The organism is Chitinophaga sp. 10T418 (genome assembly GCF_056394125.1).
In genome coordinates, this window is the sequence record NZ_JBFTHG010000005.1 from 519,041 (window position 1) to 634,383 (window position 115,343).

General features: G+C 44.5%; 104 protein-coding genes (2 of these 104 running past the window's edge). 59 read left to right on the forward strand and 45 right to left on the reverse strand.

What is annotated here, in order from left to right:
* Positions 1-407, forward strand: the 3' portion of a protein-coding gene (locus AC1DCV_RS17375; RefSeq protein ID WP_477024326.1) for a hypothetical protein. Its footprint begins 220 nt before the window's first position; 407 of the gene's 627 nt are visible here — the last part of the coding sequence; its start codon lies off the left edge, out of view; its stop codon occupies positions 405-407.
* 36 nt (positions 408-443) lie between these two features.
* Here AC1DCV_RS17375 and AC1DCV_RS17380 read toward each other — a convergent pair whose 3' ends face one another.
* The 3 genes from AC1DCV_RS17380 to AC1DCV_RS17390 form a co-directional block, all read right to left on the reverse strand.
* Positions 444-1,994 carry an MFS transporter gene (locus tag AC1DCV_RS17380; RefSeq protein WP_477024327.1) on the reverse strand — a complete coding sequence of 517 codons (1,551 nt, stop codon included), beginning with the start codon at positions 1,992-1,994 and terminating at the stop codon, positions 444-446.
* A 68-nt stretch (positions 1,995-2,062) separates the two neighbouring features.
* Entirely contained in the window at positions 2,063-2,509 is a 447-nt protein-coding gene (locus AC1DCV_RS17385; RefSeq protein ID WP_477024328.1) for a DoxX family protein, read from the reverse strand.
* A gap of 87 nt (positions 2,510-2,596) precedes the next feature.
* On the reverse strand, positions 2,597-3,175 hold the full coding sequence (locus tag AC1DCV_RS17390) for a Crp/Fnr family transcriptional regulator (protein ID WP_477024329.1): 579 nt from the start codon (positions 3,173-3,175) through the stop codon (positions 2,597-2,599).
* Between the two features lie 152 nt (positions 3,176-3,327).
* On the opposite strand from AC1DCV_RS17390, the gene AC1DCV_RS17395 reads away from it, so the two are divergent.
* Positions 3,328-3,828, forward strand: coding sequence for a hypothetical protein (locus tag AC1DCV_RS17395; protein ID WP_477024330.1), 501 nt, complete (start codon positions 3,328-3,330; stop codon positions 3,826-3,828).
* A 76-nt stretch (positions 3,829-3,904) separates the two neighbouring features.
* Here the strand turns inward: AC1DCV_RS17395 and AC1DCV_RS17400 are convergent, their stop codons facing one another.
* Positions 3,905-4,522 (reverse strand): ExbD/TolR family protein, encoded by a 618-nt coding sequence (locus AC1DCV_RS17400; protein ID WP_477024331.1) that lies wholly within the window; start codon positions 4,520-4,522, stop codon positions 3,905-3,907.
* A 207-nt stretch (positions 4,523-4,729) separates the two neighbouring features.
* On the opposite strand from AC1DCV_RS17400, the gene AC1DCV_RS17405 reads away from it, so the two are divergent.
* From AC1DCV_RS17405 to AC1DCV_RS17430, 6 genes are all read left to right on the forward strand, one after another.
* Positions 4,730-5,254 carry an SRPBCC family protein gene (locus AC1DCV_RS17405; RefSeq protein WP_477024332.1) on the forward strand — a complete coding sequence of 175 codons (525 nt, stop codon included), beginning with the start codon at positions 4,730-4,732 and terminating at the stop codon, positions 5,252-5,254.
* 57 nt (positions 5,255-5,311) lie between these two features.
* Positions 5,312-5,509, forward strand: coding sequence for a hypothetical protein (locus tag AC1DCV_RS17410; RefSeq protein ID WP_477024333.1), 198 nt, complete (start codon positions 5,312-5,314; stop codon positions 5,507-5,509).
* 36 nt (positions 5,510-5,545) lie between these two features.
* Complete coding sequence (locus AC1DCV_RS17415; RefSeq protein ID WP_477024334.1) at positions 5,546-7,180, forward strand: hypothetical protein; 1,635 nt, start codon at positions 5,546-5,548, stop codon at positions 7,178-7,180.
* Positions 7,180-9,342: a HEAT repeat domain-containing protein gene (locus AC1DCV_RS17420; RefSeq protein WP_477024335.1), complete on the forward strand. Its 2,163-nt coding sequence runs from the start codon at positions 7,180-7,182 to the stop codon at positions 9,340-9,342. The genes AC1DCV_RS17415 and AC1DCV_RS17420 overlap by 1 nt, the downstream gene beginning before the upstream one ends.
* 63 nt (positions 9,343-9,405) lie before the next feature.
* The gene (locus AC1DCV_RS17425) at positions 9,406-12,198 is read left to right on the forward strand and encodes a hypothetical protein (protein WP_477024336.1); all 2,793 of its coding nucleotides are present in this window, start codon (positions 9,406-9,408) and stop codon (positions 12,196-12,198) included.
* Between the two features lie 77 nt (positions 12,199-12,275).
* Positions 12,276-12,785 (forward strand): hypothetical protein, encoded by a 510-nt coding sequence (locus AC1DCV_RS17430; RefSeq protein WP_477024337.1) that lies wholly within the window; start codon positions 12,276-12,278, stop codon positions 12,783-12,785.
* A 61-nt stretch (positions 12,786-12,846) separates the two neighbouring features.
* Here the strand turns inward: AC1DCV_RS17430 and AC1DCV_RS17435 are convergent, their stop codons facing one another.
* Genes AC1DCV_RS17435 through AC1DCV_RS17450 form a run of 4 tightly spaced genes read right to left on the reverse strand, consistent with a single transcriptional unit; the run spans position 12,847 to position 15,471 of the window.
* Positions 12,847-13,416: a DUF6620 family protein gene (locus AC1DCV_RS17435; RefSeq protein ID WP_477024338.1), complete on the reverse strand. Its 570-nt coding sequence runs from the start codon at positions 13,414-13,416 to the stop codon at positions 12,847-12,849.
* Between the two features lie 11 nt (positions 13,417-13,427).
* On the reverse strand, positions 13,428-14,252 hold the full coding sequence (locus tag AC1DCV_RS17440; protein ID WP_477024339.1) for a hypothetical protein: 825 nt from the start codon (positions 14,250-14,252) through the stop codon (positions 13,428-13,430).
* Positions 14,253-14,255: 3 nt separating this feature from the next.
* Positions 14,256-14,504, reverse strand: a complete 249-nt coding sequence (locus tag AC1DCV_RS17445; RefSeq protein WP_477024340.1) for a hypothetical protein — start codon at positions 14,502-14,504, stop codon at positions 14,256-14,258.
* 10 nt (positions 14,505-14,514) lie between these two features.
* A complete protein-coding gene (locus AC1DCV_RS17450) occupies positions 14,515-15,471 on the reverse strand; it encodes an SPFH domain-containing protein (protein WP_477024341.1) in 957 nt (318 codons plus the stop codon).
* A gap of 176 nt (positions 15,472-15,647) precedes the next feature.
* Between AC1DCV_RS17450 and AC1DCV_RS17455 the strand changes: the two genes are divergently transcribed.
* Both AC1DCV_RS17455 and AC1DCV_RS17460 read left to right on the forward strand, forming a co-directional pair.
* A complete protein-coding gene (locus tag AC1DCV_RS17455; protein WP_477024342.1) occupies positions 15,648-16,319 on the forward strand; it encodes a hypothetical protein in 672 nt (223 codons plus the stop codon).
* A gap of 159 nt (positions 16,320-16,478) precedes the next feature.
* On the forward strand, positions 16,479-19,280 hold the full coding sequence (locus AC1DCV_RS17460) for an outer membrane beta-barrel protein (RefSeq protein WP_477024343.1): 2,802 nt from the start codon (positions 16,479-16,481) through the stop codon (positions 19,278-19,280).
* 63 nt (positions 19,281-19,343) lie between these two features.
* Here the strand turns inward: AC1DCV_RS17460 and AC1DCV_RS17465 are convergent, their stop codons facing one another.
* A complete protein-coding gene (locus AC1DCV_RS17465; RefSeq protein WP_477024344.1) occupies positions 19,344-20,147 on the reverse strand; it encodes a GLPGLI family protein in 804 nt (267 codons plus the stop codon).
* A gap of 149 nt (positions 20,148-20,296) precedes the next feature.
* On the opposite strand from AC1DCV_RS17465, the gene AC1DCV_RS17470 reads away from it, so the two are divergent.
* The 3 genes from AC1DCV_RS17470 (at position 20,297) to AC1DCV_RS17480 (ending at position 25,037) form a co-directional block, all read left to right on the forward strand.
* Positions 20,297-21,895: a sensor histidine kinase gene (locus AC1DCV_RS17470; RefSeq protein WP_477024345.1), complete on the forward strand. Its 1,599-nt coding sequence runs from the start codon at positions 20,297-20,299 to the stop codon at positions 21,893-21,895.
* Between the two features lies 1 nt (position 21,896).
* Positions 21,897-22,580 (forward strand): response regulator transcription factor, encoded by a 684-nt coding sequence (locus AC1DCV_RS17475; RefSeq protein WP_477024346.1) that lies wholly within the window; start codon positions 21,897-21,899, stop codon positions 22,578-22,580.
* A gap of 174 nt (positions 22,581-22,754) precedes the next feature.
* A complete protein-coding gene (locus AC1DCV_RS17480; RefSeq protein ID WP_477024347.1) occupies positions 22,755-25,037 on the forward strand; it encodes a glycosyl hydrolase family 95 catalytic domain-containing protein in 2,283 nt (760 codons plus the stop codon).
* Between the two features lie 65 nt (positions 25,038-25,102).
* Here AC1DCV_RS17480 and AC1DCV_RS17485 read toward each other — a convergent pair whose 3' ends face one another.
* From AC1DCV_RS17485 to AC1DCV_RS17495, 3 genes are all read right to left on the reverse strand, one after another.
* The gene (locus tag AC1DCV_RS17485; RefSeq protein ID WP_477024348.1) at positions 25,103-26,902 is read right to left on the reverse strand and encodes a DUF885 domain-containing protein; all 1,800 of its coding nucleotides are present in this window, start codon (positions 26,900-26,902) and stop codon (positions 25,103-25,105) included.
* A gap of 71 nt (positions 26,903-26,973) precedes the next feature.
* Entirely contained in the window at positions 26,974-27,777 is an 804-nt protein-coding gene (locus tag AC1DCV_RS17490; protein WP_477024349.1) for a helix-turn-helix domain-containing protein, read from the reverse strand.
* Positions 27,778-27,812: 35 nt separating this feature from the next.
* A complete protein-coding gene (locus AC1DCV_RS17495) occupies positions 27,813-29,072 on the reverse strand; it encodes a cation:dicarboxylate symporter family transporter (RefSeq protein ID WP_477024350.1) in 1,260 nt (419 codons plus the stop codon).
* 189 nt (positions 29,073-29,261) lie between these two features.
* Here AC1DCV_RS17495 and budA point away from each other — a divergent pair, with 189 nt between their 5' ends.
* Entirely contained in the window at positions 29,262-30,056 is a 795-nt protein-coding gene (gene budA, locus AC1DCV_RS17500) for an acetolactate decarboxylase (protein WP_477024351.1), read from the forward strand.
* A 21-nt stretch (positions 30,057-30,077) separates the two neighbouring features.
* Here the strand turns inward: budA and AC1DCV_RS17505 are convergent, their stop codons facing one another.
* On the reverse strand, positions 30,078-30,503 hold the full coding sequence (locus tag AC1DCV_RS17505) for a hypothetical protein (RefSeq protein WP_477024352.1): 426 nt from the start codon (positions 30,501-30,503) through the stop codon (positions 30,078-30,080).
* A 36-nt stretch (positions 30,504-30,539) separates the two neighbouring features.
* Positions 30,540-31,211, reverse strand: coding sequence for a DUF7691 family protein (locus AC1DCV_RS17510; protein WP_477024353.1), 672 nt, complete (start codon positions 31,209-31,211; stop codon positions 30,540-30,542).
* A 313-nt stretch (positions 31,212-31,524) separates the two neighbouring features.
* Here AC1DCV_RS17510 and AC1DCV_RS17515 point away from each other — a divergent pair, with 313 nt between their 5' ends.
* The gene (locus tag AC1DCV_RS17515) at positions 31,525-32,268 is read left to right on the forward strand and encodes a hypothetical protein (protein WP_477024354.1); all 744 of its coding nucleotides are present in this window, start codon (positions 31,525-31,527) and stop codon (positions 32,266-32,268) included.
* A gap of 426 nt (positions 32,269-32,694) precedes the next feature.
* Here AC1DCV_RS17515 and AC1DCV_RS17520 read toward each other — a convergent pair whose 3' ends face one another.
* Positions 32,695-33,975: a TCR/Tet family MFS transporter gene (locus tag AC1DCV_RS17520; protein ID WP_477024355.1), complete on the reverse strand. Its 1,281-nt coding sequence runs from the start codon at positions 33,973-33,975 to the stop codon at positions 32,695-32,697.
* A gap of 471 nt (positions 33,976-34,446) precedes the next feature.
* Between AC1DCV_RS17520 and AC1DCV_RS17525 the strand changes: the two genes are divergently transcribed.
* The 5 genes from AC1DCV_RS17525 to AC1DCV_RS17545 all read left to right on the forward strand — a co-directional run bounded on the left by AC1DCV_RS17525 (position 34,447) and on the right by AC1DCV_RS17545 (position 38,968).
* Positions 34,447-34,824, forward strand: a complete 378-nt coding sequence (locus AC1DCV_RS17525) for a helix-turn-helix domain-containing protein (RefSeq protein WP_477024356.1) — start codon at positions 34,447-34,449, stop codon at positions 34,822-34,824.
* 73 nt (positions 34,825-34,897) lie between these two features.
* The gene (locus AC1DCV_RS17530; protein WP_441575990.1) at positions 34,898-35,311 is read left to right on the forward strand and encodes a VOC family protein; all 414 of its coding nucleotides are present in this window, start codon (positions 34,898-34,900) and stop codon (positions 35,309-35,311) included.
* Between the two features lie 150 nt (positions 35,312-35,461).
* The gene (locus AC1DCV_RS17535) at positions 35,462-36,061 is read left to right on the forward strand and encodes a Crp/Fnr family transcriptional regulator (protein WP_477024357.1); all 600 of its coding nucleotides are present in this window, start codon (positions 35,462-35,464) and stop codon (positions 36,059-36,061) included.
* 112 nt (positions 36,062-36,173) lie between these two features.
* Entirely contained in the window at positions 36,174-36,953 is a 780-nt protein-coding gene (locus tag AC1DCV_RS17540; protein ID WP_477024358.1) for an acyl-CoA desaturase, read from the forward strand.
* A gap of 197 nt (positions 36,954-37,150) precedes the next feature.
* Positions 37,151-38,968, forward strand: coding sequence for a WG repeat-containing protein (locus tag AC1DCV_RS17545; RefSeq protein WP_477024359.1), 1,818 nt, complete (start codon positions 37,151-37,153; stop codon positions 38,966-38,968).
* A gap of 81 nt (positions 38,969-39,049) precedes the next feature.
* Here the strand turns inward: AC1DCV_RS17545 and AC1DCV_RS17550 are convergent, their stop codons facing one another.
* Both AC1DCV_RS17550 and AC1DCV_RS17555 read right to left on the reverse strand, forming a co-directional pair.
* A complete protein-coding gene (locus AC1DCV_RS17550; protein ID WP_477024360.1) occupies positions 39,050-39,802 on the reverse strand; it encodes a M57 family metalloprotease in 753 nt (250 codons plus the stop codon).
* 660 nt (positions 39,803-40,462) lie between these two features.
* Positions 40,463-41,434: a 3-keto-disaccharide hydrolase gene (locus AC1DCV_RS17555; RefSeq protein ID WP_477024361.1), complete on the reverse strand. Its 972-nt coding sequence runs from the start codon at positions 41,432-41,434 to the stop codon at positions 40,463-40,465.
* Positions 41,435-41,707: 273 nt separating this feature from the next.
* Here AC1DCV_RS17555 and AC1DCV_RS17560 point away from each other — a divergent pair, with 273 nt between their 5' ends.
* The 3 genes from AC1DCV_RS17560 to AC1DCV_RS17570 all read left to right on the forward strand — a co-directional run bounded on the left by AC1DCV_RS17560 (position 41,708) and on the right by AC1DCV_RS17570 (position 46,037).
* The gene (locus tag AC1DCV_RS17560) at positions 41,708-43,711 is read left to right on the forward strand and encodes a TonB-dependent receptor (RefSeq protein WP_477024362.1); all 2,004 of its coding nucleotides are present in this window, start codon (positions 41,708-41,710) and stop codon (positions 43,709-43,711) included.
* Between the two features lie 26 nt (positions 43,712-43,737).
* Positions 43,738-44,754 carry an AAA family ATPase gene (locus tag AC1DCV_RS17565; RefSeq protein WP_477024363.1) on the forward strand — a complete coding sequence of 339 codons (1,017 nt, stop codon included), beginning with the start codon at positions 43,738-43,740 and terminating at the stop codon, positions 44,752-44,754.
* 83 nt (positions 44,755-44,837) lie between these two features.
* The gene (locus tag AC1DCV_RS17570; protein WP_477024364.1) at positions 44,838-46,037 is read left to right on the forward strand and encodes a macrolide family glycosyltransferase; all 1,200 of its coding nucleotides are present in this window, start codon (positions 44,838-44,840) and stop codon (positions 46,035-46,037) included.
* A gap of 72 nt (positions 46,038-46,109) precedes the next feature.
* On the opposite strand, the gene AC1DCV_RS17575 is transcribed toward AC1DCV_RS17570, so the two are convergent.
* The 5 genes from AC1DCV_RS17575 to AC1DCV_RS17595 all read right to left on the reverse strand — a co-directional run bounded on the left by AC1DCV_RS17575 (position 46,110) and on the right by AC1DCV_RS17595 (position 53,556).
* The gene (locus tag AC1DCV_RS17575; protein ID WP_477024365.1) at positions 46,110-46,769 is read right to left on the reverse strand and encodes a Rossmann-fold NAD(P)-binding domain-containing protein; all 660 of its coding nucleotides are present in this window, start codon (positions 46,767-46,769) and stop codon (positions 46,110-46,112) included.
* A gap of 119 nt (positions 46,770-46,888) precedes the next feature.
* Positions 46,889-47,806 (reverse strand): AraC family transcriptional regulator, encoded by a 918-nt coding sequence (locus tag AC1DCV_RS17580; protein ID WP_477024366.1) that lies wholly within the window; start codon positions 47,804-47,806, stop codon positions 46,889-46,891.
* Positions 47,807-47,849: 43 nt separating this feature from the next.
* Complete coding sequence (locus AC1DCV_RS17585; RefSeq protein WP_477024367.1) at positions 47,850-49,247, reverse strand: efflux transporter outer membrane subunit; 1,398 nt, start codon at positions 49,245-49,247, stop codon at positions 47,850-47,852.
* Positions 49,244-52,411, reverse strand: a complete 3,168-nt coding sequence (locus AC1DCV_RS17590; protein ID WP_477024368.1) for an efflux RND transporter permease subunit — start codon at positions 52,409-52,411, stop codon at positions 49,244-49,246. Before AC1DCV_RS17590 ends, AC1DCV_RS17585 begins: the two co-directional genes overlap by 4 nt.
* 5 nt (positions 52,412-52,416) lie before the next feature.
* Positions 52,417-53,556, reverse strand: coding sequence for an efflux RND transporter periplasmic adaptor subunit (locus AC1DCV_RS17595; protein ID WP_477024369.1), 1,140 nt, complete (start codon positions 53,554-53,556; stop codon positions 52,417-52,419).
* A gap of 270 nt (positions 53,557-53,826) precedes the next feature.
* Between AC1DCV_RS17595 and AC1DCV_RS17600 the strand changes: the two genes are divergently transcribed.
* Positions 53,827-55,098: an LVIVD repeat-containing protein gene (locus AC1DCV_RS17600; RefSeq protein WP_477024370.1), complete on the forward strand. Its 1,272-nt coding sequence runs from the start codon at positions 53,827-53,829 to the stop codon at positions 55,096-55,098.
* Positions 55,099-55,172: 74 nt separating this feature from the next.
* Here the strand turns inward: AC1DCV_RS17600 and AC1DCV_RS17605 are convergent, their stop codons facing one another.
* A complete protein-coding gene (locus AC1DCV_RS17605; RefSeq protein ID WP_477024371.1) occupies positions 55,173-57,380 on the reverse strand; it encodes a glycosyl hydrolase family 8 in 2,208 nt (735 codons plus the stop codon).
* A 230-nt stretch (positions 57,381-57,610) separates the two neighbouring features.
* Between AC1DCV_RS17605 and AC1DCV_RS17610 the strand changes: the two genes are divergently transcribed.
* Positions 57,611-58,006 carry a hypothetical protein gene (locus AC1DCV_RS17610; protein ID WP_477024372.1) on the forward strand — a complete coding sequence of 132 codons (396 nt, stop codon included), beginning with the start codon at positions 57,611-57,613 and terminating at the stop codon, positions 58,004-58,006.
* Positions 58,007-58,012: 6 nt separating this feature from the next.
* Here AC1DCV_RS17610 and AC1DCV_RS17615 read toward each other — a convergent pair whose 3' ends face one another.
* Entirely contained in the window at positions 58,013-58,417 is a 405-nt protein-coding gene (locus AC1DCV_RS17615) for an antibiotic biosynthesis monooxygenase family protein (protein WP_477024373.1), read from the reverse strand.
* A 114-nt stretch (positions 58,418-58,531) separates the two neighbouring features.
* Entirely contained in the window at positions 58,532-59,347 is an 816-nt protein-coding gene (locus AC1DCV_RS17620; protein ID WP_477024374.1) for an alpha/beta fold hydrolase, read from the reverse strand.
* A gap of 108 nt (positions 59,348-59,455) precedes the next feature.
* Between AC1DCV_RS17620 and AC1DCV_RS17625 the strand changes: the two genes are divergently transcribed.
* From AC1DCV_RS17625 to AC1DCV_RS17645, 5 genes are all read left to right on the forward strand, one after another.
* Positions 59,456-60,457: an AraC family transcriptional regulator gene (locus AC1DCV_RS17625; protein ID WP_477024375.1), complete on the forward strand. Its 1,002-nt coding sequence runs from the start codon at positions 59,456-59,458 to the stop codon at positions 60,455-60,457.
* A 20-nt stretch (positions 60,458-60,477) separates the two neighbouring features.
* Positions 60,478-61,266, forward strand: a complete 789-nt coding sequence (locus AC1DCV_RS17630) for a helix-turn-helix transcriptional regulator (RefSeq protein WP_477024376.1) — start codon at positions 60,478-60,480, stop codon at positions 61,264-61,266.
* Positions 61,267-61,332: 66 nt separating this feature from the next.
* On the forward strand, positions 61,333-62,298 hold the full coding sequence (locus AC1DCV_RS17635; protein ID WP_477024377.1) for a S41 family peptidase: 966 nt from the start codon (positions 61,333-61,335) through the stop codon (positions 62,296-62,298).
* 343 nt (positions 62,299-62,641) lie between these two features.
* Positions 62,642-63,100 carry a YdeI/OmpD-associated family protein gene (locus tag AC1DCV_RS17640; RefSeq protein WP_477024378.1) on the forward strand — a complete coding sequence of 153 codons (459 nt, stop codon included), beginning with the start codon at positions 62,642-62,644 and terminating at the stop codon, positions 63,098-63,100.
* Between the two features lie 180 nt (positions 63,101-63,280).
* On the forward strand, positions 63,281-64,627 hold the full coding sequence (locus AC1DCV_RS17645) for a vanadium-dependent haloperoxidase (protein ID WP_477024379.1): 1,347 nt from the start codon (positions 63,281-63,283) through the stop codon (positions 64,625-64,627).
* Between the two features lie 98 nt (positions 64,628-64,725).
* On the opposite strand, the gene AC1DCV_RS17650 is transcribed toward AC1DCV_RS17645, so the two are convergent.
* Positions 64,726-65,604 carry a retropepsin-like aspartic protease gene (locus AC1DCV_RS17650; protein WP_477024380.1) on the reverse strand — a complete coding sequence of 293 codons (879 nt, stop codon included), beginning with the start codon at positions 65,602-65,604 and terminating at the stop codon, positions 64,726-64,728.
* A gap of 296 nt (positions 65,605-65,900) precedes the next feature.
* Here AC1DCV_RS17650 and AC1DCV_RS17655 point away from each other — a divergent pair, with 296 nt between their 5' ends.
* Positions 65,901-67,211 (forward strand): DUF1963 domain-containing protein, encoded by a 1,311-nt coding sequence (locus AC1DCV_RS17655; protein WP_477024381.1) that lies wholly within the window; start codon positions 65,901-65,903, stop codon positions 67,209-67,211.
* Here AC1DCV_RS17655 and AC1DCV_RS17660 read toward each other — a convergent pair whose 3' ends face one another.
* Together AC1DCV_RS17660 and AC1DCV_RS17665 are read right to left on the reverse strand one after the other, a co-directional pair.
* Positions 67,212-67,622 carry an L-rhamnose mutarotase gene (locus AC1DCV_RS17660; protein WP_441577911.1) on the reverse strand — a complete coding sequence of 137 codons (411 nt, stop codon included), beginning with the start codon at positions 67,620-67,622 and terminating at the stop codon, positions 67,212-67,214.
* Between the two features lie 135 nt (positions 67,623-67,757).
* Positions 67,758-68,468 carry a hypothetical protein gene (locus AC1DCV_RS17665; RefSeq protein ID WP_477024382.1) on the reverse strand — a complete coding sequence of 237 codons (711 nt, stop codon included), beginning with the start codon at positions 68,466-68,468 and terminating at the stop codon, positions 67,758-67,760.
* A 379-nt stretch (positions 68,469-68,847) separates the two neighbouring features.
* On the opposite strand from AC1DCV_RS17665, the gene AC1DCV_RS17670 reads away from it, so the two are divergent.
* Complete coding sequence (locus tag AC1DCV_RS17670) at positions 68,848-71,082, forward strand: S41 family peptidase (protein ID WP_477024383.1); 2,235 nt, start codon at positions 68,848-68,850, stop codon at positions 71,080-71,082.
* On the opposite strand, the gene AC1DCV_RS17675 is transcribed toward AC1DCV_RS17670, so the two are convergent.
* Positions 71,076-72,638 carry an MFS transporter gene (locus tag AC1DCV_RS17675; RefSeq protein ID WP_477024384.1) on the reverse strand — a complete coding sequence of 521 codons (1,563 nt, stop codon included), beginning with the start codon at positions 72,636-72,638 and terminating at the stop codon, positions 71,076-71,078. The two genes, AC1DCV_RS17670 and AC1DCV_RS17675, sit on opposite strands and share 7 nt — an antisense overlap.
* 84 nt (positions 72,639-72,722) lie before the next feature.
* On the opposite strand from AC1DCV_RS17675, the gene AC1DCV_RS17680 reads away from it, so the two are divergent.
* Positions 72,723-73,568 (forward strand): helix-turn-helix domain-containing protein, encoded by an 846-nt coding sequence (locus tag AC1DCV_RS17680; protein WP_477024385.1) that lies wholly within the window; start codon positions 72,723-72,725, stop codon positions 73,566-73,568.
* Between the two features lie 25 nt (positions 73,569-73,593).
* On the opposite strand, the gene AC1DCV_RS17685 is transcribed toward AC1DCV_RS17680, so the two are convergent.
* Entirely contained in the window at positions 73,594-74,346 is a 753-nt protein-coding gene (locus AC1DCV_RS17685) for an SDR family NAD(P)-dependent oxidoreductase (protein ID WP_477024386.1), read from the reverse strand.
* A 162-nt stretch (positions 74,347-74,508) separates the two neighbouring features.
* On the opposite strand from AC1DCV_RS17685, the gene AC1DCV_RS17690 reads away from it, so the two are divergent.
* Positions 74,509-74,877 carry a winged helix-turn-helix transcriptional regulator gene (locus tag AC1DCV_RS17690; protein ID WP_477024387.1) on the forward strand — a complete coding sequence of 123 codons (369 nt, stop codon included), beginning with the start codon at positions 74,509-74,511 and terminating at the stop codon, positions 74,875-74,877.
* Positions 74,878-74,899: 22 nt separating this feature from the next.
* On the opposite strand, the gene AC1DCV_RS17695 is transcribed toward AC1DCV_RS17690, so the two are convergent.
* Positions 74,900-75,280 (reverse strand): nuclear transport factor 2 family protein, encoded by a 381-nt coding sequence (locus AC1DCV_RS17695; RefSeq protein ID WP_477024388.1) that lies wholly within the window; start codon positions 75,278-75,280, stop codon positions 74,900-74,902.
* Positions 75,281-75,383: 103 nt separating this feature from the next.
* Between AC1DCV_RS17695 and AC1DCV_RS17700 the strand changes: the two genes are divergently transcribed.
* Positions 75,384-75,791, forward strand: coding sequence for a winged helix-turn-helix transcriptional regulator (locus AC1DCV_RS17700; protein ID WP_477024389.1), 408 nt, complete (start codon positions 75,384-75,386; stop codon positions 75,789-75,791).
* Between the two features lie 101 nt (positions 75,792-75,892).
* Here the strand turns inward: AC1DCV_RS17700 and AC1DCV_RS17705 are convergent, their stop codons facing one another.
* Entirely contained in the window at positions 75,893-76,651 is a 759-nt protein-coding gene (locus AC1DCV_RS17705) for a DUF2314 domain-containing protein (RefSeq protein ID WP_477024390.1), read from the reverse strand.
* A 128-nt stretch (positions 76,652-76,779) separates the two neighbouring features.
* Here AC1DCV_RS17705 and AC1DCV_RS17710 point away from each other — a divergent pair, with 128 nt between their 5' ends.
* The 17 genes from AC1DCV_RS17710 to AC1DCV_RS17790 all read left to right on the forward strand — a co-directional run bounded on the left by AC1DCV_RS17710 (position 76,780) and on the right by AC1DCV_RS17790 (position 96,079).
* Entirely contained in the window at positions 76,780-77,589 is an 810-nt protein-coding gene (locus tag AC1DCV_RS17710; RefSeq protein ID WP_477024391.1) for a class I SAM-dependent methyltransferase, read from the forward strand.
* Positions 77,590-77,779: 190 nt separating this feature from the next.
* The gene (locus AC1DCV_RS17715) at positions 77,780-78,367 is read left to right on the forward strand and encodes an RNA polymerase sigma-70 factor (RefSeq protein ID WP_477024392.1); all 588 of its coding nucleotides are present in this window, start codon (positions 77,780-77,782) and stop codon (positions 78,365-78,367) included.
* A gap of 72 nt (positions 78,368-78,439) precedes the next feature.
* Positions 78,440-79,591, forward strand: a complete 1,152-nt coding sequence (locus AC1DCV_RS17720; protein ID WP_477024393.1) for a FecR family protein — start codon at positions 78,440-78,442, stop codon at positions 79,589-79,591.
* Between the two features lie 301 nt (positions 79,592-79,892).
* Positions 79,893-83,447 carry a SusC/RagA family TonB-linked outer membrane protein gene (locus AC1DCV_RS17725; RefSeq protein ID WP_477024394.1) on the forward strand — a complete coding sequence of 1,185 codons (3,555 nt, stop codon included), beginning with the start codon at positions 79,893-79,895 and terminating at the stop codon, positions 83,445-83,447.
* Between the two features lie 17 nt (positions 83,448-83,464).
* Complete coding sequence (locus AC1DCV_RS17730; RefSeq protein WP_477024395.1) at positions 83,465-85,219, forward strand: SusD/RagB family nutrient-binding outer membrane lipoprotein; 1,755 nt, start codon at positions 83,465-83,467, stop codon at positions 85,217-85,219.
* 235 nt (positions 85,220-85,454) lie between these two features.
* Positions 85,455-86,477, forward strand: coding sequence for an SDR family NAD(P)-dependent oxidoreductase (locus AC1DCV_RS17735; protein WP_477024396.1), 1,023 nt, complete (start codon positions 85,455-85,457; stop codon positions 86,475-86,477).
* A gap of 84 nt (positions 86,478-86,561) precedes the next feature.
* Positions 86,562-87,371 carry an AraC family transcriptional regulator gene (locus AC1DCV_RS17740; protein WP_477024397.1) on the forward strand — a complete coding sequence of 270 codons (810 nt, stop codon included), beginning with the start codon at positions 86,562-86,564 and terminating at the stop codon, positions 87,369-87,371.
* 80 nt (positions 87,372-87,451) lie between these two features.
* A complete protein-coding gene (locus AC1DCV_RS17745; protein WP_477024398.1) occupies positions 87,452-88,057 on the forward strand; it encodes a Crp/Fnr family transcriptional regulator in 606 nt (201 codons plus the stop codon).
* 74 nt (positions 88,058-88,131) lie between these two features.
* Positions 88,132-88,686: a cysteine hydrolase family protein gene (locus tag AC1DCV_RS17750; RefSeq protein ID WP_477024399.1), complete on the forward strand. Its 555-nt coding sequence runs from the start codon at positions 88,132-88,134 to the stop codon at positions 88,684-88,686.
* Between the two features lie 89 nt (positions 88,687-88,775).
* On the forward strand, positions 88,776-89,258 hold the full coding sequence (locus AC1DCV_RS17755; RefSeq protein ID WP_477024400.1) for a YybH family protein: 483 nt from the start codon (positions 88,776-88,778) through the stop codon (positions 89,256-89,258).
* A gap of 100 nt (positions 89,259-89,358) precedes the next feature.
* A complete protein-coding gene (locus tag AC1DCV_RS17760) occupies positions 89,359-90,381 on the forward strand; it encodes an OmpA family protein (protein ID WP_477024401.1) in 1,023 nt (340 codons plus the stop codon).
* Positions 90,382-90,634: 253 nt separating this feature from the next.
* A complete protein-coding gene (locus AC1DCV_RS17765) occupies positions 90,635-91,231 on the forward strand; it encodes a Crp/Fnr family transcriptional regulator (RefSeq protein ID WP_477024402.1) in 597 nt (198 codons plus the stop codon).
* 63 nt (positions 91,232-91,294) lie between these two features.
* A complete protein-coding gene (locus AC1DCV_RS17770; RefSeq protein WP_477024403.1) occupies positions 91,295-91,999 on the forward strand; it encodes a CPBP family intramembrane glutamic endopeptidase in 705 nt (234 codons plus the stop codon).
* Positions 92,000-92,093: 94 nt separating this feature from the next.
* Positions 92,094-92,441, forward strand: a complete 348-nt coding sequence (locus AC1DCV_RS17775; protein WP_477024404.1) for a hypothetical protein — start codon at positions 92,094-92,096, stop codon at positions 92,439-92,441.
* 533 nt (positions 92,442-92,974) lie between these two features.
* Positions 92,975-94,474, forward strand: a complete 1,500-nt coding sequence (locus AC1DCV_RS17780) for an FAD-binding oxidoreductase (RefSeq protein ID WP_477024405.1) — start codon at positions 92,975-92,977, stop codon at positions 94,472-94,474.
* Positions 94,475-94,541: 67 nt separating this feature from the next.
* Positions 94,542-95,009, forward strand: coding sequence for a GNAT family N-acetyltransferase (locus AC1DCV_RS17785; RefSeq protein WP_477024406.1), 468 nt, complete (start codon positions 94,542-94,544; stop codon positions 95,007-95,009).
* A 110-nt stretch (positions 95,010-95,119) separates the two neighbouring features.
* Positions 95,120-96,079, forward strand: coding sequence for a Dyp-type peroxidase (locus AC1DCV_RS17790; RefSeq protein WP_477024407.1), 960 nt, complete (start codon positions 95,120-95,122; stop codon positions 96,077-96,079).
* A 153-nt stretch (positions 96,080-96,232) separates the two neighbouring features.
* Here the strand turns inward: AC1DCV_RS17790 and AC1DCV_RS17795 are convergent, their stop codons facing one another.
* Complete coding sequence (locus AC1DCV_RS17795) at positions 96,233-96,526, reverse strand: hypothetical protein (RefSeq protein ID WP_477024408.1); 294 nt, start codon at positions 96,524-96,526, stop codon at positions 96,233-96,235.
* A 544-nt stretch (positions 96,527-97,070) separates the two neighbouring features.
* Between AC1DCV_RS17795 and AC1DCV_RS17800 the strand changes: the two genes are divergently transcribed.
* Positions 97,071-100,088, forward strand: coding sequence for a SusC/RagA family TonB-linked outer membrane protein (locus AC1DCV_RS17800; RefSeq protein WP_477024409.1), 3,018 nt, complete (start codon positions 97,071-97,073; stop codon positions 100,086-100,088).
* Between the two features lie 11 nt (positions 100,089-100,099).
* Positions 100,100-101,863 carry a RagB/SusD family nutrient uptake outer membrane protein gene (locus AC1DCV_RS17805; RefSeq protein WP_477024410.1) on the forward strand — a complete coding sequence of 588 codons (1,764 nt, stop codon included), beginning with the start codon at positions 100,100-100,102 and terminating at the stop codon, positions 101,861-101,863.
* Positions 101,864-102,122: 259 nt separating this feature from the next.
* Here AC1DCV_RS17805 and AC1DCV_RS17810 read toward each other — a convergent pair whose 3' ends face one another.
* The 5 genes from AC1DCV_RS17810 to AC1DCV_RS17830 all read right to left on the reverse strand — a co-directional run bounded on the left by AC1DCV_RS17810 (position 102,123) and on the right by AC1DCV_RS17830 (position 104,808).
* Positions 102,123-102,635, reverse strand: coding sequence for a hypothetical protein (locus AC1DCV_RS17810; RefSeq protein ID WP_477024411.1), 513 nt, complete (start codon positions 102,633-102,635; stop codon positions 102,123-102,125).
* Positions 102,636-102,662: 27 nt separating this feature from the next.
* Positions 102,663-103,250 carry a DUF1963 domain-containing protein gene (locus tag AC1DCV_RS17815; RefSeq protein WP_477024412.1) on the reverse strand — a complete coding sequence of 196 codons (588 nt, stop codon included), beginning with the start codon at positions 103,248-103,250 and terminating at the stop codon, positions 102,663-102,665.
* Between the two features lie 86 nt (positions 103,251-103,336).
* Positions 103,337-103,747, reverse strand: a complete 411-nt coding sequence (locus tag AC1DCV_RS17820) for an SRPBCC family protein (protein WP_477024413.1) — start codon at positions 103,745-103,747, stop codon at positions 103,337-103,339.
* Positions 103,748-103,906: 159 nt separating this feature from the next.
* Positions 103,907-104,212: a hypothetical protein gene (locus tag AC1DCV_RS17825; RefSeq protein ID WP_477024414.1), complete on the reverse strand. Its 306-nt coding sequence runs from the start codon at positions 104,210-104,212 to the stop codon at positions 103,907-103,909.
* A gap of 14 nt (positions 104,213-104,226) precedes the next feature.
* Entirely contained in the window at positions 104,227-104,808 is a 582-nt protein-coding gene (locus AC1DCV_RS17830) for a methyltransferase family protein (protein ID WP_477024415.1), read from the reverse strand.
* 23 nt (positions 104,809-104,831) lie between these two features.
* Here AC1DCV_RS17830 and AC1DCV_RS17835 point away from each other — a divergent pair, with 23 nt between their 5' ends.
* From AC1DCV_RS17835 to AC1DCV_RS17850, 4 genes are all read left to right on the forward strand, one after another.
* On the forward strand, positions 104,832-105,218 hold the full coding sequence (locus AC1DCV_RS17835; protein WP_477024416.1) for a hypothetical protein: 387 nt from the start codon (positions 104,832-104,834) through the stop codon (positions 105,216-105,218).
* Between the two features lie 32 nt (positions 105,219-105,250).
* Positions 105,251-105,829 (forward strand): Crp/Fnr family transcriptional regulator, encoded by a 579-nt coding sequence (locus AC1DCV_RS17840; RefSeq protein WP_477024417.1) that lies wholly within the window; start codon positions 105,251-105,253, stop codon positions 105,827-105,829.
* Complete coding sequence (locus tag AC1DCV_RS17845) at positions 105,816-106,313, forward strand: LIC_13387 family protein (protein WP_477024418.1); 498 nt, start codon at positions 105,816-105,818, stop codon at positions 106,311-106,313. Before AC1DCV_RS17840 ends, AC1DCV_RS17845 begins: the two co-directional genes overlap by 14 nt.
* Before the next feature lie 69 nt (positions 106,314-106,382).
* On the forward strand, positions 106,383-106,922 hold the full coding sequence (locus tag AC1DCV_RS17850) for a hypothetical protein (protein ID WP_477024419.1): 540 nt from the start codon (positions 106,383-106,385) through the stop codon (positions 106,920-106,922).
* A gap of 72 nt (positions 106,923-106,994) precedes the next feature.
* Here AC1DCV_RS17850 and AC1DCV_RS17855 read toward each other — a convergent pair whose 3' ends face one another.
* Positions 106,995-107,612: a DUF2306 domain-containing protein gene (locus tag AC1DCV_RS17855; RefSeq protein ID WP_477024420.1), complete on the reverse strand. Its 618-nt coding sequence runs from the start codon at positions 107,610-107,612 to the stop codon at positions 106,995-106,997.
* 90 nt (positions 107,613-107,702) lie between these two features.
* On the reverse strand, positions 107,703-108,881 hold the full coding sequence (locus AC1DCV_RS17860) for a helix-turn-helix domain-containing protein (RefSeq protein WP_477024421.1): 1,179 nt from the start codon (positions 108,879-108,881) through the stop codon (positions 107,703-107,705).
* Positions 108,882-109,210: 329 nt separating this feature from the next.
* Between AC1DCV_RS17860 and AC1DCV_RS17865 the strand changes: the two genes are divergently transcribed.
* Positions 109,211-109,909, forward strand: a complete 699-nt coding sequence (locus AC1DCV_RS17865; protein ID WP_477024422.1) for a thioesterase II family protein — start codon at positions 109,211-109,213, stop codon at positions 109,907-109,909.
* A gap of 85 nt (positions 109,910-109,994) precedes the next feature.
* Here the strand turns inward: AC1DCV_RS17865 and AC1DCV_RS17870 are convergent, their stop codons facing one another.
* The 5 genes from AC1DCV_RS17870 to AC1DCV_RS17890 all read right to left on the reverse strand — a co-directional run.
* Positions 109,995-110,687, reverse strand: coding sequence for a response regulator (locus AC1DCV_RS17870; RefSeq protein WP_477024423.1), 693 nt, complete (start codon positions 110,685-110,687; stop codon positions 109,995-109,997).
* A 144-nt stretch (positions 110,688-110,831) separates the two neighbouring features.
* The gene (locus AC1DCV_RS17875) at positions 110,832-112,049 is read right to left on the reverse strand and encodes a glycosyltransferase family 2 protein (RefSeq protein ID WP_477024424.1); all 1,218 of its coding nucleotides are present in this window, start codon (positions 112,047-112,049) and stop codon (positions 110,832-110,834) included.
* Positions 112,050-112,071: 22 nt separating this feature from the next.
* The gene (locus AC1DCV_RS17880) at positions 112,072-112,878 is read right to left on the reverse strand and encodes a glycosyltransferase family 2 protein (RefSeq protein WP_477024425.1); all 807 of its coding nucleotides are present in this window, start codon (positions 112,876-112,878) and stop codon (positions 112,072-112,074) included.
* A gap of 20 nt (positions 112,879-112,898) precedes the next feature.
* A complete protein-coding gene (locus AC1DCV_RS17885) occupies positions 112,899-114,788 on the reverse strand; it encodes a lanthionine synthetase LanC family protein (RefSeq protein ID WP_477024426.1) in 1,890 nt (629 codons plus the stop codon).
* A gap of 11 nt (positions 114,789-114,799) precedes the next feature.
* Positions 114,800-115,343: the 3' portion of a DUF6734 family protein gene (locus AC1DCV_RS17890; RefSeq protein ID WP_477024427.1), read on the reverse strand. It continues 353 nt past the right edge of the window; 544 of the gene's 897 nt are visible here — the last part of the coding sequence; its start codon lies beyond the right edge, outside the window — the gene reads right to left on this strand; it ends in the stop codon at positions 114,800-114,802.

Sequence of the window (115,343 nt, forward strand, 5' to 3'; positions counted from 1 at the left end):
CTTCGCCCCCCACCATACAGATCGGGAATGAATTAATTTTTGCTCCCGCCATTCCTGTGAAAGCACTGAAAGCTTTTGCCAATACGCATCAGATTCCTATCGTACGCCGGACTAACATCTGGAGCTGGATACTGGAACCTTTTCTGGACACGGAATATTCGGCTGCAACAGATCAATTACTGACCCGTAAACTGGAAGAATTGGGAATCAGCGCCGAATTCATCTATACATTAAKACAGGAAGTAAAAATGCAGATGCTGAAGTATAACTTTGATACCACCCTTTGGGAATGGGTGTCATTAGACCTCCTGGACGTTTTAAATGCCATGTGGGCGAAATATACACCGGAGCAATTCGGGGATTTCTATCACCGCGCAATGGCCATTGCTTTACTGGCAGATAAATAACCTGCTCCATCCAGCTCCACCAGTATGGAACAATGGCTAAGCAACATCTTTTTTAGCTGTTTTGGATGACCTGATAAACAGCAGCGCCATCAAACCGCCCAGGAAACCCAACGCAGCCGAGAGACGCATAATTTTCCCATAGGCGTCCACAAAGCCGGCATGATACACTTCAAGAACAGCCGCCTGTTGTGCAGGATCCAACTCCTTTGGTGGCTGGGCGTTTCCCAGATTTACCGCCTGCGCCACTACAGCTTGCTTTTGCTGCTGATCCAACGGAAAGGCATTCATATCCTTTTGCACCGCAGTAGAGAAAAACAATACCGCCAGTGAGCCGAAAACAGCATTGGCAAAAACACCGGCAATACGGGTAATCGCATTATTGATGCCCGATGCCGTACCCGATAAATGATTACTTACCGCCCCCATGACAGTAGCTGTAAGAGGAGCTACCGTAAAAGACATCCCCAACCCCAATACCACGATACCCGGGAAGAAAGTGGTCCAATAATCGCCAGGGCCCTTTGTTTGCCCAACGAAAGACAGCAGCAACAAACCGGCACCTGCCAAACAAGGCCCTATAATGAGGAATAGTCTGGGCCCATGCCGGTCCGCCAGGCTCCCTGCAAAGCGGGCAATGCCGATCATTAACACGGTGAACGGCAGAAAAGTAAGTCCAGACTCCAGCTGGCTGTACCCCTGCACCTGCACCATGTTCAGCGACAGGAACAACATACCTACTCCCAGACCAGCATACAGAAAGAAAGTGAGCAGGTTAGCCCCGCTAAAGGTCAGGTTGGCAAACAAAGGCAAAGGCAGCATTGGATCGCTGCTTTTATGCTCTACCACTATAAAGGCAACGAGCAATATGATCCCGCCAATAATAGATCCGTATACTTTTGTATCTCCCAAACCCTCCGCCGGCATACGCAGGAAACCAAAGGTGAGCAAGGCTAATCCAAAGGCAATGAGTATAGCTCCCGGAAAATCAAGCCCTTTTTGTGTATCTGTCTCTTTACTTTCAGATACCTTCCATCCTAAAAACAATAATGCCATCACACCTATGGGCACGTTGATAAAAAAAATGTAGCGCCATAAGCCTGCATCCGCCAATGCGCCGCCTAATACCGGTCCGCCCATGGTTACCAGCGTAGTGATGGCCGACCAGGTGCCAATGGCTTTTCCTCTTTCGTTTTCATTGATACCCGAGGAAATCAGAGAAAGGCTTCCAGGTATCATCAGCGCACCACCGATGCCCTGTATCATCCGGAAAACGATCAGCATGGTGGCGCTACCCGCCAGGCCACAGGCCGCAGAGCCGAGGATAAAAATAAAGATCCCGGTCATGAATACTTTCTTACGCCCCAGCCTGTCGCCCAGCGTACCTCCTATTAATATCAGGGAAGCCAGCATCAGCAGGTAAGCATTCAAGACCCAGAAGAGGTCCGCCCCGGAGGCTTTCAAATTCTTTTGCAGAGAAGGTAACACCACATTCAATGCGGTACCATCTATAAAAGCCATGGCAGAAGCTAATATGGTGGTCACCATAATCCATTTGCCTTCGGCGCTCCGGAGCGATACGGTTGTCATAATGGTGGAGATGAGAATAACAAGTTAACATACATTCCTACAAAATGTTCCCTCTCCACCAGCATTTATCATACCGTTAACCACCTGTCTACCGAATACCTGCCACCACCAGCTATAAATAGCACGATACAAATTCCCAGTACCAGCAGATGATACTCGAAGCCTTCCTGTCCGGAAGGTAATTTCCCGAACCAGTTCATAAAAAATCCGTTCTTCCCATGGATGCAGGTGATCATGCCGATAAACAATCCAAAAATACCAATGGCGGCCACCCTGGTGCCGATGCCTGCGAGCAGCAGCATCATCCCTCCGCATTCAATGATAATAGCCAATACTGCTATGTAAGCGGGCAGCCCGGCTACACCCGTCATGTACTTCATTTCGCCGGATAATCCCGGCCCATTAAACCATCCGAACATTTTCTGCACAGCATGTGGGAACAATACAATACCTACGGTCAGTCTTAATACCAGGGAAGTCCAGCTGTTATCCGTTGCTAAAAGTTGATGCATCATTTCTTTGTACATTTTATTTGATACAAAGGTGGGTTAACAAGCAGCTGTTATCCTGTGACATTTATCAAAAAATAATTGCCAACAATATCACATTTTCCTGGCCGCCTGGCTTCGGATACGACTCAGGGTTTCCCGGGTAATGCCCAGATAAGCCGCAATATGCTGCTGGGAAAGACGCTGCTCAATAGCACCATAATCCTCCAGGAACGCGTAATACCGCTCCTCTGCAGATTTCTGTAACAACAGCACCCTTTTTTGTCCGATCGCAAAAGCTTGTTGCAATACTTTATGGAAATACCGCTCTAACACAGGAACCTCGCTATACAATGCTTCCAGGGCATCCGCGTTTATCTGCAGCACCTCCGTTGCTTCCATCGCCTCTATGTTATAAACGGAAGGCGTTTGGGTGAGCAGACTATACCTGTCAGTGATCCACCAGTCTTCAAACCCAAAATGAACAATGCGCTCCCTCCCTTCGGTATCTACTTCGTATTGACGTAATCCGCCCTTTATCACGAAGTAATCACGTTTGCAGATATCCCCTTCCTGTAACAGGTACTGATTCCTCCGCAGCTTCTTTAACTCCAGTGCGTTACAAAATATCTGCCGGTCGGTTTCGTCAAGGGTAATGTACCGGGCTATATGATTCAGCAAGCGTGTATACATGCATCAAAGATAAAAGTTTATGCCGCCAAAAGCGCTGTTGCTGCATTCTTTTGCTAACTGCCTTAACTGGTGGATAAACGATATCCCCTATCTTTGGCCTATTACTGGAATTGTTGCGGTCATGCATAAAATCAGGTTAACTTTCGTCCTATATGAAATTTAAAATCACTGCAGGTACACTTCTCCTCCTGGTCACCTTTGCCCTCACCATCTTTGGACAAACTTTGCCAAATGAAAAAGTGATCTTCTCATTTGACACGCAGAATGGAAAAACGGTCACATTATCCAAAGACAAAAAAGGCAGGTATCTTATTTACAGGTTTGGCACCAAAAGCAAAACGGAATTTGAATTCCCCGGCAAATCAAAAAACAGCTGGTCTGCGTTCACCTATTCCGGTTGGCTGCGTGGTGGTGGACTTGCCAATGCTGGCATCGACTTAAACTATGTTTACTTCATCAATAATAATTTCAGGTATATTATTTACGATACTTACTTTGCGGAGGGCGACAAAAAAAGTATAGGCGTAAAAGTTATTAACCTGCGTTCAAAAAGCACTACCAATATACCCGGAAATCTGGCAACACGCAAAGGAACACTGAGCGGTTTCAGAGAAGATACAACCATTACACATGGCGATGAATTATTTGACTGACTCACAAATATTCAGTAGAAGGTTGCTTTATTTCCTGCATCGGGCTAAGCCTGCTGGTTAAACTATTTCTTTAAAGCTACCCTTCCGGCGCTACTTCCAGGTCTGTCACCAGGTTCAATTTCTGTATGTTCTTCTTTTTGAAAACATCCAGCACTGCCTTTATTTTAGGGTAAGGTGTTTCGTTATCCGCCTTAATGCAATACTTCAATTTATTTAGTTCCTTCCCTTGTGTGGCCATGGCGTAATCCAGCCAGATAGCCAATTCATTGTTTGCAGAATCGGTAGATATACCGGTTTCTATGGCCGCATTCTTCCTGGCTTCCGGCTTTAATGCAAGATAACTTTTCAGGTTCCTGATGCCAGTTCCTACGCTGGCACCCAGCACGAAGCTGCGCATTTCGGTCGGCGATAATCCAAGATGAAAATTCTTATCCATATCTGTGATCAATTGCTGCCGGTATCCCTGTCCAGGTAAGTCAAAAAAGATCCGTCCTTTCTTATCTACTGTCAGTAATATCACATTGGACTCCGGTAGAATAGCTGTAGTAATAGACGAAGGCGTGACTACCGATACCGGTTCACTGGGCGTAAATTTAGTGGCGAGCATGAAAAAGGTCAACAGTAAAAAAGCAACGTCCGTCATAGCTGTCATATCCACCAACGTGCTTTTGCGGGCCATTTTAATTCTGGGCATATCTTTATTTTTTCAGATGATGGTAGCATAAGTATTCCCTGTCAGCATGGGTTCATGCTAATATGCAGTGAAATATTTATTATATTTCATTAAAGACGCAGTTGTAGCAGAAATCCATAACCCCCATTTCGTTTTCTTACAATGCCCCGCCTATCCTCCATCGTACTTTTGAAGTGTTAAACATTACTACATCTAAAAAACTTCATCATGAAAAAGCTTCTGAAATACTTCGTTTACCTGATACTGTTGGCTGGCATTACCATTGGCGCTTTAGAACTGTTCAGCACTTATAAACCTTCTACCTCCATCCATACCGGAGCGCCGGTTGTTACGCACCGCACCATCCTGATTAATGCACCGATAGAAAAAGTATGGAGCGTTTTCGGTGATATCGACCGCTGGCCCACCTGGCAAAAAGAAATCCCTTCCATTAAGCTCAATGGCCCACTACAGGCAGGTACTACATTCGACTGGAAAAATAAAGGGCTGACGATTCATTCTACTCTTCACACGGTGGACTCCTTACATAAAATAGGCTGGTCTGGTACCGCCTTTGGATCATTTGCCATTCATAACTGGACATTTACGGCAAAAGGAAATACGACAGAAGTAGCCGTAGATGAAAGCATGGAAGGATGGCTGGTGTGGTTATTAAAAGGAACTTTCCAAACAGCGCTTGACAATTCCTTAACCTCCTGGCTGGCAGCCTTAAAAACTGCGGCGGAAAAGTGATCTGGTTTCATTGAATTGCTTATATTTACCGCTACCCGAAATAAAAACGTTAACCATATGTCAGCATCGAATTTGTTTATTGTCATGCTCGAGAACAGTCAATCAGAGCAACTTCCCATCAACATATTTTTATCGCAGGCGGTACTCAGCGGCATTGTCACTAACGTTTATCCTGAATTTGCAGAAATCAGGGACGATAGTGGCAAACGCTGCGTAATAGCGCTGCATAAAATTGAAGCCATACAAAGCATTTAACAGGAACCTATATTTTTCTTTATTGAATTTTACAGCATGGACCAGACAACGCAAAAACCAGATAATGCTTTACCGGGACTTATCCGTAAAGTATTAGGCAGCCCACATTCCGAGCAGGTAATAAAAGCGCAGATCATACAACTGGCATCGCAAAACCTGCATGTACCGGAAGTCACCACTGCATTACTGGAAGTGCTGCCACTCACAAAAGACAAAGAAACCCGTGACCGGCTGGTACAGTTCCTGTCCGGATTAAATACTTCCCGCTTCCCGGATACAGCCCCTTTATTTGCTGCATTGCTGGATTTTTTCAAACAGGAAAAAGACAGGGAGATAAGAACCTATTTATTGTACCGGTTACAGGAAAGTATACATCAGGATCCCCGGCTCGCCGGATTTTTCATTGAGCTGAGCGGAGAAGAAAACCTGAGTGAACCGGAACGGCTGGCCGTACAGGAAGCCATCGCTTCCCTCCCATCCATATCAGCAGCTACTGCACTGGCTGCACTGTTGAAAAACGTACACGCACCTACGTTATTACAACAGCAGGCCATTGAACTGGCAGAACGATGCCCCGTGTGGGACAATACCATGGTGGCCGGCTTACAACCTTATCTTGATGTAAAAAATGACAGGGAAATACGCTTCCGTATTTTGTCCAGACTGGCAGATGCCCGCCTCCTGGATGCCAGCTACGCCGGGGTGATCATCCCTGTTTTACAAACAGACAACGATGTATATGCCCGCGAAAAAGCACTGACCGCCCTCTCCAGGGTTAAACCATGGACAGAGGAAATCATACTGCAACTATTCTGGTCGGCTACACAGGATGGAGAAGCCACGATACGCAGTGCCGCCTTGAAGTTGCAGAACGAATTACCGGAACTCAACAACGAACAACTGATAAAATTAGCAGGGCTCCTGTCATCGGACCATTCCGCCGGCGTACGGACAACACTGCTGCAGTTGTTAAAACCCGTGATGCGCATTCCGGAGATCCGGCAGGCAGTAGCCACCGCCTTCTCCGGAAATCCAGGCGTATATGACACCGATGAATTTAACCTGCTCACCGATATGCTGGCGCCTTATGCCGGACGTGATGAACAAATCAGCACCTTATTAATGAATAGCATTAAAGACCTCCCCAACACCGCGCAGCGTAAGAAAGTACTGCAGCTGGTACTGGGTAAGGTAAGTATAGAAAAAGTACTGGCACCCGTGCTGCAATTATTTCAGCGGGAACGCAATGAAGAACTGCGCGACATCTTATTTAACCAGGTAAAAGCCTTGTCTGTTACCAGGCACCCGGAACTGGTGGATGCTTTTTGTGAAGAACTGGTGGAACCCGGATCTCCTTTCAGGGTCACCTGCGCCGGTATACTCGCCAATGCGGCAGAGTCGTACCCACAGATTGTTCCCGCACTGGAAGAGGTGCTCTTATACGACAACGACCGCGAACTGGTGCGACTAAGCCTGGACGGCTACCTGCGCCCTGCAATAGAAAAGAAATTCGACATCCTGCTGGCCGTAGTGAAAAATGAATTGATAGACACCGGCTCGCGGCAGAAAGCACTGGATGCACTGATTAAACTTTCCCTGAACGAACAACAACAGGAAATGCTGGCGGATGCTTTATCCGGCATGAAACCTGGTACTCTAAAAACTTCCTGATGAGTAGCTTACTGGATGAAATTAAAACAAGAAGAACGGCCAACACGGAGCAATCACTGATGATGCTGGACATGGTACCGCTTTCTGATACAGATACTAAATATTCTTTGCTGGCTTCCGCAGRCCACTATCTGCAAGACCCGGCCATCATGGAAAAATGGATTAACCTCCTGGCAGGTGAAACAGATACCCGGCTGAAAGCGGATATGCTGTATCGCCTGGCTGCCGGMGGGTTACAAGCCATCCCCAACAAAAACTATTTTATTGAATTACTGGCCGGCATGCTACAACAGGATGAATCACGGGATATCATCCTCCCACTGCTGGGCAGATTTTCTATCACCGATACCTATGCCAGGGAAAAACTGCGCGCCTTTTATACGCAACAAACGAATGCGGATACTTCCCGGCAAATCCTTTCCTGGCTGTTGATACGCGTGGATGCTGATGAAGCAGACATCGCCTTTTATACAGCGCTCATCGACAAAGTAGATGAAACGGATAAACTGGTACTCGTTAACCGCTTATTATTACAGGACAGACTGGCAACAGCCAGCATAGAAAAATTACTGCAACCCGAAGAACCGGCTGCCATCAAGGAAATGGTGCTGCGCTATTGCGTGGATCGCTCCATTGTTTTTGAAGCAGCCCTGTGCAAACTGATCCGCGTAGATAAAAGCCCCCTGCTCAGAAAATGGAGTATACAATTGCTGGCCATCAATGGTATCCGGGAAACCAGCGTAACAGATACTATTTTACATGCGCTGAAACTGGATCCTGATCCCGCAGTGCGACAGGCAGCGCTGAACATATTTGAATACAGCATATCACTCACACCGGCTAATATTGACTACCTCTGTGCCTGTTTATTAACCGAAAAAGATATGGCCGCGGCAGGACAGTTGCTACAACTGCTGGCCCCTTATACAGAGCGGAATGAGTCTCTGACCAATGCCCTCCTGGGTTTGCTGGATCAGGAAATTCAAGCTGCGCTGGCCGTGCTGCTATATGATATTTTAGGAAGACAGGTACCTGTACGTTACTCTTTATTCGAAAAATTCATCTCGGCATATGAAAAAGAACAACGGGATGATTGCAAAGCAGCCATATTAAAATCTATTACCACCGCTGTCTCCTTTGGTGATGAACTGAATGCCTTCTACACCAAAGCGCTGGAAGCCCCTTCTACAGCTATTAAAGAATGGGCCATCCGTGGCTTTTTGTTAATACCACTCACGGCAGAAAACACCGCTGTAGTAGCTGCGGCCGCACCCGTATTATTACACCAGGAGTTAAATACCCAATTTCGTGCGCTGCTCGCCAAAAAGATCAGCTGCATTCCGAAGTTGCCCGCAGCAACGGTACAGATCTTTCTTCGCCTCGCAGATCATGAAACCAATGATCAGATCAGGCATATCTGCACACAGGTACAGGAACAAGCGATTGCACAATCAGGTGGTGAACATATCAACTGGGAACAATGGCTGCATAAAGTCAGCGTAGCACATGACCTCAGCGGTATCTTCCCGCATCTCTGGCTGTTTTATAACGACAACCCCCAAATGGCCAACCGCATTCTTGTGGCAGCACTGGATCCCAACAACAGCGGCAGCCTGTACCAGGAAAGCCTGTCTGATGTGGAAATACTGCGTTTCCTGGCGGCAAATGCGGGCCTCGACGACCAGTTGAGCAGGTACATACTTCACCAGTTACTACATACCGATTTAGGCAATGAATCCAAATTCAAACATTACCTGCTGGTGCTGAAAAGCAATCCAACCACCCCCGAACTGAAAGACGGTTTGTGGATGTTACTGGAAAAAAGAAGCCGGTATATTCCACTTATTCAACTGGACGAATTGATGCGGATGATATGGGGCGCAGACCTGGAAGCGGAATTCAGGCAACGCCTATTGCGGCAAACCACCGTTGCCGGTGTACTGCCTTATATGGCATACCTGGCAGCCAACAACACCTGGGAGCCTGCATTGGATTTATTGAAAGCAGCACTGCAAATAACAGGTAACTCCTCCGAATACGATTTCCAGGAAATACTCAAAACCGCCAGTCGCAACGGTGGCTGGGATATGGCAACATTACTCCGCACCGCTACCCCGGCAGCAACAAGTACAGACGATGATGGCCCCGGCTTCGCCGACTGAGTGAAGAAATAGTGAGTATTGGTAAGGAGACAAAAAATTTAATCATCTCTATTAAACATGGATATGGCAGAAGAACTAGCTTTATTCGATATACTTTTATCAACAGAACGTAGTACCACCGATCGTTTGGAGGCACTTCGCGGACTACGCCCTTTCCTGGAAACAGGGGAAGGCGTTAACAAACTAACAGAAGCCATCCAGGCAGAAAACAGTATCGAAGTGAAGCACGCCATGCTTAGCCTGCTTTGCAACATTGATATTACCCGCATCACGGAACGTGCGCAATACATACATGCGCTGGCTATTATCGCCTGCCTTGATCCGGAGCGCCCCCTGAGATACCTTGCGCTGGAGCGACTGGCCACACTGGTGGCGCATATACCAGAGATTGCCGAAATACTGACAGATACCCTGGTGAATGACCTGGATACCAACATTCAATTCATTTGTATCACAGGACTTCGTAACAGTGTGGAAAAAACAACGGACACCATTACTAAAATCGCCGCGTATATTCCAGTGGCGCCACCGGAATGCCGGGAGTCCCTACTGGCCCTGGTGCAACAGTTTCCGTCTCCACATGCTGCAGAACTGGCCTTATTATTCCTGGACCCATTAGAGCAGGAACATATCCGGCAATCAGCCATACAGTTCCTTGCTGGTATGCCTTTGCTGCCGGCACCGATACTGGCCCATCTGACCGCAAGGCTTTCCGGCGAAACATCTTTGTATGTACGGAATGCCATCATTCAGTTGTTATCGGCCATGAGAACCGTGGACCCTTCGCTCTTTGCACATATGTTTGCGGCACTGCAACGGATGCCTGATCAACCGGAGTTGCTGACACTGGTCACTGGCCGACTGGTAGCCAATCCCCACCTGCAGGAAGATTTTAATCAACTGTTTGCACAAACAACATCTGCCGGTTTAAAGATCCGGTTGCTGACACTTTTACAACAACATGATCTGCCGCACCTGATTATCAGTGGACTCCAGGATAAAAACCCTTACGTCCGCGAGGCGGTGCTGCCCCTGCTGATTCATCAGTTCCCGAAACAACAGGAACAGCTGGAACCGGCACTGGCAAAGGCCATACAGTCAGAGCCACTTACAGGCTTACGCAGCGCGCTGCTGGATGTCATCCTGCAAACAGGACGCAAGTCGCCACAAACAGAAGCCCTGCTGGTAACGCTGGCGGTAGCAGAAACAGATCATGCCCTGAAAATAAAACTGGCCACCGCCGTTTGTGAAATCACCATCACAAATGAAAACAGACCATCATTACTGCAACTGTTTGCCGGCATCATGGAAGGCGCCTGGTACCCGCCCACCCTGAAACAACAAGTGATTAACCGGTTGCAGACGTTCGCCTATAGTGATGATCCGGACCTTAAAAAAAGTATGGGCTTACTCCTGGAACAGGCAAAAGATATTTATGAGCTGGATCGCATCTATCGTTTACTAAAAACGCTGGAAACAGATTTCAGCCAGCTGGCCCCTTCCCTGCTCCGTGCGTTGTACCGGCATATTGCCTGGTATCCGCAACAACCCCTGGATGAATGGGTGCAGCTGTTAGGTAAACTGGCAGACCAACATGCAGAGATACGGGCAGAACTGCCTTACTTCGTATCTCTCACCAAGGCAAACTGGCTGCTGAAAGGCGCAGACAAAGCCGATCAGACAGGCGCATTCCTCCCCGCTTTTCAGCAAACAATGCTGAAAAGAAATGGTATGCAAACTTACATGGAAGCCCAGCGATTACTTACCGAAGCATGGAATAACAGAACCATCAAAAAGAATGAAGTGGTGGAGCTGTATAAAATGCTGCTGCGTACACCTAAATCGGACGGACTGTTGCAACAGCTGCTCGGCATCATGCAACAGGGTAAACTGGTCACACCGGAGCTGGTAACGCTGAGTCTTGACTATATTTTAGTATCGCAGGACAAAGACGGCGTTTACCAGGTGAGAAAATACCTGGAGCAGGTTGGATTCATTGACCTGGAATACCGTCAAAGACTGGTCAGCATTTTTACGCAAGCGCACTACCAGCGATACATGCAGTTTAATGCACCGGAAATCAATTCCAAAAAACGTTATACCACACTCAACGAATGGGAATATAGCGGATGGATTTGTCCGTATACCCAGTGGCCGGTGGCAGCGCTCATCTTTGCGATAGAACCCGGCGACCTTCCTGCAAAGGTATTCAACGAACTACCCGACAGCAGCCTGGAACCTGCGGCTACCCTGCCTTACCTTGTACTGGAACACTTGTTCCGGAATTCGAATGGTATCTGGGCAAAGTATCTGTATAAAGATGAGGAACGCTTTGAGCAATTCCTCACATGGCTGTATAATGGCTACAGACAACTATCTGCCAACAATGCGCTGGGTGATCGGATGCTGTTTGTTTTCTGGAAGAAGTGGAATGACTACGTACAACTGTTGAACGGCAAACCGGTACCAGTCATGCTCGCGGATGCTGCAGCTCATATCTATCTCGGCATATGCCAGGTGCTAAAACAACTGGAGCCGGCGTTTAACGGCAAGCAGTTTCCTAATGTGCTGAAGGCGATGAATAGTGCAGTGGTGCAGCAAAACTGGCCATGGAGTAATGATTTCTGGGAGACATTTGAATACAAATATTTTCCGAAGAAAGATCCCGATCAGGAATCTGCCGTGCAGTTATTTCAGCGGGCAGCCAGCGCTTTACAGTCGGATAAACTGGAAGAAGGCTATCAGTTGCTGAAAGAACTGTTGCAGTACTATCCGCATACCCGGCAGGTGAAAGAGAAACTGACGGTGATTAATAATGCCATCCAGGAACTGAACGCGAAGTTCGCAGCAAAATAGTATACACATACAATGATGATGTCTCAAAAATAAATTAAGTACATTCATGGCTATCATCTTTAGAACTGAAAATTAAAATGAAGCAGGTATCAATCCTATTTTTCCTTTGTTTGGGTATAGCTTTCCCTAGCGCCGCACAACAATCATCGTCCAGATTACCAACAGACTTAATTCAATACTTTGCAGGAAAATGGGAAGGAAAGGGTACCTTCTCCAATGGCAAGCCAATAGCTGCTACAGCTACCTTTACTATGTCGCTCGATAGCAGCTGGCTGCAATATGAACATGAGGATATCCCACCCAATCGATATAAGGCTCTTTCTTTATGGGGTACAGAAAAAGATGGTTCTTTGCTTGCTTTTATATTTGATAGCTTCCAGGGACACCGGCAATTTCATGGCGACTATACACGAAAAGATAGATTGGTACTAACTAATACAGAGATGAACCAGGCTGGCAGGAAAGCCTATCAACATTTTATCTACGAAAAATTATCTCCTGCTACATTTAAGATGGCTTTTGAAATGAGCCAGGACAGCATTCAATGGCGTACGGTAGATACGTTGATATTCAGGAAAATTATCTAGTACTTCGCAAAAAGGGGCCGCCTCACTGATGAGACGGCCCCTTTTACACTAAGCTGTTTTTTTAGAACTCAATATCGTCTGCTACATTTCCGCCCTGTGCTTCAGAAAAAAGTTTCTCATACTTCTCTCTGTAAGCAGCCTGCTTTCTATTGTAGCCATCAAAATCTGCCGCTATTTCACGGTGAAGTTGTTCGTTCCAGTTACTGGCGGCGATCTGAAAGTCGCCCAGGGAAATGCCGTATTGGTCCACGATCCACTGTGCACCATCTAAGCCATAGTCGTAGGCAACCTGCCGTGCTACTTCCAGCTCATCATAAAAGTCTTTATCGGTTTTAATCTTTTCTGTATTCCCTGCGGCTGCGGGAGAAAGGTTGGGCTTTACGTTGCTGAACTTCGGATGCTGATCAGCCTGACCGAAATATTGACCAAACAGGGTTACAATATGAAAGGTTTCGTCCTGCTTCATACGTTCCGGCCAAAGCAGGTTGGCTTCCTGCCATACGGGTAACTCTACTCCCAAAGCACTGGCGATATCCTGCTCACTCAGGCCACTTCCCATTTTTGCGCAGGCAGCGCTGTAATCTTCTAAGCTAATACCGTGAATGGGTGCTAATAATGGATTTTCTGACATATAGTTGATATTTAGTAATGACCAATAGCGATGTCTTTCAACAGACGTTCATAAAATTTTTCATTCTCTGCAGCCATATCCGGTACTATTTTATTCCACTCATCAAACATGGCGCGTAAATACTGTCGCTGTAATTCCGGATTTTTAGGCTGGCCTTCGGCTGCTTTACGAAGAGGAGCGGTTCGCTGCTCTGCCAAACTACGTGCGTTATGCAATACCATCTGCGCTTCGGTAGATGGCATAAAAGTATTCTGGGTTTGACAAAACGGACAACTGACATAGGTAGCAATAAAGAACATTTGAGGAATGCTGATATTGCCGCCACATTGCTGACAGTTGAAATCATCTTTTATCTTTTCAAAAGCGGCCAGTTGTTCCCGGTACGCTGCTTCCAGGTCCTGCTCTCCTGCGGCTTCCTTTAGCCGAAAGAAAGCGGCATTTAGTTTTTCTTCAAAAATATAATGCCTGTTCAAACAGGCCATCCTGAAGGTATGCAACAGGTTGTGGTATTGACGGCCGGCATTGGAAGTGATAGACGGAATAGCAGCCTCGCCTGCATCAATGGTGCCAACGATTTGTTCGGCTCTTACCTGGTTAACTTTAGTACGCATCTGCGATAGCTGTCCCTGCAAGCCTAAGAGCATATGACCATGCGCTCTTTTATAAGGATCAGTGTCTTGCTCAAAAACGGCCTTCAACTCTGGTATCGCTGCGCTACACATTTCTGCTATCCGTGCTTCCAGTTTATCAAGAAAAGCAAACCATCTTGTCTGCGTTTCATTCACATGAGCAATCAGTGCCGGGTTATCATATTTCTTCTCAAAAAAACCAAACATGAACTATGAATTATTCTCTTTTTTGATGTGAATACCGTTGGTGAGTTTTACCTCCATGAATACAAAACCACAATAGGCACAGGAAGTAAGTCCGTGCCGGAACGCTCTGCCTGCGCCACAATTGGGGCAATCGCGTGCATCCATACTGGCATCTTCTTTCTTTACCTCCCCACCATAATTTTTTTGCTGTAAGGCAGTTTGCTTCAGTTTTTCCAGATAGGTCTGTGTTCGTTTTTTCTCTTCTTCACTCATGGGCAATGTGTTATAATAATTTCAGCAATGCTTCTTTTTTAGCGGTGTATTCTGCCTGGTTAATCAGGCCTGCTTCAAAAAGATGCTTGAGTTTCTGAAGCCGGGTGGTTACATCTTCCGGTGGCGGGCCAGGCTCCACAGGTGGCGGCACTGACTGCACCTGGTTCAGGAGGATGCCCATCGCCATGGCCTGCTGTGCTGCGTTTCCAATGGCGGTGTTATCTTTATCCATCGCATTCGCCAGGCTAAACTGTGTGAACTTATTCATATCCGTTACCATATTCATGCCACTCACTTTATCAAAATGCTTCAGCACCTCTTCCGGCAATGTAGCATTACTGATGGTGAAACGGGTTACTTCCAGGCCAAAATCAGAAAAATAAGGTTGAATGAGTGGTTGTATTTTTTCATTCAGTGCAGTAAGGTTGCCTGCCACATCTACCACAGAGATATTAGCGCGGGCCAATGCTTCGGCAAATTTAGGGGCGATGAAATCACGCAGCTGCCATTCCAGCTCCCGGATACCGAGTTGCGGGAAAGTGCCGGCATACTCCCGGAAAAATTTGACTACGTCTACAATACGAATGTTATAAGCACCAAAAGCACGGATACGCACCTGTCCGAAGCTGCTGTCGCGCATCAGTACCGGCGCAGGTGTTCCCCATTTAAGGTTGACAAACTGATGCGTATTGAAAAAATAAATATCTGCTTTGTATGGACTCTGAAAGCCATATTTCCAACCTTTCAAGCGCGTGAGTATGGGAATATTCGCGGTGTCCAGCGTATATTTCCCTGCAGTAAAAACATCTGCCACGCGGCCTTCATTCAGGAAAAGCACCGACTGGCTTTCCCTTACCGTTAGCACTGCGCCATTTTTTATTTCTTTGTCCTCATCTGGAAACTTCCACATCAACAGATCCGGATCGGGGGGCACAGATTCAATGATTTCAACAAACGGTATGGTCATATTGTCTGGGTTTAAACATTCAAAAGGTGCTGAAAATATGGTTTCTGCAGGCAGCTACCCACTTCCCGTGAAATGAAAATACCAGTTTCCGGGTATTTCCCCAAGTTAAGGTTTTAATAATTTTGTAACAAGTTAACACACCTATTATTCATTTCGGAAACCATCATCTTTAAAACATGAAATATACATTACTTTTTTCGGTTGCGCTCTCCACCCTTCTTTACTCCTGTAACAAGGACGATGCCGCCAAAGCCCCGACTGATCAAGATATACTGAATAAAAGAATTGAAGATATCATTCCTAAAAAGTATCTCGACACGTTGAAAGTATTAGGGTTTAATATTAATGAAGGGATAACTCCACCTAATGTAGAAGGCACCTACGATATCCGGCCATATATTCTCGACACCAGCAACCTGGACGTGGATGAACCCCGTGGCTACCGATTCCACGATGGTGTAGTGCGCTTATCCGGACAAAACAATAAGGACTTCAGTATAAACCTGATTGGAGAACATTTCCTCACAGATTCAGATACCAGTATCACCACCGCCATTTCCGGCAGTGGTAATAATTTTACGGTATATGGTAAAGTAAAATCCGTATCCGGCAGCCACTCTGCCATTGCAGCCATTATTATGACTGCCACGAAAGAAGCCAATGGTCTCAGGAACTTTAAGATTGGTATTATTAACATCGACGACAGCAATGGCGGAGGCGTATTTATTCCGGAAGGCAAGGGCCGCGTAGCACATGATGCTGATTTCATTTCAGAAAAAAGAGCTGAAAAAGCGGCGCCTGCCGATCATAACAGGGAAAGCCTTTCCAAAGGCATACTGGATAAGTAGTGGAGTCCTGGCTTACAATAATAATAAAAGGCAGTGCCGGATAAATCCCGGCACTGCCTTTTTTCTTTAACCTTCCTTAACATTAAAGCAACCCTTGTTAACCTCCTTTTGGCAGCAGTGCAGCTACTTTCGTTATCACTTACGAAGTAAACGCTGACTATGAAACAAAATTACTTACTGCTGATTGCCTGCTGTTTTGCATTTGTGGCGCAAGCACAAAAAACGGGGTCCATCAAAGGAACGCTCATGGACACCATTGCCCAGCAGCCCGTGGCATCCGCCACGATTACATTGTTGAAAAAAAAGGATTCCTCCCTGGTGACCTTCACCATGACCAACAACAAAGGGAGTTTTGAGCTGACGGGCGTCGCCGCCGGGGAATACCGCCTGCTGGTGACACATGTAAAATATCATCCCGTGAGCCGCGCTATTAGCATTAGTGCCAGCGAGTCAGACATTCGTCTTCCCACCATCATCCTGCATGACCTGAACAGAACACTGGATGAGGTAGTGGTGAATGCCGAATCTCCACCCGTCACGCTAATTGGCGATACCGTGCAGTACAATGCCGGTTCTTTTAAAACGATCCCCAATGCAAACGTGGAGCAACTCCTCAAAAAAATGCCAGGGATACAGGTGGGAAAGGATGGCACTGTAAAAGCACAGGGACAAAAAGTAAAACGCATCCTGGTGGATGGCAAAGAGTTTTTTGGTACCGACCCGAAGATCGCCACCAAAAATCTGCCTGCAGACGCCGTAGACAAAGTGCAGGTATATGACAAAATGAGTGATGCCGCACAGTTAACCGGTTTTGACGATGGCAACAGTGAAAAGACCATCAACCTGAAACTAAAGCAGGACAAAAAGAAAGGCTGGTTCGGAAAAGCTACAGCCGGCGGTGGTACCAACGACCGCTATGATGGAAAATTCAATCTCAACTCTTTTAAAGGCGCCCGGCAGCTGTCTGCCATAGGTATGGCAAACAACACCAATGCAGAAGGCTTCTCTTTTATGGACATGATGAATTTTAACGGGGAACTAAGTCGTATGCAACAAAGTGGCAATGCCAGCTTCACGGTCAATGCAGAAGATCCTGTTTCTGCCGTAATGGGCGGCGGCAACAGTAGTGGCATTAAAACCGTGGGCGGTGGTGGATTAAATTACAATAACATCATTGGCAAAAAGATCGACTTTACCAGTAACTACTTCTACAACCACTATAACCCCCAACAGGAAAGTGATGTACAGCGACAGTATTTCCTGCCCGACTCCTCCTACTTCTACCAGCAACATACCAACAGCAATAATGTGAACAACACACATCGGGCTAATGTGAGTGCCGATATCCAGATAGATTCTTCCCAATCGCTTAAGATAACCGCTTCTGCCGGCTACCAGGAAAATCGCAACAGTAGTCAAAACAACTATAAAACACTGACCGAAGATCAACAGCTGGCGAATGAAGGCTTCAGTAACAACCAATCTTCCGGAAAAGGCAGCAATGTTAGCAGTGACCTATTGTACCGCAAAAGGTTTCAACGCAAAGGAAGAACATTTTCACTCGGGCTGCAAACCAGCTTCAATAATACAGAAAGCAATGGCAGCCTGCTTTCCGTGAATCACTTTTATAATCGCAAACCGGAATTTGATTCCATCTATCAACACAACACCATCAAAGGCGACATGAAGAGTTATAATGTGCGTGCCGTATATACGGAACCGTTATTTAAAAGGTCGCTGCTTGAATTCAGCCTGGGTAGAAGCAATACCCGCAGTACAGCAGATAAAGTTACCTATGATTACAATCATAGTACGGGCAAGTTCGATCACCTGAACACAGACCTTACCAATGATTTCGAAAACACGTACGGCTATACGAATGCAGGGTTCCGGATACGTACCAGGCAACAAAAATTCAGTTTAGCGGCGGGCCTCAACTGGCAGCAGGCCGCCCTGGAAGGGAAGATCATGGCGGGCACAAAGGATTCTCTTGCCCGAAAAACGTTCAACAACCTGCTACCATCAATGCGGTTTCAATATAATTTTACCCGTTACCGCAATCTCAGTATCAACTATACAGCGATTACCAATCAGCCTACCATGTCGCAATTGCAACCCGTTCCTGATATCACGGATCCGCTCAATATCCGGGAAGGTAACCCCTATCTGAAACAGGAGTTTTCACATCTCGCACAGTTGAGTTTTATGGCAGTAGATCCTTTCAGGAATAAAAACCTCTTTGCCTTTTTCAATCTGCAGGAAACGCAGCATAAGATCGTAGACTATGATGTAGTAGATAGTTTGGGTATCAAGCACACCCGTCCGGTAAACGTAAACGGCGTGTATAACATCACCGGCACCATCAGCCTGAGTTTACCGCTGCGTTTAGTTCCAGGCAGCGTCAACTTCGGCAGCAACGTAGGTTACAGCAAAACAAAACAGTTTATCAATGCCGCGCCCAATAATATCCGCACGTTTTCGCTGGGGCCCAATATACGTTTTGACCTCAACCCTTCCAGTAAAATAGATGTATCCTTTAGCGGTGGATTCAATTATTACAAAACAGATTACTCCCTGCAACCAACACTGAACACCGGCTACTTTTCGCAGCAGTATGAAGGTGAAATCAACTGGCAGCTACCTGCTGATTTTTATTTCTCCACCAACTTTACTTATACCATTAACAGCCGCCGGGCAAATGGTTACAATACCAATGTACCTTTGTGGAATGCATCTTTCAGCCGTCAATTCCTGCGCTTCAACAGAGGAGAACTCAAGTTCAGTGCTTTTGATCTGCTGAATGAAAATGTAGGCATTAACCGCAGTACTAATCAGAATTATATTGAAGACAGCCGCACCAAAAATCTGCAACGTTTTTTCCAGTTAAGCTTCACTTATAGTCTGAGTAAAAACGGTCTTTCCAGGGGTAGCGGACTACGCGCCATCAAGATGATACGTTAAGCAAACAATATAAAAAGGCTCCGTAAAAATATTTACGGAGCCTTTTTTATGTGCTGAATACATTTACTGCCTGGTGCTCATCACGCCCATTCTCCCTCCTCCATTCCGTTGCATTTCTGCAATCATCTTATCCCGTTCTTTGTTAAACGCGGCAACGGTCACTTTCTTTCCTTTGGAAGGCGCTTTAATGGCAGCTACATCTGTTTTCCCGGATACTTCTATAGCGGTGTAAATGGTGCGGCCATCGTTGATATTGATGCCGAGGATCAGACCAGGTAGTTGTCCCTGGTATTCCGGGCCGGCAGGTACCGGAATGGTGGGTGTAAACCAGGCAACGATGCTGGAAGTGTCAGGCACTTCTTCTGTTTTCAGCTGATCATTTTCCATACGGATGACGGCGCGTTTACCAATAAGCTGTGCTACAGCTTCCTGGCAGGGATAGTTGAGAATGGTGGACGTTTTGCCGGTGAGTTTCCAGTTTAGTTTGTGGATGCTGTCTGTCACGATATAATTCTTTGCACCAAATTCCCGTTGATCAATCACCTGTCCTGTAGCGAAATTATTATAGGTAACATCGGCAGCATCTCCTACCATCATGGTGGCGTGCATGACTCCTGCGCGTTCGCTGAACTCCTCGGGCATTTCTTCGTCCATTGTACGGCGAAGTGACTGGTCATTGCCAAACAATACCTCCAGCTTATCCTTATGTGACCGGGGCAATGCCGGTCCATCGTTTGCGGGTGCCAGTCCCTCTATATGCAGGTCCATTTGTATGGTGCGTTCATACAATACCCTGCCCTGTTTTTGCTGCGCATGTGCAGTAAGCAGCAGTAATCCCATAGAAAATGTTAAAATTAGTTTTTTCATACCATTACCATTTAAGGAATAAAGCTATTCCCTTCCTGCTGCAACGGAGGTTAACATGCCTTTACTTAATGTTAATTTAGGTTAATGTTCTTACTACAGGAGGAAAGTAAACGATACATTTGTCTTAGTATTGCTATTACTATCAACACATGCGCTACAAACTTTCCATACCGGTTACTGCTTTTTTGATTGCGTTAACAATCCTGCTGATTAGTGCTTTCCAGGCTTACTGGCTGAGCAAGAATTATCGCGAAGAGGAGAAGTTGTTTACCAGCCGCACCAATATTCTTTTCAGGGAAACGATTTTTCGATTGCAGGCTGCCAAGCTGAAACTGGACTCCAATATAAGTCTGCGTATACAGGACAGACAAGGTGTGATGCGCTTTTCAAATGTGCTGACGGAGAGATACCGGGACTCTACCATGCCAAGAGTCGCTTTGAATAGGGTGTCCGGCATGTCTCCCATGGCTGATGCGACTGCCATTCCTGGTGTACCTGCCGTGGCAGGTGTATCCATGGCTGGTGTGTCCATGCCTGCCTTGCCCACCATGCCCACAGCCATGATGGTGGCACTAAAAGAGCCTCCTTTCCCCGACAGAGATTCTTTCAATGTACAATATGCTGTCACCAGGCCAGCTCAGACGGTAAGGGTATATGATTTCCTGGCAGGAGTGGATTCCCTGCGTGATTCTATTACCGTAAAAGAAATTACTGACCGATATCATACCGCACTGGAGCGGGAAAAGATCAACACTGATTTTGCTATTAAAGTCATCCCCGTAGATACAGGCAGATATTTCAGGACCTTCCCCGATGACTTCGAAGATAATGTGGTCACTATTGGCTTTACCCGGCCATTGAGCTACCAGGTATTATTTCAAAACAATACCTGGTACCTGTTAAGGCGTATCAGTCAACCTATACTGGTTTCGGTACTCCTGTTGGGCGTCACCATTTTTTCCTTTTTACTTTTATATAGAAATCTGAAACAGCAACAAAAGCTGGCCCAGCTCAAGAACGATTTCATCAGTAATATGACCCATGAGCTGAAAACCCCCATTGCCACCGTAAGCGTAGCTATTGAGGCATTAAGGAGCTTTGATGCGTTGGATGACCGGGAAACCACCAACGAATACCTGGATATATCCGCGCAGGAAATACAACGACTGGGTTTACTGGTAGATAAGGTGCTGAAATTATCGATGTTTGAAAACAGGGAGATTGCCCTGAACAAAGAACAGTTTGATGTCCGGGCGCTGGCCAGAGGCGTGCTGGCATCTATGAAGCTGCAATTCGAAAGACAACTGACCGTTACGGCCCTGCAAACAACCGGTAACAATTTCATTATTACAGCCGACAAATTACACCTGACAAGTGTATTATATAATTTGCTGGACAATGCTTTAAAGTACAGCACCAAGAATCCGAATATCCTTGTTCATATCGTTGATCATAAACAATATCTTGAAATACGTGTAGTCGACAACGGTATAGGCATTGCACAGGAATACAAAACTAAAATCTTTGAAAAATTCTTCCGGATACCCAATGGTAACCGTCATAATATAAAAGGGTATGGACTTGGACTAAGCTATGTATCGCATATTGTACAACGCCATATGGGCTTTATTGAGGTAGACAGTGAATTAGGTAAAGGCAGTACTTTCTCCGTGAAACTTCCTTTTGCAGAAGCTCCGGTAGTTTACTACGATAAAAACCGCCGGATTGTAAAGTTTAAAAAAATATGAGATGAGCATTAGAATTTTATACGTTGAAGATGAATTGTCGTTGGGTAAAATTGTGAAGACAAGTCTGCAGCGCAGAGGGTTTGAAGTAATCATGGAAAGTGACGGTGATAACGTGCTGTCGCTGTTCAAACAGGTAAACCCTACTGTATGCGTATTAGATGTAATGCTGCCCAACAAGGATGGATTTGAAGTCGCCGCAGAAATTCGTGCCATCAATCCTGAAGTACCGATCCTGTTCCTCACCGCCAAAACACAAACTGCCGATCTCGTAAAAGGCTTTACAATGGGCGGCAATGATTATATCCGCAAGCCTTTCAGTATGGAAGAACTGATTGTGCGTATCGAAAATGTACTACGCAAAACACCTAAAACCAACACTCCTCCGGCGGATCAAATCAAAATAGGCAAGTTCCTGTTTTATACAAAGCGGCAGGTGCTGATCAGTGGCAGCGAAGAAAAGAAACTCTCTTACCGGGAAAGTGAATTGCTCCGCCTATTATATGAAAAACGTGATGGCATCATCGATAGAAAAAGTATACTCGACCTGCTTTGGGGGCATGATTCCTTTTTTAACAGCCGTAACCTCGATGTATATATTACCCGCCTGCGTACCTGTTTAAAAGATGATGAAAGCCTCCAGATACTCACCATCAAGGGAGTTGGATACAGGTTTGTACTGGATTAAAGAAAGGTGAACAGATGACCGGCAATCGTCAATATTATCAATAACCTCATCCCGATAGCCATTCCTGGCCCACAGTGTACCTGCCCTTACATTCCAGGCTTCCTTTATTTTCCGGAAAATATTAATTATTCCTGTTAAATTGGACCTATATAGTAGTCCTATTAAACAGAACAGATGAACAAGTTAATGATGTCCCTGGCATTGTGCGTTGTCACAATGACCACTTACAGTCAATCGTCTCCCCATGATATGCAATTTGATAAACTGGCCCCCCGCTGGGATGAAGCCGTACCATTAGGTAATGGTGTGCTGGGAGCCCTGATCTGGCAAAAAGGCGACCACCTGCGGTTTTCGCTCGACAGGGCCGATCTGTGGGACATGCGGCCCATGAAGGGATTGCATCGTAAAGAGTTCAGCTATCAGTGGGTCATAGGCCAGGTAAACAAAAAAGATTATACACCGGTACAACAATATTTTGACGCTCCCTATGACCGGGAACCAGCTCCTTCCAAAATTCCCGGAGGCGCCCTGGAGTTTGATACTAAAAGCTGGGGAGCCGTACAATCAGTACATCTTACGCTTTCCAATGCCCTGTGTGAAGTGCACTGGGCCAATGGCGCACGGCTAAAAACCTTTGTAGCAGCAGATAAGCCGTTGGGATGGTTCCGCTTTGAAAATGTGAGCGCTGACGTAGTACCGCAACTGTTAGCCCCTCAATACCAGGGAGCCGTTACCAATAGCGGCGACCCCGTAGGTGGAGATGACTTATCCAGGCTGGGCTATCAACAGGGCAGCATTGTAAAAACCGGTAACAGTATCACCTATCACCAGGCTGGCTGGAATGGATTTACCTATGATATCAATGTACGCTGGAAGAAAATAAATGCCACCACCATAGAAGGCGTATGGAGTATTTCCTCGCAGTATCCCGGTCAACCAGTTAATGCGAAGGCAGACAAAGTAACTGCCGCTGCAGCCACCACCGACTTCACCCGGCAACTGGCCACACATAGCAGCTGGTGGCAACGCTTCTGGAGCAAGTCTGCCATCCATGTACCCGATACCCTGCTGGAAAAACAGTGGTACCTGGAACAATATAAGTTTGGCGCGGCCGCCCGCAAAGATGCCCCACCTATTTCCCTGCAGGCCGTATGGACCGCCGACAACGGCCGCATCGCCCCCTGGAAAGGAGATTATCACCATGACCTGAATACCCAGCTGAGCTACTGGCCTTCCTATAGTGCCAACCATCTCGAAGAAGCCATGGGATATTTAAATCACCTCGAAAAAAATAAAGCTAACTACCAACGCTATACGAAAACTTATTTCGGCGCCGCCGGTATTGCCGTCCCCGGTGTAACCACCCTCGATGGTACGGAAATGGGCGGCTGGATACAATATTCCCTCTCTCCTACGGTATCATCATGGCTGGCCCAGCATTATTACCTGCAATGGCGTTACAGCATGGATCAACGGTTTCTGAAAGAGAAAGCATATCCCTGGCTGAAAGGCGCTGCCACCTTCCTCGAAAGCATTACCGTAAAAAATGCAGATGGACACCGGCAACTGAAAATCAGCTCCAGTCCTGAAATAAATGATAACAGCCTGGATGCCTGGTTTCCACAAAACACCAACTATGACCTGGCCCTAATGAAATTCACTTTCAGCAAAGCCGCAGAACTGGCTACTGAATTAAAATTGACCAGTGAAGCAGCCCACTGGAATAAGATACTGGCGGAATTTGATGATTTCGCACTCACTGCTAACCAGGAACTGATGTTCGCGCCAACAATGGCGTACAATCAGTCGCACCGCCACTTCTCCCATATGATGGCGATTCATCCGCTGGGCATTATCCGTTGGGAAGATGGTGCCCGGGCACAAGCCATCATCAAAAACTCTATTCATCTTACTGATAGCATTGGCCCGGATTACTGGTGCGGTTACTCCTACTCCTGGATGGCCAACCTGAAAGCCAGGGCCAAAGATGGAGAAGGCGCCGCCAAAGACTTACAGATCTTTGCCAGGGCTTTTTGTTCTATCAACAGCTTTCACCTGAATGGAGATCAAACCAAAACAGGCTTATCCAAATTTCAGTACCGTCCCTTTACGCTCGAAGGCAACTTTGCTTTTGCGGCGGGATTACAGGAAATGCTGTTACAGAGTTATGCCGGCTTCATCGCCATCATGCCCGCTATCCCTGCTTCCTGGAACGATGTATCGTTTGAAAACCTGCGCGCAGAAGGTGCCTTTTTGTTGAGTGCAAAGAAAGATGGACAGGTAACTGAAGTAAAAATAGTAGCAGAGAAAGGCGGTCGTACGCGGTTGAAGCTGCCGTTTAAAACCTATTTTGCCGCCAGCAATAAGGGATTTGAAATTAAGAATAACGGCGATGGCTTCCTGGAGCTGACAGCCAAACCAGGAGCAGTGCTGCTCCTGAAGAATGGGTATGAGTAAGTAATGTATCATCTTACGGAAAAGCCTCTCTGGACAGTAGTTCAGAGAGGCTTTMGCTTGATATTTCAGTAGGCGGCCGCCCAGTTATTCATATAATCCTCCAGCACCTGCAAGGGCATGTCTCCGTACTTCAGCAGTGCATCATGAAATTTAATCAGGCTGAATTTATCTCCCAGCTGTAAAGCTAATTTCGTCTTCAGTGCCTTTAACTTCATTTCACCGGTTTTATAAGACAGTGCCTGTCCCGGCATGGCCATGTACCGTTCTACTTCAGCGGTAGCAATGCTTTCACTGACAGATTCGTTGGCCATCATATAAGCAATCGCTTCTTCGCGGGTCATTTTGCCGGTATGAATGGCTACATCCAATACTAATCGGATGGCCCGGTGAATTTCGTTGTTCAACGCCCCCATTTTCTGATATGGATCTTTATAACACCCCAACTGTTCCCCTAACGACTCCACATATAAAGCCCAGCCTTCAAAGTAGGCGCTGAAAGTTGGTTGCCGGCGAAATGCGGGGATCTCCTTATTTTCCTGCTGTATAGCTATCTGGAAATGATGCCCGGGTATGGCTTCATGCAAAAAAGTAGCTTCCATACCATAAAAGGTAACATTGATTTTGCGGGCATCGGGTACCGGCACATACAGGATAGCGGGCCGGCCTTCATCGAGGTTGCCCTTTATATAGAAAGGGCCTCCTGATGCGGCCTCCCGATAGGCTTCCACCCGACGGATGTTCATTGGTGTGGCAGGCTGCCGTCCGAATAGTTCTTTTAAATGAGGTTGTACCCTGTCATAGATATCCTGGTAAGCCTGCAGCACCTCTTCCGGCGTTTTAAAAGGCATCAGGCGGGGATTTGTTTTCAGGTAGGCAAAAAACGCGGGCAAGGAACCTTTAAACCCTTCCTGCTGCTGCACCAGCTCCATCTCTTTTCTGATCCTGGCCACTTCTGCCAGCCCCGTGGCAAAAATTTGTTCCGGCATAAGTTCCGGTGAGGTGGTAAAGGAACGCACCCAGTACTGATAGATCCTCTTCCCTCCGGGGATGGCATTTAACCCGGCATGGGTTTGCGCTGCGGGCAGATAGATGTCTTTCAGGTAAGTAGCCAGCTTCCCGTAAGCCGGACACATATTGTTGGCAATCACCCGGTGATACAAGGCGGTCAGCCGTTGCTTTTCAGCGGCACTAAAAGATGCCGGAAACTGTGATAACGGTTTATAAAATATATTTTTCGCAGTATCTTTTTCCGCCAACGCTTCCAGGGAAGGAATCATTTTTATTACCAATGCCTTGGGCAGTACCATTCCTGCACGAATACCTTTGTTGAAATTGGCGATGCAGGTATCTGTCCATTCCATGAAGGCCAGCATTCTCTCTGACCAGCGCTCATAATCCACCACTGTTTTAAATGGMTGATCGCCGCTACMTGCCCCCAGTGCTGCCAGTTCCAGCGGAGTAGATACAAACTGATTCATCGGCATATATTCCAGGTGTAAGGCTAAAGATTCCAGGCCCGTATTAATTGTATAGACCAGTATATCATAAGAAATCCGGTCTGCTTCCGTCAATGCTGTCCGGTCATATTTTTTCAATTCTCCCAAATACTTCCTGTAAAATGTAGCGGTAGCCGCGATATTGGGTGCACCTCCTTCAATAGCCAGTTTATTGTCGTATTGATGGTAGCCCGCAGCGGTAGCCTCCAACGGAAAAAGCTCCATTCTTGCTTCATAATAGCTGTCAAAAAGCTGCCGGAGCTGAGGGTTGCTTTGCTGCGCCTGCAGATGACCGGCAAACAACATTCCTGCTATCAGCAACAACCATGTTGCACTATTCATTTTTTTAAAAGGAGATTCACTTTGCATACATCAAATGATTATCCTGCAAAGGTAGCGGGCCCTGCTCCCCCGAAATTGTATGCAATTAACCTGCCCGGTCAGATATTCCTGTATTGACGGGGCAGTAATCCGGTAATCCGCTGGAAGGTTTTAGTGAAATGCGCCTGGTCTGTAAAACCGCATTCATAGGCGATGCTGGTGAGGGATTGATCATTTGTTCTGATCATGGAAATAGCTTTTTCTATTTTTATCTTCCTGAGATATTCACCTGCAGAACAGCCAAAATATTTGGAAAAATACCGGGAAATACTAACCGGATGAAGTCCCAGCTGTTCCGCCAGAAAGGGCAGCGACAGCGGCACATTCCAATGATCATACATAATGGTTTTTATCTTTTCTGTCCACTCCGGGAAACAGCGAAAATCATCTTTATAGGGATGTAGCAGCTCAATACACAACTGCGCAATAGCAATTTCCGAGTCAGTATCGTTCAGGTAATGTTCTTTCAGCATCTTCATAATACCACCGGTATTCAGCTGGGTGTTATGACCAAACATCAGGGAAGCAGGAGGATGCGACAATCCATAGGTTTTAAAAAACGCTTCCCCCGGTTCAATGTTGAAGATGCGGGTGCCGGAGAGGTAATCAACATTCTGATGAGGCACACCCGGGTGATAGTACAATCCGGTGCCGGCAAACTGTCGGTATGCCCCGTCCTTTCTGACTTCTTTGCTGCCGCCGGTAATGATATGTGAAAAATGCGGATTAACATGATAGTGCCACTCCGATGACATATCCGCAGCGAAAGATGTTTCGCTGGTGTGAATACCCCCAAACATACGCTCTTTCACCTTTTCACCCACATAAGTACCTGTTGCAAACTGAACCGGACGATCCCCCATGTCCTGAAATTAAAAAATATTTTATAAACTATCTACTAAGCTGCATCCGCATACTCGGGTGCGGTAGCTGCTTCCGGATGAAATTCCTTTTCACTTTTTGCAATGACAATCGTTGCTACCCCGTTGCCTATAATATTGGTGATGGCCCGGGCTTCACTCATAAATTTGTCTACCCCCAATAAAAAGGCTAATCCTTCCACCGGGATTTTATGTATGGCTGTTAAGGTAGATGCGAGCACAATAAACCCACTGCCCGTTACGCCCGCTGCCCCTTTGGAAGTCACCATCAGTATCCCTATAATGCTGAGCATTTCCCCGATACTCAGGTGTACATCATATAGCTGCGCAATAAAAATCACCGACATCGACAAATAAATAGAAGTACCATCCAGATTAAAAGAGTAGCCGGTAGGAACCACCAGTCCCACCACCGATTTACTGCAGCCCATTTTCTCCAGCTTCAGCATAATAGAAGGCAATGCAGATTCTGAAGAAGAAGTACCCAATACCAGCAACAGCTCTTCCCGGATGTATTTGAGGAACTTCCAGATGCTCATCTTATAATACCTCAAAATACTTCCCAGCACCAGGAAAACAAAAATGGCCATGGTGAGATAAACAGTTCCCATTAGTTTGGCTAACGGTACCAGCGTATGCAAACCAAATTTACCGATGGTATAAGCCATGCCACCAAAAGCACCTAATGGCGCCAGGTACATCACATATTTCAATGCTTTAAAAACCAGTTTGGATAGTTTACTCAGCCCTATAATAACTTTATAGCGGTGCCGGGAATAATTTAACAGAATACCAATGACGATAGCCCCCAGCAGCACCTGCAGCGTGAGGTTATTCAGGAAGAAGTTCAACCAATCAAAACTTTCCGTTGCCCCGGAAGTATATTTAGACGCATTCTGGACCTGTAACCTGGACTTATCAATTTTTCCCGGCTGAATCAATAGCGCCATCAGCACTCCTGCTGCCAGGGAAATGGTGGATACAACTTCAAAATAAACGAGCGACTTCACCCCTATTCGTCCCACCTTTTTCAGGTCGTCCATGCCGCTGATTCCTAAAACGATGGTCAGAAATATGATTGGTGCTATAAACAGCTTGATGATATCGATGAAGGTTTTGCCGATAATTTCCATTTTCACGGCAGTGGCGGGCGCCAGGCTGCCCAGCAATATGCCGGCAATAATGGCGATCAGCACCCAAAAGGTGAGGTTGGTAATAATACGGATATGTAATTTTCGCGGGGCGGCCGGTTGCCCCGATGAAATATTTTCAAGCATAGGTTTCTATAGATTTTGTTGAAATCATCCTTTAATTAACGAAATTCCTGTAGAAATAACGAACGTTTATTTTTATAGTAATTTATAAACATATAACTTAGTACCTTGTTTCAGGCCGCTATGGCCGGTTTTCTTACATTTCTTCCGACATTACTTATGCAACATACAAAAGGAATTTATTACAAAATAATGGTTCTTTTACTGGTATTACCAGCATTTGCAACCGCAACTGCCAACAAACAGGATACTACTTTTCATCCTGATCATCACCACCTTTTTACAGCCGGCGTAGCCAGCGGATTAATGGGTGGCTTATATGACGGCTTCTACTCCATCGACTCTTTAAAAACAAAAGGAGATTTTGGCCTGGGCGCGCCGGATAAACTGGACGGAGAAATCATGGTGCTAAACGGAAAGTTCTACCAGACACAGTCCAGCGGCAAAACTTTTGAAATGCCGCATTCGCAGGACCTGGTTCCTTTCTGCATGGTCAATTACTTCGAGGCAAATACGGTGCTGCATGTACGAAAAAATATGAGCAAGACCGACTTCTACCACTACCTGGACAGCCTCATGCCCAATGCAAATGGCATGTACGCCATCCATATAAAAGGTAAATTTCAGTATATCAAAACACGGGCTTTCCCGCCGGTAAATGAACAACCCTATCCGCAGCTCGCGGGCATGCTGAACCGCCAGCATTTCTTCGAATACAAAGAAAGCAGCGGCGATCTCATTGGATATCGTTTACCTGTGTACATGGACAATACCAATATCTCCGGCTATCATTTTCATTATCTATCCGACCAGAAAGATGCAGGCGGACATATCGTAGACCTGATCACCAACGACATTACCGTAGAGATATCATTGCTGGACAGCTATACGATACAAGTACCCAGCACACCTGCTTTTAATCATTTTGATTTTAAAAAGAACAGAGAGGAAGATATTAAAAGTGTGGAGAGGGGTTCGGCGAAGTAAGACTGGATTGACGTTTATTACTTACCAGATCACCTCCTCCGTATATTGCCGCCCGAGATAATCGGTAAATGGTTTTATTTTTTGCAGCTCCAGCGATGTAACATCAAGTTCCCAGATAGCACATCCGGGGTCCCAGGGATCCGTTAAAATGTGGACTTTGTCCTTGTCTATCTGACGAAGCGCGGAGATCCATTTGAGCGGGACTTCGGTTATTACGCCCTGGTTCCAGACAACCAGGTGTGCTCCTCCGATGACAACCCAATTGCAATCATGACTGATTAATCCACAAGCTGGGTTTCCGTAAAAACTGCCAAGATAAGTGACCTTTTGTGTATCTAAGTGAAGTAGATAACCAGATTCATAGAGGCTAACCAGTGAGAGTGTTTCCGTTTCCGCGTGCCGGGTAATATTGAGCGTATTGTACAAATCACTGAATAAGTCTGACATGATATTTCAAAAATAAATATTCCCTCTAAAAATACTTTAGTGCGCAAAAGATACGAAATCAAGCTGCGCTTCATAGCAGGTGCTGATACTATTCCGGATATCCTTTAACATCACCTGTACTTCATCGAAATCATTATTATTCATATCAGCGGCGGCTTCATCTATTTCAATCTTTTTGGACACCTCGTAAATATGAGCAATTTCTTCCTTTGACAAGCTGCTGATGGCAGGAAAATCATCTATTGAAATAGGAATATCGAAAATGGGCTGCGCCTCAAAAATCTTACTGAGGTTAATGGTCAACCCATTTTCATTCAGTATTTCACAGGCAGCATCCCAATCCCGCCCATAATAAAATCCATCGCACTGAGGCATTAAATGGGTGCCTAAATAATCACAAATCACCAGCAGTACATAGCCATAAGCATAACCCATTTTTTTATTCAACCCGGTATCCGGAGGCGATTTAAACATCCCTAAAAAACCGGTGGATACTTTCCTTTCATCAGGTGGGATATATTTAAATACAATGTCTTCCAGGAGTTGGTCAAAATCATACCGATATTCAGCAGGGGTACTATCATCACTTGAATAATGCTTATATAGTTTAGCTGTTTTAATTTTATCCAGCAGTTCCCGGTCTTTTGATCCAAAAACCTGCTGCACCTTTTTAATGTCAACCGCAAAGGGGATGGCTACAGTACCCATAAACTGCTGTGTTTTAAATATTCATATCAATTCTTCGTCAGCATTAAAATACACAAAAGTTGCCAAATCTTATAACTGCCAGCCGTCTAAATGCTGATCAGGTTAAATGCTGATCAGGTTGAAAAAGGGGGCATGTCTTTTTTCAATATCCTCTAAATGCCCATACATTCGCATTTGTCATTCTCAAATACCCACTGCACTAGCTTTGAATATTATACAATACGCCATACACTCCCTTTAGTTAATCTTCAATCTTGCCCGAAAACAGGTTCCCCGGATTATGTTATATTTATAGTAATCAAAATAATCTCCCATGGCAAAACAAATGTCTGTTATTTCCTTTACGGGAAAACTCGGCAATCTCATTGGGTATAAGCGCAATGGCCAATACTTCCTGCGCTCCATGCCTCAAAGCGTGCAGCAAACGGCTGCTACCCGTCGCGCATCCCGGCGCTTTGGCATCGCCAGCAGGAAAGCCGCTTTTATCCGTAAAGCTTGCTACCCCCACCTGGATATCCACTGTGACGGCGGCCACATCAATCGGCTCAACAAACTACTCATTGCTGCCGGCGATCATCACGAATCCCTAACTGGCTTTCGCTTCAATCAGCATACCGGAATAGATCGTTTTTTCCCGGTGGCTCCCCGGCTTTTCAGCAACGGCATATTACATATTCCCGCACAAACCATCACCGGGTATCAAGGTATTACTGCGCTGGAAGTAAAAGTGATCGCTACGCGCATTGATTTTAGATCTCGCCAGGTGGCGGGTAGCGAAACGGTTACCCTAATGGTAGATCCGGATACTACTTTCCAGGAAACAAATGTTTCGCTGGATGTACCCGGGGAAGGTTCACTGGTAGTCGTTTTCCAGGTAAGAGCCATGTACAAAGACGGCCCATCGGGCAACAGGCAATATATGGCCGCAGATATTATTGCAGTGGCAGCACCACAGGTACCCAAATATGCTCATAAACGTACGTATCCAAAGCGGACGAAATTGCTTCCCAAACTTACCTGGCCACGCACACATCCATCTCTCATTCAACTGGAATAAACCTTTCCTTGCCCCTGGAGATATTTTGATCAATAAACCCCTTATACCTGCTTCCTTTCAATAGTATATCCCTTCCCGCAGCTACAGCCTGATACTGAAGCGGCCCTGCTATGGCCATTTCTCACCTCTATCCGTCTGCTGATTCAATTTCATCGGGGTTATACATCCGGAACTCACCCCCGCATCAAGTCCACCTCTACTGCACTGCTTCTATAGGTGCTAAGCGGGTGCTAAGCATAGCATCGGCATATTCTACATAATGAAAAGGTAATATTGACTATAATGATCGGTGCTCCTAATGCATTAAATTCTCCCGGCACTGCTGAGCGTTTTGTGTTCCCTCTGATAGTTAACAATAAAACAAAAAAAGCGGCCCTCCAATCGGATCATTGGAAGGCCGCTTGTTTATAATGAATCCACCAATCCTTAGTGCATTGGTGTACCTTTTAATTCTTCGCTCCCTTTAATCACCCCCAACAACTCAGGACGGGTTATTTTTTCCCGGTTCAATACCTTATACGTAATAATGATGCTGAGCAACATGCACACGGCACCAATTAAAAAGTGTATGCCAGGGAAATAGAATGGCGCTTTCGCCGAAGTGAAATAAGCAAACGTACCATTCATCATCAATGGGCCTATAATGGCAGTAAGACTCATTAAACTGGTGAGTGCGCCCTGCAGCTCCCCTTGCTGATTAGGTGGCACATGGCCTGATATAACTGATTGCAGTGAGGGTCCGCAGATACCTCCCAAGCAGTAAGGGATCAGGAAAGCAAACATCATCCAGCCCTGTGTGGCAAAAGCAAACAGGACGAGTCCCAGGGTATAAAGTGATAATCCCAGGTAAATACTTTTTTCGTTACCGATTTTAGGATTAACGACCCTCGTTAACCCAGCCTGCACAGCGCCTACCAGCACGCCTACCACAGCCAGGGAAATACCCACCATCGTCTCGCTCCAGTTGAAACGATAGATCGTAAAGAAGTTCCAGTTGCCCTGTACTGCCTGGGCGCCCAGGTAAATCAGGAAAAAGCTAAATGCCAGTCCGCCTATTTCTTTATGTTGGGTTAAAAATTTCAGCGAACCAAGTGGATTAGCCCTTCTCCATTCAAATGGACGTCTGTTTTCTTTACTGAGTGACTCAGGTAAGAAAAAGTAACCATACAAACAATTCAACAGGCAAAGTGCGGCGGCAGCATAGAAAGGAGCCCGGATACCCCAGTGGGCGAGCAAGCCTCCCAGTGCAGGTCCCAGCACAAAACCAAGACCGAAAGCAGCACCAATCAACCCAAAATTCTTGGCCCTGGATGTTTCATCTGTACTCACATCCGCAATGTAGGCAGTAGCGGTGGTAAAACTGGCGCCTGTAATACCGGCAATCACCCGTCCTACAAATAACCAGCCATAGGCCGGAGCCAGCGCCAGGATGATATAGTCCACCCCGAAGCCAAATAAAGACAATAATAAAACAGGACGACGTCCGTATCTATCACTCAGGTTGCCGATTACTGGTGCAAACAAAAACTGCGCAATCGCAAAAACGGATAATAACAATGCTCCATAGGTGCTGGCCTGGTTAACCGGGATATGTTTTAACTGGGCAATAAGATCTGCCATTACGGGAATGATCAATCCCCATCCCATAATGTCAATTAGCAGCGTGACGAAAATAAAACTAATAGCGGCTTTTCTGGACGTATGCATAATACTTGTTTGGAAACGTAAATAGATTTCTAGTTGGATGACGACTTACATAGACTTTCTTTCTACCGGGACTTTCAGATCGTTGTGGTGAAAAGTGGCAATCTTTCTTCAAAGATATAGATGACCTACACTAATCAAAAAACTTTCCGGCCAGCATCATCGTTTTACCGGTGAAAGACTTGATATTGCCGGTAAAAATGACGAAACCTGATAGATGTTATCACACGCATCAATCATCATCACTTCACAAAGGTATTCGTTCTTCCAGGAATCAAAAGGGTGATATGAGACAATAAACGGGCTGTTTACGACATTGCCCCAAAAGCAGCTTAAATGTCCTGATTTGCCCTTTATTAGGCACATTCACACCGCTTACCGTTACGTTTGTTGGTCTAATTTTACAAGACAGTTACCGCAAAATGAAAAATGATGGAAGAGCAGTACCCTAAAATATATTTATACAGAAGGTTGATGCAGGCAAAACTTTTCATTGATGCACACTACGCTACACCTATCGACCTGGAAAATATTGCAGATGAAGCCTACTTCTCTAAATTTCATTTCATCAGGTTGTTCAAAACTATTTACCGGAAAACACCCCATCAGTACCTGGTATCTGTGAGAATCGAAAAAGCGAAAGAATTACTGAAGGCCAATATGCCCGTGTCAGATGTTTGTTATGCCATCGGATTTGAAAGCCTTGGTTCCTTTAGCAGCCTGTTTAAACGTATGATGGGCGTTACACCTTCTGCCTATTTAGCACAGCAACAAAAAATAAAAACACAATTATTGACATCGCCATTAAACTTCATACCCGCCTGTATTGCAGATAAAAACGGCTGGTTATAATAATAGCAATTTCGGAGAAATGGAATCTCACAGGATACATTTTCTTTGTTCAAGTAATTAAAACATACAAGCCATGATCACTAAATTAACGCATGTAGGTATACATGTTATTAACCAGGACAGCGCCTACGATTTCTACGTTAACAAGCTGGGATTTAAAGTTATCACGGATGTTCCTATGGGAAAAGATACCCGCTGGTTAACCGTTTCTCCGCCTGAGCAACCGGGTTTTGAAATTGTGTTAACACCCATCGTGGAAAGCAAACAATTCCCCAAAGAAACCATCGAAGTGGTGAAGGACCTGGTGAGAAACGGTACTTTTGGATTTGGTGTTTTTACCTGCGAAGATATCTACGCTACCTATGAGGAATTAAAAGCCAAAGGTGTTGAATTTATTAAGGCACCTAAACAGGAGTTCTATGGACTGGAAGCATTATTCAAAGATGACTCAGGTAACTGGGCTTCGCTTGCTCAGTTGGAAAAATAAATCATCGGCCAAATGCCAGGGACTATTCCCTGGCATTTGATTTAATACGGAGCCGTGTTAGTGGTACTACGTTACATTATTTTTAGCGCCGAATGCCTAAAATGTGTAAGTTAGTGGCTATTTTACCACCCTTACAGCTATCTTTGGCCAATGAAAATGATTGTTGACTTTATTTCTAAGTTCACCACAGTGAGTGATGAAGATGCCGAATATCTATCCAGCTTTCTGACAGAGAAAAAATATAAAGCAAACGAGGTGATATTTAAAGGAGGCAATGTATGTGAGGCGATGTATTTTGTTATTTCAGGCTCCGCCAGGTCCTTTTTTGTCAACGATCAGGGACAGGAATACACCTGGACATTCAATTTCAATGACGAAGATGCGACCTTCGAAAATTCCATTATTATAGACCATCATAGCTTCATTAACCAAACACCTTCCGCACTTACGGTAGAAGTGATCAAGGACCTGGAAGCGGTAGAGCTGCAGTACAAAGACTTTGAAATTATGATGGCGGCATCCGCCAAAATGCACGACATCGTAAAAATATTCACCGACAACGGGTTTAGCTATACGTATCAGCGCGCTTTCAACTTATTTACGAAATCCGCCAAAGAGCGATACCTCCAATTGTTAAAAGAAACGCCTTATTTGTTAAATAAGTTCTCCCATTACTACATTGCTTCCTACCTGGGCATTGCCCCGCAGAGCTTAAGCCGTTTAAGAAGAGAAATAATGAACGGAGGTTGATTTCTTCACATTTGTGAACGAAAAGGAGATGGGGAAGAATTATTTTTGTTGTGTAAAGCAGGAGATATCCATTCTCCCCTAACAATTTTTCATCACATATCAACGTATAGAAATGACAGCTATTCTGATATTCTTTTGTGTGCATTGGTTCTTTTCATTGTTCTTTCACACTTTCTATTTACATAGGTATGCATCTCACCAGATGTATACTACCAGTAAATTCTGGGAACGTTTCTTTTATTTCAGCACCTGGTTTTTCCAGGGTTCATCATACCTGATTCCAAGAGCTTATGGCGTTATGCACCGCATGCACCATGAATTCAGCGATACCGAACACGATCCGCATTCTCCACACTTCTTTAAAGACGTTTGGGGCATGATGGTACAGACACGCAAAATCTACAATGGTTTTGTAACCCGTACCAGCACCATCGATCCTAAATTCATGGCTGAACCATTACCAGAATGGGATGCGCTGGACAAATTCGGTGACAACAGGATTACCCGTCTTGCGTGGATAGCCGTATATATTGCATTCTACGCGGTATTTGTTCCTGCCGGTATGTGGTATCTCTATTTGTTATTACCAATTCATTTCCTGATGGGACCTGTACAGGGTGCTATCGTTAACTGGTGCGGTCACAAATACGGTTACCAGAACTTTAAAAATGGCGACCATTCCAGGAACACTTCTCCATGGGGTATTATACTGATGGGAGAACTGTTTCAGAACAACCACCACAAATTTAAAGACAGTCCTAACTTCGCCAAGAAATGGTATGAGTTTGATCCGAGTTACCAGGTAATGAAACTGCTGAATTTTGTGGGCATCATTAAGCTGAAGCCAGCGATGATTACTTCCGCACAGCTAAAAAATGCAAAGGCGGCATAACCGGTAATACATCTTTTTAAAAAATAACAACGAGGGTGTCTCAAAAGTAATTTTGAGCACCCTCTCTTTATTTCCGGGAAAAGTGATGTCAGTTTTCTGAAGCCCCCTTTGTTTGTTAAAAGCCCCGGTTCAATTTTCAGATAATCAATATGTTTTATCTACATTTGAATGTATGTTTAGTTTGAAATTAATTATTTATGTCCCACAGAGTTTACATCTATAATATTTCTTCTCCTTCAGAAATTCAAAATACCAATGTAATGGTAATGGAGTGGAGCTACGAAGTGCCACTGCTTCTACACCCTTTGCTGGCTGACAATAGCTTTGTGGCTGGTAACATTTACAACACACATACCGATCCTGAAAATTTTGGTCTTTATTACGAGGCGGAAAAGGGGATAAAAAATATTAAAAGGCTTTATAATTTCATCGAAAACCACCAGGCAGAACTGATAGATAATATAGAAAAATTCAGTGTTGCCAAAGAAAAGCTATTCCAATACCTGGATAAGTTAAGTCAGCCCTACTTTCACGTAGATGCCTGGGACGTTTTTAATATGAACGATGAAAGTCATCAAAAGCAAGMTAATAACCTGTTAGCTGTTATCGCCCATAATAACATGATAATAACCCGTGCCATAGAAGCAGATGATATTTCGCTCCTTGCAGCGCCTGCATTTGCGGGTGAGGTCATGTCGGGACTCCCCGATTTCAGGACACTGTTGAATTACCCTGGCTATAATTATGGTCTTGAACACATTTATGATCAGGAGCTCGTTGAAGAAACAGATATTTTTGAAGAAAATGGACTGTGGGGCCTGAAAGATAAGAAAGGGAAAATACTGGTGGAAGCTGTTTACGACGAGTTTTATGGCTTCGATGAAGAAGAAAACACGGCCGTTGTGCTAAAAAACGGGAAGTATGGCTATATACATAAATCCGGCAAAATTGTTGTCCAGCCTGTTTATACGGATGCTTTTGGATTTACCGGAGGCTATGCAGTAGTGGATTTAGATGGAAAATATGGGCTGATACAGCCAAACGGAAACATTAAACTACCTCCACGTTACGAGTACCTTTCAGCTTTAATGCCTTTGGGAAGTTACTGGACAGCCAAATTGAATGGACAATATGGTGTTATAAATGCAGAGGGTGATGTGATTTTACCTTTTGATTATGGGGATGAAATTAAAGATTCGGACGATGAAACATTTTATTATACAGCAGAGGAAGGAGAAGATCGCCATTTAATATTCTCTGATGAATTTATTTTATTAGGGAGATTTGATCCTGCTTTTGTAAAAAGGAGATCACTGTATAATAGTGGGCATTTTAATGACAAGGTTTTTATGTTCGAGGTTTTAAATCATCCATATCAGGCGCATAATATTTTATTATCCTCCAATGGAGAGATTTTATTAGCTGATTATACAGCCATCATAGAAACCTGGGGATACGCATTTTTAGTGAGTAAAAATGATAAACAAGGATTATTTAAGTACCCTCAGGGATTAGTGTTGCATTTAGACTTTGACTTAATAGAAGATCTGCGTCCAATCACGGATGAGCCAATAACCTCCATCATTAAAGCGTTGCCAAAACGACTTGAGCACCTGTCTTTCAGCTTTTGTAAAGTTACCGTCAATAAACAAAATGGTTTGTTTTTTACCATCGGTGATTTCAGCAAATGGATACTGGCGCCTGAATACCAGGAAATAAAATACATCAAATCGCAATACATAGCCTTGCGTGAAGATGCCAATTGGGCTGTTTTCTGTATCGACGGAAGCCAACATACAAATTTTGAATTCGAAGAACTTATCAGCATGATTTCTTACACAGGAATCGCCTATGGCATAAAAGGGGAGGACGTTTTCGCCATCATGAAAGAGGAGATATTGCCTGCCGATAAAATACATTTACAGGATTACGTGGAAGCAAATGACGAATATGGTTATTTCTACTTTACCAAAGAAGTTCAGAAAAAATTACAAGCTTACATTAATAAAGAATAATATCTGAAAGGCCTGCATCAGCAACAGGAATATTGTGAAGGAAGTCGTCAGGATAGCTGACGACTTCCTTTTTTAAACTGATTAATGATAAAGTGCAACGGCTGCCTGTTTGTCTTTTGTAGACAATACAGTAGCACCGCTTCCGCACTGGCCACCGTTCATAATAGACGAAGCATCGGTGCCACCTACGCCTGGAACAGGAGTAGCGCTTGATTCGCCGATAGCAGACCAGTTAGTGTGTCTGAATGATACATTGTGACCCATCTCATGACAGATGGTGCGTGCACGTTGTGCGAAGCTGTTACCCGCAATGTAAGCTTTGTTGATGCGGATAAGATTACCTGCCACTCCGCCGGATGGGAAAGTACCCTGACCACAAATACCGCTGCCAAGGTTGTAATCGGTGATCAGCACATCGTAAGTGCCTGTAGATACGGTCCAGTGAATAGTACAGCCGGAAACACCGTTCCACTGGGCAATGGCAGAATTGATTTCTGATGTCATAGAAGTCATCGAAGGATCAATCTTCAGGCGAATGTTGGTGACATTGGTGGCGGAAACAAGACTGCCAGTATAATACTGTTCTGTGCTAACTTTGCCATCAGGCACCTTCATGTTTTTTGGGAAGATGATATCTTCCTCTACAATAAATTCGTTAGGATGCTCAACGATCGTGTGCGCAAAAAATCCCAGGCCGATAATGTAGGAGTAAACTTTCTGGGCTTGTTCTGTACGTGCTGTTTGTGGTTCTGCAGGGGCATCAGCAGATTTTTTACAGGCAACAAAGGCGATGGCAATCAGCATGGCCATGGCAACTAACATGTTCTTTTTCATGTGCGGGTTTTGTTTAGGTTAGAAAAAATGGTATGAGAATTAATACATGTCATTTCCTGCGCGGAACTACAGACAGCCCACGACAACAACTGTTGTCATTCAGTTAACAGCAATAAAAGGTTAATTGCCAGCTACGGCATTGCTCATAGTGCTTTCATATGTGTGCTCAACACTTCCGCTAAATTTTTGTGATTAGGTTAATAAACGTTGTACAGATTTTGGTTATCACAATAATACAAATATAATTTGACCAGAAAAATATTTTTTCACGACCGGTGATGTGATATAACAGTATGAGAATGTAAGGTGATGATTATATACTTTGAAAACACACTATAGTCATTCAATATTTTCCACTGCTTTTTTCCCTAAACGTTCCTCCAATTGCTGCAGGTACAAAACTATGTGGATTAACGGGTGTACCATGTGAAACATAAGTTCCTTCCGGTAATACAACTGTTCTTTCAAATGGCCGGCCTTCCTGGCAGCATTCACCGGTGCTACCTATCATCCATTTAAATGACGTACGCGAATTTCTTAAAGCTACTATTTCAAATGAATATTTTCCAACTCCGGGTAAAATAAAAAACGTGATATCTTCCGGAGAAGTGTATCACGTTTTCTATTTTTTATAGTAAGATGACGGCTTTTAAGTTCCGTTTATTTAGCGGTAGTAATAGTGATGTTTCTGAACTCAATAGGTCCGTGGTCGCCCTGGAAATAAACAGGTCCTGGTTCATCTTCGTTGCTATCCAGTGCACCGCCGGTGATGCCGGGAATTTCCTGGTTGCAGATGATATTTTTACCGTTGGCAATTACTGTTACCAGGCGGCCTACCAGGGTAATATCGAAAGTCTGCCATTCACCGGGAACGCCAACTGCCATTTCATTAGGTACAAGGAAACCATATATACCACCAAACAGATGGCTGTTGGGATGATCCGTCTTAGGATTATCGATGATCTGTGTTTCATAACGGCCTCTCAGGTAAACACCGCTATTGCTGCCTTTCTGATACCTGAATTCTACATGCAGTTTAAAATCTTTAAACTTTTGTTCAGAGATCAGGTTCGCTCCTGAATGCGGGCTGCTCAGGATACCATCTTTTACGATCCACTGGTTTTCTCCTGCTGCTTTCCAGCCACTCAGGTCTTTACCATTGAATAATTTCACTGACTTGCCCCATACTGGTGCAGCCGTGCGCTTCATATCAGGCGCTTTTACGCCGGTAAATGAGTAAGACTGTCCACCGCTGGTATGTATAGTACCACTGATGCCGCTGGCGGTTACGTTTCCTTCCAATGTCAGGTCGCGGTCTTCTCTTTCCCATTGCGGCGGAATTGCGAAGCTGAACTTGCCATTATCGAAGTTTACTTTGGAAATAGGTMGCGCACTTCCACCGGTGCTTACAAAACGACCTACCAGCGTACTGAAGCCGGAAAGCTCCACTTCCAGCCAGGAAGGCTTGTCTGTGCCATTTTCATTGACTTTGATATCCCAGCGTCCAATCAGCGATCCACCATTCACCGTCTCCGTCTTAATAGCTGACACCTGTCCCATCACCTGGGTAGTATTCACCAACCCCAGGCCCATACAGCATACCAGACCAGCGATAATACATTTCTTATTCATGTCCATGTTCGTATTTGATGAAGAAAGCTATAAAGATAAATATTTGATGTTGCTTTTATAGTCCTTTATTGGGTTTATTTAAGTTCCCCCCTATCAGACCAACAGCAGGCAATCTAACACAAACGTGTTAATCAATTGCCGGAATAAGTTGATATATTTGTGTAATTATTACACTAATTATAATTTCCCTGTCTAACAGGCCACCATTGCTATTTTTTGCCAATTACGTATAGTCGTGTGGTCTATAACCCGGGGAATTTCAGTACACAGATCATGAAGCGATATTTATCAGCGACCGCTGTATCCCTGTTGTTTAGTTTGTTAGCCCATGCGCAGGATGTTTTAACACACCAAAAAGATAGCAGCCAGCATTTAGAAGAAGTAGTCATCAATTACCGGGCTAATAAAACTACGCCTGTTACCTATCAGAACATAGACATGAAGGTATTGCGCGGGAAAAATACCGGGCAGGAACCTTCTTTCCTTTTATCTGAAACGCCTGCCATTACCGTGTATTCGGATGCCGGGAATCAGCAGGGATATTCGTACTACCGTTTACGTGGGATGGACCAAACCAGGGTCAATACCACCCTGGATGGCATGCCACTGAATGAACCGGAAGACCAGGGCGCCTATTTTTCCAATTACCCGGACATATTGAATTCTGTCAGCAGACTACAGATCCAGCGGGGCGTAGGCACCTCGAAAAACGGCGCTGCCAGTTATGCCGGCAGTATGCAGTTGTTTTCACCGGACCTAAGCGATGATGCCGGTGCCACGCTGGGCATTGGCTATGGCTCCTATAATAGCTTCCGGGTTTTCGGGGAATATAAAAGCGGCGTCAAAAACAGAAAGGCATTATATGTGAGGGCATCACAGGTATATACAGACGGCTATAAAAATCATGCTTTCAATAATTCCCAGTCCGTTTTTATCAGCGGTGGATTGTTCTATCATAAAAGTACCTGGAAGATGAATGTTATGGCCGGACATCAGCAAAATGGCATGGCCTGGCTCCCGGTAGCAGATTCCCTGATTACAAAAGACCGGAAAACAAATGCCAACACAAAAGCGGAAAAAGACCAGTTTTTCCAGGGGCTGGTACAACTGCAAAACGTATGGCAATCATCTCCACACGGGACACTCACTTCCAGTCTTTATTATACCTTCCTGAAAGGTGGCTATGATTTCGATGTAAATAATTTTATCGGAGTGCCTTCAGATAACAACTTATTCCATTACGGGTTCCGCTCTCATTTTTCCGGCTTCTTCAGTAACTACACCCTGGCATACGACCACTTCAAATGGACAACGGGCATACATGGTAATATTTACACCCGGCAACATGTGGGTACAGATCAGTTGTTAGGTCAATTGTATAAAAATGATGGCTATAAAAACGAAGTAAGCACCTTCAGTAAAATAGAATATTACCTGCATCGCTTTTCGCTGTATGCAGATCTGCAATACCGGTTCTCTTCTTTTAATTACAAAGGCAGTGTGCCTTTTGAACAAATGACCTGGCATTTTTTAAATCCCAAGGCGGGGTTAAGCTTTGCGGTAACCGATCAGACAAATATCTACTACAGCATTGGAAAAACCGGGCGGGAACCTACCCGAAATGACATCTTCGGCGGCAATGATGATCTGCCGGCAGACAGCAGCAACAAAGCACTTATTATAAACCGCGATCCGGAATCAGTAATAGATCATGAGCTGGGTATTCGTATCAATAACCGCCGGCTGGCGCTTCAGTTCAACGGTTATTACATGAATTTCAAAAACGAAATCGTTTTAAACGGGCAACTGGGACCGAATGGCTTATTGCTGACGAATAAGGTACAGCGCAGCTTCAGAACAGGACTGGAATTATATGCCACCTATCAACTGAATACCGCATTCAGCTTTACCAACAATTCTTCTTTTAACTACAGTCGTATAAAAGAAGAAACGACTACCTTCCGACCCATTTTAACGCCTGCACTGATCATTAACCAGGAGGTAAGCTACCTGCACAAACGCTTGCTGCTCGCCTTAGCCGGCAGGTATCAAAGTCAGTCCTACATTAACTTTTCCAACAATGCTACCATCAAAGAATATATGCTGTTAAATGCAAGGATTCAGTATACCCTTCACCGTTATGTGGCATCTTTCTTTGTTAACAACATCACCAACACAAAGTACTACAACAATGGATCTGTGGCAGCAGATGGTACACGGCAATACTTTGTGCAGGCGCCACGGAACGTATATGTAGCTTTTAAATATAGTTTCTGATAAAAATTTTTAGATTAAAATTGTGTATGAATAAAGCATTTGTGTTTGGAAAGTTTATGCCTTTTCATAAGGGACATGAGGCGATGATTAACTTTGCTTTGTCTGCCTGTGATTTCTTAACAGTCCTGGTTTGCTGCAGCCACCAGGAGCCAATACCCGCCGCCCTCCGCCAATCCTGGCTGGAAGATACTTTCCGGCATATACCGCAAATAGAGATCCTGACCTATTCCTACGATGAACAGTTGCTTCCCAACACCTCCGAAACATCTGCTACCGTATCGGAGATATGGGCAAGGCAGTTTAAAACGCTTTTTCCGGATTATAACCTGGTAGTCACCTCTGAACCCTACGGCGATTTAGTAGCCGGGTTCATGGGTATACGTCATATTCCGTTTAACATAGAAAAGAATCTTTATCCCGTATCTGCCACCAACGTGAGAGCTGACTTATTGAATACATGGGCTTATTTACCCGATGCGGTAAAAGCATCGCTGGTGACTAAAGTAGTATTGCTGGGTACAGAATCGACCGGCAAAACTACTTTAACCGGCAAGCTGGCTGCCCATTTTAACGCAGGGGCTGTGATGGAAGCCGCCCGGGATATTGTAGCCGACTCCAATGATTTTAACACCAGTGATCTATACCTGGTTGCTGCAACACATGCCGCCGGCATCAGGCAGATGGCGTTAGGAGAAAGCCCTTTGCTGATCATTGATACGGATATTCATATTACTTTATCCTATGACGAATATGCCTTTGGAGAAACCCTGCAGATAGACCAGGGCATCTGGCAAGCCAATAAAGCAGACCTATATCTTTATCTCAATAATGATGTAGATTATGTGCAGGATGGTACCCGTTTGAGTGAAACAGAAAGAGATCTGCTCGACTTATCCCACCGCCGTACACTGGATAAATACAGCATCCCCTACGAAGAAATTACCGGTAACTGGGAGGAACGGTTTAAAAAATCGGTCATATTGGTAGAACAACTCCTGCAACGTAAAGCGGGAAATTGGTATAATATAGAAAAAAGCTGTTAGTATACCCGTTATATTTTTTCTTGCCATGTAAAATAAAAAAACATTTTGTTCGTCTACCTTACTAACCAATTAACAGATGCTCTATGTCAAAAGTGCTTTTTTTAGGTGTTCCTTCTCATGGACATATTAACCCTACCCTGGGATTAATCAGTGAGCTGGTTAACCAGGGCGAAGAGGTGGTCTATTTCGCGGCCGATGAATTCAAAGACAAGATAGTGGCCACAGGCGCCGAATTCCGCGCCTACTCAGCAGATATGAATATTTTTAAAATGGACAGTGAAGACCATGACAATGCGGATGATCCACTGATCCGGATACTTACAGATGCAGATAAAATTATAGCAGATATCCTGGATCAAATCAAAGGGATATCATTTGATTACCTCATCCACTCTGCCGCCTTTCCTTTTACAAAAGTGATATCTCCGCTGCTGAAAATTCCAACGGTATCTTCTTTGGCCATATTTGCCGGTTTAAGGGATTTTATGGAAGAAATGAATCAATCGCATGAAGCCTCCCCGGGCATGGAAGGGATGCTGAGAACTTATGCAGCGGCCTCACAAAAGCTCCAGGATGCTTATTCGGTGGGGTTACCGGAAAATTTTATGCAGATGATTTACAATACCGGAGACATCAACCTCGTGTATACTTCCAAATATTTTACGCCAGACCTTGAGTACTTTGACAACAGCTTCAAATTCGTAGGGCCACCCATTTATGCGAGAAAGGAAAACATGGATTTTCCTTTTGAGCGCTTACAAAATAAGAAAGTGATTTACATTTCGCTGGGTACGATATTCAGTAATTACAACCCTGCCCTCTACCCCATTTTCTTCAACAGCTTTGCAGATCAGGACGTGGTGGTAGTAATGGCCGCCTACCAGGTAGATCTTTCCGGCTATGATATTCCTGAAAATTTTATCGTTAGGAATTATGTGCCGCAATCAGCAGTCTTAGCCTATGCTGATGTGGCCATTACGCATGCCGGCATGAATAGTATCAGCGATTTAATATACAGTAATACACCGTTTGTGGCGATCCCGCTGGGAGCAGATCAACCCGTCCTTGCTGAAAAAGCGGTAACGTTAGGCGCTGCCATTTCACTCGATGCCAGCCAGCTTACCCCGAAAATATTAAGTGCTGCGGTGGAAAAAGTGGTAGGTGATCCTGGCTACCTTGAAAACATCCGAAAAATCAGCGACTCTTTTAAAGCAGCAGGTGGCTACCCAAAAGCGGTAGAAGAAATTTTTGCGCTGAAAAGAGAGAAGGGAATAGTTAACTAACAGCCAGGTGTATACGTAATACCCCGGAGCTTTGTTATATGTCTCCGGGATATTTTATTTTTGATGGAGGCATCAGGATTTTGCCAGCTCCACAATGTCTTTCACATTCACAATCCGCTGGTGATATCCTGTGCTGGCCACCTTGATCATGGCCAGTCCTACTTCCTTCAGGGTGCAGAAGCCGGCAGGATAAAGTGCGCGGCCAATGGGATATACCCAGGCAAAGTACTTATAGTAAGATTTTAAATTCTTTTGTCCCGCGGATGCTTTCATAAACGCCGGGCGAAACATATACGACCGTTTGAATAACTGCATCAACGCATTTTCGGTAGCACCTTTCACACGTGCCCATGCCACACTTCCTTTTTCGCTGCTGTCAGTACCGGCGCCGGTTACATAGCAAAAGGTCATCTCGGGATTAACTTTTGCCAACACCTTTCCTACGCTCAGGGTAAGGTCATAGGTAATGTGCTGGTACACTTCTTTGCTGATACCCACAGAAGATATACCCAGGCAAAAAAAGCAGGCATTATATCCCGTCAGCTGCGGCTCAATAGACGCCAGGTTAAAAAAATCCGAATGAATAATTTCACGCAGCTTCGGATGTGATATCCCGCCCGGTTTCCGGTTGATGACCAGCACTTCTTCTACATCGGGATGTTGCAGGCATTCGAGTAATACCCCTTCTCCTACCATGCCTGTTGAGCCGGTGATGATTGCTTTAATTTTCATGAGTTATATTTTGACAGATAGCTATTCATCAATAAAAGACCAGTTGTCTTTTCTATCACTTAAAAATAACATTTAAAACCTGGAACAACACATGGTACCACCGTAGTGTCGTTTTAAAATCAGGTTTTATACGCCTCAATCATCTTCCTGAAAGCAGATGGATTGGTATGGGTATGCTTTGAAAAAAACTTACTAAAGTAAGATACATCACTAAAATTCATTCCGAAAGCTATTTCGCTCACCGATAAATCCGTTTGCAGTAATAGCACTTTTATCTCTAAAATAATCATCTGGTTAATTAAAGAGATAGCAGGCATCCCTGTGCTTTTCTTGATTAACTTATTCAGATGATTAGGTGTAATATGCAATAAAGACGCATAGTAGGTCACACTTCTATGTTCATATAAATTTTTGGACACTAAAGTTTTAAACTTCTCTACGGTGATATCAGGTTTGCTTTTTAACACCGTATTGTTTTGCAGGCTATACATTTCAATMTCCTTGAAAAGCGTCAGCAGGTACAATCTTATTAGATCATCCTGTTTCTTTTTCTGATACAAATGCGCTATGCGTTGCAGCATCCGGTAAATAATTTTCGCATGGGCGTTATCTAAACCCAACAACGTCGGCCATGTAGATTTTAACCTGACCAGGTCTTTTACCCCCAAACCATTACTCATGATAAATTTATCAGAGAAATGAAGATAATAGCCTTCTGCCTGTTCATCCATACTTAATGTTTCTGTAATGGTGAGTGCAGGCACGATGGTCAGCATATTGGCTTCCGAAACAAGGAGGTCCGTATTCGACTTCCGTACGGTAGCCCCCTTGTGAATATAAATAAGATCGTTGACGATTTTCCGGTGTGGAGGCAGCGGATATTTTAACTGCAATTCTTTAGAGCTGAGGTCATGAATAAAAAAATCATCCCATCCCATGCTTTTGCTCAAATCAACTGTCTCCGAAATAATATGCAATTTCTTAAAGACTTCGGGAGCCAGTGTTTTGATTTCACGTTGCAGTTTTTTATGTTTCATGTGGTCATTCAATTTAAGCTACCGGACTTTAAATTACTAAATATTATTGCCAACCTCCTCCAAGGGCATGGTAAAGACTGATCACGGCCATCCACTGTTCCACCTGGTCATTGACATGGTCAAGTTGTGCGGACAACAGGTTTTGTTCGGTAGTCAGTACATCGGTATAATTGGTAGTGGCGCTGTATCTCAATAAGGTTTTAGTAAAATCAACCGCTGTTTCCAATGCCTGGATTTGTCGTTGGCGGTTAGCTTTCCGGTCTTCCACTACCTGGTAAGCGTACAACGCATCAGATACTTCACGCCCGGCCACCAGCAGGGATTGCTGAAAATTATGCAGCGCTATCTGTTGTTGTGCCTCCGCTGTTTTTAGCCTGGCTTTGTTAATGCCTTTGTTATATACCGGTTGCAAAACACCGGCGGCAATATTACCAAACAGGTTGATGTTGGTAAAGAAGCCGGCCAGGTCAAAGCTGGAAAAGCCTCCGGCAGCAGTCAGACTCAGTGCAGGATAAAAATATGTCCGTGCTACATTGGTATTTTCAAAAGCCGCTCTGAAGGCCAGTTCCGCCTGCGCTACATCCGGGCGATTGGCCAGCAGTTGCGCCGGTATACCCGTACTCAAGTCCGTTGGCAACTGCTGCGAGGCCAGGGTACCGCGGACTATGGCGGCGGGATTTCTTCCCAGCAACACACTGAGCGCATTCTCCGTTTCGCGGATCCTTTTTTTCACCCCTGGAATAGCTACTTCCGCGCCATAGTAGTTAGCCTGGCTCTGTACAACAGCCGCCCCATTAACAATATTCGATGCCTGCAATGCTTTCATCGTGGCAACATCATCGCTGCGGTTAATGGCCGTTTTTTGAAGGATGTGTAACTGATCATCCAAAGCCAGCAGCTGGTAGTAATTACCCGCTATGTCGGCTATCAGTTGGGCCTGCACAGCTCTTTTAGCCGCTTCGCTTTGCAGTAATCCGGCAACAGCCACCCGTTTGGCACTACGAAGTTTACCCCAGATATCCGCCTCCCAGGAGGCATTAAGTCCCAGATCATACTGCGTAGCATTGGTAACAAATCCAAAGCCCTGGGTATAGGCTACTTTAGATGGACGTACACTGACGGTAGCGGTGACAGCAGGCAAAAAGGCAGCCTTTCCTTTTTGCAGCTCCGCACGGGCTATCATCATTCGTTCCATCGCCACTTTAAGATCCAGGTTATTTTTTAGTCCTGCTGCAATTAGGGCCCGCAGCGTGGTGTCGTTAAAATAAGTTTGCCAGGGTATCCGGGCCATACTATTGCTGTCAGCACCTGCCTTGTCACGGAACAGGTCTTTGGGATCATCAGCAGCTGCCGGCTGTTGATATGGCTTCGTTACCTGGCAGGATAGTATGGTGAATAAAATGATCACGATACCAGTATATGTTACGTTCCTATTACTCATGCCTGAATAAATTTATGGTGTGCGTCACGCGGGGAAGCTGGAGGCCTGGGAATGACGCCGCTCATGCGCTCCTGCAATGTTTGAAATAAAATAAAGAGTACCGGCACAACGAAGATGCCGAAAATGGTTCCGGTCAGCATGCCTCCGATAGCAGCCGTGCCGATGGAGCGATTACTCACAGCCCCTGCACCGGTTGCCAGCATCAATGGCATCAGGCCAAAAATAAAAGCAAAGGAGGTCATCAGGATAGGTCTTAATCGTGCCCCGGCACCAGCCACTGCTGCCTGGATCATATCTTCTCCGCTGCGGCGATGCAGCAGCGCAAATTCAACAATCAAAATTGCATTCTTGGCCAGCAACCCAATCAGCATCACCAGGCTGATCTGCAAAAAAATATTATTATCTACACCGAACAACCGGGCAAATAAGAACGCACCGGCAAGCCCAACAGGCAGCGACAATAATACCGCAAAAGGAAGTACATAACTCTCGTACTGTGCGCTCAGCAGGAAATACACAAACACCAGGCATAGCAAAAAGATCAATACCGTTTGATTACCACTCGAGATTTCTTCTTTACTCAAACCGGAAAATTCGTATGTATATTGTTTAGGCAGTGTTTGCGCCGCCACCTCCTGTATGGCTTTGATGGCATCTCCTGAACTATAACCCGGTTTGGGTACACCAGTGATGCCAGCGGCAGTAAACAGGTTGAAGCGGTTAATAAACTCCGAACCATACACCCGCTTAAGCGTAACAAATTCGGCTATAGGCGCCATTTTTCCGGCCACATTCCGTACCATGATCTGATGAATACTTTCTGGCGTAGCCCTGTAAAACGCTTCGGCTTGCACCATCACCCGGTATTGCTTACCAAAACGGTTAAAGTCCGAAGCATAAATACCACCATAATATCCCTGCATCGTTGTTAATACAGTGCTGACATCCACGCCGGCCTCCTCGCATTTGGCCACATTTACTTCCAGCTCATACTGAGGAAAGCTGTTATTAAAAGAGGTGGTGGCATATAAAATTTCCGGCCGCTGATTCAATGCCCCTAAAAACCGGTACACCGCGCCTCCAAACTGATTAAGGTCACCTGCGGAGCGATCCTGTAAGGATAACTCAAAACCATTCGTATTGCCAAACCCCATTAATGTTGGAGATGCAAAGAAGATAATTCTCGCGCCTTTGATATGTGCCGTTCTACCAAAAAGCTGGCCTACAATACTGTTTACATCCTGTCCTTTATGACTGCGTGCCGCCCAGGGTTTCAAACGAATGAAAAGCGCTGCATAAGAGCCTCCGGGGCCACTGATTAAATCCTGCCCTGCCAGCCGTACGGAAGATGCAACCTCAGGAATACTGCGGGCAATGCTGTCTACCTGGTCAGCTAAAGCAGTAGTACGTTCCAGCGAGGCGGATGGCGGCAGTATGATATCCGCGAAAATAGCGCCCCCATCTTCGTTGGGCACAAAGCCCGTGGGAGTCGTTTTCACGAGCAGCCAGCAAGTCCCTGCAAATACACCAATAATCGGAATCACTAACCATTTACGCCTGATCAGCCAATACACCGACTGTTTATACTTTCCCGTCATCGTAGTAAAGGCAGTATTAAACCCCGCATAAAAACGCCGTAACATCCCTTTCTGTGGCTGTTCACCGGGTTCATGTGGCCGAAGAAAAATAGCACACAATGCAGGGCTGAGCGTCAACGCATTGACCGCAGAAATGATAATAGCAATAGCCAGTGTTAATCCAAATTGCTTATAGAATACACCAGCAGAGCCCTTGATGAAAGAAACCGGCACAAACACTGCCGCCATCACGAGTGTAATGGACACAATAGCCCCGCTGATTTCACGCATGGCATGCATCGTCGCTTTCTTAGCCGATGTAGCTCCCTGATCTAACTTGGCATGCACAGCTTCCACCACCACAATGGCATCATCTACCACAATGCCAATACCCAGTACCAATGCAAACAGGGTCAACAGGTTGATCGTAAAACCAAAAAGATGGAGGAAAAAGAAGGTGCCGATAATAGCCACCGGAACAGATATCGCCGGAATCAATGTGGACCGGAAGTCCTGCAGGAAAATAAATACAACGATAAAAACAAGGATGAATGCTTCCACCAATGTACGAATCACCTTTTCGATAGAGGCGTCTAAAAATTCGTTGGCATTCAGGAACGGTGCATAATATATTCCTTCCGGAAAATCTTTCGCGCTTTTCTTTAAGATCTTCTCGCATTGCTGAATCAGATCATGTGCATTGGAACCGGCAGATTGCGTGATGGCAATCGCCGTACAATCGTATCCATCCACTTTTGAGGTGCTGGCATAACTCAAAGCCCCCATTTCTACGCGTGCAATGTCTTTCAGCCGTATCAGGCCGCCTTTGTCGGACGCGAGGACGATGATATTATCAAATTCTGCAGCGGTTTTCAATCGCCCTTTATACTTGATCACGTATTGAAATGCCTGGAGACCATTTTCCCCGAATTTACCCGGGGCTGCTTCAATATTCTGTTGCGCCAGCTTGGCAATAACGTCCTGCGGCATCAGGCCATGAGCCGCCATAGCATCCGGTTTGAGCCAGATCCGCATCGCATAATCCTGCGCGCCGTATATGAATGCATCACCAATACCATTCACCCTTTTGAGTTGTGGCATCAGGTTAATACTGACATAGTTCTGCAAAAAATTCTGATCGTATGCTTTGTTCTTACTATAAATCTCAAAAATATAAACGAGGCTGCTTTGCTTTTTGCTGGTAGTTACTCCCGAACGGATCACATCTGCCGGCAATAAGCTGGCGGCTTTGGTAACACGATTCTGCACATTGATGGCGGCCAGATCAGGGTCAGTCCCCAGCTTAAAGTAAACAGTGATCACTGCACTGCCATCATTCCCCGCAGTGGAAGTCATGTAGGCCATATTTTCCACGCCATTGATCTGTTCCTCCAACGGAACAATTACGCTGTTCATCACCACATCTGCATTGGCGCCCTGAAAAGCTGTTTTGACTTCTACAGTAGGTGGCGCAATTTCCGGATATTGTGAAATAGGAAGCGCATATAATCCCAACAATCCAAGGATAACGATGATGACCGATATCACCGTAGAGAGTACCGGTTTTTCAATAAATTTCTTTAACATGCCGCTTATTTAATAGTAGAAGATCCTGGTTTAATGAGCATACTGTCCCTGAGCTGGTCCATTCCATCCGTTACAACCCGGTCGCCGGCATGGACGCCGCTTTGTACGATGTAATTACTACCTGCTGCCAGGTCCATCACCTTTACCTCCTCACTTCTCACCCTGTTTTTTTCATCGACAACAAACACCAGTTTCTTACCCTGCATTTCGAACGTGGCTTTTTGAGGTAACAGCAATGCTTCGGGTAGTTGAAGTGGTATTTGCAGGGTGGCACTACCGCCACTCCGGAGCATGCCGGAAGGATTAGCAAAGGTGGCCCTGAAACTAACCGATCCTGTTTTTTTATCGAACATGCCATTGACCGTTTCCACATGACCTTTCTCGCCATACGTGGTACCATCTGTAAGTACCAGCGTTACCGGGGGAAGATGATTCAGTTTTTCTTCCACCGTAGCACCAGGATATTTTGCAAAAAATTCGAGAAATTGTTTTTCATCAAAAGAAAAGTAAGCGTACATGTTCCTGGTATCAGAAACAGTCGTCAATGGAACCGGTGATAAGGAGCTCACCAGACTGCCTGTTTTGTTGGGAATAGCGCCCACAATTCCTGTCACCGGGCTAAGAATGGTCGTATAGCCAATATTGGTTTGCGCATTCACCAAACCTGCTCTCGCCTGCGCCAGCACGGCTTCTTTTACCTGCAGGTTATATGTTGCGGCTTCGAGCGCGGTATTCGTCACAATCTCTTTTTTAACGAGTGGTAACAGATTGCTTACCTGCAGGCGCGCAGCACTTACTTCTGCTGTAGCACTTTTGATAGCTGCTGTAGCCGCAAGCATTTCCTGCTCATATTGCGGTGCGTGGATTTTAAACAGTAGCTGCCCTTTTTTTACCAGCGAGCCTTCGTCTACAAAAATCTGTTCTATATAGCCATCCACCCTGGGCCGTATTTCAATGTTTTGTTGTCCTTCCAGCGATGCAGGATATACTGATCTGATAATAGCGGTACCTGTTTGAAGGGTATATACCGGGTATTCTCCGGGAGATGGATCGTAAGCAGCACCAGCCTGCTGCCCCTGGGAACAGGAGGCCAGCAGGCCGATAGCCAGCATACCCGGAATTGATAATGCAATTGTCTTCTTCATTTTTTATTTGTTGATTGAATGTTGATGCCGGGCCTCATGATTGATTTTCTTCAGCAAAACTAAAATGCCGGCGAAGAAACCATTGGTAGTTTGAATGCCATGTTTTGTACATTTCAATCATTTCAAAAAAAATGGAAAAAGACTATTAACAGGGAGACGCATCCTCCCCCAGCTGCCGGCAAACAATGAAATTATCAAGGTAGTTACCGGGGGATCACTACTGTAACTTTTCTTCCGAAGTTTCCGTTTAAAGGGAAAACCCCTCCCCTTATGCATATTTCTACTTTGATCAAGTTCTCCCTCATGGCGGTTACGGTATGGGCCCTGAGTGGATGTGTAAAGGATAAGTGCAGCAAAACCGTATTTACAAAAGTATACACGCCGGTCCTGATGTCGACCAAAGACTATTGGGCATCCGCCGCATCCGGCGGCCCCAGAGAGATTAACAGGACGGGCAAGATCTATGTTAAAGATCAATATATTTTTGTGAGTGAGCCTTATGAAGGTATCCACATTATAGACAATGGCAACCCTGCCTCTCCACAGAATATTGCTTTTGTGAAAGTGATGGGAAATGTAGATATGGCCATAAAAGGGAACGTTCTTTATGCCGATAGTTATTCGGACCTCACTGTATTCGATATCAGCGATCCCCGTCACATTTCGTTTATAAAGCGGCTGCCTGGCGTAATGACTTACCCGGTAGACGCCAGTGGTATGCTACTCGGCTGGAAGCAATATTCAGACAGTATGGTAGTAGGTTATACAGCCAGGGATACCACCTATACTTATGACTGTACCAAAGAATTTGGCGGGGATAAGCTCCTCTTTTCCAGTCCCGCTGCTTCCCAGGCATATAGCAGTCAGGCATCAAGCACTGGCAAAGGTGGGTCCATGGCCCGTTTCACCATTCTCAAAGATTACCTTTATACCGTTAACTGGGTAGAGTTAAGAGCATTTAGTCTTGCGGAAACGGCCAACCCTGTGCTGAAGCACTCACAGACCATCAACTCCGGCATTGAAACCATTTTCCCTTATGGCCAATACCTGTTCATTGGCAGCCGCAATGCCATGTACATTTACGATATCGCCAATCCGGCTATACCGCAAAAACGCTCTGAGGTGACGCATTTCAGGGCCTGCGATCCGGTAGTAGTGGAAGGCAACAAAGCATATGTTACCATCAGAAGTGGTACTAACTGCGGAGGTAATATCAACCAGTTACAGGTATTTGATATCAGCAATGTAGATAGCCCGGTAAAACTAAGCAGTGTTGAAATGAAAAATCCATTTGGCCTGGGTATCGATCACGGGAAACTTTTCATATGTGAGGGGACTTATGGTCTGCGCTTCCTGGATGCTGCGGATGTTAACCATATCGTTACTACCAAACTGGTGGAAGGAGTAGAAACTTTTGATGTGATCCCTTTTGAAAACCAGCACCGCCTGCTGGTTAGCGCCAAAGACGGAATTTATCAGTATGACTACAGTGTTATGAATACACCACAACTGTTAAGTAAAATAGCGGTTAAACGTCCCTGATATCTGTTAATGACCTTAATAAAAAACGCCTTGTAATGGAGCTACCATTACAAGGCGTTTTTTATTATAGCTGCTTATTCTTTTACCAGTTTAGTCGTCGTTACCTTTCCGTTGTGTACCAATCTTATTATATACACACCGCCCGGAATACCTCCACCATTGAAAGTAGTCTTCTGTGTGCCTGCAGGTATTTGCTCGTTGATGAGCTGTGCTACCCGTTTACCTGATGCATCATACACGCCCAGGTTGGCGAATCCGGCTTCTTTCACATTGAAAGTAATGGTAGCCGTATGTACCACAGGGTTAGGATAAACTTTTATCTGCATCGGTCTCAACTCAGGCGTACCTTCTTTGTCATTCGCTGCTGCTGCCATCCTGGCGCCGGAGGTAGCTGTTTTCACTTTTACTTCTGTGTAGCTGTTCCAGGCATTTACACTATTACCATGACCAAGAATTCGTACGTACTTGGCCGTAGCTGCCGTGATGTTAAATGTTTCCAGCGCAGTAGAGCTGCCACTACTCTCCAGGTTACTTGCTGCGGTAGTCCAGCTGGTACCATTGCTGCTTAACTGTATATCAAATTTCGCCTTCCGGGTATTGCCATTATAAAAAGCAATTTCCACTCCGGTTACGCTCACGCTGTTGGCCAAACATAATTGAATCCATTGCCCGTCACCACTGGCAGACCAGCGGGTGCTGAGGTTATTATCCAATACATTGGCGGCCACATTGCCATCGTCACTGCTGGCGGTAGCTGGCACACAGGCAGGAGCTGACCCCACAGAAACATTCACCGCTTGTGAGGTTGTCACGGCGTTGGCGTTATCAGTGGCTTTGGCCGTAATGGTATAAGTACCTGTAGTAACGCCGTTCCAGGCAAAGCTATAAGGAGAAGTAAGACTTTCTCCCAGCTTGCTGCTGCCATTAAAGAATTCCACCTTGCTCACCGTTCCATCATTATCTGAGGCGGTAGCGGTGATGGTGATATTAGCCGGACTGGTAAAGGTGGCGTTGTTAGCCGGACTGGTAATGGATACCGCAGGTGCCTGGTTCCCCGGTGTACCTGCTTCCGGTTTCCACCAGTTGCCGGAAATAAACAGCTGGCACAGGAGACTGTAAGAGTCGCTGTAATAGCCCGACTTAGCGGTTTTCATCCAGTTCCAGCCACTATTCAGGAAAGCCTGGTTACTGCTGCTGGTAACAGATGCAGCCACAAAGGGAGCCACAAATACCGCTTCTGCATTTGATCCGGTATTACCTCCGTTCAATTTATAGCCGTCTATAATGCTGGCAGGATTGCCTCCTGTTTTCGACTTGATCCAGGTTACCATTTTATTGGAAATTGCCAATGCATCTGTGGAACCATATAATGCATAGTCCATCACAATACGCAGCGGCACGCGACAGGCATTATAATTATACTCGTTTGTTTCGGGGAATTCGTCCAGGTAGTTTCTTGGAGCGGGTTCCGGTGGATTCTTCACTACAAAGTCTGAAATCAGGCCCGTGGTGGGAGAATAAGCGTTACTGAATTGGGTAAATACTGAATACAGGTTATTGATTACATTCAACCAGGTAGCGTCATTGGTTTCCTGGTAAAAGGCACGCATATGACTCATCATCCAGTCTGACGGCCGTGTGTTCAGCGCGCTCTTGGTATCCCAGTCTCCGAGATTAAGGCGGTTGTTGGTAGTAACGTTGCTGACTTTAAGACCACTATTAATCATTTTCTTCGCTTCATTCAGGTAGTTGATGGTACCACCGGAGCCCCATTGATAGTGGGCCAGGATGAGCGAATAGGCGATATCTACGTCGCCGTCTGTGGCAGAATCAAAATGTCCCTGTGCGGTAGCGTTATCGGCTACCACCCAACCCATGAGGTTATTATTTTCGGAACTGCGATAAGCCCGCGCTGTTTTAAATAGCCCATCGTAAATAGCGTGGGCATTAGGATCGTAGCCGGCCATTAATACGGTGATGACCATTCCATATCCCTGTCCTTCTGAAGAACCAAGTGGCGTATAGCCATCAGCGCCACCCGTAATGTCGCCTTTTACATAATAACCACCTGGCAGGGAACTCAGGTTGTTTTTCAGATACTTGGATTTCCAATAGTCATAATAACTGCTCACGCTGGCGTTCATAGCTGCCTGTGTAACATTATTAGGTTTAATACAATTGGGGTAATTGATAGCCTGTGGGTAAGGCTTGTTTTGGGCTTGTACAAGGTTACCGCCGAGACATAGCAATCCCGCCGCCAGTACAGTGTAGCGCTTAATCATAGCATTTGTTTTGAAGGGTTTTAATTCAAATTACAGTTCAGAAATTTTGGTCTACGGGCTAATTTAGAAATAGGAATTTCAATCGATTGTATAAGTTAACGTAATTTCGATATTAAGATAATATTTTTTTATCTAAAACAATAAAATAATATTAATTGCAGGCACAATAAATACTGCTGCCATTCAGCAGTCAAGCGTATATTCGTTACTGTTAAATCTGCCAAACAATTATGGAAACACCTGGTTTAAAAGGGATTGTATTAAGGACTGTCTTATCCACGATGATCAGCTGTAGTGTTGTTTCACTGTTGTGGCTCGAAATAGTGGAAATCGCGGGCAGGGAGATAGAGATGTATGGTCTGGGACATATAGTAATTGTGTTTTGCGCAGTCTGCATGGCGCTTTCAACGCTCACCATTTTTTTCAACAGGCTTAGTGTAGTGAGAACAAACACATTCCTGTCTCTGCTCTCATTTTTCCTGCTGCCCGTAATAGTGGGCATCCTCATAGGAACATCCATTTTTGAACAGCAGGAAATGAGGTTATTTGCGGTGATGCTATTATCATTTCTGACACCGCTGGTATATTATTTCATTCAATATAGAAGGCAGTTACAAAGGCTATAAAACGGCTTATCCTTTTGTCCATTTATTGGGCGTAAGATCATAATGTTTCATTTCTTCTATATTGTTATAGAAAGGCTTTACCAGGTTAAAAAAAGCAAAGAAGCCTTTCTCTTTTCTGAATAACTGTAAATGATCTTGCTGAGAAGTCCAGTGAATGATCACGATATAATGATTGGGTTCTTCATTGCCATGGATAACCTGGTATCCCAGGCAGTAGGGAGATGCCTGCAGGTATTGCCCGGCGTCCTGGTATGCTTTTTCAAAATTACTCCGTTCCGTTGCCGGCACATTATACCGGATAATTTCTGTTGAATAATTTTTGTCGGAGGCTTTTGACGGACTGGTTTGTGCAAAAGCATTCATACATGATAACTGGATAAAGAAAATGGTAATCGTCAGTAATGTTTTCATATGCTGATAAATATTTTATGGAGATGAAGGTAGACCGGATCATTCCCTCAATCAATAACTTACCAAAAAGTAGGCTGCTTATCGATCTAACATGCTCCATGAAATAGTCATCGTTCATGGCGTGTTTATGAAGTCATACAGGTCTTTGTTGACCTGATCCGCATGGCTAATTATCAGTCCATGTGGCGCACCGCGATAAGGCTTAAAAATGCTGCCGGTAATCAATTTATGAAACGTCTGCCCGCAACGAAAAGGGATGGAAGCATCCTGATCGCCGTGGATGATCAGGGTAGGAATAGTGATGCCGCGGGCTTCGGGCCGGAAGTCCGTGGTGATGACCTGTTGCTGACAATTAACTACTGCCAGCATAGAGGTTTGGAGCATCATGTCGATCGTCCATCGAATAGTGCCGGCCGATACGCCGAAGGTGTCGGGCAAATAAAAAGGATCTACATTTTCATATAGCCAATCAAGGTAGCCGACAGAAATAGTGGCCAGGAAATTATTTAACTGACTCATATCGATACCTTCGGGGTTATCAGCTGCTTTGGGAAGATAATCTGCAGCGCCCAGTAATGCCAGCCGGGAAACCCTGCCCGAACTGCCATGCCTGCTGAAACAGCGTAGGACTACTCCCCCTCCCATGCTGTGACCCACCAGGGCAACATCCTGCAGGTCCAGCTTTTCCAGGAGATCATGCAGGTCATCTGCCAGCGTATCAAAATCATAGCCATAGCCAGGATCATCGGACCGCCCATGTCCCCGGATGTCACAGGCGATACAACGCAAACCCTGCGCCCGGAGATGGATCATGGTGTATTGCCAGAAAGTGGAATTCATCCCCCAGGCATGTACGAAAACAACAGGTTTACCCTGTCCCCAGTCGTTATAAAAAAGTGTTGTTCCATCATTTGTTGTAAGGAAAGACATCGTTTTTTTTTTGAAGTAAAGATCCGCTGCCGCGTTATGATAATGGTTATCTTTAAGCGCCATTAAATTGTCTTTTGCTGCCACCTGGATCATTGGAAAATCATCATCATGGAAAATCATTCAAAGCAACTCGCACTGAGTTTGTTGGCCTATGCAGCCCAGCGGGATCTGTCACCTGAAAGGGTATGCAGGGCTGCGGGTATTGAGTGGGAAAAGGTAAACGATGAAACAATGTCGTTTTCGTCTGAACAGATAGGACAGCTATGGTTGAATACCATCGAAATGAGCGGAGATCCTTTTATTGGATTACATTTCGGTGAATCCCTGCAGCTATCGGCCCTCGGCATTGTGGGGGAAGTCATCAAAACCAGTGCTACTGTGGGAGATGCCCTTGAACTGGCACTTTCTATTCTTCCCACTGTTACCACCGCTTTCACCGCCACTATTACCCATCACAAAGATACTTTTACGGTAGCACTGCTGCCTGCTAAAACAGATTGGCAGCAATCTGTTACCTCCAGGCAAACGCTGGACCTGCTGATGATATTCCTCATCCATGAACTGGATGGATTATTGCTGAAAAAAGTTGTACCGACACATGTTGGGTACTGGCGGCAGGTACCCGATTGGAGAGAATACGAACGGGTGCTTCGGTGCAGACCCAACATTACACCAGGTGTAAATACCGTTACTTTCGATCATCGTTACTGGCAGGAGCGGATCATTACGGCCAACCATCGGTTACAGCAGATATTGCTGCGTGATTTTGTGAAAGTGAATGTGGAGCCCACGTCTTTACGTGCGCGTGTGCATGAGTACCTGGTAAGAAATTCCTATTTAGGAATTGTTTCACTCGAGGAAACGGCTGCCAATTTCAATCTGAGTGTGAGAACATTACAACGCCGGTTAAAAGAAGAAGAAGCGTCCTTTGAAATACTGGTGGATGAAGTCAGGAAATCACTGGCCACCAACTACCTGAAATCAGGAACTTACCCGGTAAAAGAGATTTCCTGGATGCTAGGCTATCATGATCTTGGAAATTTCACCCGCAGCTTTAAACGATGGACCGGTATGACGCCTTCTGCCTATCAAAACATTTCTAAAGGATAATAATATATAAATCAGTATAGATGCGCAGATTGAAGGAAGGGAATTTTTTAGGCGAGGCACATGCCGCGTTTCACCGGGAAGGCCTTATTGTGAGCCAGACGGTATATCACGAGCCCGTATACCAGGGCTGGCATTGCCATGAACATCATCACCTGTCACTGCTGATAAAAGGTGGCAACAGGGAGCAACGCTCCCACAAAGAACAGGAAGTGAGCGCAGGCAGCCTCCTTTTTTATAACAGCGGGGAGCGGCATAAAAACAACCATACCCAGCATCCCTCTAAAAATATCAATATTGAGATTCCGGAAACTTTCCTGGCACAGCATGGATTACAATTCAGCGTGCTGGAAAAGTTTCCGGAACAACAAACGGAGATGAAATATGCGTTGTTGAAAATATACAGGGAATGCCTTGTGGCAGATACCTTGACAGACACCGCTATTCAGTCACTGCTACTACCTGTTTTTGCGGCAACGCCTGCACGAAAAAAAGCGATGCCACCCTGGCTGCAGCAATTAAAAACGTTGTTGCATGACCGTTGGAATGAAACACTTTCCTTACCGGAAATGTCTGTTATCCTGGGCGTTCATCCCGTCACTATTTCCAAATACTTTCGGGTATATTTTAATTGTTCGCTGGGGGAATATATCCGGGAGATAAAGATAGGCAAGGCCATGCAAATGATGCAGACTTCCTCCCTGTCACTGACCGCCATTGCTTATTCCTGCGGATTTTTTGATCAGAGCCATTTTATTCGCACTTTCAAACTGGTGACAGGCTTTCTGCCCAAACAATTTCAACAATTATAACACGCGCTAATTTTATACTATTTTATAATTACAGCAGCATCGATCTTTAAAGCCTAAATACGTTTTATGTTTATTGAGAGATTAGTTTGTCTTGGATGTTGCTGCATCGCTTTATCGGTAAACGCGCAGCAGGGATTGCCCACCCGGGAAGTAGCCAAAGCAGTAGATAGTGCAGCCGCCCTGCTCCGGCGTCATTATGTTTTTGCAGATAAAGGAGAAAAAATTGCCGGTCACCTTGAGGAAAAATATAAAGCAGGGGCTTTCCGGCAGGTGGCCGACTGGAAAACATTTGATTCGTTGGGCACCGCTATCCTCCGAAACTTCAGTCAGGATGGACATTTGTATTTGCGGTACAATCCCGACAAAGTAGCAAAGATCCGCTCCCAGCAACAACCACAGGGTATCGATGATTTCTTTCACAGCCCTAAAACCAGGGAGCAAAATTATGGTTTCCGGGAAGTGAAGATATTAAATGGAAATACCGGCTATATAAAGATGGATCAAATCAATATTTCTGACGAGAGTTTGCCCGTATTACACGCCGCGATGACATTGGTATCCCGTACTCATGCACTGATCATAGACCTGCGTGATAATGGCGGCGGCGGCAGTGAAACAAAGCCGGTACTCGAAAGCTATTTTTTGCCGGGCGCTCTCCCACTACTGGAATTTTATTCGCGGACAGGCAATAAGGAAATTGACAGCAGCATTGTACTTCCGGCAGGCCAGCCCTACCAGGGCGCGTTGTATATACTGCTCAATAAAAGAACCGCTTCCGCAGCAGAGGCATTTGCGTATGTACTGCAGGCGCAACACCGGGCAAAAATTGTGGGCCAGTCTTCCGCAGGCGCTGCCAATCACAACGAATATTTCGTTGTGAATAATGAAGTGTTTATTTCTATTTCCGAATCCGCACCGGCATTGCCTGGCACACGGCAAAGCTGGGAAGGAACAGGTGTGCAACCAGATATCGTAACTGCTCCGGGAGAAGAGTTGATTGAGGTATTGAACGTAATCCAACAGAAGAAATAAAAAGTTGCGACAATACATAAAGGCTCCAAAATGGTATTCACCGCCAGATAATCTATCGGTGAATACCATTTTTTATAATTTCGAAACAGACCTCCACCGGGTGACATTCCATGTCGCCGATTAATTTCTTCATGTAACCCATCAGTATCCGTTGAGCATGACTAGTGAACAATCTTGTTGGAATACCTCCTATGGCCGGGGAAAATCTATCTGTTACAAAAATAAATGAAAGAGTGGCGGTACCCGATATAAAAAAATTCAGGCGACCGGATATACCCCTGACATAGGGCTGTCACACCCCCATTTTATCTTTGTTAAAACAAACCCTTTAAAACAAATCAGCATGGCAAAAACAGCATCACATCCGGAAAATGCCACCATTATGGCACCTGAAAAAGCCTATAGCCGTCGTCTTATGACAGAGATAAAAGACGGGAAACTGGCTGTTTATGCCAAAACGAGAGTGGACTGGCGGAAATGGCTGAAACAAAATACGCCCGTGGAGAAATCAATCTGGTTGATCCAGTTTCATAAAAAAAGTAAAGTACCAGGTGTAAGTTACAATGATGCGATGGAAGAAGCGCTCTGCTTTGGCTGGATAGACAGTAAAGCCAAAAAACGTGATGGGGAGAGCTTCTACCTGACCATGACGCCCCGCAAGCCCAAAAGCAACTGGAGTAAGCCTAACCGGGAGCGGGCGGAAAGGATGATGGAAAAAGGATGGATGACACCAGCCGGACAACACCTGATTGATATGGCTAAAAGTAAAGGCACCTGGGAAGTGATGGAGCCTGTCTCCTGACTACGCCAATAGACTGCGTAATCGTTTATTATCTTGGTTTAGAAAGTTATTTAACTCAAAATGGTCATTGTAGCATTAGCCAGGAAACCCTGCTGTGTAAACAGTTTTATCTGACAACTGATTACTGCAGCGATTGATTGTATTTAACCATTGATCCTTAACTCCTAAACAAAAGAAAAAATGAAAACCGTTTGTTTGTTGTCCCGTGCCATGGGGCTGTTTTTTATTGTTAGTCTGCTGGCATGTAAAAAAAATGAGACGCCGGTCCAAAACACGTTTCCGGCATTAAATGAAATACTCGTAAAATCACAGTTAGCCGGAGGAGATGCGGCGGTTCCGGTTTCCTGGTATCAGTTAGAGCTAAAACTGATAAAAGAAAGTCCGGGCTTTAGTCCGCCGGTGGCAGCAAGGGCGATTGCTTATACCGGTATCACCCTGCATGAAGCGGTGCTGGGCGGCATGAATGGCGCACCTTCCCTGGGAGGCCAGCTAAATGGATTAGGGCGTCTTCCCGCACCGGAAAGAGGGAAAAGATATAATTGGGCAATTGCTGCCAACAGTGCTATGGCCCAAATCATCAAAAATCTGTTTCCCAATGCCAGCACTACCAATGTAGCCCTGATCACGCAGCTGGAAAACAATAACCTGCAGGCGCATTCCGGTAATTGCGCGCCGGAAATAATTACCCGCTCCATCAATTACGGCAAATTAATAGCCGCCGCTGTATATCAGTGGTCTGCCAGTGACGGAGGAAAAGATGGCTATTTAAACAACTTCCCCACTGACTATATTCCGCCTGCAGGTCCGGGTTACTGGGTGCCCACACCCCCACTCTTCCAAAGTGCCATGTTACCTTACTGGGGCAACAACCGCTCCCTGGTGAAAGCAGGTAAACCGGATATTGCGCCACCTGCATTTTCTACGGACACCAATTCCACCTTTTACAAGGCAGCACATTTTGTTTATCAAAAAGGGAAAACACTTACTCCTGAAGAAACCATCATCGCTCAATACTGGGCAGACGGTGGAGGAACCTTCACGCCTCCCGGCCACATGATTGCGATCACCGCACAGCTGGTCAACGATCAACAGCTGGATCTCGGGGAAGCAGCCACCATACTGGCACAGGTAGGAATAGGATTAAATGACGCCGCCATCCTTTGCTGGAAATATAAGTACCGGTATAACCTGATTCGTCCTATCACCTATATCCGCCGGCATATAGACAGCACCTGGTCTACATTGATTGGCACACCGCCTTTCCCCTCCTATACTTCAGGCCATGCTACATTTACCGGTGCCGCCGGCAATATTTTAGCCGCTTATTTTGGCAATGGTTACGCCTTTACCGATAACCAGAAAACGGCAGATGGCTTTTCGCCACGCTCTTTTACGAACTTCACCGCCATGATCAATGAAGCCTCCATTTCAAGAGTGTATGGTGGTATTCATTATGAGTTTGACAGCGAGATCGGGAAGTTGACCGGAAAGAATGTGGCGCAAGACGTATTGTCGCTAAACTATTAATGCTATAACGGTGACGTATATAGCGTAAAACAACGAAGCCCGCACTAATGTAGTGCAGGCTTCGTTGATCATCTTTTAGAGATATCAAAAACTACAGATTATTTAGCTACAATCAGTCGTTTGTTAAGTACATCAATCGTTATCTTATTTCCCAGCCAGTTAATGCTGGTGATGCCTTCATATATCAACCCTTCAATAAAAGTGGCTCTGAAATCCTTCCTTTCCGCAATCCCCTGATGGGTGCTGATAACAGGCAGATTGGCAACATAGTAATTATTACCTACGGAAGGATTGAACTCGCTCTTAATGTATTTATGGATTGTTTTCGCAGTGTCTATTCCCAACTTATCCATGTACCTGGAATTAAACCGGAATACATCGGCGCCGGCACCACTATCCAATGTGATCTGAAGCGTGAGTGCATCGGCAAGCCTGATGTAAGTGCTGATGCCCAATGTAATGCCACGTTCGTCAGAAATCTGCAGGGGAATGGATTTTCCTTCTTTCAATAACTGTTTGGCTGATGCAGCAGATTCTATGATCAATAATTTATGGGCATAGTCGATCGTAACAGGATTACTTTTAAATGGCATCAGGGAAATTAAGCCGTCAAAAGGAAAATCAATATCGATAATAGAGATCACCTCGTTGGTGAAGCTCAGAGACCCAATTCCGATACTATCTGCCCTCCACACATCTGTTGTGATAGGTTCACCGGTTGCGCGATGCCCGGTATAAAAACCATCGGTCTTTTTAAGCCCGGATACTTTATCTGCAAACCTTTTGGTAAGCATATTCAGCCCGGCGCCTGTATCAAAAATAAAGTTGCCCGTTACGCCGTTAATGCCGGCTTTAATCAGGATATGTCCCTGTGAGGTTAACGTAAAAGGAATACTTACCGGCGTACTCAGTCTCGTTTGGCTATGTACAATCGTTGAAATTAAAATGAAGCAAATAGCAAGCAGGCGTTTGATCATGTTGTTGTTGTTTTATCTACAGAGGAATTCATCCAAACTGGTCCGAAGCACTTAACATATCCCGTTAAGAAATTCCATTAAGCCAGATTTTGGTCGGCTGCAAGATAATACTGAAACAGGAGAAATGCTAATGCAACAACAGCTATACTTCGCTCCTACAGGGGAAAACCGGGTTCCGCTGCGGAAATAACGCAGCCTCCTGGATAGCGTCTCTGTTCATTTTTAGATAATAAAATGGTAATATTGAAAAGAACATAAAGAATAGGAACTTCAGGAGTAAGAATAAAAGATATCAAATGGAATTAAAAGAATTTCAGCAAAACTTTGGTACCCAGTACCCCCCAAAAGAGTTTGTTTACCTGCATGCTTTTCAAAAAGAAATGCCGGAATATGCACAAGGTTTTTATTTGCTGGCAGATGATAAATCCGGCCTGAAATCATGGTCTGAGGATCCGGCATTTTTAGATCAGCTGATGCCATTTGCACAGGCAAATGCATCAGGTTCTTTTTATGCCTTATGGGATGAAGGCACCGGCAAAGAGTTGAATGAAATGCCGGTCATTGTATTTGGCGATGAAGGAGGAATACATGTGGTGGCTGAGAATATATTGCAGTTAATGCGTTTGCTGACCTATGATACCGAGATATATGTAGATCATACCCGCACCTACTTTTACAGGGATGGAGAGGAAGAAGCCAGCGAATACGGCGATAGTTACCGGGAATGGCTGAAAAAGCATTTTATGCAGGAGCCTGTGGAAGATCCGGCCAGGATCATTGAAGCCGCGCAGCAAAAATATAAATCGTCCTTTGACAATTGGATAAAACCTTTCTTTAATGAGGGCTTATCGGATGATGAGCCCTTAAATGAGCCACCGGTGGCTTCTGGCACTGGTGGTCAGCACTTTGATATTATTAGTTTCACGGCAGACAGCAGACAATATTATCCGGCTTCCATGAAAAGGCAAAACTGGATGGATGAGAGCCATGTGAAGCATACCGACATCACCATTGCACTCGGCCAATCCAGGTATGGCGGCCCGGTAATTGACCTCCCTCCGGGAATAGCCATGCCGGAAAATTTGCGGTTTGCCGCCCAACTGGACCTCTCCAGGTTTTCTCCTTTCGACAAAACCGGACTGCTTCCTAAAACGGGCCAACTTCTTTTCTTCTCTGACATTATTTCAGATACCGGGAAAGTTATTTATGCGGATGTTCCCAACGATCAGCTCGTGAGAGTGATTAAAGAACATGATGACAACTTCTTCACGGGCATATTGATAGACCGGATCTTTGCGGACACTGAAACAATGGAAGAACGCTTCCGCGATCCGGAAGACGAAAGCGAGGAAGACGAGACCAATGACGAAGGGAAGATATGGGATTACTTTGCTGGCACCGACAAATCTAAAATATTCGGCATTTTTACCCATTGCCAGGCCAGCGAAGAAGAAATAGCCGCTATCACCTTCTCTGATAAATTATTACTGCTGCAGGTGGGCGAAAATGGCTTTAATGATGAAGGCGTTTTCAGCGTTTTGATTGCAAAGACCGACCTGGAAAACAGGAATTTTGATCATTGCGTGTTTGCCTGGGGCCAATCCTGACTACTGTGCATGGAATACTTCTTCCATGCCTGACCAGGTTTCTCCTTTTGCCGCGGCATCCGGCAGTGGTAACTGACAGGGAGCCGTTACTTTCCACCAACGCTGGGTAGTACTGTCATTTTTCATCTGCTGCATATCTGCGTTGAAGTCGCTGCCAGTATATTCAAAATAACTAAACAAGTACCAGTGATCTTCTATATTTTTCAGATAGATGGAGTAATTGCTGATGTGACATTTCCTGATCATCTTTAATACATCGGGCCATACGGCTGCGTGTAACCGTTTGTATTCTTCCATTTTCTCCGGGCGGAGACCGGTTACTGAAGCATAACGACTCACAGGTCGGGGAGCATTATTACAGGCCGATATGCATACCAACAATAACAACCATGCGTATAAGGTAACTTTCATGATCAACTTTTTTCATTTGGTGGAACCTCCTCATAAAGGATATACCTGCGAAGGTAGCTGGTAAAGGCATTCGTATTATGGCTTCCTTGACTTATTTCAACACGATTTTGACTAATTAGCGATGCTTCCCCCGTTCTATAAAGTGGGCAGCTTTACATGGTCATTGGCAGGATAACAATGATGTTCTAAAAAATAGCAATACTTTCTCAGGTCCATTTCTGCGGCTGGTGATTTCAGATAATCTATGTAAATTTTTTCTCTGCCGCCATTCATTTCTTGTAGTCTGTTATCATATAATCCAACGATTATATCGGATCTGTTACTCCACCAGTCCTTACACTCCGTGTAGGTCCAGTGATCATTTCCATTACAGGAGTACCCCTCGCACACTTCCATGTAAGCAGCATCGATTACACACACTAGTTCAGCATAATTTTGGGGCTGTTTAAATATATATTCACAGCAGTGGTCATCATACAACACATTAAAAGGGGCTTGCCCATCCCCTGTACCACAGGTATCAGTTTCCCCGGTATAAAATGTTCCCGGAAAATTAAATGGGTGCTTATCGCTCCAATGATCCCTATCCAGGAAATCCCGGTACTGTACTGCTACTTCCAGTGTTTCGATTAATGCTGTCCGTATTGTTTTTTCTATCCCGGGTGAATAAAAAAACGAGGCAAAATCTTCCCCATAAATTCCTTCCAGTTGTGGAACTTTATTTTCTGCGTCTTTTAAATGCTGCCGTATAGCGGCTAATTGCTCCCGGGAATACCAGTGATAAGTGAGAACGCTTTCATTGGCACTTTCATTATCCTTTTTGAGAATCCTTTTTATTATCTCCAAAATATCCATGATCTTTTAAGTTGCCGCCTTTTCATAGAAAAACCCCATGCTGACTGCATGGGGTCTTTCTATGAAAAGGTAATAATAATATGTTTGCTGTATAATTATTTGGAGAGAAGTTCCTGATTACAATGTCCTAGCTTTTTGCATACCTTTTGCGCACAGCCTTCACCTTAAGTGCTATAGCAATCATGTACAAAATGGTTTCAAAAAATGCTATCATAAATTTTCAATTTATCAAGATCAATACAGAATAGGTAAAAAGCAGCTTTACATTACAAATGTAATATACCACTATTTACCGAAAGGAAACTTCTTCCACTCCCTACCTTTTTTTTAACTTATATTGTCTTTCAACAGGAACAACCCGTCATTGACTATGGATAATTTTTCCCCGGTGAACAAATTAATACTGACTTTCTTTTGCATCACCATTTCTATCATTGCAGTATCCCAGCAACCATTCAAATATACCCAGCAGGGATGGCGGCCAAATGCACAGGAAGGAGTACACTACCAGCTAAAAACGAATGCCAAAGATCCGGCTGTAATTGACTTCGCCAGCATCGAAAAACAAAAAAAGACAGATAGCCTGGCTTCTTTCGATAATACTTTTCATTTCGATTCCATCATTACACAGGGCGCAATTATCCTGGACGCTGAATTCCAGACAGACCTTCTGACGAATGTTGATGATGCAGGTATAGCTGTGTTGGGAAGCCTGGATGGCAATGCGGTTTCCATTTACAGGAATCTATCAGAATACAGACTGAAAAACAATGACACCATTAATAAAATTCACCTGGTTATCCCTTTTGAGGCACCGATGAATAAAGTCCAGGCTTTTGTATTCATCAAGGGCAAAGGAAAAATCCAGGTGAAACATCTTACTATTACTGTTACCAAAGGTGAGTTCGATGCAACCTGGCAAACGAAATATGTTAATAGACTTACCCGGGAAAAGTCACTACTTGATAAGCTCGCATTATACACCAAAGTTTGGGGGTTCCTGAAATATTACGCGCCGTCCATCAGTGAAAAACACATCGACTGGGATGCGGTGTTTGTTAAACATGTGAGTAGCATTTTTGAATCAGACAAGGCTGCTGATTTCCAACAAGTACTCCTGCAACTTATTCAGGCGTCAGAGGTAGCCGTTGCAGCCAAAGCCACCGCTGATACGACCTTCTCAAAAGAGCAACTCATTAACTACGATGATAAGTGGCTGCAGGCGCTGCCAGACACGAAAACCAGTACCCAGTTGCGCCTTATTAAAAAAGGATTTAAGCCGTTTAAGAATTACTATATTCAGATAGATACGCTCTCTATACCTAATCCTGCATTCCAGTACGAAGACGCATATAACATCCGTGGACCACTTGATATGAGATACAGATTGTTAATGCTGGCCAGATACTGGAACATTATTCAATATTATTATCCATATAAATATGCTATCGGAGAGAACTGGAATACCATTCTTGAAAAATATCTCTCTGTTTTTACGGCAGCTACCACACGCAACACCTACCTCAGTGCCTTGTTGCGATTAAATGCTGAAATCAATGATGGCCATGCCATTACCCCCTCCAACGTGAGTAACAGTGCCCTATGGGAGGCTGCATATGGTACCCGAAAAATAGCCGTAATGCCCATGCTGTTCAGAATTATTGACAGTAGCCAGGTAGTAGTCGTCAACGTTGATACCGCCTTTTCCCGCAACACCGGCATTGTGGCCGGCGATAAAATACTTTCTGTTAACCGTACAGCTATATCGACATGGATTTCAAAAATTTCGGGCTATGTGGGTGCATCCAACCTAACCATGAAATATTATAATATTTCCAATAAACACCTGCTTTCCGGTATTCCCCAGGTAAATGATTCCTTGCAACTGGTCTATAAAAACCGGGATGGAAAAATCAATTACACTGCGATACCTTTTGATATCAATGCCTATAAGGCGTATGGTCCTTTCCTGATAAAATATATCTTCGGAGCGGCGCCACCAGAAGAGAAGGAAGCATCCACTAAAATATTGCGGGATTCTACTTTGTATATAGACATCTCAAAATATGCCAAAGGAGAATCGGCGAAGATCCGTGAACAACTCCCTTCTATCCGCAAAGCCATCATTGATTTAAGGAAGTACCCCTCTCCCGGTGCTCACGAAATATTATCCCTGTTTGCTCCCGGAGAAACACCCTTTGTTAACTTTATGTGGCAGGGCCGTTATCCTGCTGTAATGGAAAAAACAAAACAGGAAAAAACCCCGGCGTCCCGATATCCTGCCTTTAATGGAAAAGTGATCCTGTTAATTGATGAAGGGACACTGAGTAAGGGAGAGCTATTCACCATGATATTGCAGGCAGGAAACAGGGTGACACTCATAGGCCGAACAACAGCAGGCGCTGATGGCGACCGAAGCAGCATACCAGGGATAGGCACCCAGGCCTTCTTTTTTTCCGGTTTACGCGTTACTTATCCGGATCAGAGAGAAACACAACGGATAGGCATCCAACCATCTATCCACGTAACACTGTCTGAAGAAGAAGCCATCGGTGAAACTGACCCGATACTACAACAGGCATTACAGTACGGAAGCACTCAGTGATCTGATCTTACTTTCAGAGAAGATGTGGCCAGTTGCTTCTTCCAGGAACCAAAGACGATAAAACTGATACCCGCTAATATCCAAATGCTGATCGCTCCATATAGCATCACCAGGTCAAAGCCATGCACGAGTGCTTTATGAATCACCACATCTGAGGAATCCAGTTGAGATAGTTGTGGAAAATCCCGATGAAGCGCCGCGATATTTCCGGCAGCAATTTTTTCTGCTATAGCACGCAGTGGCAGGGTATCTCCGGTGTCCGGAAATGCTGTTTTCAAAAAAGATAAAGTGCCCGCTACTAGTATAAATCCCATCAATGCAATGTTGACCGCCAGTGAAATCATTCTGGCACTCATATCAATACCCGAAGCCATACCAGCACGTGTAGCAGCAACGGCCCCTGTAGTAGTATTGGTTACAGGCGTATTGGTGACACCCAAACCAGCACCGGCCAGCAACGCTCCCGGGAGCATGGTTAACCAGCTGGCATGATCCGCACTACTGCCATACCTCATCAGAAAAAAGCCGGCGCCAATGGTGAATAAGCCCAACGGAATAACAATGCCCGGCTGATAACGGATGGAAAGCCGCTCACCCAAAGGAGGAAACACCAGAGTAGGAAGCGTATAGGCCAGTAAAGACAACCCGGCAGTGACACTGTCGTATCCCAAACAACTTTGAAAATAGATGGGCAGGTAAATCATGAATGGCCAAAAACTAAAATTCATGCCCATAGAGCCCAGCAGTGCACCTGAAAAATTCCGTATCCTGAAGATGGAAAAATCAAACATCGGGTGCGCATTGATTTTCTCTGCAAAAAGAAAAACAATAAAACTTACGAACGACACCACCAGTATACTGATGGAGATGGTGCTGGTAAAGCCGAGTTCGGGGCCTTGCGTGATAAAGTAAGTTAATCCCAACACCGTGAGAGAAAGTGTAATGATACCGGCAATATCTATCTTTTTCGCCTGCGGATCACTGGACTCCTCAATACTCCTCATCACCAGTACCAGTGTAAGCACAGATAACAATACATGTATGAGGAATACCCATTGCCAGTTTGATACTGCTACTATCATACCGCCGATAATAGGTCCAAAACCCAGTCCTATACCAAAGATGATTCCCCATATACCAAAGGCTTTCGCTCTCTCTTTTCCTTCCCGGAATTGATGCGAGAGGATGGCCACCTGGCAGATTAACATAGCACCGCCGCCCATGCCCTGTAGAAAGCGGCTCACAATGAGTACCGACATACTTTGTGCGATCCCGCAAATCAAAGAAGTGATGCCAAATACGAGGATACTGATTATGAAGATCCGTTTGCGTCCATACCGGTCGGCCAGCGTGCCTGTTGCCATTAATACAGTTGTACACGCGATGGTGTAAGCGTTCATGATCCATTGAATATCCCTGAAGCTACCATGCAATGCTTTTTCCAATGTTGGAAGTATAACCGGCACACTGGAAATTTCGAGACCAAACATTAAAGCGGCCAGGCTAATTGCCACCAATGCGATTGTATTCTTGCTGATACGAGCGTTTATGTCCATTTTTCTTTGCTTGTTTTAGCAAAATTAAACTGAACAACGCCGGTATTCCGGTACATTTCAATGATAAAAAGGTAACTTTACCACATGGGAAAAGAGAATCTACATCAATCGGTGGAGGTGATATATAAAAGGGTGGATGAATGCCCGTTAACAGATTGGCAGTTGACTTTTTTTCAACTGGTATATATCATTTCCGGAGCAGGCGCACTGAGAATCAATGGTAACCGGCGCCCATACGAACCAGAGAACCTGCTTTTATTAACCCCCAATGACTATTATTCATTTGATATTTCCACCACAACGGAGTTCCTGCTGATCCGTTTCAGTAGCAGCTATGTAAAAGAATATAAATGGCAAAGCATTGACCATATTGAGTGTCTGCTGCATTATGCCACCCATTTGTCTGGCTGTATTTTAAGATGCCAGTGCGATGCCGTGCTGGTAAAAGCTATCGTGGAGTCCCTCCGATCCGGCATTGACCATAAGGATATTTATGATGAGGATTTGACAAGGCATTTTGTGAATGCATTGATTGTTATTGCTGCAAGAAATATTTCAAAAATAAGGCCTGCCAACCTGCGGGAGAATGTAGATAAACGAATATTAGACATCATCGATTATATCCAGTTCCATATTTTTGAGCCGCAAAAATTAAAAGCATCGGCTATCGCGGAGGTATTTGGTTTGTCGGATACTTACCTGGGCAGCTACTTCAAGAACCAATGTGGGGAAACTATCCAGGAATTCATTTCGAATTATAAATTAAGACTGATTGAGCATCGGTTAAAATTCAGCGACAGGAGGATTAATGAAATAGCCAGCGAATTTGGTTTTGCTGACGAAAGCCATCTCAACAAGTTTTTTAAAAAACGTAGAAATATAAGTCTTACCGCATATAGAAAAAGTCCGCCTTCAAACCTGGTGATTTGAAAGCTGACTTTTTCGTATATCCATATCAGAACGAGTAGTGACTCATGCCACCATCTACAGCAACAACGGAGCCGGTGATGTAACGTGCACGGGGCGATACCAGGAAAGTGGCCATGTTAGCCATGTCTTGTGGTGTTCCGAAATCTCCGAGTGGGATTTCGCGCTCCGCGAATTTCTGACGTTCTTCACCCGGGAAATAAGGGCGGATGTTCTCCGTATCTATGAGGCCCGGCTGCAGACTGTTGACCCGGATACCATGTTGCCCCAGCTGTCCGGCGAGTTGTTTGGACCATACCACCACTGCTGCTTTGGCCACCGCCGAGGCGTTGATCATACGCAACTCATAGGTGCTGATCGTATTCAGGATAGCACCTTGCTTACGTTCGATAAAATGAGGTAACAGCTGTTGTGTCAACTGCCGGTGACGTGTGAAGTCCAGTGTCAGCGAGTCATTCCAGCCGTCTTCAGAACCGATGATATCCTGGGGATTGCTGCGGCCGGCATTATTAATGAGTATATCGATATGTCCCAGACCAGCAAATGCTGCCGCTGCTATTTTTTGCGGAGCGTCAGCTGCCATGAAATCCTGGGCAAACGTGACAGGTTCCACGCCGCCAGCTGCAACCACCTCTTCTTTCAGGCTGTTTAATAAATCCTGATTCCTGCCAGTGGCCAATACTTTCACACCCTCAAGTGCCAGTTCTTTTACAATCGCACGACCAATTCCCTGGCTCGCGCCACTTACTACTGCTGTTTTTCCTTTTAAATACAGATCCATACTTTTTCTCTTAATTGATGATGAATGAAATAATCACTTTTCGGCCGGCTTTCTTTTTCGTACTAAAAAATGATTTTAAAAATTTCTTTGTAAAAGTAATGGGTAGCATCTAATTTTATAAGCAGTACAACCAATTGTAGGGTACTTACAAATATGTAACTAATGGCTGCCAGAAAGAAAAACTCGACTTATTCCCGCAACGAAGAATTTATCGTTGAATGTGATCTTACCTATGCGGTAAACAAGATTGGGGGGAGATGGAAAATACTGATCATCAGCAAGCTGGAGACCCGGAAATTCAGGTTTAATGAGCTAAAAAAGGAATTTCCGCTTATTACGGAGCGCATGCTAACCTTACAACTGCGGGCCCTGGAACAGGATGGGCTTGTAAAAAGAACCGTGTATGCAGAGGTGCCTCCAAAGGTGGAATATGAACTCACGGAAATGGCCGCCGCGTTCGGTCCCATCTTCAAACAGTTGAGCGATTGGGGTGGCAAACACCGTCATTTAATCCCGAAGGAAACAGAATAGGGAAACAGGACGAGAAGCTGGACTACTTCGGGATATTTTTATCAAATGTAAGCGTGTCAAAGAATATCGTTAGTGAGTCCAGTTTGCCATCCTTTGCAGTCCAGATCTCCGCTACATTACCATTGACCCTGGTACCGTTAGGAAAGATAAAGTCGTAATTGCCGACAACACAGGCATTTTCGCCAGCTACAATCATCTCTTTAACGTGCATGGTTTGAAATGCCCGCGAAAATCTTTTAATCACTTCTATATACGCAGCTTTTCCTACTGTAGGAGCTGTTTTGGTCATGTCCCCGCCAACAAATTTAAAGTCATCGGAAATGACCGATTCCCAACCTTCCTTTTGGGCAAACCCTGTGTAATAGGTTTCGAGTAATTGTTGAGTTGAAGTGGTGGTGCTCATTTTTTGGTTTTTTAAGAATAAGTAATAACTATCTTTGTTGTTGCATTTTGCAAGTAAAGATAGATAGTTATTTCAAATTGCAAGTACTTTTTAAATAAATGATATGGAAAAGGTCAGATCAGATTGCCCTATTAGCTGTTCCCTCGATGTTTTTGGGGATAAATGGTCACTGCTTATTATCAGGGATATTATGCTTAGAGGCAAACTATCTTACAGTGAGTTCCTGGAATCAGAGGAAAAGATTGCTACCAATATTCTTGTCAGCCGCTTAAAAGCACTGGAAGCAGCAAATATCCTGGCAAAACGGGTATCTCCCACCAACAAATCCAAGTTTATTTACAGTCTTACCCCTAAAGGAGTTGACCTGTTACCCATCATCATTGAAATGATGGATTGGGGAGCAAAATATAATGATAACTGTCCCCGCAGGGAACTCGGCAAAAAAATAAAAAAGGACAAGGCACTGGTGATTAAGGAGTATTATGAAAAGTTGAAAAATCAGGCTATCTAAGGAGCTGCTTTGCTGTAAAACAAAAGACCTGCTATACGGAAAAAGAAAACCCCGCAGCGGGTGATGCTACGGGGTGATGTTATCCTTTATGCTAGGTGTATTTAGTCGGCCAGTAATGGAATGATGTGCTCCCATCCCAGCTGCTTTACGAAATCCAATGCTGTTTTGCCGCTACTGGTTTTAATATTTTTATCGGCATTAAACTGCAATAAAGTTTCAACAGAACTGCGGTTGCCGGCTATTGCCTCCCGGTGTAAAAGCGTATATCCTCCTTCATCCTGGTTGGTGATTTCCAGTGGATGTGCTTTCAGAAATTCGATCAGGCTATCTTTCATATTAATACTCATAGGGTGTTCTATGAGATTTTCCGGATGTTTCTTTTGTTCATACACCAGCAGAATATCATTATAGTCTCCAAAATTCAGTCCCCATGCTTCATCATGTTCTTTGCGCTCCTGTGCTCCCATGGCAGCCCTTAACTGCTGAATGGTGAATCCACCATAGGCATTTCCCTGGGAACTAAACAGCCAGTCGCTAACCTGGCTTAACGGTATTTCTACAAAGTCGCCGTTCTTAACGTTGGTCAGTTCATTCGGATCATTTATCAGGACACCACTAATTGTATCTCCATCGAATGCTACCTGGTTGATCCACATATGTTCTACAATGGGTTTTGCCTGATGCACCACCTGTTCCATGAAAGCTACTTTTACGCAAGCCAGGTCCAGTCCGGGAATAATTCTGCGATACTCCCAGGAAAGCTCCCGCCAGAAATATCTGAATGTTTCCTGCGCTTTATGAAAAGCTTTTATCATTTCCGGGTTGTCGGCCTCGGAATAAAAAATTATTTTTTCTTCCATCGTTGAATAATTACACGAACAAATATCTATGCCTATTTTAATGACAATGCTATGCAAATTAAACGTAAATTCCGTATAACGTTAAACAGCACATTTTTCCGACAATCTATCTTTTTAAATTAACCCAAATGAATAAAGAAGTATATAAAATTGCCGGCACAGATGCAGCCAACTATGAGGAGTATCTTGGCCCGCTGATATTTGAACCTGCAGCAAAAGCACTACTCCCGCATATTACTGATCTCCCCGTACGTTCAATATTGGAATTAGCCTGTGGAACAGGCAGACTTACAAAACATCTGCAGGAAAATTTCCCCGCCGGGACTCAACTCACTGCTACAGATATTAATCCCGACATGCTGGAGCTGGCACAGCAACAACTAAGTAGTACTACCATCCGTTTCCAGATAGCAGATGCACAACAATTACCATTCACCCATCCATCTTTTGATCTGGTCGTCAATCAATTTGGATTAATGTTTTTGCCCGATAAGCAAGTGGGCGTTAATGAAGCGTTCCGTGTATTAAATCCTGGTGGACATTTTGCTTTCACCACGTGGGATCATGCGTCCAACATGCCATTGTTTAAATTGCTCATCGATGAAATCATCGTACCGCTTTTTAAAGAGGAAGATACCAGCCGATTCTATACACCGTTTGCATTGCACGATTCCAAACTGTTGCATCACTACCTGGAACAGGCAGGGTTTTCCAATAACAAAGTTGAGCTCATACCATTCACAGGACGCGCTGCTTCTCCTGAACATATCGTGACCAGTTATTTCCTCCATCATCCGCTCGGCAGACAGGTAAAAGAAAAAATGCCTTCCTCTTTTAATGATGTCGCAAAAGAACTGGAGCAACGACTTATCCAACAATTTGGCACAGGATCTTTTGAATTTGAATTAAGGGCATGGGTAGCCATTGGGCAAAAATAAGAGAAGACGTTTGGTTCCAGCCTGCTCATACCAGGTTCCTCACAGTCAACAAATAGTAATGGTAAATGAATGTTTCCACAAGTAGATCAAAGGTGTGATTTTTTATCATGGTGGGAATACATATCTTTATGCTTCCACATCGACCAGAATTTGCTTTTAAGGGGACCATTTTAAATTTATTTTGTATACCGTGCAATTAAATAGTGAATCAGATTTACTATTCAGGGTGTCACAAGGCGACGAGGCTGCCTTCGCACAGCTGTTTAATACCTATCAGAACAGGTTAGGAGCTTTTGTGATGCAACTAACCGGCTCCCGGCCGATGGCTGAAGAGATTGTACAGGAAATCTTCATCCGGATATGGGAAAAGAGAGAAAAGCTAAGCCAGGTGGAGCATTTTCACTCCTATCTGTACGCAGTAGCGCGGAACTACAGCTTATCATTTCTCAAAAAACTGGGTCGGGAACTGGCCCGGAAACAGGCATGGGAACTCAGTGTAGTGGAAGCCCAGGACCAGGAAGAAGACACTACTATTAAAAACTACCGTCGTATTATAGACGAAGCGATATCAGAGCTGCCCTCCCAGCGTCAGAAAGTATATCTTTTAAGCAGAGATGAAGGTCTCCGGCAGGCGGAAATAGCTGAACGCATGGCAATTTCCCTGGAAACAGTTAAAAAGCACATGGTGCTGGCTCTTCGTTCTATCCGGAACTACGCCGTGGCTCATCCGGAAATCAATATATTACTACTGCTGACGAGCCATTCTCTCCGGTTTTAAAATTTTTTTTCTCCTCCATTACCTCTTTTTCATACTTCCTGCTGTCTTATTATATAGAATCAATCTATACTAATGGATAATACCAGGTTGCGCTACCTACTAAGTCAACATGCCAATAAAAAGCTCACAACAGGAGAACAGTCCGAGTTAAGTGACTTTTTGAATGGGGCAGATAATCAGACGCAGCTGGAATTACTCATAGAAGAAGCCTGGATACAGTCGGGTGATAACGAGGAAGTTCCCTTTTCCTTACCCCAACTGACGMAGGAACCAGCGCGGACATCTATACAACCAGTATACTGGCAGCGTTGGGCAGCAGCAGTATTATTATTGATTGTTGCCGCGGGAGCCTGGATGCTGGCTACCCGGGATCGCAAAGGGGATAAATCTTCGCGCGCATTGACCGAAGACACGAAGAAGGACGTAGCGCCGGGTGGCAACAAAGCGATGCTCACCCTGGCCAATGGCCATGAGATTGCGCTGGACAGCAGTATGAAAGGCACCTTGGCCCAACAGGGGAATGTACATTTACAGGCGAGTCCGGGTTTATTGAAATATGATCCGGGAAATTCTTCCACGAATAGCGGGGTGGCCTACAATGTACTGAGAACACCCAAAGGCGGGCAATACCGGCTGGAGTTACCGGATGGATCCCGGGTGTGGCTGAACGCAGCCTCTTCATTGAAATTCCCGACCGCCTTTGTTGGAAAGGAACGCCGGGTAGAACTAAGTGGAGAAGCTTATTTTGAAGTGGCGAAAAATGCGAGTCAGCCTTTTTTTGTATCGGTAAACAAAGCTAATATAGCCGTACTGGGCACCAGTTTTAATGTAATGGCATATGCCGATGAAGCGGAGATCAAGACCACCTTGCTGGATGGTGCCGTGAAAGTTTCCCGGGACAATGTATCCAGCTTATTAAAACCGGGAGAACAGTCGTTACTTGAACCAAACGGTAAAATGCATGTTATAGAAAAGGCAGACATTGATCTCGCCATTGCCTGGAAAAATGGCGTTACTTCTTTTAAGAGCGCCGACATCAAAACAATCATGCGCCAGGTGGAAAGATGGTACGATGTAGAAGTAGTATATAGTGACGCAATACCAGTAAGGAGCTTTACAGGAGATATTCCCAGAGACGCAAACCTCTCAGAACTATTAAGACTGCTCGAAATCAGCAAGATCCATTTTAAAATGGAGAATCGGAAGCTGATCGTGATGCCGTAGCTTGTTATTTCAATTATATCAACCAAATACCTAATAATGAACAAAGGTCCCTAAGGAAAGTGAGGAACCGGCATAAAAAACCAGGAGCGATCTCACCCGCCCCTGGCAAATAAGCCTGGGTCAGCCACTGACATCAATATTACCAGAAATCAGATTATCTAAACCCAAACACCACAAATGTATGCAATCTAATTGTCATGCAAAGCCCGTCTATATACCTGGGCTATTATCAACCATCAAAGATCGCGTCCTGGCATTCCGTCAATCAGGCGTCCATCTGAAGTTAAAAAAACAACTGATTATGCAAATAAAGTTGACAACTATCCTCTTGACGGTAGTTTGTTTGCAGATCAGCGCCAAAACTCTGTCGCAACAGATAACCTTGTCGCAAAAAAATGCACCGATTCAGAAGGTGTTTGAAGAAATCAAAAAGCAATCGGGTTATAAATTCTGGTATGAAGATGCTATGCTGAAGAAAAGTAAGCCGGTAGATATCTCCGTTAAGAATGGGTCACTGGAAGATGTATTGGCGCTGCTTTTCAAAAATCAGCCTTTCAGCTATGAGGTAATCGGTAAAATCATTGCTGTAAAAGAAAAGGATTATAAACTCGAGAATGCTACTCCCTTCATACCTATACCAGAAGTAGTTGTTCGAAGAATAAGTGGTGTGGTGAAAGATGCCTCGGGGGCAGCAGTACCTGGTGTCACGATTCTCATCAAAGGCACCAAAACCGGTACCACTACCGATGTGCAGGGTCATTACAGTATAGAGGTGCCAGAAGGAAACGTAGTACTGGTGTTCAGCTCTGTTGGATTTGACACGCAGTCTGTTACCGTAGGTACCAGTACTTCCCTGAATATTACACTGGCAATTGCTTCCAGTGGATTAAATGAAATGGTGGTAACGGCATTGGGTATCAAACGTCCGAAAGGAACCGTGGGATATGCCATCAGCACGATTAAGGCCGATGAACTGACCAAAGCTGGTACTACGATGAACCCCTTCCTGGCGCTCTATGGTAAAGCTGCCGGTGTAGGTGTAAACACTGGTGCAGCCGGCCCACAAGGTGGTGTCAGGATTAATATCCGTGGTGCAGCAAGTATGAATCCTAATCAGAATGTAAGACCTTTATTTGTGGTAGATGGTGTGATCCTCAGTGATCGCAAAACCCAGATAGGCGGTGATATTGGACAAGGATTCGATTATGGCGCAGGTATTAATGATATCAACCCTGATGATATTGAATCTATCGATATCCTCAAAGGTGCAAAAGCAACAGTGCTGTATGGTAGTGATGCCGCTAATGGTGTAATGCTTATTACCACCAAAAATGGCCGTAATGTAAAAGGATTTGGCATGACCGGCAACCTGCAGTACACAGTAGAACAGCCTATATCTTACCTGAAATTACAGGACAAATACGGCCTGGGAGATAACCTCTACGATACTACCTTTGCTACGATCAATGGCATAAGAACCAGGCTGCTGCCGAACAAGCGCTTTAGCTTCGGACCTGCTTTTGACGGAGCAGATGTAATGTTTTATGATAGTTCTATGGTGAAGAACTCTCCGCATAAAGGAAATTTCCTTTCCTTATTCCAGACTGGTCATTCCACCTCTGCGAATGTGGCCATTGCAGGTAGCAATGAAAAAGGAAGTATCAGGGCTTCCTACACCAACTATAACTACCAGGATATCGCTTCTGACAATGGCTGGCAGAGAAGAAACTCTTTTAGTTTTAATGGTAACTACAAAGCATCCGACCTTGCCTCCTTTGAAGTAGTTTCCAATATCTACAATATCACCACGCAGAACCGCCGTTCCCAGAACGATGGCCCTGTAGCATGGGGATATCCGGTAGACTATGATTACAGCAAAATTTATCCTTACTATACAGATGCCACTGGTTATAAGCGCGATCTCTCCAATGCAAGAGTATCTGATGCGTTTAACAAATTGGGCGATTACCTGTGGAATCAGAAACAGAACCGTTACAAGGATGATAAAGTGCATATGATCACTTCTGCCAAAGTAACCCTGAACTTTACCAAAAATATTTTCCTGGTAGGACAGGCAGGTCTGGATTATGATAACACCAATTATACCACGGAGCAAGGTCTAACAAGAGTGCTTCCAACGGTACAGGGCGGCCTTTTCGGAGTGGCTAAACAAAATGCTACTACCCAAACTTATCAGGCCTTATTGAATTATAACAAGACCTTCCATAATAACGATTTACGACTGTTTGCCTTCGGTGGAGGTATATACAGACTCCGTACAGTAGACTATCTTGGTACTAATACGGTTGGTGGATTGACCTTCCCTGATTGGTATTCGTTCTCCAATCAACTTGGAACTCCCAGTGCCGACAATATGGATAAGCTGAGGAACTACAGCCGTGGTTCTGATGTGCTGTATAGTTTACTTGCTTCTGCTGCGTTGTCGTGGAAAAATGAACTAACATTGGAAGTACAGGGAAGACAAGACTGGAATTCTACACTTCCTCCGGAAAACAATAAATATTTCTATCCTGGTGCAGCTGTTACCTGGAATTATACCGAGCGTTTTGTGCTGCCAGCAGTTAACAGCGGACAGTTGAGATTATCCTGGGCAGATGTGGGCAATGGTACAACGCGTTATTTTGCCAACAACCTCTATGGATATAACCGCCTTCCCAGCACCAACGCCAACTCAGTAGCTCCTCCGGGAGATCTTTTGCCTGGAGCGCTGAAACCGGAACGTAAACGGGAATTTGAAATAGGTATCAACAATACCTTCCTGCCGCAGGATAGGATTACACTCGACTTCTCTTTCTATAGCAATCACCGCTATAACCAGATTATCAGTCTGCCAATTTCTTCTGCCTCCAGCTCTACCGGTTTGATCGTGAATGCGGGTGATGTAAAAGCCTGGGGCTTTGAACTGGCGTTGACAGGAACACCATTGATCGGTAAAAATTATCGGTGGAACCTGACCCTGAATGCGGCCAAACAGGGATCTAAAGTAATAGATCTGTATCCTGGCGTTATTTACAATCCGTTCAGTAACCTGATCAATGGCAGTGCTGTTTCTATAAATGCAGATCAGGGCCGGCCATATGGAGAAATCATGACGTATGACTATAAGCGTGATGAAGCCGGCAACAAAATCGTAAATGGCGATGGTAGCTACGTGCTGGATGACCAGAAAAAAATATCCGCTGGCAATGTGATGCCTAAATTATATGGTGGCTTCATCTCTGATTTCCAGTATAAGAATTTCAACTTCCGTATCGGACTGGATTATAAATACGGTGGCACCATCTTCTCTTACACTAATAATCGCTTAACAGGTGTAGGACAGCTGGAAAATACGATGCAATACCGCGATGAAGAAAATGGCGGTCTTGCTTATTACTACAACTCCGGCGGCCAGCAGGTTCCATGGCAGCATTCGCAACCAGCACCGGCACAGTCCAGAGATGGAAAAGTATATCATGATGGTCTGATCCTTCCAGGTGTTAAACTCGATGCAAATGGCAAATATGTTCCCAATGACATCATGACTAATTCATATAACTACTACTCCAGTTATGCTAATGACCTGGCCACGTCTTTCCCGCCAGACCGTATGTTTGAGAACAACTACATCAAAGTAAGAGAAGTAGCACTCTCCTATACATTACCGGCAACCATGGCGAAAAAGATTAAAATGCAAAGACTCACCATTACAGCGGCTGCCCGTAACCTTTTCTACCTGTACAAATCTATTCCCAACATTGATCCGGAAGGAGCATTGGGCGCGGATGTATTCGTAGAAAATACCATCTACCCAACACAAAGGACTTATTCCCTGGGATTAAATGTGGCTTTCTAATGTATAAAATGAAAAAAATGAAAAAAGCTTATTTATATATTATTCTACTGTCCGCCTCTGTCCTTGGCGCCTGTAAAAAAGACCTGGAAGACCGGTTCTATGACAAGGACAAGCTTACTACTGGTCAGGGTATTGATGTAGTCCCCGGGCTATTTACAGCTCTGCTGACTAACAATAAAATTTTCGCACAGGATTATGGAGAATGGTATTATCTCCTTAATGGCGGTACCAGCATCACCGGTTATGAACAGGTAGCACAGCGTTATGTATCTTATCGTTACGCCTGGTTCTCCGGTTATAACGATCTCACCACAGGCAACGGTTTTGATGATTCTCCCATTACCGGGCAGAATTTCTTTCAGAATAGTTTTACCCGGCTGAAAAACTATGAAGTACTCGTGGACTCCGTAGCACTGCGCACCGGCCAAATGAAAATAGATGGTGACCTGTATGTGAAACTGGCTGGCTTTATTAAATGCTATCAGAGCGCCAAGCTGGTGGATCTCTTTAATTCCATTCCTTATTCAGATGCCTTTCAGGGAATGAAAGGAGGGGCACAATACCTGTTTCCTAAATATGATGACCCAAAAGCAGTCTATCAATCTATTATTGCAGAACTGGGAACATTGGTAGATGCATTACCAGCCGCCTATGCACAAACCTCTGATGCGGGCAAAACTATTTTTACCAACCAGGATATTGCCTTCAAAGGTGATATCAATAAATGGGTGGCCTTTATCAACTTCACACGCCTGAAATTACTGGTAAGAATTGCCGGTGTTGAAGAGGCGTATGCGAAGCCACTGATCCAGGCGGCATTGGCAAAACCATTGCCACAAACAGACTATTACTGGTTCTATTGGTTCGATATCGTGCCAACCGGTGGTGGCACCTGGATCCGTGGTGTATACGAAAATTGCTTCGCTTCCTTTATTCCAAACATCATCATGAAAAGGCTGAACTATGGTACACCTGCTTATGAAGAAGGAATTGACGATCCCCGTTTACCTGTACTGGCCATGCCTACTAAATACATGGACTACCGCGGTGTATCTGCCAATATAGAAGCACAGGATGCCTTATATAGCAGCGGAGAGAAATATTATCCTTTTGCGGATAATATAGCTTCTACTTTCTCTACAAATGCTAAATCCATGTATAACCATGCTACCTTCCACCAGAATGCGAAGATGCCGGTTTACATGAGTTCACTGGGCGAGCTGGATCTGCTACTGGCTGAAATTGCACTGAAAGGATTGGCTAATACCGGTAAATCTGCTGAAGAGCACATTAAAGATGAAGTAACGCACTCCATCGCTTTCTGGTATACCATCAATCAATTGAGCAGTTATGCTAAATCAAATCTGACGCCTGCACAAACAGCACTGGTATATCCTACCAGACCAACTGCCGCAGTAGTAAGCGCGTGGGGTGATGTTATTAAAAATAAGTTTACTGCCGCCGCTTCTCTGGATGATAAAATGGAAATCCTGATGCAGCAGAAATACCTGCACCTGAATCTCTATCAGCCTTACKAGTTATGGGCAGAACTGAGAAGAACCCATCACCCGAAACTGGAGCCTTTCACCTGGCATAGTTCCGTTTGGAAACCAATGCCGGAAAGAGCACGTTACCCGGCGATTGAAGTGACCAACAACCCGGACAACTTCGCCAAAGTAGCAGCGCAGAATAATAATACCTCTCCTATTTTCTGGGTACCTGCCAATATAAAAGCACAAAGCCCTTACTGGGATAATTATAATTACCAATAGCAGCGAACATTGGAACGTTGAAAGAAGGTGTCTCAAAAGAGACACCTTCTTTTGTTATATCAGGACCCCTCGATTTATCATGATAACTTTTCAAGCTCAAATGAAGCGTKAGCTAACACCTGGCCCCATTTCTTTTCCAGACCCCAAAGTGACGTTTTAAACAAAGTAATTTGACGTTTTAAACAAAGTGGCTGGAGGACACTATCACTAGCTTTGTGTTATAAAAATCAGCAACATGTACTTAAAAGACAATTATAACGGCGCCCTTCAGCAACCTGTTCATTCCGGGTTTGACGCAACATCTACTGTTCATGATGTAATAAAAGGGATTGACCTTACCGGCAAAACAGCGATCGTCACCGGCGGCTATGCCGGCATAGGACTTGAAACAGTGAAAACATTTGTCGCCGCCGGCGCAAAAGTAATCGTGCCCGCACGCGATACCCATAAAGCAGCCGATAATCTGAAAGGGGTAAATAACATAACCATCGAAAGAATGGATCTGATGGATCCTGCATCTATCGATGCTTTTGCGGAAAAATTCCTGGGCAACCATGAAGCCCTCGATATACTGGTCAACAACGCCGGTATTATGTGGGTGCCCTTGCAACGTGATCAACGCGGTTATGAATCGCAGCTTTCCACCAATCACTTCGGACATTTTCATTTAACGGCCAAGCTCTGGCCCGCCCTGAAGAAGGCACCTGGTGCCCGCGTAGTGAATGTATCTTCCTATGGCCACCAGATGGCACCTTTCAATTTTGAGGATCCTAACTTTATCAACAGGCCCTATGAAACCCTGCAAGGCTACGGACAATCCAAAACTGCCAATAACCTCTTTACCGTAGAACTTGACCATCGCGGTAAAGCTTTTGGCGTACGTGCTTTTTCGCTGCATCCCGGATCGGTAAATGGAACGGACCTCGGTCGCGTAGCCCCTATGGCGCTATTCCAGCAAATGGGCACGCATGACGAAAACGGAAATATAAAACCAGCCGTGGCTGCCAGATTAAAGCATGTGGAACAGGGAGCTGCTACATCCGTATGGTGCGCTACCAGCGGGCAGTTAAATGGTATCGGTGGTGTATACTGTGAAAATGCCGACATAGCAGAACTGGACGAAGGAAATATTGCACACAATTATGATGAGCCCCTCTCCTTGCGGGGAGTACAACCCTACGCTGTTGATGCGGAAAATGCCCGGAGATTATGGTCACTAACGGAAGAAATGACCGGTGTTTTATTTCCGGTAAATTGATCATCATCAACAATTAAACTATTTTATCACAAGCCGAATGTATATATTCGGCTTACTTTATTTTGTCAATCAACCGCTCGAAAAATGGAGTTTGAAACGAAATATATTGCGCCCGATATCAAACTATCGGAGTTCAACGGCAAAGGCTTCAAAACAGAGGTCATATTTGAGCATCATATCCTGGTTTGGTTTATCTCCGGAGAAACGAAAATAATACAGGCAGATGCTACCTATACGTTCAATGCCGGCGATATTTTTCTCATTCCCCGTAATCAGTTGGCCACTGTTATCAATTATCCAAAAGATGGTTTGCCGCATAAATCGGTGGCCATGCATTTAACCAGCGAGCGACTGAAAGATTACTATTCCAGGCATAAGGCCGTTGGTAAAATAAACCCCGATGCCAAAATATATCGTTTCTCCAAACACCCGTTGCTGGCCAGTTGTCTGGCGTCACTGATTCATTATTTTGATCTCGGTGGTAGTTTGTCGCCGGATATAGCCGCTATCAAAATTGAAGAGGCGATCAGTATACTGAGGTCGATTGACATTAGTGTAGATGGACTGTTGAGTGACTTTGAAGAACCTGGCAAAATAAACCTCTCCGACTTTATGGAACGGCATTTTATGTTTAACATGCCGATGGATAGATTCGGTTATCTTACCGGCCGTAGCCTGGCCACTTTCAGAAGAGACTTTAAAAAAACATACCAGACTACACCACAAAAATGGCTGACCGAAAAACGCCTGCAACTGGCCCATTACCAGCTGGCGGAAAAACAGCGGAAACCTATTGACGTTTATTTTGAAGTAGGGTTTGAGAACCTCTCCCATTTTTCCCATGCGTTTAAAAATTACTATGGATACCCACCCAACGCCTTGATTCATAAATAGGCTCCATATCGTATCATAAAAAAAATCCTAACTTTAATATTCATCCTGCCATTTTTCAACTATTTAATAAAGCGGCATGCATGCTACCGGAAACATATTTTATGACCGATTTTGAATTACTCAGGAAGAATATAGAACAATACATCCCAATTACTGATACGGAATTTGAGCAGTTTGCTGCTGATTTTCATCTCAGGAAAATAACGAAAAAGAGCTTTCTTTTGCGGGAAGGCGACATCTGCAAATATGAAGCCTTTGTCACTAAAGGCTGTTTCCGCATTTATTATCCCGATGAAAAAGGTGATGCCCAGATTTTATACTTCGCTGTAGAAGGCTGGTGGGCTACAGATATCGACAGTTTTACTAACCAGCGGCCGTCTACCCTGAACATTGAAGCATTGGAAGACAGTGAAGTACTCCTCATCGACAAACCGCATAAAGACAACTTATACGAAACACTCCCTAAAGTGGAAAAGATGTTCCGTATCATGAACCAGAAGTCGTTGGTTACCTTTCAGCGCAGGGTCATTTCTTCATTAGGCAAAACTGCGGATAAGCGTTACCTGGAATTCATCGAAAAATATCCCGAGCTGGAACAACGCCTCAATCAACAGCAACTGGCGGCCTATCTTGGTATCTCACATGAATTTTTGAGCAAAATAAGGAAGAAGCTTTCCGGCAAATAAATTTCTTTTTTTGAACTAGTTCAAATTTCAGGGAATAACGATCGGCTACTTTCGTGATCTAAAAAAGACACGAAATGAAGAAAGCATTGCTGATTATTGATGTACAGAACGATTATTTTGAAGGCGGCGCACATACCCTGGTAAACGCTGCTGAAGCAGGCCAACAGGCGCAACAGGTATTGCAGACCGCCCGGAAACAACAGCTCTCCATTGTACATATACAACACTTTGCCGTTAACGAAGGCGCAGACTTCTTCCTCCCCAACACCCGGGGTGCGGCCATACATGCTGATGTAAGCCCAGGTCCGGAGGAAAAAGTAATCATCAAAAATTACCCGAATAGTTTCAGGGAAACAACATTACTGGAACATCTTCAGGCAAACGGCATTACCGACCTGGTTATTTGCGGTATGATGACAGACGTATGTGTGGATGCCACCGTAAGAGCAGCAATGGACCTGGGCTTCAGCACTACCGTGATCGGTGATGCTTGTGCCACCAGGGATCGGGAGCTATATGGTAAAACGATAAAGGCCAGAGAAATCAATGATGCTTACCTGGCCGGAATGACAGCGCTCAACGGACTTTATGCCCGTGTGATCACTACGGCCGAATTTCTGGCGAATTAGTATTCCCGTAAAAAGTGGTTCATTGTTCCGATCTGTACAATTATGCCGGCAACTGCCGGCATAATTTTGTGTCAGTAAATCGAAATAACATGAAAACAATACACATTTCCTTTACCCAACTTCTCTTGCCGGCACTCATTGCGATGATCAGCTTATCTGCAACAGCGCAAGACAACACGGCACTGCAGGAAGCGAAAAAAGCAATTGCAGCCAGCAATGCCATCTATTTTACGTCCTTTGCCAACAACGACTCCTCGATCTTTGTGGAACGATATGCTGTGGACTGCCAGATTATGGCCCCGGGCATGCCTGCCGTATCAGGCAGGGAAGGCGCGCAGCAATTTTTCCGTACCACCTATGACAAAATCGGCCTGAGAGGCGGCAAATTTATCACCACCGCCGTTTTTGGGGATGGCATTGAATATGTAACAGAAGTAGGCTTATGGCAGTCGTTTGATGCCAACAACCAGCAGTTTGACGATGGTAAGTTCCTGGTGTTGTGGAAGAAAACGGCTGAGGGGTGGAAAATGTTCAGGGATTCGTTTAGCAGTAACCATTCTCCTGCGAAGTAGTGTGGCAGAGTACCCGTATCTTCATCTGTTAGGACCGGTAACTTTTGTTTGGAGGAATCTCGGTTAATTCCTAAGTTTGAAATATTAAAAACAGACCTATATGAACCTCCGGACCCTCACAATATCCGCTGCTACTGTCAGCTTACTCTTTGCCTGCAATTCTCACAAAAAACAAACACCTACGGAAGATAGTACTGCTGCCGCACAAACCGGGAGCGCTACTCCCGAAGCTGCACCGGCTGCCACGCCACCTGCCGCAAAAACATTTGATATCAATACGATCGCGATATCAGATAAGCCACTGGGTGCCTTCCCCTACTTTAACCTGCCGGAAGGTTACCAGAACTATTCAAAAAATAAGGTAATGGATTATGACCTCATCTACTACTGGGTGAAAGATCATTTTGAAAGACCTGAAGGGAAAATCTTCTATAACAGGATTACCGCTAAAGAGGGCAAGTCCTACAGTGACAGGGAACTGATCAAGAACCTGGACGAAGTGATTACAGGTGCCGGTGGCGTGAAGGTATCCGAAGGTAAAATACCMAACGATTCTTCCTACGTTATTCCGAGCGATAACCAGGTGAAATACAAGGATGGATATGGGTTTTTTTCAAGTGCTGTTACCACCACTTACCTGATCCGCCGTGCGGATAGAAATATCTGGATACAAACCACCCCTGGAGATGATGGCGTTTCCGCAGGATGGATGATCTTAGAAACAAAACCTTTTAAAGCCACCGCTTCTCTCATTAAAGCGGACGAAATGAAAAAAGAGCTGGATAGCAAAGGCCATGTGGCATTGTATATCAACTTCGATACAGACAATGCCAGCATCAAATCTGAATCACAGCCAATTATCGATGAAATACAAAAACTGCTGGCAGATAATGCCGGTTTGAAAGTAAGCATTGAAGGTCATACCGATAACAGCGGAGCTCCTGCCCACAATAAAAAACTGTCTGAAGACAGGGCCAATTCCGTTAAAAGTGCGCTGACCGGCAAAGGCATTGATGCCGGCAGGATACAGGCAAAAGGTCTGGGAGCAGACAAGCCTATTGCTGACAATAACAGCGAAGATGGTAAGGCCAAAAATCGCCGCGTAGAAATCGTAAAGATATAGTACCCCTCTATGATACTAAAAGGAACAGCCTTCCATTCGTACGAATGGAAGGTTCTTCCTTTTAAAGTATATACTTACTCCGGTTCCGCGATTCCAGGAATGATCACCACCACACCCTCCCGGATTATCGGTAACATCTACTACAGCCGAAGGCTGAAATCCCTTCATGCATCCGCCGAAATACTTAAATTACATGGAAATCTATGTGAATGATATTCATTCCATTAAGCTATGTCCTATAAAAAAGCACCATATGCCGGAAATCACCACACAAAATATAAAAGACATTTTTGATCAATTCTACAAAGCGGATGCAAAAACCTGGGAGGGATTTACGTCCAAACTACAGGAAAGACGCTTTCGGAAGAATGAAATCATTAAGGACTATGGTACTACAGAAAAATACTTAAACATCCTGATAAGTGGCACTGCGGCGCTTTTTATCTGGAATGGAAAACACGACATCTGTATAAACCTTTTCTATGAAAACGACTTCTTCGGAGATTACCTGTCTTTTTTGAAACAGGAACAGAAACCATTAAAAACGGTGGCGTTGGAAGATATTGTTGTCTGGTCAATATCTCATACTGACCTTAAGCTTTTATATGACTCCACCATGCTGGGTAGTACGATGGCCAGAATTATGGCCGAAACACTTTATGCTAAAAAGCAGGAGGAACAAATAAATTTACTGACACTCACCGCCGAAGAGCGCTATATTAAACTGATTAAGGTAAAACCTCAAATTGTTCAGCGGACCTCTCTAAAGTTCATTGCCTCATATCTGGGAGTAACGTCCGAAAGCCTCAGCCGGATCAGAAAAAGAGTCGCTTTAAAGCCAATTACCTGATTTCTTACCCAAAGTCAATTTTTGTCAGCCAGTTTTCGAATAGTTTTGTAAAAAAGAAATAACATGACAAAGCAAAAGGATAAGGTAAGCATTGGCGCAATTGTGACCTTTTATGTAATTGCCGTTGCCATCAGGTATGCCACCAATAAGACCACCCTGCTTCCGTATATACCAACAGATTTTCTTAAGGTAATCATACAGGGCATGGGCCCCGCTATTGCTGCATTCATTGTTTTTCTTGCTTTCCGTATTAAACCTACTCAAACACTCTGGGGCAATTACTCCAATAAAATTGTCCCTGTGCTCCTATTCTGGGGACTCCCTTTCCTGGCCGTCGGCATCATTACATGGATATACAAAGGAGCATTTAACACCGTAACTTTTTCTATACTTATTTATGGTTTGCTGGAAGAAATTGGCTGGCGGGGCTTTTTACAACCCGCATTATCTCCCCTGCCTAAATTTGCCAATATTTTCATTGTTGCCGTCCTATGGTTTATCTGGCACCTTAACTTTGAATTAAGCAGTTCAAACCTCAGCTTTTTCCTCATACTGTTGTTTAGTAGCTGGGGATTACATGCTGTAGCTGATAAAACACATTCTCTCATTGCCCTTTCTGCATTTCATGCCATTTATGATATTTATTCTGCTGCAGATAACAAATCTCCTGTACTAAGTGTCACCTTAGCTGCCATATTTTTTACCTGGATTGGCTACCTGCTTTATACGAAAAAAGTGAGCAATGATGCTGTTCCTAAATTAACTTAACAAGGCTACGGTTTAATTTATTGCTGGCAGGTATATTATATATTTGTGCTCCTGGCGACAGCCTTTAAAATTATTCCACTAAACTATTGCCTGCATGTTAGACCAGAATTTCTGTGAATTCTTAGCATATAAACTCTGTAACGCATTAGAGAATGTTGACAGCGAAGCAACTAAAGGCTTTTGGTGTGATGGCGTTTTACCACCTGCAAATGATGACAGCTATTCTCAAAAATCTATAAATGATCACAGGCAAGTTGCCCTGAAAGCATTTATAGGCAAAGATGGACAGTCTGTATACGAATTGATTTTGAAGTTCGGTAACAAAGCATTGAGTAGGTATGCAAGAAACCTGGATCTGAAGGACTGTATTCCCGCTGAGGGCAAAATAAATTGGTTTGATATTAACGTTGAACGGCGAAAAATTGAGATACAACTTGACTAACAATGCCCATAATAGTATCTTTTTCAGATTAAGAAATCAATTATTAGACTGCAACAAAAAAGCCACCTTCACGGTGGCTTATCCACCATATTATTTAAAACTGGCTACAGTTACTTAATGGATAAGAGGGCGCTTACCTGAGCTTATCCAAAATCATTGATGAGAGGCCGGCTTAATTTTTCTTACAACAAACGCTAATATCATTAAGCCCAGCCCTACTCCCATGGAAAATCCTCTGATTACATCTGGCATCTCTATTTTTCTTGAAAGAATAAATGTCAACGCAATAAAAAATAGTCCAATAGGAATCAACACGAACGATCTTCCAAATTTCTGCTTCATGTTATTTATATTAGTATTCTAATTTAAGAAAAAATTCTTTACTCCGGGCCTTTAGCCTAAAATAAACTGGGCGTCAGCAAATTAGATTGCTTTCCCGGCAATGCTTTATTACTTTAGTAGATGAAAAACCAGTTAACACCGTCATGTAATTATTGAATGATAAACCTACATAATTTCTAAAAGCCTGCTATATGGAAAAGATCACCCCTGGCGATATACGGTATTCGGATCTCGCGGATAAAAGATTCAATAAACGCTTTAGTGCGAAGCCTGAATACATTTACCTGCCCACCTCTACGAAAGAGGTGGTAGCGGCTGTACAAGAGGCCGTGGATAGCAAACGGCGGCTGGTAGTGCGAAGTGGTGGCCATTGCCTGGAAGGATTCGTAACAGATCCTACCGTGCAGGTACTCGTGGATATGTCTTTAATGACGGATATCCGTTATGATGAGAAGCAATCCTCCTTTTTAGTGGAGGCCGGCGCTACGGTTGGGGAAATGTATCGCAGATTGTTTCTGGGCTGGGGCGTAGTCCTTCCGGCAGGGGAGCTGCCCGCCATCGGTGTTGGCGGACATATACTGGGTGGTGCTTTTGGCTTTCTTTGCCGGGAATACGGATTAGCGGCAGACTATCTCTATGCAGTAGAGTTGGTGACCGTTGATGCATCCGGTAAGGCAGGCAGCGTTATTGCTACCCGCGAATCCACTGATCCCAATCGTGAACTCTGGTGGGCACATACAGGTGGCGGTGGTGGTAACTTTGGAATCGTTACCCGCTACTGGCTTCGGTCTGCGGACGCTATCGGATCAGATCCTGCTGCTGCATTGCCCAAAGCACCGGTCTCCATTACCACCTTCCGCGTTGCTTGGGACTGGAAGGACTTCGATGAACAATTGTTTTCCCGGCTGGCGAAAAATTTCGGGGAATGGAGCAAACAGCACAGCGGGCCAGACTCACCCTACCGGCAACTATTCAGCCTGCTTTTTCTTAACCACCGGAACCTGGGCAAATTAGAAATGAAAGGCGTATGCACAGCCGGACCTAAAGCCATTCAGCTCATAGATGAGCATTTAGCCGCCATCGCAGCCCCCATCGGAGTGCCATATACCCGACAGATCGAGGAAACACCCTGGCTCCGCTTTGCGCTCAATCCATTTCCGGAACTATTCCAGCCCGGTTTCGATAACGCACAGGCAAAAGTAAAGGACGCCTTCTTCCGGCAACCCCTTACTGACAAACAGATTGCGACCGCCTTCAAGTATCTTACTGCGAACGAAAGTGTAGGAGGAGGATTAGGAATGGCTACGTATGGAGGCAAGGTGAATACGATTACCCCGGACGCCACCGCATCGGTACAGCGGGACTGCATTCTTGATGTTGCCTGCAACGCAGGCTGGGGCGACCCGACAGGCGAAGCACCTACCCTTGCCTGGATCCGTGCTTTTTATATGGAACTTTTTGAAGGGTCTGGCGGCGTACCTGTTCCCAATGAACAAACAGATGGCTGCATGATCAATCATCCCGATACAGATCTCGCCGATCCGGAATGGAACAAGTCAGGCGTTCCATGGCATACTCTGTATTACAAAACGAATTATCCACGACTGCAGAACGTGAAACGCAAATGGGATCCATTGAACATATTTTATCATGCCTTGTCCATACAAGCGGACGACCAGCAGCAACGATGACCCTTTCTTACTAAAGGACAAATGCTGTACGTTTGCAGCAAGAGAATCTACCGTTTAAATCACCGTCATGTCTTCAATACATATCAGAACAGCGCAGCTTTCAGATGCAAAACAACTAAGTGATCTGATCTGTGAGAATGCCGAAAAACTCCTGAAGCCTCATTACAATACTGAGCAATGGAATATATTTATCAAGTACTATTCAGCGCAGGTATTGAGCGAAAAGATAGCCAACCAGACGGTATTTTGTGCCGAAAGAGACGGCCAGATAATAGGCACCGCCGCACTTGATGGCGATTTTGTTGTTGGTTTTTATACACGACTACAATATGTCAACCAGGGAATAGGCAAACAATTGATGACCTATCTGGAAACTTATGCGAAAAGTAAAGGCTTAACAACGTTGCAATTGGCGGCATCACCGGAGGGCCTGGCCTTTTATTATAAAAATGGCTGGCAAAAGGTAAAAGACTTCACGATTGAACACTATGGAGTAGGTTTTGACGAAACATTGATGAGCAAACAAATATTGTAAAGCGGGCGTAAATGATGACATGCTGAATATCTGTTTTTGAAGTTTCTAAAAACATTAACTTCCGGGCCAAAGAGGAACCTTCTTTAAATTAACGAAATACTATTTTTAATATGAGTAGAGCTATACAGCCTGAATCGCAAAACATCACCGATATCACAAACAACAACACCATATTTGTAGTTTGGAAGTTTAAGGAAGATATGGCCATCAAACCGGCTTTCGAAAAGCTTTGTGGCCTGGTCGCCAATCTCAATCATTCCTTTACCATACGGGTACCTGATGCACGTGCGAGTTGTATAATGGCCATTGGGTATGAAGCCTGGATAAAGTTATCTTTACCTCTCCCCGTCCCGAGAGAACTGAAAAATTTCGAGCCGATGGTAGGATCAAAACATACAGCTGTGGCAACTCCGGGAGACCTGCACTTTCACTTGCGGTCAACAGATATGTCCGTTTGCTTTGATATGCTCACGGCTATCACCGATGTGTTATACCCGGTTGCCGATTGTTTGGAAGAAATACATGGATTCAGATATTGGGATGGCCGTTCCATTCTTGGATTTGTGGATGGCACAGAAAACCCTGTTGGTAATGACCGGCAACTCTTTGCCCTGGTTGGTGACGAGGATCCCCTTTATAAAGGAGGAAGCTATCTTTTTGTCCAGAAATACCTGCACAATATGAGAGGCTGGACAAAGCTGTCTACCGAAGAACAGGAGAAAGTAATTGGTCGTTATAAAATGAGTGATATTGAGATGCCTGATGATATAAAGCCCGATAACTCGCATAGCGCCTTAGCCAGTCTGGATGATGATCAGGGCAATGAGCTGAAGATACTGCGAGATAACATGCCTTTTGGCAATCCCGCTAAAAATGAGGTGGGCACCTATTTTATTGCCTATGCAAATACCTTTAGTACTACCTACAAAATGTTAGAACGCATGTTTGTTGGCGTGCCAGCAGGCAATTATGACAGGATACTGGATTTCAGTACCGCACATACCGGCAGTCTCTTCTTTGCTCCATCAATGGATATGCTGGATCAATATACTGCGGATGTCAGCTCCTGATTTTAAAGAAAAACAAAGGTAAAGAGTTATCTCGTGATGCCGGCCTATCACGTAATTCAAAAATAGCTTAGGAAGTTTTCCAGGGACATGACTTGTTTGCTGGGTATTCCAAATACCTCTTCAGCGAACGGCCATGCCCCTTCTTCTCAGGTGCTAACGCTGATCATCAATTACTATTTCAATGAATAATTCACCTGATCTGATTTCTAAAAATCCGACCGCTTTTTCATAGCAATCTCCCGTGAAAAATGAAGAAGAAAAATCAATGCTGTTGTCCATGCTGGGCTGAATACTATTAGCAGTAAGCCAAAAGCCATCTATACCTAACAAACCTATTTTTTCTTCTTTACAGGCCAGCACAAATGCTATTGCATTTTCTCTTGAATAGAGATATATGCCTCCTCTTTTTAATGCACTTTCGGTAAATATTCGTTCTGCCTTATTCATGAAATAGATGGGATTACTGATGATGATACCCCATATTCAATTTATCTCCTACACACTGCTATTGTATTTCTAAATTATTATTATTACTTTCAAATTACGAAAATAAAAAGCGTAATTCCACGTATAAAAAAGACGTAATATATAATTATAACCAAAATTTCTAACCTTTAATTCATTCATTTTCAACCAAGTTTAGCTAGACTATACTATTCTATACTACGTAGGCTTTAAAATGACAATTATTACATTTAATTAAACTAAACATAACCTGGAGTTAACAGACAAATCCAGATTACGCCCTATCATTGCACTCGATTTCATAAAGAGTTGTCTATGTCGATTTGCAGATGCTTCAAACCATAATCATTTTTTTTCTTTGCTTCAACAAGGATATGTGCATTGCACAAAATAGGATTCAGCAAACAACCAACCAGCCCTTCTATGCATAATAATTGGGATGATCGCTGTCATAAGTAATGATATCCGGCTGGCTATACCTTTATTCATTTTCATTTTTCATATTAAGCATCACAAAGTTTTGCCAATGAACATTCGGTTTCTCTTCATGGTAGTTGTATGGCTTTCATGCGTTAGCCTTTCCCGTGCTAATGCGCCATACCATCGTATTTATGGCAAGGTTATCCTTCAGGAACCTGTCAAGGGAGTGGTTATAGGCCAGGATGGCACACCGATACCCGGCGCCACAGTCAGATCGCTTTCCACGAAAAAAGTAACGACTACGAATGCACGTGGTGAGTTTACGCTACCCGCATCTCAGGGCGAAAAAATTGTCATCTCATTCATCGGTTACAACCAGCAGGAAGTAACGGTCAATGGTACATCGCTGCGCATTACACTGGCTACCAGCAACAGCCAGTTGGGCGAGGTTGTAGTGGTAGGTTACGGCAGTCAAACCAAAGCCGATGTAACAGGTGCTTTGACCCAGTTAAAAGCAGATAATATTAAACAGGGTGCCAACATCTCTGTAGACAACCTGCTGCAAGGCCGCGTATCAGGTGTACGCATTGCGCAGTCCAGCGGTGAGCCCGGCGCAGGCGTTGACGTATTTATCCGCGGCGCCGGCTCCATCAGGAGTGGTAGCACGCCACTTTTCGTTGTGGATGGTGTGCCATTAAGCAATGACGTGGTAAGCGCAGGTGGCCCTGATTTCGGTTTGGGTAGCTCTGAGCCGAAGAACCCACTGAACTTTCTCAATACCAGCGACATTGAAACGGTTACCGTTTTGAAAGATGCATCCGCCGCATCCATCTACGGTGCCAGAGGCTCCAACGGCGTGGTATTAATCACCACCAAACGTGGCAAAAAAGGAGAAGCCGGTAGTTTGACCTACGACATGTATGTAGGCACTTCGGCTGTGATCAAAAAACTCGATGTGCTGAATGCAGACGAATACCGCAAAGCACTGGTAAATCCAGCCTATGATCATGGTGGCAATACTGACTGGCAGGATGTGATCTTCCGCAATGGCTTTGTGCAGAACCACAACCTCTCATTTGCCAAATCTACTGCTAACGGCAGTTTCCTCGCGTCTTTATCCCGCATGGACCAGAATGGTATCGTAGAAAACAGCAGCTTCAAAAGAACCACTGCAAGGGTGAATGCCGAAGAATCCTTCTTTGACGACAAACGCCTCACCGTTAAAATGAACCTGACCGCCAGCAACATTGACGAAACAGGTATACCTAACGGTAACACCGCAGGTTCAGACGGACAGCTGATTATACATGCACTGATGGCCAATCCGACAAGATCACTCCGCGACTCCACCGGTAATTTCACCAACTTCAACATGAACGCCCACTACAACCCGGCTTACCTGTTGAGCATCTATGATGATAAAACCAATACCTTCCGTGTACTGGGTAATATGGAGGCCAGCCTGCGCCTGTTCAAAGGCCTGAATTACCGCTTCAACGTTGGTATTGACAAGTCCACTTCAGAGCGTAATACCACTATCTACCCGAACGTAACTGATCGTACGCCCAATGGCGCCTACGTGCAGAACAACCTGAAATCATTAAGCACCTTACTGGAACACTACCTCACCTATAACCTGGTTGTTGATAAACACCAGATAGAAGTGCTGGGTGGTTTCTCTTACCAGAAGTTCAAATTCGCCGGTACCGCTTTTGGTATGCAGAACATCGCCAAACAAGGACAAGGTGTTCCTCCTGAGTTCAATCCCGGCTATTCAGGAATCCCCACCAACCCTAGCGGATTCGCACAGGAAAATGAGCTGCAATCCTACTTTGGTCGTGTGAACTATAATTACGATAACAAATACCTCCTTACCGCCTCTCTGCGTGCTGATGGTTCTACCCGGTTTGGTGGTGACAACAAGTACGGATACTTCCCATCGTTTGCATTAGGCTGGACCTTGTCGAAGGAAAATTTCCTGAAAAACATTCATGCTATCCGGGACCTGAAACTACGCGCCAGCTGGGGACAGACAGGTAACCAGGAAGTACCTAACAAGATCACACAGGCCAGCTACTCCTTATCATCCGGTGCCGGCTACTACCTGTATGACAACTACGCACTGGTAAATGGTGTTACCGTAAACCGTACCGCCAATCCTAAACTTAAATGGGAACTGGTAGAACAGCTCAACTTCGGACTGGACTTCGACCTGTTCGATGGTAAACTGTACGGATCATTGGATTACTATAACAAAACCACCAGGGATCCAATCCTGAACATTCCTTCTGAGCCACTCAGTCCTACCACCACGGTGTGGAAGAACGTTGACGCACGCATCATCAACAAAGGCTTCGAATTTATGTTAGGTGCACAGTTGATCAGCACCAGAAACTTTTCCTGGTCTGCCGATGTAAACGGCGCCACGCTGTCTAACACTATCAAAGACCTTCCGGTGTCCGAGCTTTACTCAGGCAGCATCTCCGGTCCGGGTCTTTCTGGTGTAAATGCTAATATCTACAAGAATGGTTATGCAGCAGGCTCCTTCTTCATGCTGAAGCACCTGGGTTATGACAAGGATGGTAAGGATATTTTTGAAGATAAAACCGGCGATGGCGTTATCAACTCAAACGACAGACAGATCTTCCAGGGTGCTATACCTAAATTCAACTTCGGTCTTAACAGCCAGTTGCGTTACAGGAAGTTTGACCTCGCAGTTTCCTTCATCGGCCAAACCGGTGGTTACCTGGTGAATAATACTGCACTGGACCTGAACATCAACAGTCTGGCCTCCGACCGTAACGTACTGAAAAAATACTTTGACGCTAAAGCAAATACTTCTAACGCAGTGCAGCTGTCTTCCCTCTACCTGGAAAAATCGGACTTCATCCGTCTGAATAATCTCCGCCTGGGATACACCCTTACTGTGAAACAATTGCCATGGCTGCAATCATTGAACATATATGCAAGTGCCCAGAACCTGTTTACCATCACTGGCTATTCAGGATTCGATCCACTGGTGAATACCACCAAAAACGTGGGAGGAAACCAGTCCCTGGGTGTTGATTATGCCACCTATCCAGCTGCTAAAACATACCTGTTAGGTGCAACGGTTAAATTTTAATACATCGAAATATGAGAATCAATTCATCAAGACTATATAAACTAACCTGCGCTTCTCTCCTTGTGGGGCTGATGGGCTGTACCAACCTGCACGAACAGGTAATCGATGAGGTGCTCGGTTCCAACAATTCAAATCCTGAAAATGCAATAGCCGCAGCATATGGTCAATTGGGCGATGCTACGTTTGTAGATCATGGTAACGTGTTTGCATTACAGGAGTATTCAACAGATGAAGCGCTGCTCCCCACCCGTGGTAGCGACTGGGGTGATGGTGGTGTTTGGCGCGCCATCCATGAATTTACCTGGGGGCCCGACAATTCAGTGGTTACCAATACATGGAATAACCTGAACAACGGTATCACCAAGTCACTGACGGCTATCAGCACCATCAACAGCAAACAGGACTTTACCAATAAAGCCCTGTTCCTGGCAGAAGCGAGAGGGTTGCTGGCTTTCTACACCTACCATACACTGGACCTTTTCGGTCAGGCGCCCTACCGCGATCCTAACGTAGTAAATGCACCTTTGCAGGTAAGAAAAGCAGCAACTACCATCGATGATCTTATCAAAGAAGTAGAATCAATCATCCCTAACCTGGCGGAATTACGCCAGCAGAATACACACAACGGCAGGTTCACCAAACAAGCTGCGTATGCATTACTCGCAGATATGTACCTGAACCGCGCGGTGTTCAAGAACCGTACTGCTGCTACCTTCGACTTCAAAGAGAAAGCAGTGGACAACGATGGTTCAGATATGGACAAGGTGATCAAGTATACTTCCCTGCTGATTTCAAACAGCCAATTCCAGCTGGAAAGCAACTTCTTCAAAAATTTTGATATTGATAACAGCGGCAGACCGGAATTGATTTTTGTGGTAACGCAGGTGCTCAATACACTGCGCAACAGCGACAACGATTTCGCCTACATGTGTATGGAAAGGAACCAGAAACCTTCTCCTGTTAACCGTGGCACCAACGCATCGTGCGTCACTCCCGAGTTTTACGCTACCTGGGATGGCAACCATAATGATCCCCGTTTTCAGCGCCACTACCAGTATGCTGATGGTACCTGGTTCATGAACGATGGTACTGATGTGAGTGTGCCCGGCACTACCTTTGTGCTGAGCACCAGAACACTGTCCTGGTTCCATTTCAACCGCGGCCTGCAGGTAGGCCAGCAATACGGACCTAACCTGTTGCCTTCCGGTGATTTTGAGCGCACTCCTGACGGACGTATCAAAGTGATAAAACTCAACTGTGAAAAAAACACTACGCTGCCAATGGACTTTACACCGGCGCTTAACTTCGCCAACCCAGCCCAGGCCGTTTTCACACAGGCAGAGATCAATCGTGGCGTACGCCCTTTCAAGTTCGAGTTTGATCCTGAAAAAGATAATGGCTCCAGCAACGTAGATATCCCGCTTTACCGCCTGGGAGGCATGTATTGCATGCGCGCTGAAGCTTATTTCCGTAACGGCCAGACAGGTCTTGCCCTGGCAGATGTTAATAAGTTACGCACGAGCAGAACACGTGAGGCTCTCTATAACAATGCCCCTGGTATTGCCCTCACTGCCCTGACGGAGCAAACGCTTTACAATGAAACAGGCTATGAAATGTATTGGGAAATGTACAGAAGAAAGGCGGCCATCCGGTTTGGCAAATTCGATGCTGCCGGTACAGCTAAAGCTGCGTCACAACCTTACCGCCGGATCTTCCCGATCCCGCAGTCTACCTTAGACGCTTCAAAAGCATTTACTCAAAACCCTAACTACTAAGTGTATCTGAAATAAGCAGCACATTAATAAATAAAAACGCCGTCCCGGAAATGAGACGGCGTTTTTGCATTTAAGAAGGTATCCATCTCACTGCTATCCGGCCATAATAGTTGTTTTATTTTAACAAACAGGTCTTCACTAAAGGTAAGTCCTATATCCCAGCCCTCTGTATCTGCTCCAATTAAAATATAGTAAGTTTTATCTTCCCCCTTCCGGTGTTTCCATTGGTGCTATTCGGGTTACAGCTGTTAATGCATTTTTATACTATAAATTTATAATAGTCTGATTTAAAGTTTTGATTTAAGGCATCTATATAATATTCCTTGAACGCCGAAAAAGAATTGGCTATTAATATAGTTTCCTCATACTCAGGTTCACTACCATAATAAATCTTACCTGCATTCTCATCTCCTGTTCCAATAGCAACATACTGATATCTACTTTTCACAGACATTAAGAATGGGAGATGCGATTCCCAAAATTTCTTAATTGCATCCATGCTATCTATTGCTGCACTTTGCAGACTTTGCTCCTCAAATTCATTCCAGGGAAACGCTGAGTCGGTTTGGTTGTTATAATCGCCGTTAGATAAAAACCAGATATTATCTTCTCTATTTGTACAGATATCAAAAAGCTTAATGAAACTTTTAAAGTCTTCCGATGTATTTTTTATTCTTTCGTTTATCAGAAGTTTAACATCTCTGGTGCTATTATTTAACTGAATATCCCACCCCTGCTTGCTCAATGATTCAATAAAAGTCGGGTTTTCCATAATAATTAACGTCTATCTTCTTTATGATTATGAATACTGCAAGGTAACCAACCCCTTATTATCTGATGGGCTGTAAAAAACATACAACATTCCACCCATAAATATATGCTTGTGGCTCGGAATAATTTTCCCAAAAAGTAATCCGGAAATCTGCAGCACAAAATCATAACCACTGTAATCGAATCTATCCTGAAGCCAGTTGGGACCTCCTCCTATTTTATCATCCAACTCTTCAGAAAATTCATCTTCATCCGTTTCCATATCTTCATCTAACACCAGCTTTTTTATATCATGAATAGGATATTCAAACTCCTGTCTTGGCGCCGCTGCAAAATGAGCAATGACAGCCCCTCTTTCTCTCCCTCTGGCCATGTCGATAGCGCATTCAACATCATCTTTTGTATAGGGGCAAAATATGGACAGCACCTGGTCTTCAGGGATGACAATATCACATTGTGCTTTCAACAATTGGGAGGATAAGGATGCTACAAATAACATTTTCCTGCCGTGACGATCTATCGGCCATTTTATAGCTTCCGGTAATAAAGCACTGCCGCCAATTTTGCTGAGCTCCTGGTCATCTGCATTGCCCTCATATCCGATATAACTTGCCATCTGCTTTAATTTAGGTTAACGCCTTTTTTTTGATTTACACTAAAACGAATATAATTAATAAACCATGACCACCGGGCAACTCAATGCTATAATTTTTCAGCTACATATTTTACCAACTGAAGTGCTGCGTCCCAACCTTCATTTGCTTCTTTAAACTGGTAATCCGACATTTCATAATTGATTTCCTCTATCGCCGAAACGGTTGTCCCTGCCTCATTCTTTTCAAACCGATAGGTTATCACAGAAAGTAATCGATCTTTATCTTTGAGGTCTACCAGGCTATGCTTCAATAATTTTTCCGGTTCCAATTCAAGAATTGTTCCATTCGTATAAAGGCTGCTCCCTTTTCCTTTCCATCCAAATGAGCTACCAACTTTCCATTCAGAAACATACTCACCCCCCATTTGCCTTGTTATTGCAGGATCCGTAAAAACGCGCCAGACTTTTTTTGTTGATGCGTTGATGTCAATCACCTTTTTAACAACTGGTTTGTCCATAGATGTTATCTGTTTTATGCTTGATTTATAATTACTGCGTCAGTCAGAAGCGGAAAATTACTCCAACTAATCTGGCGCAAAATCATTTAAAGTTATGAGATAAATAAGAACGGCCGCCATTACAGCAGCCGTTTTCATTTATTTAGTACTATCTATTTCTCACTGATCTACATCGAATTTCTCCGAGCTTTCCGCCGTAGTCCGGTTACAGGTCATTGCAGTTGTTCCGCCTTCACTGAAAATGAACTTCCCGTTGCTTCCTTTGAAAGAAACCGTTCCATCCGGATTCCTGATCCATTCAAACTGCTCCCATGGACCAATAGCCGCACGGTTGCAGTTGATCGGCTGCGTGCCGTTCTCGCTGCTCACACATTTGCCCTGGTATTGCAGGGCTATTTTCCCTCTTCCGGCATCGGCCACTATGAACTTCTCCCAGGGGCCTGCCGCATCCCGGTTACAGTTCATCTCGGCCGGAGGTTTTACCAGACGAAAGGTATCAGTTTACGGGTTTGCTGCTGATATACCTCATAAGTACCAGGGAACACATCCTTTAGTAATACTTCTTCATCATTTATTTTGAGACACAACGCCAACGTATATATGCAGGTAACAATTATAGCTGCCAGCCCCCCTGTTACCAGGCAGGTGCCTGCCAGCGCAGTAAGAAAGCCCGAATAAATAGGATGCCTGACCAGGCGATATGGCCCCTCTACAATTAACTCATGCCCTTGTTTTGCCGTAACACCCCCACTCCAGTTCCGACCCAGTATAGTGCGTGACCAGATACATACGCTAACGCCGGCCATACATATCAGGGCACCTGTTCCCTGTAACAGGTAATGGGCAGGAATAATACGGCCTGCAAAACCGCCATGTACAAATAAGGGGAGATACAGTAAGGTAAAGATGAGCACATACCCAAGTGTGCCCAGGTAACGTTGCCTTGCGGTTCGTCCCTGGATATTTTTTAAGGTTTTATTACGGAGCAGCAACCAGTAGCTACAAAACACTACCCAGCAACAAATAGTCGCCCAGGTGAATATGGTTATATTTTCAGTCATAACAGAGGATCATAAATGGTCATATGAAAATACGGGATATTCCTATAAATGATCTGTTCATTTCATTCAGTCCTGAAATAGTGCGGGTTCATCTGGTAATAGAAAAACGTATATTAGGGCGATATAAATATGCTATGCTATCTCCTAAAATCAAAAGAAACATATCACGGATCATTCCTTTCGGTGTGATATGGCTGATCTTTGGTATAGTCTATTCTCAACTCGAAAGGGGTTTGCTTGGCGGGCTGCAATATTATCCTTCCACAGAAAATCCTTATAATTTCGCCATAAACTTCTTTGTTATACCTGTCTTTACTCTTTTCACAGGATTATTAATTGGAACAGTTGAAAATGAGTTAAGAGGAAGAGATGAAAAGGTCGAACTATTTACAACCAGCAGCACCAACTAAATATTATTTCACTAAAAATTATAATAATACTAATGGAATCCTTTCTTATCGATACCCTTCAACAATTGGTCCACATCAGTAAAGAAGATAAAGTCATTTATAAAGACCTCTTCCAGGTAAAACATTACAAAAAGGGTGATTTCTTTCTGCAGGAAGGACAGGTATGTAAATATATGGGCTTAATTGAATCCGGCTTGATGCGTCATTATATCAACCAGGAGGGCAAGGAAAGGACTTTTTCGTTTGTGAACGAAAAAAGATTCCTGTCTAACTATGAAAGCTTTACAACGCAGACTCCTTCCTCGAGGATAATACAGGCATTAGAAGACACCGTTATACATGTTGCCACCTTTGAAAGCTTTGAATATTTCTATGAGCACACAAAATCCGGCGACAAAATCGGACGATTAGTACTGGGAATGGTACTTATAAAGCTTGAAAAAGAACTGACTTCTTTCTATACCGATACACCTGAACAACGATACCAAAAATTTATCGAGGAATACCCCGACCTGCAGCAACGCATCTCTCAATACCATATTGCCTCATTTGTAGGTGTAAAGCCACCTTCTCTTAGCCGCATCCGTAAAAGAATTATTGAAAGCAGATAATTTCTTCACCGAGGTGAATGGAATTCTATTTTTCTCTTCTGAACTTTGCACTCATAAAAAAATCACAATGATTGCAAAATATCTTTGGGAGACAGGTTCATTCATTACTGCGGCCATGGGGCTCATCCACCTTCGGGCTACTCTTTTTACCAATGCCCTGCATCCACGAAATGAAAAACTGGTAACGGCAATGGAGATTTCCCCATTGATTTTAACAGATAAACTCACCATGTGGAAATCATGGGTCGGCTTCAATGCCGCCCATAGCATTGGGGCAATTTTCCTTGGCATCGTCAATTTCTACCTGGCATTCCGGTATTTCGAAATTTTGCAGTCAGACTCCTTCTTCTTTTTATTTTCCATTTTTATTATAGCGCTTTATGTTTGGGTAGCAAAAAAGTACTGGTTTAAACCCGTTCTTATATTACTTTCAATAGCATTAGGCTGCTTTATTACTTCCTCCATTTTGACGATCATAAAATGATACTATCGCGGATACTTTACATGCACTCCCCCATGGTGGGCGATTTACATATTATTTAAGCAATCAGGTATGATAGTAGAGCAAGCACTCCGGGACTTTTACAAAAAAAACAATTATGGCACAGAAGGCGGAATATATGAGAAATATGCCTGGATAAAATTTGTTTTTTTTTCAATCCCGGTACTCAATGTTGAAAGCAGGCGTAAAAATGTTTATTTACACGATATAAACCATATCATTACTGGATACGATACCACCTGGAAAGGCGAAAGTGCTATCTCCGCCTGGGAGATCGCTTCGGGCGGCTGGAAGAATATCTATGTTATCTGGATCATGGCGTTATGGGCCATAGGGCTGGGTGTCCTGTTTTATCCAGGGAGTACCTTAAAGGCGTTTAAACGAGGACTAACGATGAAAAACGCATTGACCTGCGGCCTAACAAAAACCGAAATGTACCAGTTACCCGTTGCCGATTTGCGGAATATATGGAGCAACAAGGCAGGCAACAATAGTAATCCGTTCGTTTGGATGGGGATTAGTCTTTGTGTGTTTGCGCTACCTTTCGTCATTGGAATATTATCTATCTGGACAATTGTGAGGCTATTTTGATTCAAAACAATATTTAGGATAGGGCATGATGGGGAAAGTGCTTGAACCCATATCAAACACCATGACTTAAAGCTATTCAGGAGTTGCCCGGGCAGATTTCCGGGTCAGGAAATAAGCCACTGCTAAATTAGGCATCCAACACCACCAGGCTACAACAGTATAGGCGGTTTCGAAACTGCCAAACATAACGTTCAGGAAAGGCATCCAGCCTCTTAATGTAACGGCCGCAAAGCAGCATGCATAGCTATAAATCATCAGGTTTCTATGTTGAACCACTTGCCTGTTCCTAATGCGGATGTATGCCATTAAAGTGGTATAAAACCAAATTATGCTTAAACTCATAAAGCCCAGAGCTACAGGAAGACCTCCCGTTGCGTAAAAAGCGATATTAAATCCCGCAACTGAGCTTAATAAAACGGCCATTACATATAACTTGCCGGCTCCCCTGTGGAGCGTCATATTTTTGCTTCTGATTCTGGGGCTAAATTGTATCCAGCCGATCAGTATAGCAAGCCCGCCGAAGATGATGTGCACATACAGGCTCAGGTACCAGAAGGGATTAAGAAAAAGCTCATCGGGTTTGGCTTTCAATATACCCGGCTTCTCCCCGGCCGAAAAGAACAGAATTGGATAAAGCCCCATAATTACCGACAACGCGGCCAATAGTATCCATAACAACTTTTTTACCATCTTGCGTTTTAGTAGCAAAGGAAATTCGTATTCCTCTTTTAGACGCTCCAAAAGGTAAGGTGGTCGCTGTGTAATTCAATTTCCAGAGGTTCAATAGGTAGGCTGGTCCCTTTTATTTCCGCCTGATGATCCCTCCCGTTGGCAGAATTCCCTGGGAGACAGGCCTGTTGCCTTTTTAAAATTCCGGTTGAAAGAGGTCTTTGAATTGAACCCCACCTCAAAGGCTAGGGAAAGGAGTGTAAATGTGCTGTTTTCGGGCAACACGGCTATTCGCTGAAATTCTTTTACGCGAAAGTCATTGATATAATCGTAAAAATTCCTTTGCTCCATGGAATTAACTACCTGGGACAGGGTATTGCTGTGAACGCCCAATCGCCCTGCCAGTCCATCCAGATTTAGCTCAGGGTCTTTAAAGAGTTTTTCTGTCTGCATTAACAGCGTCAATTCCTTATGCACTTTTGACATCAGTTCAGGTCCGACTGCTGTTTTGATGTATTTGGTTTTTTCGATACCAATGGCTAAGCTGCTATCACCAGGATCATTATCTTCTTCTTCCGGATCGCTGAGCGCTACACTATCAGTACCTGGCAATTGACTATTCACCATCCGATTGGTGAATATACCTACTTGTTTTATTCCGAAATATCCAATAAACAAAATGAACAAATCAACCAGCATGAAGGTAGAAATATCATTCCCGAATATAACGGATAGCCATATGGCCCCCATTCCAATGGTGAGGTAAACCAGCCAGTTCAGATTGATTTTCTCTGTATAAGAAAATTGCTTTGAAATATTTATGCTATGCTTCTTTAATAAAACCAGCGATAGGACTACGTAAATAATACCAGAAGGTATAATGGGGAGGCGTAAAATCGAAATGAGCTTTTCATATCCAAGGCCATAATGTTGATAAACATTGATTTTATAGGCAAAAGTCCGGATAAAGAAGCCGGATAACAAGAGATAGGCTATCGTTGCAGGAATAAAATGGATAAACCAGTGCAGCCTTTTATTTCTTTGATCGACTAAAGTAGCAATATACAAATACAAAAAAGGACCATGAATAAGCGGTAACGGAATTTCAATGCCCAGAAAATACGGGAATTCAACATACATTCCGGAAATCAGCAGGTGATAGCACAATAAATGAAGAGCAATCACGGCTAACCATAATGCTAAAATAAAATCAGCGGTTGATTTGCCCTTTTTTGTAAAAAGCAGCAAAGCAAGAAATATGGAGATGATTATTCCGGTTATATGAAACATCTTTTTTCTAATTTATGCAGACCCGCCCTCCATGCCATCGATTAAAAATAGTATTTTTTGATTAAAGCCCGTCGGAAGCGATTTAAGCCAAAAAGAAAAAGGGACAAATCTTTTTCAGAAAGATTTGTCCCTTATAATGCCCCGGGATTCGAGCATAAACATCCCTGTAAACAGGTATATGCTCATTGAATTTCCTACTTTGAGCATACCGCTAAAATCTATAGATAGCTTTCTAAAACAGGTTTAAAAACCGAAGTAATCCTTCTTTCAAGACCTGATCAAGATTTTGCACATCGATTTATTTTAAATTTGTAATTTCAAAAACTACAATGAAAGCACAACTCTTCCTATTGCATTTCGCTGGTGGAAATGTATATTCTTTCCGCTATCTGACGCCACTACTGAAAGCGTTTGATGTTATTCCGGTAGAACTTCCGGGCAGAGGGAAAAGAATGGCATCGCCCCTATTGCATGATTTTGGATTAGCTGTGGATGACATATACCAACAGATCAGCACCATGAGGAATGGTGCCCCCTTTATCATATTCGGACATAGCCTGGGTGCTTACCTCGCACTGGCTGTTGCACAGCGCCTCGAAAAACACCGCCAACCTCCCGCGTTTCTTTTCACCAGTGGCAATGCAGGGCCTGGCATCCGGGAAACGGACGACTGGCATCTGTTGGGAAATGATGATTTTATTGAAAAACTGACAGAACTCGGTGGCATACCGGAGGAATTTCTCGCTGATAAAGACCTCATGAGTTATTATTTACCTATCCTCAAAGCAGATTTTGAACTGGCAGAAAAAAATACTTTCGACCCTTTTGTTATAAATGTACCTATCTACGCCATGATGGGAAATCAGGAAGAAAATGCCGGCAAGATCAGCAATTGGCAAAGATTTACCAATGCCCCCTTTTACCACAGCCTCTTCGAAGGCGGGCATTTCTTCATTCAGGATCACCCGGAAAAAATTGCCGGTATTATCAATGTTTATTGCAATGACCTTACTTCTGCTGCCACATAAATGTTATCCTGAAGAATTTGTCCGGCGCACAGCAATGCCTTCACATTAAATGCGCATCAATATCTTTACCGGCAACAGGTACTTCCTAGTAACTACTGTCCGGCATTTTTCCAATAATTGAATTGATAGAGATTATTTTTTTACCGATAGCATATTTCAGCAGTCCTACGGTGGATTTAATGTCCAGTTTCTCTTTCATATCCTGCCTTATTTTTTCTATCGATCGAATGCTGAGGAAAACCTCATTGGCTATTTCCCTGTTACTTTTTTCCTCCCACAATAACTGGAGTACCCTTTTTTCTCTTTCAGTGAGGGAGATTAAATCAGCGGCAGTATAAACCCTTTCATTGTTTTGCTTATTCCAATATAAAGCCTCTGTAAACAATCTGTTACGGTGAATCTTTCCTTCTGACAGTGCCGTGATTGCCTGAAGTAATTCAGAAGGGTCATCCATCTTTGAAACATAGCCATGAATACCGATTTCCAGCAATTCGCTGATATGGGCTACGTCCATAGATTTTGATAACACAAGTATCTTAACATTGGGATACTCAGTCCGGATGGCTTCCAGCAATTCAAGTGCATTGGGCTGATAAATGAATATATCTATCAACAAAATGTTGATGTCAAAATCATTCAGCTTCTTAAAAAGGTCGACCGGTTCTGAAACGTGGAAAACAACATTGATCGTTTCATGCTCTCCGAGATAGTTTTTTAAAATTTTACTCAACAGGGTACGTTCATCAACTAGTGCTAAATTGATGGCTTTTAGTGACATAGGACCTAGAATTATGCGGTTCAAACAAATCCGGTTAACACTTGTATAATCAATATACAAATTAAGATTTAAACTGCAAATATTTTTTACAGTTTTTGAAACCGACACTTTCTTTACAACCTGCCTGGCCCATCTCCATTCGAATCATCGGCCTTTGACCGATTCTGCACGAGGGATTTCTTCTATATTTATATTAGTGGGTATTTCATTTTTACTTTTGTTTTGATTCACTGCTTTTTTCTTTAGCTTTCTGATGTTGCTGATAAACAGCATAAAAGCCCGGTTCCATGCAAAATAATCAATGTAAAATTTAATTACCGGATACAGCAGAACAGAAATTAATTTCTTTGCCCTGAACTCATGTGACTCCTCAGGAGCTTTCCATAATAAATTCAGGCACCAGCCGAGTTGTACTACATAAATAGAAACCAGCAACAACAGCAGGTAAATACCGCTGGCAATTCCACAGACCACAGCAATAACAGGAAACAACAGCAGAAATACGAGCGAAGAGAAATCTACAATGGTGATCATACCGATGCGGCTGAATTTCCAGATCTCACTGAAATAATAGTTCCTTTCTTTATAGAATGTTTCCAGGTACCCTATGTTCCATCTGATTCTTTGCGTGATCAGCGCCCGGTCGGACAACGGTGGCCTTGTTAATGCCAGCACGGTATTGAGGTAAAAGGTTTTATAGCCCATCTTCAACCCAATTAAAGTGGCCTCTCTGTCTTCCCCACTTCGGAGCCCGCTGTGTTGCCGGTAGATAGCCACCAGCGCCTCGCGGCGATAACAACTGCCAGCTCCGGGCATCACCCGTGTGCTTTGCTCTTTCTCATGATAACGGTAAATACTGCGATGCAACGAATATTCAAGCTGCTGATAGAGAAAAATATTCCCCGATCCTTCAAAAGGAAGCATCCTGAAATAACATCCCATCAGCGCATCATCACTTCTGAAGCCGTCAAATACAGCAGGCAGCTTCTCCAGACCATTAATATCAGTATCAAAGTCCGACAATACCACAAACTCATGAGAAATAGATAAGGTAGTCAGAAAAAGCGCCCCTACCTTATTGGCATTCGGATATACAGATGCCAGATAGAAAGCGCCAGGATTTACAGCCAGGAAAAGGTTCATTTTTTCAAGACTATCATTCGTTGATCCGTCATCAATCAAGATGATGTCCAATTGTTCCCGGTGTTTGTCTGCCAGCATTTTAAAATATTCCAGACGCTGTTCAAAATCTTTATCAGCACCCTCATTGTACTGAGGAATAAGCATGGCGATCCTTCGGTCGGTAGCGGGTTCACTCGTCATCCATTCTAATTTGACGGCGCTATTATTTAAAGACTTCATAGAATAAATTATATAATGAATCTTAAGGTTTAGCCAATTGCGGGAAAGACGCCTGCTGCCATAACAGGGGCTTCCAGCCCCTAACAGTGATCAGATCCCGGAAAACCCCTTCCCTGATCGTAAAAAAACCAGGCTTCAGCCAGGAGGAATGCTGATCCCTTCCATACGCTTTCTTCCGGTTTCCGGTGCTTTCAGCGCAATTTTGAGCAGGAACAATGGTGGGTATGTTCTGACAGATTTTCAGTGAAGCACTTAAATGAATGTCCTCTCCGGAGTTAAATGTACTTGGCCATATCGCCCAGAAATCGCGTATCCAGCGGGAACGGATAAAGTAGCTGTTACATGCAAAGTCAACAATGGTATCTTCCTCGCAGCAGTTCATTTCTTCCGATTCATTCCCATCTCCTACAAAATATTTCTCCGGATCAGGATACTCTCCCTTCTCAGGTACAAAAATACCTTTGGGGATAATCCTTCCACTGCAACCAATAACAGCATTTAACGCCGCGCACTTCTGGTGGCTCAGTTCAAGCCATCGTTTACCAGGCACAATATCATCATCGATCAGCCACGTATATTCACTGGTTACATGGCTCGCAATGCTGAAACGTCCGAAGTACTTTAAATTCTTATCAGACCTGATAAGAAATATGGCAGGAAACCTCTCCCTGAAGCGGTTTACCAACTGAATGATATCAATATGATCTTCATAATGAATGATCCATATTTCAGATGGAAGTGCCGTCTGCAATAATATTGCATCCAGTTGTTCCTCCAGGTAAAGCCTTTTCCAAACAGTGATGATAACAGTTACTGGTAAACTCTTCATATGATTATTTAAAGAATAATTCAGGATACAGCAGGGGATTCTTCCAACAGTCCAATCGCGAGCAGCCATTGCATGGCTTCCAGGAACCGTTCTCTTAGCACTTCTTTGACCGCATCCAGGCTTTCCACCTCCAATCCGGCAATCAGCATGTTGATATTTTCCTCGTCCTGCCGCTCTACAAAAGATATTATTATTGCTGCCACTTCATCTACCGTTGCTGGTGTAATGAATTGATCAACATAGAGTCTCCGTATATCCAATCGTTGAATCTGCACCTGGTTAAAGTTGTCGATGCGCATGAAGTACGACAATGAGCCGTATTCGGTGAGCAGCTCCTGCAGCACGGCAGCCGACACCTTTTCTGTCAGATCAATCACCGGTTCCCGTTTGAGAATAAAAAAACGGTCAGACACCACCAGTCTAAGCGACAACAATTGGCTGCGGGAAATCTGAAATACTTGATCCACCCGTTGCCCATACAGGACATCATCATCTACAGGACGCCCCTGCGATTCTCTAAGTCTGTTACCCGCCCTTTCCCGCTCCAGCATTTCCTGCACAAGCGCCCAGTTATCTGTATCCGGACGGGCCTTTTTCAAGGTTGCTACAAAGTCCTGTAACTGCGATGGATAAAGAGGGGGCTCCTGCAGTAAAAAAGTATCCGTTTCCGGTCGAAAATGTTTTTTCAGCAAATTCAGCGTTTCTTTATAATTCTTCTGTACCAGCAGCCGGTTTACAATTGGCTGATCAATCTGAACATTGGCATTTATCAGAGAAGCGCCGGATAGTGACGACTCTTCCCGACTATGGACACGCGGCAGCATCAGTGAAGGAGATGCACTTTTGTCTGCTATCTTTAACAAAGCATAACCAATGCCGGCAATCCCCGTAAAAAGGCTCCTGTCGGTTCCACCGCTTACCATCTGCATCAGCTGCTCTTCAAGCGTGGCACCTATTCTTTTTGCGGCTTGCAGCCAATCGGGATTACCAGAGATGTTGTATGCCTCCCGGAATCCCAACGCATGGCCGGCTAGTCCGTAGTACAAATTGCCGGGAATATCTTCTGTCAATAGCAGTTCCAGCAATGCCACTACCTTGTGTTCTTCCACTGCAACCGGCACTATATTCAATGCAGCGGCATGCATGTTAACGAGTATATCACTGATGTTTCCGTGATTACCCGATGCCACCGTACCAGCTTTCCTGTTAGCCTCCCTGCTTAAAACACCTTTCGCTAACGACAGTAAAACATTATTGCCGCTATACCTGCCCAATTCGAGGCAACACAGGGCAATCGCCGAACGATCACTCATCCAGACCGTTTGCTGATCATCTTCAAAAAAATCATATGGCCAGTAAACCTCCGACTCACCCATATTGGCCTTATTGATCAGATCCATTGTACACTGCGTGATATGTGTCATCAGCCATTCCTCTCTGATCTCTGTATACAGATCGAGGTAAAACAATATCAGACCCGACAATCCATTCACGATCCCCTTGTTATCAAATATTTTCAGGTTGCCCGCATCTTTGTCCCAGTGTTTCTTCACTATTCCGGTACATTTATCCAGCCAGCTCCGCTCTTTTGTTACCCGGTACAACTGAAGATATAAGTAAGGTAGCCCTGAGCGTCCGTTTACCAGGCTGTAATTATTTGACCTGTTGTCGAGTGTGTACAGTTCCAGCGCATGCAGATGGCGGCTTACATCTGCTAAGATCTGCTGCTCGCCGGTATACCGGTAGAGTTCAAGCGCAAAAAGATGCCATCCCAGGCTGCCATAGCCTATGCTGTCGGGTTTTGTGGTATGTCCGTGCAAATCCGGAGATATAATTTCTTTATCATCGGCAGAAAAGCGATTGTAGACATACAACAGTTTTTCTGTTATATCAGTATAAACAGATTCCATTTTACTTTTTTTTAGATTTCTGCATCAGCGATTAGCTTATTTATCTTACTATAATATGCGGGATAATTTTCCCACAACCTCCATTTCAGCGTGGCATAGGACAATAAGTCCCTTTTATAGAAACTCACGCAGTGAACGAGTCCCCGATTTTGTTCTGCCATATGAAAATATCCTATGTCAGGTGGCAGGCTAGGTGTTGCAGGAAGCAGATATCCAATATCCACCCCGCAGTGTTTGGCATAGGAATAGAAAATCACCTGCTCACAAACAACGCTGAAGTTTCCTGCATTCTCCCTGATCATACTATCCAGGTCCTTTTTATTATTATCCAGAAAAGAAAATACCTCCCGGACATAATTCTGTATAAACGGGATATCATTACCCCCAAGAATACCAGCGTTGGCCGAAGGTGAAAACCCCTGATCATACAAGGGTTGGAAGTATTCAGGAACATGCGAAAAAGTATCACATACGGTCAGGAAAGATTCAGAATAACCCTGACCTTTTTCTTCAAGATTCTGTGCCACAAGGGAAGCGTTTACGATATCATCCTCA

Bases quoted from the DNA above. Each gene is read 5' to 3' on its own strand.
- AC1DCV_RS17690 (WP_477024387.1), top strand. From the start codon at position 74,509: ATGGCTGCCAGAAAGAAAAACTCGACTTATTCCCGCAACGAAGAATTT.
- AC1DCV_RS17840 (WP_477024417.1), top strand. From the start codon at position 105,251: ATGGAATCCTTTCTTATCGATACCCTTCAACAATTGGTCCACATCAGT.
- AC1DCV_RS17775 (WP_477024404.1), top strand. From the start codon at position 92,094: ATGTTAGACCAGAATTTCTGTGAATTCTTAGCATATAAACTCTGTAAC.
- AC1DCV_RS17585 (WP_477024367.1), bottom strand. From the start codon at position 49,247: ATGAGTAATAGGAACGTAACATATACTGGTATCGTGATCATTTTATTC.
- AC1DCV_RS17435 (WP_477024338.1), bottom strand. From the start codon at position 13,416: ATGTCAGAAAATCCATTATTAGCACCCATTCACGGTATTAGCTTAGAA.
- AC1DCV_RS17725 (WP_477024394.1), top strand. From the start codon at position 79,893: ATGCAAATAAAGTTGACAACTATCCTCTTGACGGTAGTTTGTTTGCAG.
- AC1DCV_RS17830 (WP_477024415.1), bottom strand. From the start codon at position 104,808: ATGACTGAAAATATAACCATATTCACCTGGGCGACTATTTGTTGCTGG.
- AC1DCV_RS17705 (WP_477024390.1), bottom strand. From the start codon at position 76,651: ATGGAAGAAAAAATAATTTTTTATTCCGAGGCCGACAACCCGGAAATG.
- AC1DCV_RS17470 (WP_477024345.1), top strand. From the start codon at position 20,297: ATGCGCTACAAACTTTCCATACCGGTTACTGCTTTTTTGATTGCGTTA.
- AC1DCV_RS17460 (WP_477024343.1), top strand. From the start codon at position 16,479: ATGAAACAAAATTACTTACTGCTGATTGCCTGCTGTTTTGCATTTGTG.
- AC1DCV_RS17655 (WP_477024381.1), top strand. From the start codon at position 65,901: ATGGAATTAAAAGAATTTCAGCAAAACTTTGGTACCCAGTACCCCCCA.
- AC1DCV_RS17745 (WP_477024398.1), top strand. From the start codon at position 87,452: ATGCTACCGGAAACATATTTTATGACCGATTTTGAATTACTCAGGAAG.
- AC1DCV_RS17520 (WP_477024355.1), bottom strand. From the start codon at position 33,975: ATGCATACGTCCAGAAAAGCCGCTATTAGTTTTATTTTCGTCACGCTG.
- AC1DCV_RS17880 (WP_477024425.1), bottom strand. From the start codon at position 112,878: ATGAAGAGTTTACCAGTAACTGTTATCATCACTGTTTGGAAAAGGCTT.
- AC1DCV_RS17535 (WP_477024357.1), top strand. From the start codon at position 35,462: ATGAAAATGATTGTTGACTTTATTTCTAAGTTCACCACAGTGAGTGAT.
- AC1DCV_RS17850 (WP_477024419.1), top strand. From the start codon at position 106,383: ATGATAGTAGAGCAAGCACTCCGGGACTTTTACAAAAAAAACAATTAT.
- AC1DCV_RS17410 (WP_477024333.1), top strand. From the start codon at position 5,312: ATGTCAGCATCGAATTTGTTTATTGTCATGCTCGAGAACAGTCAATCA.
- AC1DCV_RS17645 (WP_477024379.1), top strand. From the start codon at position 63,281: ATGAAAACCGTTTGTTTGTTGTCCCGTGCCATGGGGCTGTTTTTTATT.
- AC1DCV_RS17425 (WP_477024336.1), top strand. From the start codon at position 9,406: ATGGCAGAAGAACTAGCTTTATTCGATATACTTTTATCAACAGAACGT.
- AC1DCV_RS17405 (WP_477024332.1), top strand. From the start codon at position 4,730: ATGAAAAAGCTTCTGAAATACTTCGTTTACCTGATACTGTTGGCTGGC.
- AC1DCV_RS17860 (WP_477024421.1), bottom strand. From the start codon at position 108,881: ATGTTTCATATAACCGGAATAATCATCTCCATATTTCTTGCTTTGCTG.
- AC1DCV_RS17795 (WP_477024408.1), bottom strand. From the start codon at position 96,526: ATGAATAAGGCAGAACGAATATTTACCGAAAGTGCATTAAAAAGAGGA.
- budA (WP_477024351.1), top strand. From the start codon at position 29,262: ATGGTTCTTTTACTGGTATTACCAGCATTTGCAACCGCAACTGCCAAC.
- AC1DCV_RS17550 (WP_477024360.1), bottom strand. From the start codon at position 39,802: ATGAAAAAGAACATGTTAGTTGCCATGGCCATGCTGATTGCCATCGCC.
- AC1DCV_RS17595 (WP_477024369.1), bottom strand. From the start codon at position 53,556: ATGAAGAAGACAATTGCATTATCAATTCCGGGTATGCTGGCTATCGGC.
- AC1DCV_RS17495 (WP_477024350.1), bottom strand. From the start codon at position 29,072: ATGCTTGAAAATATTTCATCGGGGCAACCGGCCGCCCCGCGAAAATTA.
- AC1DCV_RS17610 (WP_477024372.1), top strand. From the start codon at position 57,611: ATGGAAACACCTGGTTTAAAAGGGATTGTATTAAGGACTGTCTTATCC.
- AC1DCV_RS17390 (WP_477024329.1), bottom strand. From the start codon at position 3,175: ATGTATACACGCTTGCTGAATCATATAGCCCGGTACATTACCCTTGAC.
- AC1DCV_RS17815 (WP_477024412.1), bottom strand. From the start codon at position 103,250: ATGGCAAGTTATATCGGATATGAGGGCAATGCAGATGACCAGGAGCTC.
- AC1DCV_RS17885 (WP_477024426.1), bottom strand. From the start codon at position 114,788: ATGGAATCTGTTTATACTGATATAACAGAAAAACTGTTGTATGTCTAC.
- AC1DCV_RS17590 (WP_477024368.1), bottom strand. From the start codon at position 52,411: ATGTTAAAGAAATTTATTGAAAAACCGGTACTCTCTACGGTGATATCG.
- AC1DCV_RS17700 (WP_477024389.1), top strand. From the start codon at position 75,384: ATGGAAAAGGTCAGATCAGATTGCCCTATTAGCTGTTCCCTCGATGTT.
- AC1DCV_RS17625 (WP_477024375.1), top strand. From the start codon at position 59,456: ATGGAAAATCATTCAAAGCAACTCGCACTGAGTTTGTTGGCCTATGCA.
- AC1DCV_RS17430 (WP_477024337.1), top strand. From the start codon at position 12,276: ATGAAGCAGGTATCAATCCTATTTTTCCTTTGTTTGGGTATAGCTTTC.
- AC1DCV_RS17380 (WP_477024327.1), bottom strand. From the start codon at position 1,994: ATGACAACCGTATCGCTCCGGAGCGCCGAAGGCAAATGGATTATGGTG.
- AC1DCV_RS17385 (WP_477024328.1), bottom strand. From the start codon at position 2,509: ATGATGCATCAACTTTTAGCAACGGATAACAGCTGGACTTCCCTGGTA.
- AC1DCV_RS17785 (WP_477024406.1), top strand. From the start codon at position 94,542: ATGTCTTCAATACATATCAGAACAGCGCAGCTTTCAGATGCAAAACAA.
- AC1DCV_RS17640 (WP_477024378.1), top strand. From the start codon at position 62,642: ATGGCAAAAACAGCATCACATCCGGAAAATGCCACCATTATGGCACCT.
- AC1DCV_RS17735 (WP_477024396.1), top strand. From the start codon at position 85,455: ATGTACTTAAAAGACAATTATAACGGCGCCCTTCAGCAACCTGTTCAT.
- AC1DCV_RS17865 (WP_477024422.1), top strand. From the start codon at position 109,211: ATGAAAGCACAACTCTTCCTATTGCATTTCGCTGGTGGAAATGTATAT.
- AC1DCV_RS17515 (WP_477024354.1), top strand. From the start codon at position 31,525: ATGGCAAAACAAATGTCTGTTATTTCCTTTACGGGAAAACTCGGCAAT.
- AC1DCV_RS17620 (WP_477024374.1), bottom strand. From the start codon at position 59,347: ATGTCTTTCCTTACAACAAATGATGGAACAACACTTTTTTATAACGAC.
- AC1DCV_RS17600 (WP_477024370.1), top strand. From the start codon at position 53,827: ATGCATATTTCTACTTTGATCAAGTTCTCCCTCATGGCGGTTACGGTA.
- AC1DCV_RS17870 (WP_477024423.1), bottom strand. From the start codon at position 110,687: ATGTCACTAAAAGCCATCAATTTAGCACTAGTTGATGAACGTACCCTG.
- AC1DCV_RS17565 (WP_477024363.1), top strand. From the start codon at position 43,738: ATGAATAAAGCATTTGTGTTTGGAAAGTTTATGCCTTTTCATAAGGGA.
- AC1DCV_RS17400 (WP_477024331.1), bottom strand. From the start codon at position 4,522: ATGCCCAGAATTAAAATGGCCCGCAAAAGCACGTTGGTGGATATGACA.
- AC1DCV_RS17630 (WP_477024376.1), top strand. From the start codon at position 60,478: ATGCGCAGATTGAAGGAAGGGAATTTTTTAGGCGAGGCACATGCCGCG.
- AC1DCV_RS17415 (WP_477024334.1), top strand. From the start codon at position 5,546: ATGGACCAGACAACGCAAAAACCAGATAATGCTTTACCGGGACTTATC.
- AC1DCV_RS17790 (WP_477024407.1), top strand. From the start codon at position 95,120: ATGAGTAGAGCTATACAGCCTGAATCGCAAAACATCACCGATATCACA.
- AC1DCV_RS17540 (WP_477024358.1), top strand. From the start codon at position 36,174: ATGACAGCTATTCTGATATTCTTTTGTGTGCATTGGTTCTTTTCATTG.
- AC1DCV_RS17440 (WP_477024339.1), bottom strand. From the start codon at position 14,252: ATGTTTGGTTTTTTTGAGAAGAAATATGATAACCCGGCACTGATTGCT.
- AC1DCV_RS17445 (WP_477024340.1), bottom strand. From the start codon at position 14,504: ATGAGTGAAGAAGAGAAAAAACGAACACAGACCTATCTGGAAAAACTG.
- AC1DCV_RS17770 (WP_477024403.1), top strand. From the start codon at position 91,295: ATGACAAAGCAAAAGGATAAGGTAAGCATTGGCGCAATTGTGACCTTT.
- AC1DCV_RS17685 (WP_477024386.1), bottom strand. From the start codon at position 74,346: ATGGATCTGTATTTAAAAGGAAAAACAGCAGTAGTAAGTGGCGCGAGC.
- AC1DCV_RS17825 (WP_477024414.1), bottom strand. From the start codon at position 104,212: ATGAACTGTAACCGGGATGCGGCAGGCCCCTGGGAGAAGTTCATAGTG.
- AC1DCV_RS17765 (WP_477024402.1), top strand. From the start codon at position 90,635: ATGCCGGAAATCACCACACAAAATATAAAAGACATTTTTGATCAATTC.
- AC1DCV_RS17740 (WP_477024397.1), top strand. From the start codon at position 86,562: ATGGAGTTTGAAACGAAATATATTGCGCCCGATATCAAACTATCGGAG.
- AC1DCV_RS17710 (WP_477024391.1), top strand. From the start codon at position 76,780: ATGAATAAAGAAGTATATAAAATTGCCGGCACAGATGCAGCCAACTAT.
- AC1DCV_RS17475 (WP_477024346.1), top strand. From the start codon at position 21,897: ATGAGCATTAGAATTTTATACGTTGAAGATGAATTGTCGTTGGGTAAA.
- AC1DCV_RS17560 (WP_477024362.1), top strand. From the start codon at position 41,708: ATGAAGCGATATTTATCAGCGACCGCTGTATCCCTGTTGTTTAGTTTG.
- AC1DCV_RS17750 (WP_477024399.1), top strand. From the start codon at position 88,132: ATGAAGAAAGCATTGCTGATTATTGATGTACAGAACGATTATTTTGAA.
- AC1DCV_RS17810 (WP_477024411.1), bottom strand. From the start codon at position 102,635: ATGGAAAACCCGACTTTTATTGAATCATTGAGCAAGCAGGGGTGGGAT.
- AC1DCV_RS17615 (WP_477024373.1), bottom strand. From the start codon at position 58,417: ATGAAAACATTACTGACGATTACCATTTTCTTTATCCAGTTATCATGT.
- AC1DCV_RS17465 (WP_477024344.1), bottom strand. From the start codon at position 20,147: ATGAAAAAACTAATTTTAACATTTTCTATGGGATTACTGCTGCTTACT.
- AC1DCV_RS17835 (WP_477024416.1), top strand. From the start codon at position 104,832: ATGAAAATACGGGATATTCCTATAAATGATCTGTTCATTTCATTCAGT.
- AC1DCV_RS17695 (WP_477024388.1), bottom strand. From the start codon at position 75,280: ATGAGCACCACCACTTCAACTCAACAATTACTCGAAACCTATTACACA.
- AC1DCV_RS17455 (WP_477024342.1), top strand. From the start codon at position 15,648: ATGAAATATACATTACTTTTTTCGGTTGCGCTCTCCACCCTTCTTTAC.
- AC1DCV_RS17450 (WP_477024341.1), bottom strand. From the start codon at position 15,471: ATGACCATACCGTTTGTTGAAATCATTGAATCTGTGCCCCCCGATCCG.
- AC1DCV_RS17670 (WP_477024383.1), top strand. From the start codon at position 68,848: ATGGATAATTTTTCCCCGGTGAACAAATTAATACTGACTTTCTTTTGC.
- AC1DCV_RS17680 (WP_477024385.1), top strand. From the start codon at position 72,723: ATGGGAAAAGAGAATCTACATCAATCGGTGGAGGTGATATATAAAAGG.
- AC1DCV_RS17480 (WP_477024347.1), top strand. From the start codon at position 22,755: ATGAACAAGTTAATGATGTCCCTGGCATTGTGCGTTGTCACAATGACC.
- AC1DCV_RS17800 (WP_477024409.1), top strand. From the start codon at position 97,071: ATGAACATTCGGTTTCTCTTCATGGTAGTTGTATGGCTTTCATGCGTT.
- AC1DCV_RS17570 (WP_477024364.1), top strand. From the start codon at position 44,838: ATGTCAAAAGTGCTTTTTTTAGGTGTTCCTTCTCATGGACATATTAAC.
- AC1DCV_RS17575 (WP_477024365.1), bottom strand. From the start codon at position 46,769: ATGAAAATTAAAGCAATCATCACCGGCTCAACAGGCATGGTAGGAGAA.
- AC1DCV_RS17605 (WP_477024371.1), bottom strand. From the start codon at position 57,380: ATGATTAAGCGCTACACTGTACTGGCGGCGGGATTGCTATGTCTCGGC.
- AC1DCV_RS17780 (WP_477024405.1), top strand. From the start codon at position 92,975: ATGGAAAAGATCACCCCTGGCGATATACGGTATTCGGATCTCGCGGAT.
- AC1DCV_RS17635 (WP_477024377.1), top strand. From the start codon at position 61,333: ATGTTTATTGAGAGATTAGTTTGTCTTGGATGTTGCTGCATCGCTTTA.
- AC1DCV_RS17490 (WP_477024349.1), bottom strand. From the start codon at position 27,777: ATGGGGGATCGTCCGGTTCAGTTTGCAACAGGTACTTATGTGGGTGAA.
- AC1DCV_RS17755 (WP_477024400.1), top strand. From the start codon at position 88,776: ATGAAAACAATACACATTTCCTTTACCCAACTTCTCTTGCCGGCACTC.
- AC1DCV_RS17855 (WP_477024420.1), bottom strand. From the start codon at position 107,612: ATGGTAAAAAAGTTGTTATGGATACTATTGGCCGCGTTGTCGGTAATT.
- AC1DCV_RS17875 (WP_477024424.1), bottom strand. From the start codon at position 112,049: ATGAAGTCTTTAAATAATAGCGCCGTCAAATTAGAATGGATGACGAGT.
- AC1DCV_RS17525 (WP_477024356.1), top strand. From the start codon at position 34,447: ATGCAGGCAAAACTTTTCATTGATGCACACTACGCTACACCTATCGAC.
- AC1DCV_RS17650 (WP_477024380.1), bottom strand. From the start codon at position 65,604: ATGATCAAACGCCTGCTTGCTATTTGCTTCATTTTAATTTCAACGATT.
- AC1DCV_RS17660 (WP_441577911.1), bottom strand. From the start codon at position 67,622: ATGAAAGTTACCTTATACGCATGGTTGTTATTGTTGGTATGCATATCG.
- AC1DCV_RS17395 (WP_477024330.1), top strand. From the start codon at position 3,328: ATGAAATTTAAAATCACTGCAGGTACACTTCTCCTCCTGGTCACCTTT.
- AC1DCV_RS17530 (WP_441575990.1), top strand. From the start codon at position 34,898: ATGATCACTAAATTAACGCATGTAGGTATACATGTTATTAACCAGGAC.
- AC1DCV_RS17820 (WP_477024413.1), bottom strand. From the start codon at position 103,747: ATGGACAAACCAGTTGTTAAAAAGGTGATTGACATCAACGCATCAACA.
- AC1DCV_RS17505 (WP_477024352.1), bottom strand. From the start codon at position 30,503: ATGTCAGACTTATTCAGTGATTTGTACAATACGCTCAATATTACCCGG.
- AC1DCV_RS17510 (WP_477024353.1), bottom strand. From the start codon at position 31,211: ATGGGTACTGTAGCCATCCCCTTTGCGGTTGACATTAAAAAGGTGCAG.
- AC1DCV_RS17805 (WP_477024410.1), top strand. From the start codon at position 100,100: ATGAGAATCAATTCATCAAGACTATATAAACTAACCTGCGCTTCTCTC.
- AC1DCV_RS17675 (WP_477024384.1), bottom strand. From the start codon at position 72,638: ATGGACATAAACGCTCGTATCAGCAAGAATACAATCGCATTGGTGGCA.